Annotated in this window: 117 protein-coding genes, 2 tRNA genes, 1 other RNA gene and 1 pseudogene; 57 read left to right on the top strand and 64 right to left on the bottom strand. The window is 68.7% G+C overall.

Annotated elements, in window-relative coordinates; translation table 11 throughout:
* Window positions 1–32 precede the first annotated feature (32 nt).
* The 3 genes from AB0F17_RS51620 to AB0F17_RS51610 all read left to right on the top strand — a co-directional run bounded on the left by AB0F17_RS51620 (window position 33) and on the right by AB0F17_RS51610 (window position 3,344).
* A complete protein-coding gene (locus AB0F17_RS51620) occupies window positions 33–968 on the top strand; it encodes a ParA family protein (RefSeq protein WP_358039800.1) in 936 nt (311 codons plus the stop codon).
* Window positions 969–1,906: 938 nt separating this feature from the next.
* The gene (locus AB0F17_RS51615) at window positions 1,907–2,047 is read left to right on the top strand and encodes a hypothetical protein (protein ID WP_358039797.1); all 141 of its coding nucleotides are present in this window, start codon (window positions 1,907–1,909) and stop codon (window positions 2,045–2,047) included.
* Window positions 2,048–2,384: 337 nt separating this feature from the next.
* The gene (locus AB0F17_RS51610; RefSeq protein WP_358039794.1) at window positions 2,385–3,344 is read left to right on the top strand and encodes a ParB/RepB/Spo0J family partition protein; all 960 of its coding nucleotides are present in this window, start codon (window positions 2,385–2,387) and stop codon (window positions 3,342–3,344) included.
* Window positions 3,345–4,353: 1,009 nt separating this feature from the next.
* Here AB0F17_RS51610 and AB0F17_RS51605 read toward each other — a convergent pair.
* The 5 genes from AB0F17_RS51605 to AB0F17_RS51585 all read right to left on the bottom strand — a co-directional run bounded on the left by AB0F17_RS51605 (window position 4,354) and on the right by AB0F17_RS51585 (window position 10,240).
* Window positions 4,354–4,794: a pentapeptide repeat-containing protein gene (locus AB0F17_RS51605; protein WP_358039792.1), complete on the bottom strand. Its 441-nt coding sequence runs from the start codon at window positions 4,792–4,794 to the stop codon at window positions 4,354–4,356.
* Between the two features lie 39 nt (window positions 4,795–4,833).
* On the bottom strand, window positions 4,834–5,169 hold the full coding sequence (locus AB0F17_RS51600) for a hypothetical protein (protein WP_358039789.1): 336 nt from the start codon (window positions 5,167–5,169) through the stop codon (window positions 4,834–4,836).
* Between the two features lie 630 nt (window positions 5,170–5,799).
* On the bottom strand, window positions 5,800–6,849 hold the full coding sequence (locus tag AB0F17_RS51595) for a beta-eliminating lyase-related protein (protein ID WP_358039786.1): 1,050 nt from the start codon (window positions 6,847–6,849) through the stop codon (window positions 5,800–5,802).
* 1,034 nt (window positions 6,850–7,883) lie between these two features.
* On the bottom strand, window positions 7,884–8,840 hold the full coding sequence (locus tag AB0F17_RS51590; protein ID WP_358039783.1) for a D-alanine--D-alanine ligase: 957 nt from the start codon (window positions 8,838–8,840) through the stop codon (window positions 7,884–7,886).
* A gap of 167 nt (window positions 8,841–9,007) precedes the next feature.
* Complete coding sequence (locus AB0F17_RS51585; RefSeq protein WP_358039881.1) at window positions 9,008–10,240, bottom strand: PLP-dependent aminotransferase family protein; 1,233 nt, start codon at window positions 10,238–10,240, stop codon at window positions 9,008–9,010.
* A 269-nt stretch (window positions 10,241–10,509) separates the two neighbouring features.
* Between AB0F17_RS51585 and AB0F17_RS51580 the strand changes: the two genes are divergently transcribed.
* Window positions 10,510–11,127, top strand: coding sequence for a GNAT family N-acetyltransferase (locus tag AB0F17_RS51580; protein WP_219535088.1), 618 nt, complete (start codon window positions 10,510–10,512; stop codon window positions 11,125–11,127).
* 110 nt (window positions 11,128–11,237) lie between these two features.
* Here AB0F17_RS51580 and trxA read toward each other — a convergent pair whose 3' ends face one another.
* The 8 genes from trxA to AB0F17_RS51540 all read right to left on the bottom strand — a co-directional run bounded on the left by trxA (window position 11,238) and on the right by AB0F17_RS51540 (window position 20,179).
* A complete protein-coding gene (trxA, locus tag AB0F17_RS51575) occupies window positions 11,238–11,552 on the bottom strand; it encodes a thioredoxin (protein ID WP_214635245.1) in 315 nt (104 codons plus the stop codon).
* A gap of 37 nt (window positions 11,553–11,589) precedes the next feature.
* Window positions 11,590–12,522: a thioredoxin-disulfide reductase gene (trxB, locus tag AB0F17_RS51570; RefSeq protein ID WP_358039878.1), complete on the bottom strand. Its 933-nt coding sequence runs from the start codon at window positions 12,520–12,522 to the stop codon at window positions 11,590–11,592.
* A gap of 154 nt (window positions 12,523–12,676) precedes the next feature.
* Window positions 12,677–13,567, bottom strand: a complete 891-nt coding sequence (locus AB0F17_RS51565; protein WP_358039779.1) for a zf-HC2 domain-containing protein — start codon at window positions 13,565–13,567, stop codon at window positions 12,677–12,679.
* Window positions 13,557–14,192: an RNA polymerase sigma factor SigM gene (gene sigM / locus AB0F17_RS51560; RefSeq protein ID WP_358039776.1), complete on the bottom strand. Its 636-nt coding sequence runs from the start codon at window positions 14,190–14,192 to the stop codon at window positions 13,557–13,559. The genes AB0F17_RS51565 and sigM overlap by 11 nt, the downstream gene beginning before the upstream one ends.
* Window positions 14,193–14,208: 16 nt before the next feature.
* The gene (locus tag AB0F17_RS51555) at window positions 14,209–15,714 is read right to left on the bottom strand and encodes a protein kinase family protein (protein WP_358039773.1); all 1,506 of its coding nucleotides are present in this window, start codon (window positions 15,712–15,714) and stop codon (window positions 14,209–14,211) included.
* Between the two features lie 165 nt (window positions 15,715–15,879).
* A complete protein-coding gene (murJ, locus tag AB0F17_RS51550) occupies window positions 15,880–17,493 on the bottom strand; it encodes a murein biosynthesis integral membrane protein MurJ (RefSeq protein ID WP_358039770.1) in 1,614 nt (537 codons plus the stop codon).
* Window positions 17,490–19,607: a DUF6049 family protein gene (locus tag AB0F17_RS51545; protein ID WP_358039767.1), complete on the bottom strand. Its 2,118-nt coding sequence runs from the start codon at window positions 19,605–19,607 to the stop codon at window positions 17,490–17,492. Before AB0F17_RS51545 ends, murJ begins: the two co-directional genes overlap by 4 nt.
* A gap of 47 nt (window positions 19,608–19,654) precedes the next feature.
* On the bottom strand, window positions 19,655–20,179 hold the full coding sequence (locus AB0F17_RS51540; RefSeq protein ID WP_358039765.1) for a YbaK/EbsC family protein: 525 nt from the start codon (window positions 20,177–20,179) through the stop codon (window positions 19,655–19,657).
* Window positions 20,180–20,327: 148 nt separating this feature from the next.
* On the opposite strand from AB0F17_RS51540, the gene AB0F17_RS51535 reads away from it, so the two are divergent.
* Window positions 20,328–21,731: a CCA tRNA nucleotidyltransferase gene (locus AB0F17_RS51535; RefSeq protein WP_358039763.1), complete on the top strand. Its 1,404-nt coding sequence runs from the start codon at window positions 20,328–20,330 to the stop codon at window positions 21,729–21,731.
* Window positions 21,732–21,763: 32 nt separating this feature from the next.
* Here AB0F17_RS51535 and AB0F17_RS51530 read toward each other — a convergent pair whose 3' ends face one another.
* Window positions 21,764–23,053 carry an MFS transporter gene (locus AB0F17_RS51530; protein WP_358039760.1) on the bottom strand — a complete coding sequence of 430 codons (1,290 nt, stop codon included), beginning with the start codon at window positions 23,051–23,053 and terminating at the stop codon, window positions 21,764–21,766.
* 97 nt (window positions 23,054–23,150) lie between these two features.
* On the opposite strand from AB0F17_RS51530, the gene idi reads away from it, so the two are divergent.
* Window positions 23,151–23,765, top strand: coding sequence for an isopentenyl-diphosphate Delta-isomerase (idi, locus tag AB0F17_RS51525; RefSeq protein ID WP_358039875.1), 615 nt, complete (start codon window positions 23,151–23,153; stop codon window positions 23,763–23,765).
* A 27-nt stretch (window positions 23,766–23,792) separates the two neighbouring features.
* Here the strand turns inward: idi and AB0F17_RS51520 are convergent, their stop codons facing one another.
* Together AB0F17_RS51520 and AB0F17_RS51515 are read right to left on the bottom strand one after the other, a co-directional pair.
* Window positions 23,793–24,872 (bottom strand): inositol-3-phosphate synthase, encoded by a 1,080-nt coding sequence (locus AB0F17_RS51520; RefSeq protein ID WP_358039758.1) that lies wholly within the window; start codon window positions 24,870–24,872, stop codon window positions 23,793–23,795.
* 13 nt (window positions 24,873–24,885) lie between these two features.
* Window positions 24,886–25,467, bottom strand: a complete 582-nt coding sequence (locus AB0F17_RS51515) for a PadR family transcriptional regulator (RefSeq protein ID WP_358039755.1) — start codon at window positions 25,465–25,467, stop codon at window positions 24,886–24,888.
* 46 nt (window positions 25,468–25,513) lie between these two features.
* Here AB0F17_RS51515 and AB0F17_RS51510 point away from each other — a divergent pair, with 46 nt between their 5' ends.
* The 4 genes from AB0F17_RS51510 (at window position 25,514) to AB0F17_RS51495 (ending at window position 31,136) form a co-directional block, all read left to right on the top strand.
* Window positions 25,514–25,987 (top strand): DUF5318 family protein, encoded by a 474-nt coding sequence (locus AB0F17_RS51510; RefSeq protein ID WP_358039752.1) that lies wholly within the window; start codon window positions 25,514–25,516, stop codon window positions 25,985–25,987.
* A 135-nt stretch (window positions 25,988–26,122) separates the two neighbouring features.
* Window positions 26,123–28,753 carry a transglycosylase domain-containing protein gene (locus tag AB0F17_RS51505; RefSeq protein ID WP_358039749.1) on the top strand — a complete coding sequence of 877 codons (2,631 nt, stop codon included), beginning with the start codon at window positions 26,123–26,125 and terminating at the stop codon, window positions 28,751–28,753.
* A complete protein-coding gene (locus tag AB0F17_RS51500) occupies window positions 28,750–30,069 on the top strand; it encodes a glycosyltransferase 87 family protein (RefSeq protein WP_358039746.1) in 1,320 nt (439 codons plus the stop codon). The genes AB0F17_RS51505 and AB0F17_RS51500 overlap by 4 nt, the downstream gene beginning before the upstream one ends.
* A gap of 2 nt (window positions 30,070–30,071) precedes the next feature.
* A complete protein-coding gene (locus tag AB0F17_RS51495) occupies window positions 30,072–31,136 on the top strand; it encodes a mannosyltransferase family protein (protein WP_358039743.1) in 1,065 nt (354 codons plus the stop codon).
* 63 nt (window positions 31,137–31,199) lie between these two features.
* On the opposite strand, the gene AB0F17_RS51490 is transcribed toward AB0F17_RS51495, so the two are convergent.
* Window positions 31,200–31,943: a deoxyribonuclease IV gene (locus tag AB0F17_RS51490; protein ID WP_358039740.1), complete on the bottom strand. Its 744-nt coding sequence runs from the start codon at window positions 31,941–31,943 to the stop codon at window positions 31,200–31,202.
* Between the two features lie 72 nt (window positions 31,944–32,015).
* Between AB0F17_RS51490 and AB0F17_RS51485 the strand changes: the two genes are divergently transcribed.
* Complete coding sequence (locus AB0F17_RS51485; RefSeq protein ID WP_358039737.1) at window positions 32,016–32,195, top strand: hypothetical protein; 180 nt, start codon at window positions 32,016–32,018, stop codon at window positions 32,193–32,195.
* A gap of 55 nt (window positions 32,196–32,250) precedes the next feature.
* On the opposite strand, the gene AB0F17_RS51480 is transcribed toward AB0F17_RS51485, so the two are convergent.
* Window positions 32,251–32,577, bottom strand: a complete 327-nt coding sequence (locus AB0F17_RS51480) for a hypothetical protein (protein WP_358039735.1) — start codon at window positions 32,575–32,577, stop codon at window positions 32,251–32,253.
* A 176-nt stretch (window positions 32,578–32,753) separates the two neighbouring features.
* Between AB0F17_RS51480 and rpsF the strand changes: the two genes are divergently transcribed.
* The 7 genes from rpsF to AB0F17_RS51445 all read left to right on the top strand — a co-directional run bounded on the left by rpsF (window position 32,754) and on the right by AB0F17_RS51445 (window position 37,104).
* Window positions 32,754–33,044, top strand: a complete 291-nt coding sequence (rpsF, locus tag AB0F17_RS51475; protein ID WP_189122386.1) for a 30S ribosomal protein S6 — start codon at window positions 32,754–32,756, stop codon at window positions 33,042–33,044.
* 88 nt (window positions 33,045–33,132) lie between these two features.
* Entirely contained in the window at window positions 33,133–33,726 is a 594-nt protein-coding gene (locus AB0F17_RS51470) for a single-stranded DNA-binding protein (RefSeq protein WP_358039732.1), read from the top strand.
* An 84-nt stretch (window positions 33,727–33,810) separates the two neighbouring features.
* A complete protein-coding gene (gene rpsR, locus AB0F17_RS51465) occupies window positions 33,811–34,047 on the top strand; it encodes a 30S ribosomal protein S18 (RefSeq protein ID WP_020543048.1) in 237 nt (78 codons plus the stop codon).
* 14 nt (window positions 34,048–34,061) lie between these two features.
* Window positions 34,062–34,508 carry a 50S ribosomal protein L9 gene (gene rplI / locus AB0F17_RS51460; protein WP_358039729.1) on the top strand — a complete coding sequence of 149 codons (447 nt, stop codon included), beginning with the start codon at window positions 34,062–34,064 and terminating at the stop codon, window positions 34,506–34,508.
* A gap of 138 nt (window positions 34,509–34,646) precedes the next feature.
* On the top strand, window positions 34,647–35,519 hold the full coding sequence (locus AB0F17_RS51455; RefSeq protein WP_358039726.1) for an ABC transporter substrate-binding protein: 873 nt from the start codon (window positions 34,647–34,649) through the stop codon (window positions 35,517–35,519).
* A complete protein-coding gene (locus AB0F17_RS51450) occupies window positions 35,516–36,364 on the top strand; it encodes an amino acid ABC transporter permease (protein WP_358039723.1) in 849 nt (282 codons plus the stop codon). Before AB0F17_RS51455 ends, AB0F17_RS51450 begins: the two co-directional genes overlap by 4 nt.
* On the top strand, window positions 36,361–37,104 hold the full coding sequence (locus AB0F17_RS51445; RefSeq protein ID WP_358039720.1) for an amino acid ABC transporter ATP-binding protein: 744 nt from the start codon (window positions 36,361–36,363) through the stop codon (window positions 37,102–37,104). Before AB0F17_RS51450 ends, AB0F17_RS51445 begins: the two co-directional genes overlap by 4 nt.
* A 3-nt stretch (window positions 37,105–37,107) precedes the next feature.
* Here the strand turns inward: AB0F17_RS51445 and AB0F17_RS51440 are convergent, their stop codons facing one another.
* Together AB0F17_RS51440 and AB0F17_RS51435 are read right to left on the bottom strand one after the other, a co-directional pair.
* Window positions 37,108–38,580, bottom strand: a complete 1,473-nt coding sequence (locus AB0F17_RS51440; RefSeq protein ID WP_358039717.1) for an amino acid permease — start codon at window positions 38,578–38,580, stop codon at window positions 37,108–37,110.
* Window positions 38,581–38,647: 67 nt separating this feature from the next.
* On the bottom strand, window positions 38,648–39,949 hold the full coding sequence (locus AB0F17_RS51435) for an MATE family efflux transporter (protein ID WP_358039715.1): 1,302 nt from the start codon (window positions 39,947–39,949) through the stop codon (window positions 38,648–38,650).
* Window positions 39,950–40,236: 287 nt separating this feature from the next.
* Between AB0F17_RS51435 and AB0F17_RS51430 the strand changes: the two genes are divergently transcribed.
* Window positions 40,237–43,632: a replicative DNA helicase gene (locus tag AB0F17_RS51430; protein WP_358039872.1), complete on the top strand. Its 3,396-nt coding sequence runs from the start codon at window positions 40,237–40,239 to the stop codon at window positions 43,630–43,632.
* Here the strand turns inward: AB0F17_RS51430 and AB0F17_RS51425 are convergent.
* From AB0F17_RS51425 to AB0F17_RS51405, 5 genes and pseudogenes are all read right to left on the bottom strand, one after another.
* A complete protein-coding gene (locus AB0F17_RS51425) occupies window positions 43,577–44,134 on the bottom strand; it encodes an ATP-binding protein (RefSeq protein ID WP_358039712.1) in 558 nt (185 codons plus the stop codon). The genes AB0F17_RS51430 and AB0F17_RS51425 overlap by 56 nt on opposite strands.
* 115 nt (window positions 44,135–44,249) lie before the next feature.
* A pseudogene (locus AB0F17_RS51420) lies at window positions 44,250–44,315 on the bottom strand (hypothetical protein); the annotation flags it as partial.
* Between the two features lie 276 nt (window positions 44,316–44,591).
* Complete coding sequence (locus AB0F17_RS51415) at window positions 44,592–45,344, bottom strand: hypothetical protein (protein WP_358039709.1); 753 nt, start codon at window positions 45,342–45,344, stop codon at window positions 44,592–44,594.
* Window positions 45,341–45,886, bottom strand: a complete 546-nt coding sequence (locus AB0F17_RS51410; RefSeq protein WP_358039706.1) for an RNA polymerase sigma factor — start codon at window positions 45,884–45,886, stop codon at window positions 45,341–45,343. Before AB0F17_RS51410 ends, AB0F17_RS51415 begins: the two co-directional genes overlap by 4 nt.
* A gap of 68 nt (window positions 45,887–45,954) precedes the next feature.
* On the bottom strand, window positions 45,955–46,743 hold the full coding sequence (locus tag AB0F17_RS51405) for a phosphotransferase (protein ID WP_358039703.1): 789 nt from the start codon (window positions 46,741–46,743) through the stop codon (window positions 45,955–45,957).
* Between the two features lie 145 nt (window positions 46,744–46,888).
* Here AB0F17_RS51405 and AB0F17_RS51400 point away from each other — a divergent pair, with 145 nt between their 5' ends.
* The gene (locus AB0F17_RS51400) at window positions 46,889–47,335 is read left to right on the top strand and encodes a universal stress protein (RefSeq protein ID WP_358039700.1); all 447 of its coding nucleotides are present in this window, start codon (window positions 46,889–46,891) and stop codon (window positions 47,333–47,335) included.
* A 1-nt stretch (window position 47,336) separates the two neighbouring features.
* On the opposite strand, the gene soxR is transcribed toward AB0F17_RS51400, so the two are convergent.
* From soxR to AB0F17_RS51385, 3 genes are read right to left on the bottom strand one after another with little or no spacing between them, the layout of a single operon-like run.
* Window positions 47,337–47,852 (bottom strand): redox-sensitive transcriptional activator SoxR, encoded by a 516-nt coding sequence (soxR, locus tag AB0F17_RS51395; RefSeq protein ID WP_358039697.1) that lies wholly within the window; start codon window positions 47,850–47,852, stop codon window positions 47,337–47,339.
* A 4-nt stretch (window positions 47,853–47,856) separates the two neighbouring features.
* Window positions 47,857–48,582, bottom strand: a complete 726-nt coding sequence (locus tag AB0F17_RS51390; protein WP_358039694.1) for a metallophosphoesterase — start codon at window positions 48,580–48,582, stop codon at window positions 47,857–47,859.
* Between the two features lie 9 nt (window positions 48,583–48,591).
* Window positions 48,592–49,029, bottom strand: coding sequence for an Lrp/AsnC family transcriptional regulator (locus AB0F17_RS51385; protein WP_358039691.1), 438 nt, complete (start codon window positions 49,027–49,029; stop codon window positions 48,592–48,594).
* 70 nt (window positions 49,030–49,099) lie between these two features.
* Here AB0F17_RS51385 and AB0F17_RS51380 point away from each other — a divergent pair, with 70 nt between their 5' ends.
* Window positions 49,100–49,978 carry an SMP-30/gluconolactonase/LRE family protein gene (locus AB0F17_RS51380; protein WP_358039688.1) on the top strand — a complete coding sequence of 293 codons (879 nt, stop codon included), beginning with the start codon at window positions 49,100–49,102 and terminating at the stop codon, window positions 49,976–49,978.
* Between the two features lie 2 nt (window positions 49,979–49,980).
* Here the strand turns inward: AB0F17_RS51380 and AB0F17_RS51375 are convergent, their stop codons facing one another.
* Both AB0F17_RS51375 and AB0F17_RS51370 read right to left on the bottom strand, forming a co-directional pair.
* Window positions 49,981–50,715, bottom strand: a complete 735-nt coding sequence (locus AB0F17_RS51375) for an ABC transporter permease (protein WP_358039685.1) — start codon at window positions 50,713–50,715, stop codon at window positions 49,981–49,983.
* Window positions 50,712–51,617, bottom strand: a complete 906-nt coding sequence (locus AB0F17_RS51370) for an ABC transporter ATP-binding protein (protein WP_358039683.1) — start codon at window positions 51,615–51,617, stop codon at window positions 50,712–50,714. The genes AB0F17_RS51375 and AB0F17_RS51370 overlap by 4 nt, the downstream gene beginning before the upstream one ends.
* A 109-nt stretch (window positions 51,618–51,726) precedes the next feature.
* On the opposite strand from AB0F17_RS51370, the gene AB0F17_RS51365 reads away from it, so the two are divergent.
* The 3 genes from AB0F17_RS51365 to dnaN all read left to right on the top strand — a co-directional run bounded on the left by AB0F17_RS51365 (window position 51,727) and on the right by dnaN (window position 54,968).
* Window positions 51,727–53,160 (top strand): histidine kinase, encoded by a 1,434-nt coding sequence (locus AB0F17_RS51365; RefSeq protein ID WP_358039680.1) that lies wholly within the window; start codon window positions 51,727–51,729, stop codon window positions 53,158–53,160.
* The gene (locus AB0F17_RS51360; protein ID WP_358039677.1) at window positions 53,157–53,807 is read left to right on the top strand and encodes a response regulator transcription factor; all 651 of its coding nucleotides are present in this window, start codon (window positions 53,157–53,159) and stop codon (window positions 53,805–53,807) included. Before AB0F17_RS51365 ends, AB0F17_RS51360 begins: the two co-directional genes overlap by 4 nt.
* A 63-nt stretch (window positions 53,808–53,870) precedes the next feature.
* Window positions 53,871–54,968, top strand: a complete 1,098-nt coding sequence (dnaN, locus tag AB0F17_RS51355) for a DNA polymerase III subunit beta (RefSeq protein WP_358039673.1) — start codon at window positions 53,871–53,873, stop codon at window positions 54,966–54,968.
* A 9-nt stretch (window positions 54,969–54,977) separates the two neighbouring features.
* On the opposite strand, the gene AB0F17_RS51350 is transcribed toward dnaN, so the two are convergent.
* The 6 genes from AB0F17_RS51350 to upp all read right to left on the bottom strand — a co-directional run bounded on the left by AB0F17_RS51350 (window position 54,978) and on the right by upp (window position 58,967).
* A complete protein-coding gene (locus AB0F17_RS51350) occupies window positions 54,978–55,655 on the bottom strand; it encodes a FadR/GntR family transcriptional regulator (RefSeq protein WP_358039670.1) in 678 nt (225 codons plus the stop codon).
* Window positions 55,656–55,753: 98 nt separating this feature from the next.
* Complete coding sequence (locus AB0F17_RS51345) at window positions 55,754–57,097, bottom strand: helix-turn-helix transcriptional regulator (protein WP_358039666.1); 1,344 nt, start codon at window positions 57,095–57,097, stop codon at window positions 55,754–55,756.
* A 97-nt stretch (window positions 57,098–57,194) separates the two neighbouring features.
* On the bottom strand, window positions 57,195–57,725 hold the full coding sequence (locus AB0F17_RS51340; RefSeq protein ID WP_214635196.1) for a PH domain-containing protein: 531 nt from the start codon (window positions 57,723–57,725) through the stop codon (window positions 57,195–57,197).
* A complete protein-coding gene (locus AB0F17_RS51335; RefSeq protein ID WP_358039663.1) occupies window positions 57,722–57,880 on the bottom strand; it encodes a hypothetical protein in 159 nt (52 codons plus the stop codon). The genes AB0F17_RS51340 and AB0F17_RS51335 overlap by 4 nt, the downstream gene beginning before the upstream one ends.
* Window positions 57,881–57,976: 96 nt before the next feature.
* Window positions 57,977–58,201 (bottom strand): hypothetical protein, encoded by a 225-nt coding sequence (locus AB0F17_RS51330; protein ID WP_214635195.1) that lies wholly within the window; start codon window positions 58,199–58,201, stop codon window positions 57,977–57,979.
* Window positions 58,202–58,328: 127 nt separating this feature from the next.
* On the bottom strand, window positions 58,329–58,967 hold the full coding sequence (gene upp / locus AB0F17_RS51325) for a uracil phosphoribosyltransferase (RefSeq protein ID WP_358039660.1): 639 nt from the start codon (window positions 58,965–58,967) through the stop codon (window positions 58,329–58,331).
* 140 nt (window positions 58,968–59,107) lie between these two features.
* Between upp and AB0F17_RS51320 the strand changes: the two genes are divergently transcribed.
* The 4 genes from AB0F17_RS51320 to AB0F17_RS51305 all read left to right on the top strand — a co-directional run bounded on the left by AB0F17_RS51320 (window position 59,108) and on the right by AB0F17_RS51305 (window position 60,662).
* The gene (locus AB0F17_RS51320; RefSeq protein WP_214635193.1) at window positions 59,108–59,617 is read left to right on the top strand and encodes a tRNA adenosine deaminase-associated protein; all 510 of its coding nucleotides are present in this window, start codon (window positions 59,108–59,110) and stop codon (window positions 59,615–59,617) included.
* Window positions 59,618–59,633: 16 nt separating this feature from the next.
* Complete coding sequence (locus tag AB0F17_RS51315; protein WP_358039657.1) at window positions 59,634–60,110, top strand: tRNA adenosine deaminase-associated protein; 477 nt, start codon at window positions 59,634–59,636, stop codon at window positions 60,108–60,110.
* Complete coding sequence (gene tadA, locus AB0F17_RS51310) at window positions 60,107–60,562, top strand: tRNA adenosine(34) deaminase TadA (RefSeq protein ID WP_358039653.1); 456 nt, start codon at window positions 60,107–60,109, stop codon at window positions 60,560–60,562. Before AB0F17_RS51315 ends, tadA begins: the two co-directional genes overlap by 4 nt.
* A 10-nt stretch (window positions 60,563–60,572) precedes the next feature.
* Window positions 60,573–60,662, top strand: a tRNA-Ser gene (locus AB0F17_RS51305).
* Window positions 60,663–60,693: 31 nt separating this feature from the next.
* Here the strand turns inward: AB0F17_RS51305 and AB0F17_RS51300 are convergent.
* From AB0F17_RS51300 to AB0F17_RS51280, 5 genes are read right to left on the bottom strand one after another with little or no spacing between them, the layout of a single operon-like run.
* A complete protein-coding gene (locus AB0F17_RS51300) occupies window positions 60,694–61,695 on the bottom strand; it encodes an ABC transporter substrate-binding protein (protein ID WP_358039650.1) in 1,002 nt (333 codons plus the stop codon).
* 40 nt (window positions 61,696–61,735) lie between these two features.
* Entirely contained in the window at window positions 61,736–62,149 is a 414-nt protein-coding gene (locus tag AB0F17_RS51295) for a TIGR03668 family PPOX class F420-dependent oxidoreductase (RefSeq protein ID WP_358039647.1), read from the bottom strand.
* 11 nt (window positions 62,150–62,160) lie between these two features.
* The gene (locus AB0F17_RS51290; protein WP_358039644.1) at window positions 62,161–62,610 is read right to left on the bottom strand and encodes a VOC family protein; all 450 of its coding nucleotides are present in this window, start codon (window positions 62,608–62,610) and stop codon (window positions 62,161–62,163) included.
* A gap of 36 nt (window positions 62,611–62,646) precedes the next feature.
* On the bottom strand, window positions 62,647–62,943 hold the full coding sequence (locus AB0F17_RS51285) for a type II toxin-antitoxin system VapB family antitoxin (RefSeq protein ID WP_358039641.1): 297 nt from the start codon (window positions 62,941–62,943) through the stop codon (window positions 62,647–62,649).
* 48 nt (window positions 62,944–62,991) lie between these two features.
* Window positions 62,992–63,831 carry a neutral zinc metallopeptidase gene (locus tag AB0F17_RS51280; RefSeq protein WP_358039638.1) on the bottom strand — a complete coding sequence of 280 codons (840 nt, stop codon included), beginning with the start codon at window positions 63,829–63,831 and terminating at the stop codon, window positions 62,992–62,994.
* Between the two features lie 154 nt (window positions 63,832–63,985).
* Between AB0F17_RS51280 and AB0F17_RS51275 the strand changes: the two genes are divergently transcribed.
* Window positions 63,986–64,615 (top strand): LysE family translocator, encoded by a 630-nt coding sequence (locus tag AB0F17_RS51275; protein WP_358039635.1) that lies wholly within the window; start codon window positions 63,986–63,988, stop codon window positions 64,613–64,615.
* A 58-nt stretch (window positions 64,616–64,673) separates the two neighbouring features.
* Here the strand turns inward: AB0F17_RS51275 and AB0F17_RS51270 are convergent, their stop codons facing one another.
* Genes AB0F17_RS51270 through AB0F17_RS51260 form a run of 3 tightly spaced genes read right to left on the bottom strand, consistent with a single transcriptional unit; the run spans window position 64,674 to window position 66,504 of the window.
* Entirely contained in the window at window positions 64,674–65,432 is a 759-nt protein-coding gene (locus AB0F17_RS51270) for a MauE/DoxX family redox-associated membrane protein (protein ID WP_358039632.1), read from the bottom strand.
* A gap of 9 nt (window positions 65,433–65,441) precedes the next feature.
* Window positions 65,442–66,041 (bottom strand): cell wall protein, encoded by a 600-nt coding sequence (locus AB0F17_RS51265; RefSeq protein ID WP_358039629.1) that lies wholly within the window; start codon window positions 66,039–66,041, stop codon window positions 65,442–65,444.
* Between the two features lie 10 nt (window positions 66,042–66,051).
* Window positions 66,052–66,504, bottom strand: a complete 453-nt coding sequence (locus AB0F17_RS51260) for a hypothetical protein (RefSeq protein WP_358039627.1) — start codon at window positions 66,502–66,504, stop codon at window positions 66,052–66,054.
* A gap of 237 nt (window positions 66,505–66,741) precedes the next feature.
* Between AB0F17_RS51260 and AB0F17_RS51255 the strand changes: the two genes are divergently transcribed.
* Together AB0F17_RS51255 and AB0F17_RS51250 are read left to right on the top strand one after the other, a co-directional pair.
* Entirely contained in the window at window positions 66,742–67,014 is a 273-nt protein-coding gene (locus AB0F17_RS51255) for a hypothetical protein (RefSeq protein WP_358039624.1), read from the top strand.
* Between the two features lie 125 nt (window positions 67,015–67,139).
* Window positions 67,140–67,424 (top strand): DNA-binding protein, encoded by a 285-nt coding sequence (locus AB0F17_RS51250; protein ID WP_358039621.1) that lies wholly within the window; start codon window positions 67,140–67,142, stop codon window positions 67,422–67,424.
* Between the two features lie 195 nt (window positions 67,425–67,619).
* Here AB0F17_RS51250 and AB0F17_RS51245 read toward each other — a convergent pair whose 3' ends face one another.
* From AB0F17_RS51245 to AB0F17_RS51220, 6 genes are all read right to left on the bottom strand, one after another.
* A complete protein-coding gene (locus AB0F17_RS51245; protein ID WP_358039618.1) occupies window positions 67,620–67,862 on the bottom strand; it encodes a DUF6289 family protein in 243 nt (80 codons plus the stop codon).
* Between the two features lie 239 nt (window positions 67,863–68,101).
* Window positions 68,102–68,335, bottom strand: a complete 234-nt coding sequence (locus AB0F17_RS51240; protein ID WP_358039615.1) for a DUF6289 family protein — start codon at window positions 68,333–68,335, stop codon at window positions 68,102–68,104.
* 355 nt (window positions 68,336–68,690) lie between these two features.
* Window positions 68,691–68,876 carry a hypothetical protein gene (locus AB0F17_RS51235; protein WP_358039612.1) on the bottom strand — a complete coding sequence of 62 codons (186 nt, stop codon included), beginning with the start codon at window positions 68,874–68,876 and terminating at the stop codon, window positions 68,691–68,693.
* Window positions 68,877–68,909: 33 nt separating this feature from the next.
* The gene (locus AB0F17_RS51230) at window positions 68,910–69,572 is read right to left on the bottom strand and encodes a hypothetical protein (RefSeq protein WP_358039610.1); all 663 of its coding nucleotides are present in this window, start codon (window positions 69,570–69,572) and stop codon (window positions 68,910–68,912) included.
* A 7-nt stretch (window positions 69,573–69,579) separates the two neighbouring features.
* Complete coding sequence (locus AB0F17_RS51225; protein ID WP_358039607.1) at window positions 69,580–70,410, bottom strand: hypothetical protein; 831 nt, start codon at window positions 70,408–70,410, stop codon at window positions 69,580–69,582.
* A gap of 38 nt (window positions 70,411–70,448) precedes the next feature.
* Window positions 70,449–70,760 (bottom strand): hypothetical protein, encoded by a 312-nt coding sequence (locus AB0F17_RS51220; RefSeq protein ID WP_358039604.1) that lies wholly within the window; start codon window positions 70,758–70,760, stop codon window positions 70,449–70,451.
* A gap of 120 nt (window positions 70,761–70,880) precedes the next feature.
* Between AB0F17_RS51220 and AB0F17_RS51215 the strand changes: the two genes are divergently transcribed.
* Window positions 70,881–71,279 carry a YbaB/EbfC family nucleoid-associated protein gene (locus AB0F17_RS51215; protein ID WP_358039601.1) on the top strand — a complete coding sequence of 133 codons (399 nt, stop codon included), beginning with the start codon at window positions 70,881–70,883 and terminating at the stop codon, window positions 71,277–71,279.
* 45 nt (window positions 71,280–71,324) lie between these two features.
* Here AB0F17_RS51215 and AB0F17_RS51210 read toward each other — a convergent pair whose 3' ends face one another.
* The 3 genes from AB0F17_RS51210 to AB0F17_RS51200 all read right to left on the bottom strand — a co-directional run bounded on the left by AB0F17_RS51210 (window position 71,325) and on the right by AB0F17_RS51200 (window position 72,551).
* Window positions 71,325–71,570: a DUF6289 family protein gene (locus tag AB0F17_RS51210; RefSeq protein ID WP_358039598.1), complete on the bottom strand. Its 246-nt coding sequence runs from the start codon at window positions 71,568–71,570 to the stop codon at window positions 71,325–71,327.
* A gap of 50 nt (window positions 71,571–71,620) precedes the next feature.
* A complete protein-coding gene (locus AB0F17_RS51205) occupies window positions 71,621–71,854 on the bottom strand; it encodes a DUF6289 family protein (protein WP_358039595.1) in 234 nt (77 codons plus the stop codon).
* 609 nt (window positions 71,855–72,463) lie between these two features.
* Window positions 72,464–72,551: transfer RNA gene (locus AB0F17_RS51200), tRNA-Ser, on the bottom strand.
* Window positions 72,552–72,656: 105 nt separating this feature from the next.
* Here AB0F17_RS51200 and ffs point away from each other — a divergent pair.
* Together ffs and AB0F17_RS51190 are read left to right on the top strand one after the other, a co-directional pair.
* An RNA gene (ffs, locus tag AB0F17_RS51195) (signal recognition particle sRNA small type) lies at window positions 72,657–72,752 on the top strand.
* 31 nt (window positions 72,753–72,783) lie between these two features.
* Complete coding sequence (locus AB0F17_RS51190; protein ID WP_358039592.1) at window positions 72,784–75,540, top strand: DNA polymerase III subunit gamma and tau; 2,757 nt, start codon at window positions 72,784–72,786, stop codon at window positions 75,538–75,540.
* Window positions 75,541–75,681: 141 nt separating this feature from the next.
* On the opposite strand, the gene AB0F17_RS51185 is transcribed toward AB0F17_RS51190, so the two are convergent.
* A complete protein-coding gene (locus AB0F17_RS51185; protein ID WP_358039589.1) occupies window positions 75,682–76,980 on the bottom strand; it encodes a transcriptional regulator in 1,299 nt (432 codons plus the stop codon).
* A 399-nt stretch (window positions 76,981–77,379) separates the two neighbouring features.
* Between AB0F17_RS51185 and AB0F17_RS51180 the strand changes: the two genes are divergently transcribed.
* From AB0F17_RS51180 to AB0F17_RS51160, 5 genes are all read left to right on the top strand, one after another.
* Entirely contained in the window at window positions 77,380–77,730 is a 351-nt protein-coding gene (locus AB0F17_RS51180) for a YbaB/EbfC family nucleoid-associated protein (protein ID WP_214635096.1), read from the top strand.
* Window positions 77,731–77,733: 3 nt separating this feature from the next.
* Window positions 77,734–78,333: a recombination mediator RecR gene (gene recR / locus AB0F17_RS51175; protein ID WP_358039586.1), complete on the top strand. Its 600-nt coding sequence runs from the start codon at window positions 77,734–77,736 to the stop codon at window positions 78,331–78,333.
* On the top strand, window positions 78,326–78,856 hold the full coding sequence (locus AB0F17_RS51170; RefSeq protein WP_358039583.1) for a DUF5063 domain-containing protein: 531 nt from the start codon (window positions 78,326–78,328) through the stop codon (window positions 78,854–78,856). The genes recR and AB0F17_RS51170 overlap by 8 nt, the downstream gene beginning before the upstream one ends.
* Window positions 78,857–78,940: 84 nt before the next feature.
* Window positions 78,941–80,215 carry an aspartate kinase gene (locus tag AB0F17_RS51165; RefSeq protein WP_358039580.1) on the top strand — a complete coding sequence of 425 codons (1,275 nt, stop codon included), beginning with the start codon at window positions 78,941–78,943 and terminating at the stop codon, window positions 80,213–80,215.
* Complete coding sequence (locus AB0F17_RS51160) at window positions 80,212–81,270, top strand: aspartate-semialdehyde dehydrogenase (RefSeq protein ID WP_358039577.1); 1,059 nt, start codon at window positions 80,212–80,214, stop codon at window positions 81,268–81,270. Before AB0F17_RS51165 ends, AB0F17_RS51160 begins: the two co-directional genes overlap by 4 nt.
* Window positions 81,271–81,539: 269 nt before the next feature.
* Here the strand turns inward: AB0F17_RS51160 and AB0F17_RS51155 are convergent, their stop codons facing one another.
* Entirely contained in the window at window positions 81,540–82,619 is a 1,080-nt protein-coding gene (locus tag AB0F17_RS51155) for a hypothetical protein (protein ID WP_358039574.1), read from the bottom strand.
* 347 nt (window positions 82,620–82,966) lie between these two features.
* Between AB0F17_RS51155 and AB0F17_RS51150 the strand changes: the two genes are divergently transcribed.
* From AB0F17_RS51150 to AB0F17_RS51135, 4 genes are all read left to right on the top strand, one after another.
* The gene (locus AB0F17_RS51150) at window positions 82,967–83,635 is read left to right on the top strand and encodes a TetR family transcriptional regulator (RefSeq protein WP_358039571.1); all 669 of its coding nucleotides are present in this window, start codon (window positions 82,967–82,969) and stop codon (window positions 83,633–83,635) included.
* Window positions 83,636–83,754: 119 nt separating this feature from the next.
* Complete coding sequence (locus AB0F17_RS51145; protein ID WP_358039568.1) at window positions 83,755–84,711, top strand: LLM class F420-dependent oxidoreductase; 957 nt, start codon at window positions 83,755–83,757, stop codon at window positions 84,709–84,711.
* 14 nt (window positions 84,712–84,725) lie between these two features.
* Window positions 84,726–86,144: an amidase gene (locus AB0F17_RS51140; RefSeq protein WP_358039565.1), complete on the top strand. Its 1,419-nt coding sequence runs from the start codon at window positions 84,726–84,728 to the stop codon at window positions 86,142–86,144.
* A gap of 64 nt (window positions 86,145–86,208) precedes the next feature.
* Entirely contained in the window at window positions 86,209–86,565 is a 357-nt protein-coding gene (locus tag AB0F17_RS51135; protein ID WP_358039562.1) for a YkvA family protein, read from the top strand.
* Here the strand turns inward: AB0F17_RS51135 and AB0F17_RS51130 are convergent.
* The 3 genes from AB0F17_RS51130 to AB0F17_RS51120 all read right to left on the bottom strand — a co-directional run bounded on the left by AB0F17_RS51130 (window position 86,562) and on the right by AB0F17_RS51120 (window position 89,466).
* Window positions 86,562–87,758, bottom strand: a complete 1,197-nt coding sequence (locus AB0F17_RS51130; protein ID WP_358039559.1) for an amidohydrolase family protein — start codon at window positions 87,756–87,758, stop codon at window positions 86,562–86,564. The two genes, AB0F17_RS51135 and AB0F17_RS51130, sit on opposite strands and share 4 nt — an antisense overlap.
* Window positions 87,759–87,920: 162 nt before the next feature.
* Complete coding sequence (locus tag AB0F17_RS51125; RefSeq protein ID WP_358039556.1) at window positions 87,921–88,670, bottom strand: tyrosine-protein phosphatase; 750 nt, start codon at window positions 88,668–88,670, stop codon at window positions 87,921–87,923.
* 10 nt (window positions 88,671–88,680) lie between these two features.
* On the bottom strand, window positions 88,681–89,466 hold the full coding sequence (locus tag AB0F17_RS51120; RefSeq protein ID WP_358039554.1) for an SURF1 family protein: 786 nt from the start codon (window positions 89,464–89,466) through the stop codon (window positions 88,681–88,683).
* 165 nt (window positions 89,467–89,631) lie between these two features.
* Between AB0F17_RS51120 and AB0F17_RS51115 the strand changes: the two genes are divergently transcribed.
* Window positions 89,632–90,279 carry a VC0807 family protein gene (locus AB0F17_RS51115; RefSeq protein ID WP_358039551.1) on the top strand — a complete coding sequence of 216 codons (648 nt, stop codon included), beginning with the start codon at window positions 89,632–89,634 and terminating at the stop codon, window positions 90,277–90,279.
* Between the two features lie 19 nt (window positions 90,280–90,298).
* Here AB0F17_RS51115 and AB0F17_RS51110 read toward each other — a convergent pair whose 3' ends face one another.
* Entirely contained in the window at window positions 90,299–90,763 is a 465-nt protein-coding gene (locus tag AB0F17_RS51110) for a helix-turn-helix domain-containing protein (protein ID WP_358039548.1), read from the bottom strand.
* Window positions 90,764–90,823: 60 nt separating this feature from the next.
* Here AB0F17_RS51110 and AB0F17_RS51105 point away from each other — a divergent pair, with 60 nt between their 5' ends.
* Together AB0F17_RS51105 and AB0F17_RS51100 are read left to right on the top strand one after the other, a co-directional pair.
* A complete protein-coding gene (locus AB0F17_RS51105; RefSeq protein ID WP_358039545.1) occupies window positions 90,824–91,336 on the top strand; it encodes a GNAT family N-acetyltransferase in 513 nt (170 codons plus the stop codon).
* Window positions 91,333–91,923: a TetR/AcrR family transcriptional regulator gene (locus AB0F17_RS51100; protein ID WP_358039542.1), complete on the top strand. Its 591-nt coding sequence runs from the start codon at window positions 91,333–91,335 to the stop codon at window positions 91,921–91,923. Before AB0F17_RS51105 ends, AB0F17_RS51100 begins: the two co-directional genes overlap by 4 nt.
* On the opposite strand, the gene AB0F17_RS51095 is transcribed toward AB0F17_RS51100, so the two are convergent.
* Window positions 91,877–92,221: a hypothetical protein gene (locus tag AB0F17_RS51095; protein ID WP_358039539.1), complete on the bottom strand. Its 345-nt coding sequence runs from the start codon at window positions 92,219–92,221 to the stop codon at window positions 91,877–91,879. The two genes, AB0F17_RS51100 and AB0F17_RS51095, sit on opposite strands and share 47 nt — an antisense overlap.
* Window positions 92,222–92,358: 137 nt before the next feature.
* On the opposite strand from AB0F17_RS51095, the gene AB0F17_RS51090 reads away from it, so the two are divergent.
* Complete coding sequence (locus tag AB0F17_RS51090) at window positions 92,359–93,768, top strand: class I SAM-dependent methyltransferase (RefSeq protein WP_358039536.1); 1,410 nt, start codon at window positions 92,359–92,361, stop codon at window positions 93,766–93,768.
* 283 nt (window positions 93,769–94,051) lie between these two features.
* Here AB0F17_RS51090 and AB0F17_RS51085 read toward each other — a convergent pair whose 3' ends face one another.
* From AB0F17_RS51085 to AB0F17_RS51075, 3 genes are all read right to left on the bottom strand, one after another.
* Window positions 94,052–97,072, bottom strand: a complete 3,021-nt coding sequence (locus AB0F17_RS51085) for a BTAD domain-containing putative transcriptional regulator (RefSeq protein ID WP_358039533.1) — start codon at window positions 97,070–97,072, stop codon at window positions 94,052–94,054.
* A gap of 247 nt (window positions 97,073–97,319) precedes the next feature.
* The gene (locus AB0F17_RS51080) at window positions 97,320–97,964 is read right to left on the bottom strand and encodes a GNAT family protein (RefSeq protein ID WP_358039530.1); all 645 of its coding nucleotides are present in this window, start codon (window positions 97,962–97,964) and stop codon (window positions 97,320–97,322) included.
* Between the two features lie 141 nt (window positions 97,965–98,105).
* Window positions 98,106–99,392: a pyridoxal phosphate-dependent aminotransferase gene (locus AB0F17_RS51075; RefSeq protein ID WP_358039527.1), complete on the bottom strand. Its 1,287-nt coding sequence runs from the start codon at window positions 99,390–99,392 to the stop codon at window positions 98,106–98,108.
* A gap of 79 nt (window positions 99,393–99,471) precedes the next feature.
* Between AB0F17_RS51075 and AB0F17_RS51070 the strand changes: the two genes are divergently transcribed.
* On the top strand, window positions 99,472–100,407 hold the full coding sequence (locus AB0F17_RS51070; protein ID WP_358039524.1) for a LysR family transcriptional regulator: 936 nt from the start codon (window positions 99,472–99,474) through the stop codon (window positions 100,405–100,407).
* A gap of 12 nt (window positions 100,408–100,419) precedes the next feature.
* Complete coding sequence (locus AB0F17_RS51065; protein WP_358039522.1) at window positions 100,420–101,091, top strand: ribonuclease HII; 672 nt, start codon at window positions 100,420–100,422, stop codon at window positions 101,089–101,091.
* A 43-nt stretch (window positions 101,092–101,134) separates the two neighbouring features.
* Here the strand turns inward: AB0F17_RS51065 and AB0F17_RS51060 are convergent, their stop codons facing one another.
* Window positions 101,135–101,440: a hypothetical protein gene (locus AB0F17_RS51060; RefSeq protein ID WP_358039519.1), complete on the bottom strand. Its 306-nt coding sequence runs from the start codon at window positions 101,438–101,440 to the stop codon at window positions 101,135–101,137.
* A gap of 79 nt (window positions 101,441–101,519) precedes the next feature.
* Between AB0F17_RS51060 and AB0F17_RS51055 the strand changes: the two genes are divergently transcribed.
* From AB0F17_RS51055 to AB0F17_RS51020, 8 genes are all read left to right on the top strand, one after another.
* Complete coding sequence (locus AB0F17_RS51055; protein WP_358039516.1) at window positions 101,520–101,906, top strand: YbaB/EbfC family nucleoid-associated protein; 387 nt, start codon at window positions 101,520–101,522, stop codon at window positions 101,904–101,906.
* A gap of 19 nt (window positions 101,907–101,925) precedes the next feature.
* Window positions 101,926–107,199 carry a hypothetical protein gene (locus AB0F17_RS51050; RefSeq protein ID WP_358039513.1) on the top strand — a complete coding sequence of 1,758 codons (5,274 nt, stop codon included), beginning with the start codon at window positions 101,926–101,928 and terminating at the stop codon, window positions 107,197–107,199.
* The gene (locus AB0F17_RS51045; RefSeq protein WP_358039510.1) at window positions 107,196–107,732 is read left to right on the top strand and encodes a hypothetical protein; all 537 of its coding nucleotides are present in this window, start codon (window positions 107,196–107,198) and stop codon (window positions 107,730–107,732) included. Before AB0F17_RS51050 ends, AB0F17_RS51045 begins: the two co-directional genes overlap by 4 nt.
* A 166-nt stretch (window positions 107,733–107,898) precedes the next feature.
* Entirely contained in the window at window positions 107,899–108,879 is a 981-nt protein-coding gene (locus AB0F17_RS51040; RefSeq protein ID WP_358039507.1) for an LLM class flavin-dependent oxidoreductase, read from the top strand.
* Between the two features lie 212 nt (window positions 108,880–109,091).
* Window positions 109,092–109,478, top strand: a complete 387-nt coding sequence (locus AB0F17_RS51035) for a type II toxin-antitoxin system RelE/ParE family toxin (RefSeq protein ID WP_358039504.1) — start codon at window positions 109,092–109,094, stop codon at window positions 109,476–109,478.
* Window positions 109,478–109,792 carry a helix-turn-helix transcriptional regulator gene (locus tag AB0F17_RS51030; RefSeq protein WP_358039501.1) on the top strand — a complete coding sequence of 105 codons (315 nt, stop codon included), beginning with the start codon at window positions 109,478–109,480 and terminating at the stop codon, window positions 109,790–109,792. The genes AB0F17_RS51035 and AB0F17_RS51030 overlap by 1 nt, the downstream gene beginning before the upstream one ends.
* Before the next feature lie 47 nt (window positions 109,793–109,839).
* Window positions 109,840–110,034 (top strand): hypothetical protein, encoded by a 195-nt coding sequence (locus AB0F17_RS51025; protein WP_358039498.1) that lies wholly within the window; start codon window positions 109,840–109,842, stop codon window positions 110,032–110,034.
* 184 nt (window positions 110,035–110,218) lie between these two features.
* Complete coding sequence (locus AB0F17_RS51020) at window positions 110,219–110,572, top strand: hypothetical protein (RefSeq protein ID WP_358039495.1); 354 nt, start codon at window positions 110,219–110,221, stop codon at window positions 110,570–110,572.
* The last annotated feature ends 404 nt before the right edge of the window (window positions 110,573–110,976 follow it).

The raw sequence follows: 110,976 nt of genomic DNA, 5'->3' as shown, positions 1-110,976 counted from the left end.
TCCCTGGCATCGGCCTGCCACTGGTTGAAAGGATGGCCAACGTGACCCAGACCCCCCTAAACCCCGGTGATTCGCCGTTGGTACGAGAGGCGCTCAGCTCAGTGGTTTCACGTGAAACATCTGCCACCCAAACTGCCGCCGCCAAGTCAGGCGAAGCGCCCGGGGGAGGCGACGGCGCCTGGCCCAGGCCGCCCAAGTGCCGGGTGATCGCGGTGGCGAACCAGAAGGGCGGCGTCGGCAAGACCACAACCTCGGTCAACATTGCCGCCGCGCTCTCCATGCACGGTCAGCGCGTCCTCGTCGTCGACCTCGACCCCCAGGGCAACGCCTCCACGGCGCTGGCCACCGAGCACCGCGGCGATGTTCCGGACGTCTATCAGGTGCTCGTCGACGACCTGCCGATGGCCGACATCATCAAGGAAGTACCGGACATGCCGGGCCTCTATTGCGCGCCCGCCACCATCGACCTCGCCGGCGCCGAGATCGAGCTCGTCTCACTCGTCGCCCGTGAAGCCCGCCTCCGGCGCGCACTGGCGGCCTTCGAGGCGATCGAGCTCGACTACATCATCATCGACTGCCCGCCGTCGCTCGGCCTCCTGACCGTCAACGCCCTGGTCGCCGCCGAAGAGGTCATGATCCCCATCCAGTGCGAGTACTACGCGCTGGAGGGCCTGGGCCAGCTCCTCCGGAACGTCGACCTCATCAAGGTGCACCTGAACCCCACGCTCAGCCTCTCGACGATTGTCCTCACCATGTACGACGGCCGCACCCGGCTTGCGTCCCAGGTCGCCGACGAGGTCCGCTCCCACTTCGGAGAAACCGTCCTCAGCACGGTCATCCCACGCAGCGTCCGCCTCTCGGAGGCCCCCAGCTACGGTCAGTCGGTCATGACGTACGACCCCGGCTCCAGCGGCGCCATGGCCTACATGGACGCCGCCCGGGAAATAGCCCACCGCGCCATCGCCTGACCTTCCGCCGCCCTTGTGCGGCTGATCTTGTACGGCCGGCCGAACCTCGTACGGCAGGGTGCGGCAGTCGGCTCCACAGACCATGTCCACAGCTTGTTTCCGACTGGCGGGTCCCACGGACGGCTTCCGCGTGCGGACCGCTCACGGATGCCTCCTACCCCCGGGCGGCCCCTCACAGATCGTCCTGGGTCGTCTATCGCAGACAGCCCCCGGACCCGCCTGCACAGCTCGTACCAAAGACGCCCCACAGACTGACTGCTTCCCCTCCACGGACGCCGCCCTACGGACTGCCGCATGGACGACCCACGGCTCGTGTTCCATGGCCCGCCTCCCGCGGAACGGCTTCCGGGTCGCCTTCCACGGAACGACTTCCAGACCGCCTACCGCAGGACGGCGTACGGACCGTCGTCCACGGATGGACCACCACGGACCGCTTCTGCCGGCGGTCCGGCTGGCAGTCCTACTGGTGTGTTCGCCATTGGCGTGTCACCGCTGGTATGCCGTCATCGGCGGTGGCTCGACATCCTCGAACGCCCGCTCCGAGATCCCACCACCCCGCTGCCACAGAGGAAACGACCGCTTACGTTTCTGGAGCCGATCGAAAGCGACATCCACACCAGGAATATCACGGTCGCTCAACGCGTGATCCATAGGACTCCCACTCACGAATCGCCGGGCACCGGTAACGCAATCACGAATAACGAGTCCCAGTTGCGCCCAGACGGAGTCCCCGCTCCACCGGCCCACCAGCCCGCCGCTTCGCCAGCCCGCCAGCCCGCCAGCCCACCGGCCCGCCAGCCCGCGGGCCGCCGCTCCACCGGCCCACCGCTCCACCGGCCCACCGACCCACCGGCCCACCGACCCACCGGCCCACCGACCCACCAGCTCACCAGCCCGCCGGCCTCCCACCTCGGCCATCCCCCTCACCCGCCCCCAGGATGCTGCGGCGCGTTCGCGAACCGCACGCCATCGGCGTCGAGGTGCTCGCGACGCCCTGGGGCGTCCACTGCACGCGCGTCGAGCATGTGGCCCACAGCGGGGAGCGGCCCGGCACGCCCAGGGCGTACGCACACTCGTAGGCCGCCTCACCACGCTCGCGGCAAGGTGCCGACACGCCCAGGGAGCGCACGGCGGATTCATGGAGTACAGCACGCGCACACACGCTGATTCCCCGCCCCGACCGCACATCACTTCTAGGCCGGAATCATGCCGGGATCCTTTTGAACAGTCGTCTTCGCAGTCACACCCATTCATTGGGTAGGCCTGCGGAGGGCATGCCTGGTCGGATGTGTACGCGTGAGCGTGTGGCGGTGTAAATCCGGAGGAACCGCGCGTGGCGAGCGGGCACCCCGTTGCGTTGACGACGGTAACCTCTCCTGGAGTGACCGGAATCGGCCCGGTGGATGAGGAGACGCAGTGAGTCAGCAGCGGCGGGGATTGGGCAAGGGGCTCGGGGCACTCATCCCGACCGGTCCCATCGTTGACGGCACGGGGACAGTCGCCCCTGCGAATGGAGCAACGGGGGAGACCGGCCCGAGGCCAATTGCCGGAGCGTACTTCAGGGAGATCGCCCTCAGCGCGATCATTCCCAACCCGCGCCAGCCCCGCGACGTCTTCGACGACGACCGCCTCAAGGAATTGTCCGCGTCCATCCGCGAAGTCGGCCTGCTCCAACCAATCGTCGTACGCTCGGTGGGCGGAGGCCAGTACGAGCTGATCATGGGAGAGCGCCGCTGGCGCGCCTGCCAACTGGCCGAGCTGGACCCGATCCCCGCGATCGTCCGCAACACCCAGGACGACGAACTCCTCAGAGACGCCCTGATCGAAAACCTCCAGCGCGAGCAACTCAACGCCTTGGAAGAAGCCGCCGCATACCAGCAGCTTCTCGACGACTTCCGGGCGACACACGAACAGCTCGCCCAGAAGGTCGGCCGCTCCCGTTCCCACATCACCAACACCCTGCGCCTGCTCAACCTCCCGCCGGAGGTCCAGCGCCGCGTCGCCGCCGGCACCGTCAGCGCCGGCCATGCCCGTGCTCTCCTCAGCCTCGACAGCTCGGAAGAGCAGATCCAACTGGCCAAGCGAATCGTCGCCGAACTCCTCTCGGTCAGGGCCGTCGAAGAGATCGTCTCCCTCGGCAGCTCGAAGGCGGCTCCAAAGGCCACCCGTGAACGCCAGCCCAACAAGCCGTCGGCACCCGGCCTCGTCCACCTCGCAGACCGCCTCTCCGACCACTTCGAGACCAAGGTGAAGGTCGACCTCGGTCGCCGGAAGGGCCGCATCGTGGTGGAGTTCGCGACGATCGACGACCTTGAGCGCATCATCGGCACCATGGCTCCCGAGGCTGTCCGCGCCATGAAGGACACCGAAGACTGACCCCTGTTTCACGTGAAACCATCGGCCAGCAAGCTCCGTGCCGCCTAGGGCTGTTCGCCAAGCAGCCCGTGTTTCACGTGAAACACTCGCAGCCCCCTCTCCGTCCCGCTGGCACTACCGCGTCCCATGAGCGCCGCTACACCCCCGCCACGCTTCCCCTTTCTACCGCCGCCTTGTCTCTCCGCTCCGCACCGAACGCTCCGCGATTCGGAACCGCGCCGCATCTCTCGGTATCGAACCGAACTGTGCCCTCCGAACCGCGTCGGCCGCACGGCCTCCCCTATGTCCCTTCCCGCGTCGCGCTTCCCGCGTCGCGCTTCCCGCGTCGCGCTTCCCGCGTCGCGCTTCCCGCGTCGCGTGAGCCGGGCCGCGTGAGCCGGGCCGGGTTAGGCGGGGCTGGGGGAGTACCGCCCCCGCGCGGCCCACCTTGCCCGTGATTCGCCTCTTCCGTTGCCGCTGCATTCCGCACAAGACTCTGTGTTCTGCGCGGCGCTGAGATTCCGCCGCCGCGTCGCCTCGCACCGTAGGCCTCGCACCGTAGGCCTCGCACCGTCGGCATCGTGCGTCTGCACCGCACCGTCTGCACCGCGTCAAATGGGATCGCGTCAAATGGGATCGCACCATCGGCATGCGTCGCCCCAGCCGCGCCGCGCCCGTCCGCCACCCGGCCTTCGTTCTGCTTGCGCTGCCTGGCTCCCCATGCCGTGCCTTGCTCCCTCCTTCTCTTCTCGATGGGCCTCTCGTGTCAGGCGTCCGCTCCGCGTCTAAGTCACCGGCGTATAAGGCGTCTTCCAGTAGGCCTGGGCCGTGCCCAATTTCGTGCCAGACGCCAGTCGTGTAAGCGGACACCAGGAAATCCACATCAGTGGACATGATGATCCCGGTACGCGGTCAAACGACTCCAGGTGGGCAGCCGCGAAGAATCCTGGCGGACGGACTCGTGCTCGACGGTCATAGGGCCTGGTGTCGGTGTACAGATGTTTGTGAAGAGCCTGGCGCCGATTGGTGTTCACATCGATGGTGGAGGCTTCTGCTGCCCTCCTGCCGCGTCAGACAGGTCAAGCGCACCGTCCAGTTTCGCGCCGTCGAAGTTTGCCCCCGTTATCAGCGCATCAGTGAGCCTGGCCCCATCGAGGATCGCGCCTGCCAGATCCGCGGTCGTGAGAAGCGCGCGGGTGAGGTCGGCTCGCCAAAGGTTTGCGTGAGAGAGATCTGCTCCGGCCAGGTCAGCGTCGGTGAGGTTGGCTTGGGCAAGGTCAACCCCGCCGAGTCGTGCTCCTGCCAGATCCGCGCCTGCAAGATTCGCCTCAGCCAGATCAACTCGTCCGCGGTCGGGGTCATCATGGCTGACGTTTCGGCGGCCTATCACCGCCACGGCTGCCTGTACGTCCGCCCGCAGCCGTGGCCGCCCTTTCAACGATGCCGTCGCCTTCTCGTCCTGCCCGTGCACATCACGGTCGGGTGTGTTGGCGTGGGCAAGTCGGGAAGGCTAGCGCACGAACGCGGTAAGCACCTCTATCACGGTCGGATGATCGCGCGCCGAGTCACGAGCGATACGTTCCAGCGCGTAGATACCACCCAGCCGGACGGCCAGCTCTGTTGAGCCGAGTTGCTTGATCGCTTTGGTGTATCGATCTGTGACCAAGCCCTGCTCGCTGAGAGCGAGAGTCCGCTGGCCCACCTCGTGCGTACGCCGGGCGGTGTCGGCGTTGCGGGCGGCGTAGAACACCGCCACAAGCGCCACCACTCCCGTCGAAACTGCCAGCCCCCGGCCCCGGATCGCGTCCAGTGCTTCAGCACGCTCTTTGCCCGATAATCCCGTCACGCCGTCGACGTGCTCCAGGACCCAGCCTGCCCGGGGCCGAGCAACCACATCAAGCCCACCAGCAAAATCAAGCCTGCAGCCGCCAAGAACGTCGGATCCAGCCTCCGTGTACGGACGGCCATGCGCGAAACCGTCATCGCCCGAAACGTCTCAGCCAACCGCACCTTGCGCCTCCACTCGCCTGGCCTCCACCACACGAAGGCCAGGCCCGGATCGTACTTGGTGATCGAAGACGCAGACAGGGGAAACGATCATCTGCGGAACCCCGCGACACTTCTTTGAACGCCCTTCCCTCGCACGTTGGCGGGTACTTGTGTGGCCGCTCTCTGTGGCACGTAGTAGCGGGGTTCTAAGGCGTGTCGCCCGGTGCGTCCGCGCCATTGGGGTTTGGTTCGAGTGGTGTTAATCGGTGGTGCGTTGGCCATTACGTGGCTCAGTAAGACGGATTGGTGCTGTGGCTTGGTGGGCGCTCTGTCGGATGGTGCTGTGGTGGGCGGGATCTTGTTGGGATGGTGGGTGGTTGGTTTCACGTGAAACAGAGGCGTTGGCGGGCTCGTTGGCTGGGGTCTGCGGCGATGTTTCACGTGAAACCGGGAGTCGGGAGCTTGGAGAACAGCCAGGCCCGGGAGGTCAGGCGATGACGAGGGATTTGCGGATGTCGTCGAGGAAGTCGTCTACGTGGTCCGGGGTGGTGTCGAAGGCGGTCATCCAGCGGACGGTGCCTGCGGCCTCGTCCCAAGGGTGGAACAGGTAGCGGTTGAGGAGGGCGGCAGTGGCTGCCTTGGGGAGGGTGGCGAAGACGGCGTTCGATTGGACGGGGTAGGCGATGGTGATGCCGGGGAGGTCGGCGATGCCGTTGGCGAGGCGGGTGGCCATGTGGTTGGCGTGGGTTGCGTTGTGGCGCCAGAGGTCGTGGGTGAGGAGGGCGGAAAGTTGGGCGGAGATGAAGCGCATCTTGGAGGCCAGTTGGAGGGACTGGCGGCGGAGGAAGGGGATGGCGTGGGCGAGGGAAGGGGAGAGGACTATGACCGCTTCAGCCGCCAGGGCGCCGTTCTTTGTGCCGCCGAAGCTGAAGATGTCCACGCCGACTTCGGTGGTGATCGCGCCGAGGGTGGTGTTCAGGTGGGCGGCGGCGTTTGCCAGTCTGGCGCCGTCCATGTGAAGGAGTAGGCCGGCGGCGTGTGCTGTGTCGGCGAGGGCGGCGATTTCTTCGGGGGAGTAGCAGGTGCCGAGTTCGGTGACTTGGGAGATGGAGACGACACGGGGCTGGGATTCGTGGTGGCTGCCCAGGGTGTCGAGGCGTGCGGTGATGTCTCGAGGGCGTAGCTTGCCGTCAGCTGTGGGGGTTGTCAGGAGCTTCGTGCCCAGTAGCCGCTCTGTCGCGCCTGTTTCGTGGGTGGCGATGTGGGCGGTGTCGGCGCAGACGATGGCGTCGTAGCGGCCGAGCATGGGGGCGAGGCCGACCATGTTGGCGCCGGCGCCGTTCAGGACGGCGAAGCCTTCCGCCTTGGGGCCGAAGGTGTCTTTGATGAGGTGCTCGAAGGTGGATGTCCAGCGATCGCCGCCGTAGGCGGGTGCGTCTCCGTGGTTCGCCGCGGTCATGGCTTCGAGGATGGTGGGGTGGACGCCGGCGTGGTTGTCGCTGGCGAAGCTCTTGGGGTAGGTCGAATCGGTCAGCACATGGTCAGGCTACTTTCAGGCGTCAGAGGGGGAGGGGGAGGGCGGGCCGGATGCCAGCCATCGCTAGGGGGCGGCGTCTTCTGGCTCGGCTCGGCTCCTGCTGCGTCGCCAGGTTCGTGGTGATGCTCCCTGTTGTGGGGGACCGGTGGTGGGTCGAGGAGAGGTCGGCGGGGTGTGTCGAAAGTGCGGGGCCGCCCGGGAGTGGGCGGGGAGGGCGGGCCATATGGGGGTGTGTCGAAAGTGCGGGGCCGCGGGCGCTGGCTCGGGCGGCGAAAGCCCCGTACCGCAGTAGGCCGCTCGGGGGTGGACTGAGAGAGCGGGCCACGCGGGGGCGGGCGAAAGAGCGAGGCAGGCGGCTGGGCTGGTGGCGACGGAATGATCACGTCGGTCGATGGACGGGAGCCGGTGTGGTGAGCGGTCATGAGAGGCGAGGAAGAGGAAGAAGAGAAAAGCGTGGCCTGAGAAATTGGGCCAGGGGCGGCGATTGGGCTGGGGACGGAGATTGGCGGGGGAAGGGCAAGGCGAGGCCGGTGCTGGGCTTGTGAGGCGAAGCGGAGATCGTGCTGGGAATGCCGAGGAGAGGTAGGAGAGCGCCTGGCCGTAAGGCGAGGTAGGGGTCGGTGCGAAGGAAACGCCGAGCAGAAGCTCGACACTGGAGGGGGGAGGCAGAGGCGCGTCTGGGATTGAAGGCAAGGCAAGGTCTCCGCCCGGCGCGTGAAGGCGGGTGAGGTCGCGTCGGGATTGCCGAAGGGAGGTAGGAGAGCGCTTGGGCGTGTGAAGGAGAGTGGGGCCGGTAACGGGGTTGTCGAGGGGATCTAGGGGAGTGTCTGGCCGGGCCAGCGGCCGACCCAGTGCCGGCCGACCCAGTGCCGGCCGACGTGGCGAGGGCGTGTGAGGGCGGAACCGGGGTACGGCCGTTCCCGGGGGAGCGCCTGGGCGTGCGAAGGCGAGGTAAGGACGGCGCTGGACGTACGAAGCTGGACGTACGAAAAGACGTACGACGGGGAGCCGGGGTCGGAGCCCTGGGGATGTGGTTAAGCGTGGGAGCGGGAGGCCGCGTTCTGGAGGAGGATCCGGCAGAGGTCGCCAAGGTCCCGGCCCGCTGCCTCCGCCGCCATCGGCAGCAGGGACGTCTCCGTCATCCCGGGAGCCACGTTGACCTCCAGGAAGTGAGCCTCGTCTGAGGCGTCGACGATGAGGTCGGTGCGGGAGATGTCGCGGAGGCCTAGGGCGGTGTGAGCCGTCACGGCGGTTTCGGCGCAGGCGGCCGCCGCCTTGGCGGACAGGCGGGCGGGGGCGAAGAACTCGGTGTGGCCGGCGGTATAGCGGGCCGCGTAATCGTAGACGCCCTCATCCGGGACGATTTCGACGGCAGGCAGGGCGATCGGGCCATTGCCCAGGTCGACCACCGAGACCGCTACTTCGACGCCCTCCACGTAACGCTCGATCAGCGCCGTGTCGCCGTACGCGAAACAGCCGACCATCGCGGCGGGGAGTTCTTCGGCGGTGCGGACGATCGAGGCGCCCAGGGCGGAGCCGCCGCGGGCGGGCTTGACGAACAGGGGGAGGCGGAGATGCTCCACGATGCGGCCCAGGACGGCTGTGGCGCCGAGGTCGTGGAAGGTCTCCTTGGGCAGGGTGACCGACGCGGGGGTGCGCAGGCCGACCGAGCGTACGACCGCTTTGGCGGTGGGCTTGTCGAAGGCGACCCGGCACGCGTCGGGGTTGGCGCCGACGTAAGGGACGTTCAGGAGTTCGAGGATGGAACGGATGGCGCCGTCCTCGCCCGCGCCGCCGTGCAGCGTGACGAAGACCGCGTCCGGAGGATCGGCCAGGATGTACGGCACGAGTGACGCGTCAGTGTCGCGGGCCTCCACGTCGATGCCCACCGCCCGCAGCACCTCGCTCACCCGGCGACCCGAGCGCAGGGATACCTCCCGCTCGTAGGAGAGTCCCCCGGCCAGCACGAGTACGTGGCCCAGATCGCTCATTAGTTCTCCTCCGCTGATCGCACACGCGGTCCAACCGTACCGGCGCTTGGGTGGAATGGTGTACAGCAGGTGCTTTCTACCGTGCGGGTAACGGAGTTTCCGGGCGCATCGGTACACGCCACGGCGAATGTGGCCGGCGCCCGCTTGGGACGCCGGCCAAGAAAAGGTCAGGCCAAATCAGGCCCGGGCGTATCCACGCCCACGTGCCCCCGAGTCGACCCGGTCCCGAACGTGTCCCGCAGCTGGATCTCCTGCTCGATCACCCCGGCCAGCCGCCGAACCCCTTCCCGAATCCGATCGGGCTCGGGGAAGCAGTAAGACAGCCGCATCTGCCGAGCCCCACTCCCATCGGAGAAGAACCCGGTCCCGGGCACGAACGCCACTCGCTCCGCCACGGCCCGCGGCAGGATGGCCTTCGAGTCCAGGCCCTCCGGCAGCGTCGCCCACACGAAGAAGCCCCCGGCCGGTCGGGTCCAGCTGACCTCGGGGGGCATGAGCGCCGAGAGCGCGTCGAGCAGCGTGTCGCGTCGCTCGCGATAGAGCTCCTTGAACGTTTTGATCTGCTCCCGCCACGGCTGCGTGGCCAGGTACTGGCCCACGGCCAACTGGGTGAAGGACGAGTGCGAGAGCACGGCCGACTCCATGGCCAGCACGAGCTTGTCGCGGATGGCGTGCGGCGCCAGCGCCCAGCCCACCCGGAACCCGGGGGCGAGCGTCTTGGAGAACGACCCGAGATAGACCACGCCGTCGGGATTGTCGGCCCGCAGCGCACGCATCGGCTCGCCGTCGAAGCCGAGCAGCCCGTACGGGTTGTCCTCGATGATCAGCACCCCGGCCCGCTGGCAGATGTCGAGCACCTGCTGCCGCCGGGCCACGTTCAGGGTGACGCCGGCGGGGTTCTGGAAGGTGGGGATCGTGTAGAGGAACTTGATCGGGGCACCCGCGGTCTCAAGCGCGTAGATGGTCTGCGCGAGGGATTCGGGAATGATGCCCTGATCGTCCATAGCGATATGAACCACTTTGGCCTGGTATGCGGCGAAAGTGCCGAGGGCGCCAACGTACGTCGGACCTTCGGCCAGCACCACGTCACCCGGGTCGATGAAGATCCGGGTGATCAGATCAAGCGCTTGCTGCGAACCTACGGTGACGACCACGTCGTTCGCCCCGGCCTGGATCCCCTCCAGCCGCATCACGTCGCAGATCTGCTCACGCAGGTGCGGATCGCCCTGCCCGGAGCCGTACTGCAGCGCGACGGTACCGCGCCTGGTGACCAGATCGGACACCAGCTCGCCGACCATGTCGAGAGGGAGGGCCGTGACGTACGGCATGCCGCCCGCGAGCGAGACCACCTCGGGCCTCGACGCGACGGCGAAAAGAGCTCGGATCTCGGAGGCGACCATCCCGGTAGCTCGAGCTGCGTACCGATCGACGTAGGCGTCGATGCGCGACCCTTGGGTCGCGGGCGTCTGACCGTGATCAAGCTCTTCCGTCACGGTCCACCTCCTTGGTGTCATTTGTCGCTGAAGTACCAGATTACGCCAGCCGGACATGTCGGCTGTGACCGGGCCTGACCGTGGTGCTAGCCGATGGCGGGACCGTCACTGGGCTACGATGCCAGGTGGGGACGCGTTTTTCGCGCGCTTTTCCGGGTCAACGATTGGGGCCGTAGTTGTCGCGTCGGCTGGTCAACATAACCCTGGATAATCTGGACGATCTGCCGCGCCGCTGCCGACGGTGCGTCTTCTGGGAGCTCGACCCGGTCAGCGGGGAGCGCGCGATCGATTCTGGTGATCCAGCGCTGGAGAAAGAGGCATGGCTCTCCGGCACGCTGCTCGAATGGGGCAGCTGCGGCAAGATCGTGTACGTCGACGGGGTGCCCGCCGGATTCGTCGTCTACAGCCCGCCGCTCTACACCCCCCGTTCGGTGGCCTTCCCCACCTCGCCGGTCAGTGCGGACGCGGTTCTGTTGATGACCGCGCACATCATCCCGGAGTTCTCGGGTGGCGGCCTGGGCCGGATGCTGATCCAGGGTGTGGCCAAGGACCTGACGCGCCGCGGAGTGAAGGCCATCGAGGCCTTCGGCGACCTCAAGTGGGAGGAGCCGAGCTGCGTGGTCCCGGCCGACTACCTGCTTTCCGTAGGTTTCAAGACGGTACGCCCGCATCTGCGGTTCCCCCGGCTCCGGCTGGAGCTGAAGACCGCCGTCTCGTGGCGTGAGGACGTCGAGGTGGCCTTGGAGCGCCTGCTCGGCTCCATGAGCCCGGAACGAGCCCTTCGTCCCGTCTGACGCCTTCTCAGGGCACGACGGCAAGAAACAACGCCAAGACACGACGCCAAACGGAAGCCCCCTGAGCGAATCTCGCCAGGGGGCTTCCGGTTGAAACGGTACGGGCGTCGTCAGATGAGGCCCTCGAGCTCGCGCAGCAGCATGGCCTTCGGCTTGGCGCCGATGATCTGCTTCACGACCTCTCCACCCTTATAGACGTTCAGCGTGGGGATTTGGAGCACACCATAATTGCGCGGGACATCCGGGTTCTCGTCGATGTTGAGCTTGACGATCTCCAGCTTGTCGCCGTGCTCCTTGGCGATCTCCTCGAGGATGGGCGATACCTGACGGCATGGGCCGCACCACTCGGCCCAGAAGTCGACGAGCACGGGCTTGTCGCTCTTGAGGACCTCGGCCTCGAAGGTGGCGTCGGTTACTGCCTTCACGGTGCGCTCCTTAATTGTTGTTCGTGGCCTGCCAGCGTCAGTTGTCGTTCGTGGCCAGCCAGCGCTCGGAGTCGAGTGACGCCGAGCAGCCGGTGCCGGCCGCGGTGATGGCCTGCCGGTAGATGTGGTCGACCACGTCACCCGCGGCGAAGACGCCGTCGATGTTGGTCTCCGTGGTGGGCGCGGACACCTTGACGTAGCCGTCGTCGTCGAGGTCGATCTGCCCCTTGACCAGCTCGGTGCGCGGGTCGTGGCCGATCGCTATGAACAACCCGTCGGTGGCCAGCTCGGATTCCTCGCCGGTCTTGAGGTTGCGCAGCTTGACGGCCTCAACCCGATCGGCGCCGAGGACATCGACGACCTCGCTGTCCCAGACGAAGCGGATCTTGTCGTTCGCGAACGCCCGATCCTGCATGATCTTGCTGGCCCGCAGCTCGTCGCGGCGGTGCACGACGGTGACCATGCGGCCGAAGCGGGTCAGGAACGTGGCCTCTTCCATCGCCGTGTCGCCGCCACCGACGACCACGATGTCCTTGTTGCGGAAGAAGAAGCCATCACACGTGGCACACCAGGAGACACCGCGACCGGACAGCCGCTTCTCGCTGGGCACGCCGAGCTCGCGGTAGCCGGAGCCCATGGCCAGGATGACCGACTTGGCGTAGTAGGTCTCGCTGTGGGTCTTGATCACCTTGGGATTGGCCGCCAGGTCCACTTCGAGGACATCGTCCGCGACCAGCTCGGCGCCGAACCGCTCGGCCTGCTTGCGCAGGTTGTCCATCAGGTCGGGGCCCATGATGCCGTCGGGGAAACCGGGGAAGTTCTCGACGTCGGTGGTGTTCATCAGCGCACCGCCTGCCGTGACCGACCCCTCGAAGACCAGCGGCTTGAGCTCGGCACGCGCGGAGTAAACGGCCGCCGTGTATCCAGCGGGGCCGGATCCAATAATGATCACGTTACGCACGTCGCTCAACGCTCTCACGCCTTCCTCGTCTGCTCTTGCCTGTCGCCTCAACAGATCCTAGGCCGCCGTGATTCCCGGGCTCGTTCTCAACGTACGCCCATAACGAAAGAGCCCGCCGAAGCGGGCTCTGACGTGGGAATCAAGTTACCGGCGGCTCATCAAGCTACCAACTGCCCACCGTGGGCTTGCGCAGGTTCTTGCAGTTGAACGGGTCGACGATGTCGATGCGAAGGGTCTTGGCCGACTTGTTCTTCCAGGAGGTCATGATGACGGCCTCCTGCCCGTTGTACTGCCCCTGGTCGACCGCGAAGACCTTGAGCTTCGTACGGTTCGCCACCCGGTTGACGCACTTGTCGACCCCGTCGACGTCAGAGGAGCCGCCACCCACTATGGGCGCGGGCCCGAAGAAGCTTTCGAGTGGCTGCTTCAACTCCTGGTCGCTGTAGTTGTGCCCGCTGTCGGTAAGCGCGTACGCCTTGCCCCGCTCGGTCACCCTGGTCGGCGACGGCGCGTCAGCGGTCACTCCCTGCTGTCCGGCGACGATGGTGCCGCCACCCGAGAACAGGTTGGTCGAGAGCACCGCGGTGCCCACCACAGCCGCCGCGGCAGCAGCGGCGACCGCGGGCATCGCCCACCGGCGTCGTCGTGCGGCCTTGCGCCCGGCTGGGACGATGGTGCCGTCATCGGAGACCACCCCGAGGCGTACCGGCTCCTGCCGAGGGTCGTTTCCCGGCAGAGGGTCGTTTCCCGGTACCCAGGGAGAGTCCCGCATGAGCTCATCCCAGTTGGGTGGTTCCGCGAGGCCGACACCCCCGCGCCCGGATCCCGCTTCGGCGGCCAGAGCCTTGTCGATGCGCAGTGCGACCCCCATCGGCATAGCCGGAGTCGGAGTCGCCGCGAGCACCTCGCGAACCGCTGCCAGATCGGCCAGTAGCTCCCCACAGGGGTCGCATACCGCGAGATGCTCGCGGACCTGGCGGGCCGTGCCAGCGTCTAGGAGACCCTCGGCCAACTCGGCCAGGATTTCCAGATCGTAGTGCGTATCACCCGTCACGAAGTTCTGCTCCCTTCGCGGATGAGACGCGACTGAGGTCCGATCGGTTCCGCAGATGCGAAAGAATCGGGGCAAGTTTCGCGCGCCCCCGCGCGCACCGGCTCTTCACCGTCCCGCTGGGCACTTCGAGCACCTGAGCTGCGTCTTCGACCGAATAGCCCATCATGTCGACGAGCACAAGCGCGGCCCGCTGGTCTGTAGGAAGCATTTTCAGAGCGGCCGAAACCTCCATCGAAACCTCACGCTCACCCGTCTGATCGGGCATGGGCGTGTCACGCTCGGCGGCCTCGATGAGCTCGTCATCGGCGACCGGTCTGACAGATTTGCGGCGCATCCGGTCGAGGCAGGCATTGACCACGATTCGGTGCAGCCAAGTGGTGACCGCGGCCTCGCCGCGGAACGTGCCCGCCTTCCGGTAAGCGGATACGAAAGCGTCCTGCACGGCGTCGGCCGCCTCGTCGGGATCGCCCAGCGTGCGCAGGGCAACGGCCCACATGCGGTCACGGTGTCTTTTGACGATCTCGCTGAAGGCGTGAGGATCCCCATTGATGTGCGCGGTCAGCAGCTCGGCGTCGGTGACGGCGGGCCGGTCCGCGGATGAAGGTGTATCGGGTGGGGAGTTCACAAGAGGGATTCCTGGGTTATGCCGATCCGGGAGAATGCACCACTACTTCATAGATGGTGCCATGAAACTTGCCCGCATCTGCCGGAAGACGGGTAAACCAGATCAAAACGTACCGCCCACTTGCGGCTTGATCAGGCTTCAAGGTGATCTTCCCGGACCCGTTTTTCTCCTTGGCGACGGTCTTCAGCGAGCCCAGCTCGGGCGCGTCGCCGACCTTCAGCTCGACGCTCGCACCGGACGCTTCGGCCAGCGTAGCCACCACGTCGTCGATCTGCACGGACTTGCCCATGTCGAGCAGCAGACCCACGCCGTCCTTGAGATTGCCCAGGTCGGCGCTGTTGTAGTTCTCGGTCTTCCAGAACGTGCTGGGCTTGCCGTCGATGGCGAGCGGCGCCATCTCGCCCTTCTCCTCCCGGTCGGCGAGCGGGTCGAAGCCGCTCGCCTTCTCCGGCTTGACGACGACCATCGGCTGCGCGGACGCGGAGGCCGAGGCGGTCGGGGAGGTCTCCGCCTGCGGGGCGTTCGGACTGCCCAGGCTGCGGCCGATCGTCCAGGCGCCGACGCCGACCGCGGCGATGACGAGCAGCACCACGACGGTCATCAGCACCCGGTTGAGCATGCTGCCGCCGCTCGGCGCGCGGGGCGGCATGGGCCGGGGCTGCGGGGGCAGCGGCGGGCGCCGCTCGGTCTCGATGCCTTCGGAGTGCGAGGCCGACTGCACCGCCGGGGTCGGGGGATAGGCGATCGGGATGGGCATGGGCCGGGCCACGTTGGCGAGCGCGTCGGCGATCTCGGACGGGCTGGTCAGCGCGGCGTGGCCCTTGCGGGACTCGGGAAGGCAGGCCCTGATGGTGACCGCGTCGAGGTATCCGGGCACTCCGGCGGTGACCTGGCGGGGCGTACAGAAGTGCCCGTCGATCATCGGCGCCGTGGGCAGGCCGGTCTCCTCCTCGTCGCCCGGCCAGTGGCCGGCCAGCCCCGCGTAGAGCAGGCGGCCCAGCCCTTCGGCGTCGTCGAGGGCGGGCTGGTCGGTGGTGAGGCCGGACAGTGCCGCGTCGACCGCGACGCCGAGCACCTTGACCGTGTTACCGGTCGTCCACACCAGGTGCTCGGGGCGCAGGCACAGGTGGTAGAGGTCGGCCTCGTGGGCGTGGGTCAGCGCCTCGGCGGCCTCGGCGACCAGGCCGGCGGCTCGCTCCGGCTCCAGCGGGCCGGCCGCGAGCAGGTCTGACAGGGTGTCGCCGGTCACCCACTCGCTGACCACGTACGAGTGGTCGTCGTGCTCGGCCGCGTCGAACACCTGGGTCAGGCGCGGATCGGTTAGCCTGCTGGCCGCGCGGGCGGCCGTGACCACTTCATGGACGCGGGGAAAGTCAGGGGAGAAGGTGTGGACCGCGACGGGTCGCGCGAGAATCTCGTCGATCGCCTTCCACAGGGTGGCTCCATCGGACTCGCTCACCCTGTCCTCAAGCCGGAAGCGTTCGGCGAGACGGGTGCCGGGTTCGACCGACGACGTGCTCACTGACTGACTCCGCTCGGCCGCTCGGGGGTGCACATGACTCGACTCACCTGCGTGGGGGTGTACCACGTAGGCACGCTATGCCGGGTGGTTCCGCCCACGCCCCTCCTGCTTCCATTCGCGCGTGTCGGCACCATGCTAGTGCCGCGCCGGTTCCACCCGCGTTCTTTACCGGCCTACCCGCCCGGCAACCATCCCAACGATCGAGTTGACCTCCGGGATGCGCATGCGGTGGGCGACGCCCAGGTACAGCAGCATGCCCAGCCCGCCGCCAACGGCCAGCGCGATCAGCGAGTTGAGGAAGGTAAGACCGCCGAACACATTTTGAACCGCCCAGACGGAGACCAGCGCCAGCACCGCGGTGGGCAACGCCGACAGGTACATCCTGGTCAGAGCCATTCCGATCTTCCAGCCACCCAGCCCCCTGACGCGACGGGCGGCGAGAATCCAGGCCCCGCCCGCCCCGATCGTATAGGCGACGGCATAGGCGAAGGCCAATCCCATCACCGCGTAGCGAGCCGACAGCAGGACGTTGAACAGTACCATCAGCAGCGCGTTGACCGCGGTCGTCGCCGCGCCGACGTAAACGGGCGTCCGGGTGTCGCCGAAGCTGTAGAAGACCCGCAGCAGCAACTGGAAGATCGCGAACGGCACCAGCGCCAGGCCGTAGACCTGCAGCACGTTGCCGATGTAGACGGCCGCCTCCGCCGAGGTGGCGCCATGGCCGTACAACGGCACGGTGATCGCCGGGCCGAGCACCATCAGCAGCAGCGACACCGGGACCATCACCGAGCTGATGAGCCGCACGCTCGATCCGAACTCGGAGCGGACCTCGTCGAGCCGCCCGTCTTCCACCGCCCGGCTCATCTTGGGCAGCATCGCCGTGATCACCGAGACGCCGATGACGCCGTAGGGCAGCTGGAAGAGCTGGAAGGCCAGCGTGTACGGGCTGATGCCGTGACCTTGCACCGCGTCGCCCGCCGCGCTGGACAGGTTGGTGGTCAGCATGAAGCCGAGCTGAGTGACCACCACGTAGCCGATGGTCCAGATCCCCGCCCGGCCCATCTCGCCGAGCCGCGCGTTGCGCACGTCGAAGCGCGGCACGAAGGAGAACCCGATCCGCTTGAGCGCGACGATCAGCACGGCGGCCTGCGCCACGATGCCCGCCGTGGTGCCCAGGCCGAGCAGCGCGATCTGGCCGTTGGTGACCTGGGCGATGTCACCGCCGGACTTGCCGGCCACCACGAAGTAGAGCACCAGCACGCAGATGACCACGATGTTGTTGACCACCGGCGCCCACATGGGGGCCGCGTAACGGTCACGCGTGTTGAGAATGGCCCCGGCGACCGCGCCGACGCCGAAGAAGGCCAGCTGCGGCAGGATGAACCGGGCCAGCAGCACCGCGACCTCGAACTTGCGGCTGCCAGGCTCCCAGTCGGTGGTGTAGAGGTCGATGAGCAGCGGGGCCGCCAGCACGGCGAGCACGGCGACGACGAGCAGCGCGACCGTGGCCAGCGTCATGAGGCGCTGCTCGTACGCCCGGCCGCCGTCGTAGTCGCGCTGCTGCGCCTTGACGATCATCGGCACCACGACGCTGCTGAGCACGCCGAGCAGCAGCAGGTCGAGGATGCTGTACGGAATGGCGTACGCGGCGTTGTAGGCGTCGCCCATGGCGAAGGTACCGATCGCGGAGGCGAGCACCATCGTCCGCACGAATCCCGTGACCCTGGACACCATCGTGCCCGCCGCCATGATGGCGCTGGCCCGCAATATGCGGCTCATACGGTCTCACTTTCCCGGCTCTTGGCGGCCCGTGCCAGCCGTCGCTGCGATCTGCGTCGTAGCAACCGTGTCACGACCGCGGCGAGCATAACCGCCAGCGCCGCCCCGACGATCACCAGGGCGATGCCCGTGTAGCCGGTGGTGCGGACGGTCAGCTTGACGGGCTTGCCGTACGGCAGGCCGTTCCTGGTCATGAGCTGAACGCTCACCGTGGCGTCACCGCTGGTCGACGCGTTCATCCGCACCTGGACGCCGTCGTTGCTGCCATTCGGGATCGTCAGCAGCTTCCGCGACTGCGTGGCGTCGATCTGGAGGAGCTCGGGGTTGTTGCTCTTCACATCGATGTAGAGGGCGATCGTGTCACCGATCGCGTTCTTCACGCTGATGGGCACCTGGCCGTTGCTCCCGGCCAGCGTGCGCGGCCGATCGGGGTCGGCGCCGGTGATGGAGATCTTGTTCATCCGGGTCTGGACGGCCTCGTCGATCAGCTTGGTGGCCGCGCGGCCCGCGCGCGTGCTGTTGCGCCAGGACGCGGAGGTCAGCCTGAGCACCGCGGCGTCGAAGTCGGAGTGCTGCTTGGGTGTCTCGGCGATCAGGGCGGTGAGCTGCGCCTTCGCGGCGACGTCCTTGATCGGGCCGAGGTATTTGGCGCTGAGCTCGTCCTTGCGGTCCTGGTCGGTGTAGGTGAGCGCGGCCCTCGGCGTGGGCGTCTTGCTCGGCTTGATCGAGCTGAGCGGGGTCAGCGCCAGCCACGGCAGCCGGTTCGCGGTCTTGAGCAGGGTGTTGACCAGCGTCGGGTTCGGGTCCCAGCGCCGCGAGGGCGCGATGACCAGTGACCTGGGCTTCGTCTGGCCGGGCTCGGCGGCGATCATCGCGGTCTCGGCGATGAAGTGCTGCTTGTTCAGCAGGACCGAGTTCGGGGCGGTGGAATCGGGCTCGAACGTGCGGGTGAGCTCCGGGTCGGCGACCAGCGCGGTGACCGGCCCCTGGACGCTGTCGAGCGTGCTGGCGGCGTCGGGCGTGACCGTGACCGGCTGCTGCTGCGGCGGCAGGTTCGTGGAGTTGAGCAGAACCCGGTCGACCTTGGCGACGGAGAGCAGGTCGAGCGCGTCGGGATCGAGCACGCCCCCGGCCGGCCAGTTCGTGGTCAGCGGCACGTTGCGCTTGAGCAGTTCCGTGGCGACCTGGCCGCCCATCGCGATCGCCTTGCCGGTCTGGCCGTCCAGGCCCTGGTGGGCGAGCGCGGCGACGTCGGGATCGGCGTACGGCGTGGCCACGACCGGGGAGTCGGCCAGCGCGGTGCGCAGCGAGTCGAGCCACTTCGTGGCGTTGGGGTCGGCGGCCTGGTTCTTGCCCTTGAGCCGGTGCGGCTTGGACAGGGCCTGTACGTCGTCGAGGAGCGCGGGGTCGAAGAACCAGGTGACGCTCTTGGGCGCGGTCGAGGCGATGCCCGCCAGCTGGGCGAGCCGGCCCTTGCCGGTCAGTTGCGCGCCCAGCTTGTCGTCGACGAAGTTGTCGTTCTCGGCGCGATGCGCCTGGTCGATGATGGGCAGGGCGATGGCCAGCCGGTTGACCGGCAGTTTCTGGGGCGTCGGCGGCGCGTACGTCAGGTAGGTGCGCTGCGTGGAGATCGGCACGTTGAACCGGGCCACGTCGACGGCTATGGGATAGACGCCGAACGACGTAAGCCCGAGCTGCACGGGCGTCCGGATGATCTCGAAGGTCTTGGACGCGCCCGCCTCCAGGGCGGGGAGCAGCACGGCCGAGCTGACCGCGACGTTCCCTGGCAGAGTCGCCGGGTTCTGGTCGGACTGGTAGGCGGTCATGGTGGCGCGGTCGGTGAACTTCTGCCCTGTGTACAGCAGCCGGACGCTCAGCCCGGTCAGCGTCTCGCCCATGTCGTTACGGACTGTGCCAGTGATCTTGATCGGCGTGGTCGAGCTCGGCGGCGCGTCGGGCGTTATGGAGGTGATCGCGATGGCCATCGACTCCCTGCTGGCCGTCGCGGCGGTCGTGCCCGGCGTCTTCACGGCAGCCGTACTCGGCGTCGTCGCGACCGTAGGCGCGAGCAACGCGGCGGAGAGAACGGCGAGGAGCGTGGCCTTACGGATCACGCGTCCGCCCGAGCTGGAGTACGACGCACGCCCGCAATGGTACGGGTTCAGTGCCGCGTCGCGACCGCCTGACGACTTCCTCGAGGTCGTGGGACACGCAGGTTCACCGTCTTGCCACGCAGGAGTGTCAGCAGGTCAAGGGCGCGCATGGTGAGGGCCGTGTGGCGCTCGCCGGTGGCCGTGAAGATCGCATCGGCATCGGCGCGTAGCCGGTCGTCCACCACCATGGCCAGGCCGTCGGGCAGCAGCAACGGGCTGACGAGCCCGGCCGCGTAGTCGGTGGCGGAATTGACCAGGAAATCCGGGGCGAGCCGTACATTCCGCACGCCGAGCGCCCCGCCGACGGCCCCGGGCTGCGGCGGATCGGAGACGGCGGAGACGACGGCGACGACGACCTCGCGGCCGATTCTCGTGGCGACCTCGAACACCGTGACGGCCACGCACCGCTCGGGCGCGGCGGAGACCGCATCAGGTAGCTCGTCCACGCAAGTCATGGGGCGCGGAAGGCGTACGATCTCATGATGGACCTGGTGTGCGAGGAGCCAGCGGTGGATCGCGAGGGCGTCCTTCATAGAAGACCTCCTTGCCTGGTTCCATGGCCCCGACGGTCCCCTGACCGACGGTAACCCCGACTGGATGTGGCTCGGGGGATATGTTCCGGAATCAAAGGACCTACCCAGCTTGTCCGACTCAAATCTGACCGAAAGCCAGCAGCGGGCCATGAATGACCTGTTCCGCAAGATCGCTCCGGTGGCCGACGAGCTCGGCCGGTTGTTCGCCGCGAAGGGGCACGAGCTGGCCCTCGTCGGCGGCCCGGTGCGCGACCTCCTGCTCGGCCGCGTGGGCAACGATCTCGACCTGACCACCGACGCCCGGCCCGAACGGGTCCTCGAGCTGGTCAGGGACTGGGCCGACTCGGTCTGGACGATCGGCATCGACTTCGGCACGGTCGGCGTGCGCAAGGGCGGCTCGCTGCTGGAGATCACCACCTACCGCAGCGAGTCGTACGACCCCAAGTCCCGCAAGCCTGACGTCATGTACGGCGAGACGCTGGAGGCCGACCTGGAGCGGCGCGACTTCGCGGTCAACGCGATGGCAGTGCGGCTGCCGGCGCACGGGTTCGTCGACCCCTACGGCGGCTTGACCGACCTGGCGGCCAAGCTGCTGCGCACGCCGGGCACGCCGGAGCAGTCCTTCGACGACGACCCGCTGCGCATGCTGCGCGCCGCCAGGTTCGCCTCGCAGCTCGGCTTCACGGTCGACGCCAAGGCGATCCAGGCGATGACCGACATGGCGGAGCGCATCGAGATCGTCTCGGCCGAACGCATCCGCGACGAGCTCGACAAGCTGATCTGCGGCACCTACCCGCGCGAGGGCCTGCGGCTGCTGGTCGAGACCGGGCTGGCCGCGCACGTGCTGCCCGAGCTGCCCAAGCTGCGCCTGGAGATCGACGAGCACCACCGGCACAAGGACGTCTACGAGCACACGCTGACCGTCCTCGACCAGGCCATCGCCCAGGAGGACGACGGCAAGCCCGACCGGATCCTGCGCTGGGCCGCGCTCCTGCACGACATCGGCAAGCCCAAGACGCGGCGGCACGAGGTGGGCGGGCGGGTCTCCTTCCATCACCACGAGGTGGTGGGGGCGCAGATGACCAAGAAGCGCATGGCCGAGCTCAAGTTCCCCAAGGACGTGTCGGCCGACGTGTCGCAACTGGTAGAGCTGCACCTGCGCTTCCACGGCTACGGCACGGGCGAGTGGACCGACAGCGCGGTGCGCCGCTACGTGCGCGACGCCGGTCACCTGCTCGACCGGCTGCACAAGCTGACCAGGGCCGACTGCACGACCCGCAACAAGCGCAAGGCGACCGTCCTGTCGCGTACGTACGACCAGTTGGAGGAGCGCATCGCCCGGCTGGCCGACGAGGAGGAGCTGGCCAAGATCCGCCCGGAGCTCGACGGCAACGAGATCCAGCGGATCCTCGGCGTCGGTCCCGGGCCGGTGGTCGGGCAGGCGTACAAGTTCCTGCTGGAGCTCCGGCTGGACAAGGGCATGGTCGGCAAGGAGACCGCCGCCGAGGCGCTGCTGGAGTGGGCGCGGGAGACCGGCGCGGCGCCCGCTTGATCAGGCCGTGAGCCCGCGTGGCGGCCGCCTGATCAGTGGGAGGCCGCGGCGCGCGGCGTCGGGGTGATCATCCGGTAGATCAGGGCGCCCGCCAGGTAGCCGGCCGCGACGATCACCACGGCCGCGTACGACTTGCCGTTGCTGGGCAGGATCCCCGCCGACAGGGCCGCGGCCAGCACGTACATGCCGTTGAAGAGCATGTCGTAGATCGAGAAGGCGCGTCCCAGGTAGGCGTCCTCCACGTCGCGCTGGACCGTGACGTCGGCGCAGATCTTGACGCTCTGCCCGGCGATGCCGAGCACGAACCCGGCGACCGGCAGGCTCCACGCCTGGAACGGCGCGACCAGCACCGCCGTGAGCACGCCGGCCGCGGCCAGCGCGATCGACACCCACCGCTCGATGGTGAACCGCTCGGTGGCATACGGCGTGATGATCACCGCGAGGAAGTAGCCGACACCCGAGGTGGCCACGACCAGGCTGATCCCGCGCAGCGCCATCTCGGAGTCGCCGCCGGAGAAGTAGTAGCGGTAGAGGATGATGCCGAGCGCGGTCGCCATGCCGTACATGAACCGGTGCGTGGCCATCGCGCCCATCGTGGCGGCGGCTCTGCGATGGCTCACCAGGTGCTTGGCGCCGTCGACGAGGCCGACGAGCACGTTGCGCACGGCCTCGCGGGCCTGCGGGCGCCCGGGGTCGAAGGAGGGGCCGAGCAGCGAGCGTTCCATGGTGCGGGCGATCAGCGCGCTGAGCCCGAAGACCGTGCCCGAGACGACCAGGAGCAGCGCCACGCCCAGGTCGCCGCTGCCGAAGACCTCGCGCAGCAGGAAGCCCACCCCGGCGCCGACGAACGTCATGACCGTGCCCGAGGTGGGCACCACCGCGTTGGCGGCCATCAGCCGGTCCTCCGGCACCACGTGCGGCAGCGACGCGCCGAGCGCGGCCAGGAAGAACCGGTTGACCGCGAGCACGCCGAGCGCGGCCGCGTAGAAGACCGGGTCGGGCACGCCGACGGCGACCAGCGCAGCCGCCACGAGCAGCAGCGCGCCGCGCACGAGCGGCGCGACGACGAGGATCTGCCGCCGCGACCACCGGTCGATGAAGACGCCGACGAACGGCCCCAGGATGCTGTACGGCAGCAGCAGCACGGCCAGCCCGGCGGCGACCTGCAGAGCCGTGGTCTGCGACTCCGGGCTGAAGAAGGCGAATCCGGCCACGCCGAACTGGAAGATCCCGTCGGAGAACTGGGACACCAGCCGCGTACCGAACAGCCGTCGGAAGTCCCGGCCCTTCTGGACCACACGAAGATCGGCGACGAAAGACACGCAGTCAGCCTACTTCCGCCTGATTCACAGGTTGGTACAGCAGGTATTCATCGGTATCCAGTGGCCATCATGATCACGTACGCTTCGTAGCGTGACGATGGAAGAACAGGTGGTGTTGGTCGACAGCGAGGGCAACGCGATCGGCACCGCACCCAAGACCTCGGTGCACGGCCAGGAAACCCCGCTCCACCTGGCGTTCTCCAGCTACGTGTTCGACCAGGACAGTCGCGTGCTGCTCACCAGGCGCGCCACGCACAAGCTCACCTGGCCGGGCGTGTGGACCAACAGTTGCTGTGGCCACCCGCTACCCGGCGAGCCCCTGGACCACGCGGTCATCCGCAGGCTCTCCTATGAGCTCGGCCTGACCGTCGACCGGGCGGACCTCATGCTGCCGACGTTCACCTACCGCGCGGTCATGCCCAACGGCATCGTCGAACACGAACTCTGCCCCGTCTACCGCGTGATGGTGGACACCTCGGCCACCCCGAACCCGGAGGAGGTGGACGAAGTCCGATGGATGCCCTGGAAGGAGTTCGCGGACGGCGTCCTGAGCACCTTGCTGGCGATCAGCCCGTGGTGCCGCGAACAGGTCCCCATGCTGAACGAGCTGGGCACCAATCCTCTGGACTGGCGCCCGGCCCCACTGAAGGACCTGCCTCCGGCCGCCCGAAGCGCCGCCCGAAGCACCGCTCAACCGGCCAACGGACGATGAGGCGCCGCACGGCGCCTCATCACAGACCTATCTGTCCACCTCGCCGCGGATGAACTTCTCGACGTAGTCGCGTGCCTCGTCGTCCGAGTACTGGATCGGCGGTGACTTCATGAAGTACGAAGACGCGCTCAGGATCGGCCCCCCGATCCCGCGGTCGAGCGCGATCTTGGCAGCCCGCACCGCGTCGATGATGATGCCCGCCGAGTTGGGCGAGTCCCACACCTCAAGCTTGTACTCCAGGCTGAGCGGCGTGTCGCCGAACGACCGCCCTTCCAGCCGCACGTAGGCGAACTTCCGGTCGTCGAGCCACGGCACGTGGTCCGACGGGCCGATGTGCACGTCGGCTCTGGCCATCTCGTGCGGGATCTGCGACGTGACCGCCTGCGTCTTGGAGATCTTCTTCGACTGGAGGCGCTTGCGCTCCAGCATGTTCATGAAGTCCATGTTGCCGCCGAAGTTGAGCTGGTACGTGCGCAGCAGCTCGACCCCGCGGTCCTCGAACAGCTTGGCCAGCACGCGGTGCGTGATGGTGGCGCCGACCTGCGACTTGATGTCGTCGCCGATGATCGGCACACCGGCCTCGGTGAACTTCTCCGCCCATTCCGGGTCGGAGGCGATGAACACCGGCAGCGCGTTGACGAACGCCACCTTGGCGTCGAGCGCGCACTGGGCGTAGAACCGGTCGGCCGCCTCGGAGCCCACCGGCAGGTAGGACACCAGGACGTCCACCTGGTTCTCGCGGAGCACCTGTACGACGTCGACCGGCGACTCGTCGGACTCCTCGATGATCTCCCGGTAGTAGTCGCCAAGGCCGTCGAAGGTATGGCCGCGCTGGACGACGATCCCGGTCGGCGGCACGTCCATGATTTTGATCGTGTTGTTCTCGCTGGCACCGATCGCCTCGGACAGGTCGCGGCCGACCTTCTTGGCGTCGACGTCGAACGCGGCGACGAACTCGACGTCGCCCACGTGATAGTCGCCGAACTTCACGTGCATCAGGCCCGGCACCCGTATGTCCGGGTCAGCGTCCTTGTAATAGTGAACGCCCTGAACCAGCGAAGACGCGCAGTTGCCAACACCGACAATGGCTACGCGAACCGAACCCATCGCACTCGCTCCCTTACTCATCAGTTGATCTCTCAGGGTTCTCCTCAGAGGAGCCCCGTCTTTCCGTCGCGATCAGCTCGTTCAGCCAGCGCACCTCGCGTTCGACCGATTCGAGACCGTGACGTTGCAGTTCGAGCGTGTAGCTGTCGAGGCGCTCCCGGGTGCGGGCCAGGGCGGTCCGCACGCTGTCGAGCCGTTCCTCCAGGCGGCTGCGGCGGCCTTCGAGGATTCGCAGCCTCACCTCCGCCTCCGTGTGCCGGAAGAACGCGAAGTGGACGCCGAAGCTCTCGTCCTCCCACGCGGACGGCCCCGCCTGCGTCAGCAGGTCCTGGAGCCGTTCCTTGCCCTCCGCGGTCAGCTTGTAGACGATCTTCGAGCGGCCGCCGACGATCGTGGTGGGCGCCGGCTGCTCCTCCACGATGAAGCCTTGCTCCAACAGTGATCGCAGACAGGGGTAGAGCGACCCGTAGGAGAACGCGCGGAACATGCCCAGCAAGGCGTTGAGCCGTTTGCGCAGCTCATAGCCGTGGAGCGGCGTCTCGTGCAGCGACCCGAGCACGGCCAGCTCCAGCACTCTGCCCTGTCCGCTGGCCACTGGAACCGCCCCCTCTCGCGTCGATGTATCGAGCCGATACATCCCGATGATACGTCGAGCCGCTATATCGCCGCAATTAACGACTTTGCCAAGCCGTTGGGATGATTCAGCAAAACGCCGTAGTCTGGCGCTCATGTGGTCACAGCGAAGGGTGGTGGATTGCGGCCTTGTGAAGCGAGCCGTAGTCGAACCCCTGCGCTCCGGGCGTACTTCTCCCGGGGCGGTCTGTGACGCACGCCCATACCTCCTTCGCGCGGCACGCCACGTCGGCGTACCGACCGAACACCTCTGCCCGGGGTGCGAGAAGGGGAACGTCACCAACGAGACTTATGTCTACGGGGATTCGCTCAAGAGTCAGTCCGGTGCGGCAAAGATCGCGTCGCAACCCGTCGAGATGGCTCATGATTACGACGAGTTCCGGGTGTACGTCGTCGAGGTCTGCCAAGGTTGTTCCTGGAACCACCTGACAGCGTCGTTCGTCCTCGGCAACAGACCGCCGGATCTCGTCGGGCGACCGTAGAAGACCGAGGACGGCGAGGCGCCCCACGCCCATCCGCCGTGCTATCCGACGACGTTGTGAGGACGTGTGAGTAACAGCAGCAATGAGGGGACGGGCCGGCCGGGAAGGCGCCGTCGCTCCAACTCATCCCGTTCTATGCCCCAAGAGATCTCGCCGCAAACTGGCGAGGCGGGTTGGAGCGGACCGCCGCAGCGTCGTCCGGAAGCCGCCTACGAGCAGACCGGCGCGATGGCCGCCCAGCCATACCCCGGCCCACAGCAACCCGGCCCACAGCAGCCGGGTCCACAGCAACCGGCCCCGCGCGCCCCCGAGCCCCGCGAGCCGGGACGGCGCCAGGCGGTTCCCCGCGAGCCCGGGCGGCGTCAGAGCGGGCGTGAAGGCGCGCCCCGTACGGGCGGCGACAATGACACCCGCGCCCGCAGCAACCAGGAGACCATGGTCAGCGACGCGCCCAGGCGGGCGCGCGGGCGAGGTTCCGGCGGCCCTCAAGGACCTAGTGGCCCCGGCGGTCCCGAGGGCCCGGAGCGGCCCGAGAACGAGCGGCCGAAGTGGCGCCGCTTCATCCCCAGCTGGAAGATCGTCATGGCCTCGATGACGGTCCTCGCGGCCGGCATCTTCGGCATGATCGCGGTGGTCTACGTCAACACCACGGTGCCCGACGACAGCGACACGCAGGCTGGGGCGATCGCACAGGGCAGCACCGTCTACTACGCAGACGGCAAGCACATCATCGCCAAGCTCGGCACGCCCCGGAAGATCATCCGTTACGACCAGATGTCCCAGGAGCTCAAGGACGCCACGGTGGCCATCGAGAACGATACGTTCTACGAGGACTCCGGCATCTCCATCTCCGGCATGGCGCGCTCGCTGTACATGACCGCGACGGGCCAGCAGTTGCAGGGCGCCTCGACGATCACCCAGCAGATGGCCCGCGGCTACTACGGCGGCCTCAGCTCGGAAGTCTCGATCAAGCGCAAGGTCAGCGAGATCTTCATCGCGGTCAAGCTCAACCAGACGAAGTCCAAAGAAGATATCCTGAAGACCTACCTCAACACCGTCAACTTCGGCCGGGCCTACGGCGTCGAGGCGGCAGCCGAGGCGTACTTCGGCAAGGGCAAGAAGGCCTCGAACCTCACCCTGTCGCAGGCGGCCTACCTGGCCGCGCACATCCAGACGCCGAGCTGGGGCTCCGAGGATCCCGCGCTCAAATACCGCTGGCAGACCGTCCTGACCTACATGGGCAAGCAGTGGCCGGACAAGTACGGCGCGGCCGTGAAGACGGCGAAGTGGCCCAAGATCAGGAAGGCCAACACCGACGACGCCATGGCGGGCATCAACGGCTACATGGTCGAGGCGGTGAAGCGGGAGCTCCAGGCGCGCGGCATCACCGAGGACGTCATCGAGAGCAGTGGCTACAAGATCATCACCACCTTCGACATGAAGCTCATGCAGGCCGCCCAGACCGCGGTTCGCGGCGCGACAGGGAACATGTCGAAGGAGTTCCACACGAGTCTCGCCGCCGTGGACCCCAAGTACGGCCGCGTGGTGGCCTTCTATGGGGGCACCGACTATCTCAAGGACCCGTGGAACGAGCCCTTCGACTCCGCGAAGCAGGCCGCCTCCGCGTTCAAGCCCTACGTCCTGGCCGCCTGGTTGAAGGCCGGGAAATCGATCAACAGCTACGTGCCGGGCAACGTGACGGTGCCGAAGGAGCTGCCTGGGCAGCAGCCCGGCGGATTCAAGAACAGCCACAGCGTGGGCGCCTCGATCGACGTGGTCAAGGCGACCGCGCAGTCCGTCAACACCGCCTACGTGTCGATGGCGTTCGCGCTGCCCGACAAGATCGACGACGTCAAGAGCCTCGTCGAGGCGGCCGGGTTCAGCGAGAAGCGCATGGACGATGACGTCAAGGCTCACGGCTACGGGTTCGCCATCGGCAGCGCACCGGTGACCGCCGTGGAGCAGGCGGCCGGATACTCGATCTTCGCCAACGCCGGCAAGTACACCAAGTATCACGTGGTGAAGGAGATCAGGCTGAACGGGCAGGTTGCCTACCCGGAGCAGAAGGCCGTCAAGAACGTGATCAGCCCCGAGGCCGCCGCCGACGCGACGGTCGCCATGGAAGAGGTGCTGAAGAGCGGCACCGCGCGGGGCAAGGGCCTGGGCAACCGCCCGGCGGCGGGCAAGACCGGCACGAACAACGAGGAGAAGGAAGCCTGGTTCGTCGGTTACACCCCGCAGCTCTCTACGGCGGTGGGTATGTACCGCGAGGTGTGCAAGACGAAGAAGGGCAAGATCATCCAGCCCATCAACTCGAACTGCCCCAACACCCCGGGGGGCAAGCCCCACAAGAGATACAACATCAACAACCCCTACACCAGGGCGTATGAGACGACGCTGGGCTTCGAGGGTGCGGACACGCCCACGACGATCTGGCGCGCGTTCATGACCGCCGCGCTGGAGAACAAGCCGGTCGAGCAGTTCCCCGGCAGGTCTGACATCGGGCAGCCGGACAACATCGTGCCGAGTCCCACGCCCACACCCACGCCGACCGAAGACGACCCGTCCCTCGACAACCAGGACCCCAACGCCAACTGCGGCGTCGTCCCGCCGTGCACCGACGACGACCAGATCATCACGGTCGACCCCAACGAGAACGGCACGCAGCAGCAGGACGACGGCGGCGGTTTCGACGGGCGGGGCAGTCAGGGGGCGAACCCGGTCATGATTCCCCAGCCGACGACGACCAGACGCGAGGACTGGTGAAGTCGAGCACCGAGGTCCGCCCGCCGCTCGAGACGCGGGCCGTGCCGTACCTTCCCCTGGGGCTGTTCGCGGCCCTGGGGGCCACACTCGCCTACATCGTGCGGCTGCCGTGCCGCACGGGCGGGTGGAACGACCAGGTGTCCACGTACACCAACTTCTGTTACACCGATATCTACCCGCTCTACTTCGACCGGCAGCTGGCGACCCAGAACCCTTACTTCGCCGACGTGCCGTTCGACAAGCACGTCGAGTACCCGGTGGTCCTCGGCGAGGTCATGCAGGTGATCAGTTGGATCGCCCGCTGGCTGGAGCGCGACGTGGTCGCCCAGGCGGTCAAGTTCTACGACATCACCGTCGTCCTGCTCGGCGTCTGCCTGGTGGCCGGCGTGCTGCTGATGGCGGCGGTGGCCGGGCCGACGAGGCGGTGGGACGCGCTCTGGTACGCGCTCGCCCCTTCGGTCATCCTGGCCGCCTACATCAACTGGGACCTGGTCGCCGGCGCGCTGTCGATGGGCATGCTGCTGGCCTGGGCCCGGCGGCGGCAGGTGCTGGCGGGCGTGCTGCTCGGCCTGGCGATCGCGACGAAGTTCTACCCGCTCATGTTCGTCGGCGCGCTCCTGCTGCTCACCATGCGCACCGGGCGCTGGCGGCCGTTCCTCGTCACGATGGCCGCGACCGCCGGGGCGTGGCTGGCGGTCAATCTGCCGTTCATGGTGCTGGCCTGGGACGGCTGGCGCCGGTTCTACGTCTTCTCCGAGGAACGCGGCGTCGACTGGGGCTCGCCCTGGCTGTTCTTCCAGAACAAGGGCTGGCCCATCCTGGGCGACACCGATGTCAGCAAACTGGGCATGCTCTCGCTGGGCCTGCTGTGCCTGGGCATCGCGGTCCTCACGCTGGCCGCGCCGCACCGGCCGCGGCTGGCGCAGATCTGCTTCCTCGCGCTGGCCGCGTTCATGATGACGAACAAGGTCTGGTCGCCGCAGTTCGTCCTGTGGCTGGTGCCCTTCGCGGTGCTGGCCAGGCCCAACTGGAAGCCGATCGGGCTCTGGCAGATCGCCGAGATCTGGTATTTCTGCGCGATCTGGCTCTATTTGCTCTCCCAGTCTCCGGTCAGCCGTGCCGACCTGGGCATCGGGGACAACACCTACTTCACCGCCGTCTGGGGACGGATCATCGCCATCGCCATCATGATGGCGTTCGTGGTGCGTGACATCCTGCGTCCGGACAAGGACGTGGTACGGCAGGCAGGCATCGACGACCAGGCCGGCGGGGTCTTCAACGAGGCGCCGGACCGGTTCACTCTTCGCTCCGCCTAGCCATGATCACCCGCTCGGTCGATCGCGACGCGGCGTTGCTCTGGCTCGCCTCGCGGGCCGGGCTGCTGGTGGCGACGTTATTCGGCGTCACGCTGCACGACTACCTGGGTACGTGGAAGAAGTGGGACGCCGGGCTGTTCATCACGATCGCCGAGCACGGCTACGACGGCGATCCCGGTCAGCCGCCCGACGCCGGGCTGCCCGCCTTCTTCCCCGGCATGCCGCTGGCGATGCGGGTGGTCCACCTGGTGGTGCCGGACTGGACGGCCTGCGGGTTGATCGTCTCGCTGGCCGCCGGGTTGGTGGCCATGACGGCACTGGCCAGGCTGACCGAGCTGGAAGGCGGCTCGGGGTGGGCCGCCGTGGTCGGGCTGCTGCTGTTCCCGACGGCCGTCTTCCTTGCCGCGGGCTACAGCGAGGCGCTGTTCCTGGCGTTCGCGATCCCCGCCTGGCTGGCCGCCCGGCAGCGCCGCTGGCCGCCGGCCGTCGCCCTGGCCGCGGGCGCCTCCTGCGTACGCATCACCGGGCTGTTCCTGGCGGTCGCGTTGATCGTGGAGTTCGTCACCAGCAGGCAGCCCGTACGGCAGGCGCCGTGGCTGCTGGTCCCTTTTCTGCCCCTGGTGGCGTACTCGTTCTTCCACTACAGCCGCTCGGGCGACTGGCTCGCCTGGAAGCACGCCCAGGAGGCCGGCTGGGGACGGCAGATGGTGTGGCCGTGGCAGGCGTGGACCACCACGTGGCGCCAGGCCATGGGCACGGGCGACTTCGCCGTTGCCTTCCGCATGGAGCTGGCCGGCGCGGTGGTGGCCGTGGCCGCGCTGGTCTGGCTGCTGGTGATGCGCAGGTGGAGCGAGCTGGTCTACACGGGGTTACAGGCGGGCGCGCTCATGACCTCGGCCTATTACCTGTCGATCCCGCGCTCGCTGCTGCTGTGGTTTCCGCTGTGGGTGGCGTTCGGCCGGCTGGCGGCCAAGCACCAGTGGGTGATCGTGGTGTACGCCCTGGTGTCGGGGCCGCTCATGCTGCTCGACGCGGTCCGCTTCCTGAGCGGTGCCTGGGCAGGATGACCTCTATACCCACTCCCCAGACTTGGTAATCCAGGGAAGTTATCCACAGGCTGTGTGTATTCGCTAGAGATTCTTCCTCAGGAACGCGATGTCGTCGGCCTGGCCCTCGCCGGGCGTCTCCACGACGATGGGCGCCTCGGCCGCGCGGCAGACCGCCAGGATGAGCTCGGGGTCGATCTTCCCGTTGCCCAGGTTGGCGTGGCGGTCGGCGCCGGAGTCGAACTCGTCGCGCGAGTCGTTGCAGTGCACCAGGTCGATCCGGCCGGTGATCGCCTTGACCCGGTCGACCAGGTCGAGGAGCTCCTCGCCGCCCGCGTGCGCGTGGCAGGTGTCGAGGCAGAAGCCCACGTCGAAGCCGTCGAGCGCGTCCCAGAGCCGGGCGATGCGGTCGAGCTTGCGGGCCATCGCGTTGTCGCCGCCCGCGGTGTTCTCGATCAGCACCGGGATCGGGCACTCCATGCGCTCGAACACCTTGCGCCAGTTGTCGAACCCGATCTGCGGGTCGTCGTTCTTGTTCAGATGGCCGCCGTGCACGATCAGGCCCTTGGCGCCGAGCCCGGCGGCCGCCTCCAGATGCTGGGCGAGCAGCTTACGGCTCGGAATCCTGATGCGGTTGTTGGTGGTGGCCACATTGATCAGGTAGGGGGCGTGGATGTAGATGTCGACGCCCTCGACCGGCTCGGCGGGCAGCACGGGCTTCTTGTAGCCCTGTGGATCGCCCAGGAAGAACTGCACCACCTCGGCGCCGATCGCGGCGGCGTGGGCGGCGGGGTCGTCCTGACCTACGTGAGCTCCGATGCGCACCATGTCACGAGCTTATCCGTTTGGCGAAGGAGGCTCAGGGAAGTCGCCGGACGCTTCCTACGCGAGGAGAACGACATGACGCGCTGGAGTTGGCGCTCACTGATCTTCTTAATCTATGTGCTCGTAGGCATCTACGTGGCCTGGGTCTACCACTACATCACCCCGGGGATCCTCAGGGACATCGCCGAGGCGCTGCTCGCGGTCTTCCTCTGGTTCCTGGTGCTGCTGGGTGTGGATCTGCATATCGGCAAGTGATCCGAGGCGCACGGTCCCGGCCCGGCCGGGACCGTTTCTCACGGCAGGAGGCCGATTACGGCAGGAACCCGCCGTGGGCGATGCCGAGCGCGACCCCGACGAACGACGCCACCAGTCCCATGATGTTGAGCGAGCGCTGCGGCGTGGTCACGGAGACGTACTGGGAGTAGAGCCCCATTCCAAACCCGAGCGTGCCGAACCACGACGAGATCGGGTGGGCGGTGACGAAGAACGTCGAGACGAAGGCCACCAGACCGCAGAGGAAGGTGGCGATGGCCAGGATGTTCTCGATCGGGTGCGGCGTTCCGTCGGTGTTGAGTGTGAGTCTGAACCGCTGGCTCTCCGGAGGTTGAAGGATGTGCGGCACTGCTGTCACCCCCATGGTTTCCTACAGGTCCTTCCCATCCACGCGCGGCTGGTAACCTGGTCAAGCTGCGTTGTGATGGGTGATCCATCAGCCTGAGCCGCCGAAAGGGGCGTCCGGGTTCTGACGTCAGCGTCCTCCTGTCACGGCAGAGTGTCGTGACCGCAAAAGTCCAGAGGAGGTTGGAGTCCCGCATGCGTCGTTACGAAGTAATGGTCATCCTGGACCCTTCGCTCGATGAGCGCACTGTGGCGCCGTCCCTCGACCAGTTCCTCACCGTGGTCCGCAATGACGGCGGCACCGTGGAGAAGGTCGACGTCTGGGGCCGTCGTCGTCTCGCCTATGACATCGACAAGAAGTCTGAAGGCATCTACGCCGTCATCGACATGTCCGCGGAGCCCGCGACTGTCAAGGAGCTCGACCGGCAGATGAACCTCAACGAGGGCATCCTGCGCACCAAGGTTCTCCGCCCCGACGTGCACTAAGCAGCCGTTGCCCGGCTTTTTGTCGGGCGGCAGCCGTACTCTGAGCCGTAACCCAAAGCGAAGGCGTGCAGGAAGGCGAGCGCTAGCCATGGCAGCAGGCGACACCGTAATCACCATCGTCGGCAATCTTGTCGATGACCCGGAGCTGCGCTTCACCCCCACGGGTCAAGCCGTGGCTCGATTCCGCATCGCGTCCACTCCGCGGTTCATGGACCGCCAGACCAACGAGTGGAAGGACGGCGAAAGCCTCTTTCTGACCTGCAACGTGTGGCGGCAGGCGGCGGAGAACGCCGCCGAGAGCCTGCAGCGCGGCATGCGGGTCATCGTGCAGGGGCGGCTCAAGCAGCGGTCTTACGAGACCAAGGAAGGCGAGAAGCGCACGGTCTACGAGGTCGAGGTCGACGAGGTCGGCCCGTCTCTGCGCAACGCCACCGCCAAGGTCAACCGCACCACCCGTCAGGGTGGTGGCGGCGGCGGGGGTGGCGGCTTCGGCGGCGGCCCCGCTGACGACCCGTGGGCCTCCGCGTCGCCCGCTCCGCCCCAGGGCGGCGGCGGTTTCGGCGGCGGTGGCGGCGGTGGTGGCGGCGGCTACCAGGGCGGCGGCCAGCAAGGCGGCGGCTCCGGTGGCTTCGGCGGCGGCAGCGGCAACAGCAACGACTTCAGCGACGAACCGCCTTTCTAACGTCGAAGAAGACCGCAAGGTCCATAAGTTCACCAGCTCGAGTCCATTCCCGCTTGACGGCGGGGCTCTGAAAGGAGCACCACGATGGCAAAGCCGGCACTGCGCAAGCCCAAGAAGAAGGTTTGCCTGTTCTGCCACGACAAGATCTCCTACGTCGACTACAAGGACACGGCGCTGCTGCGGAAGTTCATCTCCGACCGCGGCAAGATCCGTGCCCGCCGGGTGACGGGCAACTGCACCCAGCATCAGCGTGACGTGGCGACCGCGATCAAGAACGCCCGTGAGGTGGCACTGCTGCCCTACACGAGCACCGCGCGCTAGGGAGGACTGTCGATATGAAGCTCATCCTCACCAACGAGGTCTCCGGCCTCGGCACCCCTGGCGACGTCGTCGAGGTGAAGGACGGCTACGGCCGTAACTTCCTCATCCCGCGCGGCTACGCGATGCGCTGGACGCGTGGCGCCGAGAAGCAGATCGAGTCCATCAAGAAGGCTCGTGACGCTCGCGAGATCCGCGACCAGGGCACGGCCAAGGAGGTCGCCGGCCAGCTCGGCGCCCTTCGCGTCCGCCTGGTCACCCGCGCGGGCGACACCGGTCGCCTGTTCGGGTCGATCACCACGGGTGACATCGCCGATGCCGTCAAGGCCGCCGGCGGTCCCATCCTCGACCGCCGCCGCATCGAGATCGTCAACCCGATCAAGAGCGTCGGCTCGCACAAGGTCAGCGTCAAGCTGCACCCCGAGGTCTCGGCGTCGGTCGACGTCGAGGTCGTCGCCGGCTGACGACTCTCAGCTCCGCCGCTGCCCCCTCTCGCTCGCGAGAGGGGGCAGCGCTGTTATGAGCGCAGGTGGGGGACATGGTTTCCGGCAGCGTAGGATTTGCTCGTTCTTCCCGCGCTCCTTACCCGGAGGCCCTCACCCATGGCCCGATCCTCGATGCTGCTGGCCCTCGGCGCGCTCGCGGCGGCCGTCGCCTGCGCCCCCGTCGACACCCCGTCGAGCACCGCCTCGCTCAGCCCCACGGCGTCCGCCGCGTCCACCGCGTGCACCAAGGACCAGCTCAAGCTCGTCAACGCCGGCAAGCTGACGATCGGCACCGACAAGCCCGCCTTCGAGCCGTGGTTCAAGGACGACGACCCGAGCAACGGCCAGGGCTTCGAGAGCGCGGTGGCGTTCGCCGTCGCGGGTGAGCTCGGGTTCGACCGCAGCGAGGTGCAGTGGAGCACGGTCAAGTTCGACTCGGCCTTCGCACCGGGCGCCAAGCAGTTCGACTTCGACGTCAACGAGGTCTCGATCACGCCCGACCGGGCCAAGGCGGTCGACTTCAGCCACGGCTACTACACGGTCAAGCAGGCCGTCGTGGCCATCGAGGGCGGCAAGTTCGCCGCGGCGAAGAGCCTGGCCGAGCTCAAGGATGCCAAGATCGGCGTGCAGGTCGGCACGACCTCTCTCAACGCGGTCAAAGAGGTCATCAAGCCGGCCAGCGACCCGAATGTCTACAACGATCAGATCGACGCCATCAACGCGCTGAAGAACAAGCAGGTCGACGCGATCGTCGTGGACCTGCCCACGGCCTTCTACGTGACGGCCGCCCAGGTCGAGAAGTCGAAGATCGTCGGCCAGTTCAGCTCGACCGGCGGCACGCCCGAGGAGTTCGGCCTGGTCATGGAGAAGGGCAGCGCGCTCAAGCCGTGCGTGGACAAGGCCGTCGACGCGCTGAAGTCGAAGGGTGAGCTGGCCAAGATCGAGCAGCAGTGGCTCAGCGCGGCCGCGGGCGCGCCCGAGCTGAAGTGAGCGAGACCTCCGCGGGCTGGGCCAAGAGCGAGCGGCAGCACGAACGGGAGCGGGTCCGCAGGTCGCGGGCCCGGCGCTCGGCCTCCATCGCCGGCGTCTCGACGGTCGTCTTCATCGTCCTGGTCGTGGCGCTGGTCACCAACTCGCCCGGCTGGCCGCAGGTGCGGGAGTCGTTCTTCGATCCGGAGTGGTTCGTCAAGGCGCTGCCGGAGGTCCTGTCCGGGTTCCTGCTCAACATCAAGATCTTCCTGATCGCCGAGCCGCTGATCCTCGTCGTCGGGGTGTTGGTGGCCCTGGCCAGGTCCGTCACGGCGCCCGCCTTCTTCCCGGTGCGGGCACTGGCCACGCTCTACACCGACATCTTCCGCGGCGTGCCGACGCTCCTGGTCATCTACATGGTCGGCTTCGGGCTGCCCGCGCTCAGGTTGCAGGGCGTGCCGACGGACCTGGCCACGCTCGGCATCATCGGCCTGACGCTCTCGTACGGCGCCTACGTGGCCGAGGTGTTCCGCGCGGGCATCGAGTCGGTCCATCCCAGCCAGGTGGCGGCGGCCCGCTCGCTCGGCCTGAGCCACGGCAGGACCATGCGGTTCGTCGTGCTCCCGCAGGCCACCCGCAGGGTCGTCCCGCCGCTGCTCAACGACTTCATCTCGCTGCAGAAGGACACGGCGCTGGTGGCCACCATCGGGCCGCTGGAGGCGCTCAGGCAGGCGCAGATCATCGCGGCCAGCAAGTTCAACTACACGCCTTACCTGGTGGCGTCGCTGCTGTTCATCCTGCTCACCATCCCGATGGCCAGGTTCACCGACCACCTGGCCGCGCGTACCCGAAGGAGGCGCGGATGAGCCTGCTGAGCATCGACGGGGTGTGGAAGGAGTTCCGCGGTCACAGCGTGCTGCGCGGCATCGACCTGGAGGTGCGCCCGCACGAGGTGGTCAGCCTGATCGGCGCGTCGGGGTCGGGCAAGTCCACGTTGCTGCGCTGCGTCAACCTGCTGGAGACCGTCGACGACGGCGCCATCTACCTCGACGGGGAGGAGATCACCGACCCGCGGGTGGACGTCGACGACGTACGCAGGCGGCTGGGCATCGTGTTCCAGGCGTTCAACCTGTTCCCGCACATGACGGTGCTCGACAACATCACGCTCGCGCCCCGGCGGGTGCACGGCGTGGCGAAGGCCGCGGCGGAGGAGCAGGCCGGCGACCTGCTGGCCAGGTTCGGGCTGGCGGACAAGGCCCGCTCCTACCCCGACCAGCTCTCCGGCGGGCAGCAGCAGCGGGTGGCCATCGTCCGCGCGCTGGCCACCAAGCCCCGGCTGATGCTGCTCGACGAGGTCACCTCGGCGCTCGACCCGGTGCTGGTCGTGGAGGTGCTCCAGGTCATCAGGGAGCTCAAGGAGTCGGGCATGACGATGATTCTGGCGACCCACGAAATGGGCTTCTGCCGTGATATTTCCGACACGGTGTGCTTCTTGGAGGGCGGGGTCATGCTGGAGAAGGGGCCGCCGGAGAAGATCTTCAGCGATCCCGACCATGCTCGCACGAGGGACTTCCTGCGTGCCGTCCTCGACTCGGGGCGGCTCTAGGCTCTACCGCCGGTGCCGCCCCCGGGCGTGGTTCGCCGGCGTCTCGGGCGCGGCCAGCAGGCTGTGGCGCCGGCCGTACAGGAGATAGACGAGCAGGCCGAAGGCCATCCACAGGGCGAACCACACCCAGGTGAGCACCTGTAGGTTCACCAGCAGCCAGAGTGTCGCGAGCAGGGAGAGCGCGGGCAGGAACGGCGAGAGCGGGACGCTGAAGCCGCGGTCGAGGTGCGGCATCCTGCGCCGCATCACGATCACCCCCGCCGCGACGAACATGAACGCGAACAGCGTCCCGATCACCACGAGCTGCTGCAGCGTGAGCACCGGCACGAACTCGGCCAGCAGGATCGCCACCACCCCGATGAGCAGTGTCACCCGTGTGGGGGTGTGGTACCTGCGGCTGATCGTGGCCAGGCGACGCGGGATCAGGCCGTCGCGGGCGATCGAGAACAGCACCCGCGTCTGCCCCACGATCAGCACCAGGATGACCGTCGTCAGCCCGAGCACCGCGCCGATGTCGATGACGTGCGCCATCCAGTCCACGCCCACCCCGCGGAACGCGCTGGACAGCGGTGCGTCGAGGGAGATGCCGGTGTAGGGGATCATGCCGACCATGACCACGGCCACCGCGAGGTAGATGATCGTGGCGATCACCAGACTGCGGATCATGCCCTTGGGTATGGCCCTGGACGCGTTCACGGTCTCCTCGGCGGCGGTGGCGACGACGTCGAAGCCGATGTAGGCGAACGCGATGGCCGACGCCGCCGCGAACACACCGAACCAGCCGAACGCGTGGCTCTGCCCCACGACCAGGTCGAGCACGGTCGCCGCCGGAGCCGTCAGCGGTTTCGGCTCGACGTAGAAGTCACCGAAGTTGGCCACTTTGACGTAGCGCACCCCGACGACGATGACCGCCCCGATGGCCAGCAGCTTGGCCGCCACCATCACCCACAGCGCCCGCAGCCCGACCCGCGCGTTGACCGCCACGATGCCCGTGAGCGCCACCAGGATGAGCAGCACGAACACGTCCTCGACCACGTTCTGGTACGGCAGGCGCACCCCGAACCCGGTGATCGCCCGGACCGTGATGATGGCCCAGGCCCTGGCCACCACGGCGGCGGCCAGCTCCAGCTCCAGGATCAGCGCCCAGCCGATGATCCACGCCCATACCTCGCCGAAGATGACGTAGGTGAAGGTGTAGGCGCTGCCCGAGGTCGGCATCGTGGACGACAGCTCGGCGTAGCACAGGCAGGCCAGCAGGCAGGCGATCCCGGCGATCATGAATGACAGGATCACGCCGGGGCCCGCCATGGTGGCGGCCTGCTGGCCGGCGATGCTGAAGATGCCCGCGCCGATCATCACGCCGAGCCCGAGCACGACCAGGTCGGCCGGCCGGTAGAGCTCGGCGAGGCTGTGGCGCGCGCCCGTGCGTAGCCCGGTTGCCGCGTCGGGCGGCAGGCGTCGGAGAATCGTGGACAAATCACACCCCGCTCGTGCGACTCGCCCACAGTGCCTCACCACACTCGCAACAGCAAGCACGGGACGATTACGCCCCGGTCACCAGCCATGCCGTGCCGACCGCCCGCCGTACCAGCGTGATCGAACGTGCGATCATCCACGCCCCGAGCGCGCACCAAAGTGCAACGATGCCGAATCCCGAGGCGAGGAAGGCGCAGGGCAGGTACGCCAGCGTCGTCCACACGCCCGCCCACGCGAGGTAGCGCTGGTCGCCCGCGCCGATCAGCACTCCGTCGAGCACGAACACCACGCCGCAGATCGGCTGGAACAGCGCCACCGGCCAGAGCACGGCCAGCAGTTGCTCCGTGACCTGTGGATCGGCGTCGAACAGGCCGGGCAGCAGCGGCCGGGCCGCGACGACGAGCACGCCGAGCGCCAGCCCTGACCAGAGGCCCCATTGCACCATGCGCCTGGTCGCGGCCCTGGTGGCGGCCACGTCGCCGGCACCGAGCGTACGGCCCGTGATGGCCTGGCCGGCGATGGCGATGGCGTCCAGGGCGAAGGCCAGCAGGGTCCAGACCTGGGCGGCGATGGCGTACGCGGCCAGCGGGGCCTGACCCAGCCTGGTGGCCGCCACGGTCGCCACGACCAGCACGACGCGCAGGCAGGCGGTCCTGATGAGCAGCGCGAAGCCGGCCGTACCCGCCTGCCTGACGCCCGCCAGGTCGGGGGTGAGTGGCGTGCCGAGCCGCAGCGCTCCCCTGGCCACCACGGCGAGGTAGACGGCGGCACCCAGCGTCTGGGCCAGCACGGTGCCCCAGGCCGAGCCCGCGATGCCCCAGTGCAGTCCGAGCACGAACCACGCGTTCAGCCCCGCGTTGAGCGCGAACGAGCCCACCGCGACGGTCAGCGGCGTGACGGTGTCCTGCAGGCCGCGCAGCACGCCCGTCCCGGCCAGTACGACGAGCATGCCGGGCGCGCCGAGCAGGGAGATGCGCAGGTACGTCACGGCCTGCTCGGCCTGCTCCGGGCCGGCCCCGAACAGGCCGACGATCCACGGGCTGAGCGGCCAGCAGAGCACGATGAGCGCGGCGCCGATGGCCAGCGCGAGCCAGATGCCGTCCACGCCGCTGCGCATCGCCCTGTCGTGGTTGCCCGCGCCGGTCTGGCGGGCCACGGAGGCCGTCGTGCCGTACGCGAGGAAGACACAGAGGTTCACCACCGTGGCCAGGACCGTGCCCGCGACGCCCAGGGCGCCCAGGGCGGTGGTGCCCAGCCCGTGGCCGACGATGGCATAGTCGGCGAGCAGGAAGAGCGGCTCGGCGACCAGCGCGCCGAACGCGGGCACCGCCAGGCGCAGGATCTCCCGGTCTCGAGACGTAATGGGCATTTACCCATTATGACCATTACACGGCGTGTCGAGCCAACTTTCTTTCCTCCACAGCCGGTGGACAATGTTTCACCAGGTCAGCGGGGGTGGTGTGGATTATGGACAGAGTTATCCACAGCTCTGTCCACAGTCCTTTCACACCCTGAGCGGGACTGTGCACAGCTTGACCACAGGGTTGTCCACAGGCCGCGTTGCCGTCTCACCGCGAACCCGCGAAACTGTCAGACCGGTCGACTACAAGTGGGGGTGGTGCGACCGCCTGCAAGTGTTGAGGGGGCGCGGTGAGCATGGATGAAGAAGGCGGCGGCGGAGGCCCGGGTTTCGAGCGCACGCCGCCGAGCAACATTGAGGCGGAGCAGTCGGTCCTGGGCGGCATGCTGCTGTCCAAGGACGCGATCGCCGACGTCGTGGAGCTCATCCGGTCCGATGACTTCTACCGCCCCGCCCATCAGATGATCTATGACGTCATCACCGACCTCTACGGTCGCGGTGAGCCGGCCGACGCGGTCACGGTCTTCGACGACCTGCAGAAGCGCGGCGAGATGGCCCGGGTGGGCGGTGCCGCCTACCTCCACACGCTGACGGCCGTCGTCCCCACCGCGGCCAACGCCGGCTACTACGCGAAGATCGTCCGTGAGCAGGCCATCCTCCGCCGCCTCATCGAGGCCGGCACGCGCATCGTCTCCTTCGGCTACGGCGGACAGAACGAAGAGGTCGACGACCTGGTCGACCGCGCGCAGGCGGAGATCTACAAGGTCACCGAGCGGCGCACGTCCGAGGACTACGCGCCGCTGGCCGACATCATGCCGGGCGCCCTCGACGAGCTGGAGGCCATCGGCAGCCGCGGCGGCCAGATGGTCGGCGTGCCCACCGGCTTCCAGGACCTCGACCAGCTCACCAACGGCCTGCACCCGGGCCAGATGATCGTCGTCGCGGCCCGCCCGGCCATCGGCAAGGCGCTGGCGCTCGACACGCCGCTGCCCACCCCGGCGGGCTGGACGACCATGGGCGAGATCGCGGTCGGCGAGCAGCTCATCGGGGCCGACGGCAGGCCGACCCGGGTGGTCGCGGCCACCGAGGTCATGCACGGCAGGCCGTGCTACGAGGTGGAGTTCAGCGACGGCACGGTGATCGTCGCGGACGCCGGCCACCAGTGGCGGACGACGCGCGGCGTGGCGACCACGGAGGAGATCTTCCGGGCCGGCAGAGAGGCGGACCACGCGGTCGCGGTGTCGGCGCCTTTCGCGCTCGATGAGCGGGACCTTCCGCTTCGGCCGTACGCGCTCGGTGTCCGGCTTGGCGACGGACACGGCCTGGGCGTCCTCGAAGAGAAGCACATTCCCGCTCCCTACCTGCGCGCGTCGGAGAGCCAGCGGCGTGACCTGCTGGCGGGCCTGCTCGACGCGGACGGGCTCGGCGCGGACGGGCTCGACGTGCACCGGCTCGCCGACGCGCACGGGCTCGCTGGCGGAGACGGGCAGATCCAGTTCGCCGTGGCGGATCAGCGGCTCGCCCATGACGTTCACGAGCTCATCCTGAGCCTGGGCTACAACGCCACCCTGCGCACCAAGCCGGATTCCTGCCATGTGATCGACTTCACCACGGGGGCTCGCTCCATCGTGGACGTGCGCCCGGTCCCCTCTCAGCCGGTCCGCTGTGTCGAGGTGGACAACGCGGATCACCTCTACCTTGCGGGCAGCACGTGCATCCCCACCCACAACAGCACGTTGGGGCTGGACTTCGCCCGTTCCGCGGCGATCAAGCATGGGATGACCACCGTCATCTTCTCCCTGGAAATGTCGCGCAACGAGATCACGATGCGACTGCTGTCGGCCGAGGCCCGGGTCGCCCTGCACGCGATGCGCTCCGGCATGATGGGCGACGACGACTGGACCCGGCTGGCCCGGCGGATGAGCGAGGTGGCCGAGGCGCCGCTGTTCATCGACGACTCGCCCAACATGTCGATGATGGAGATCCGGGCCAAGTGCCGGCGCCTGAAACAACGCAACGACCTGCGGTTCGTGGTCATCGACTATCTCCAGCTGATGAGCTCGCCGAAGAAGACCGAGAGCCGCCAGAACGAGGTCTCGGAGATCTCCCGTGCGATCAAGCTGCTGGCCAAGGAGCTGGAGGTGCCGGTCATCGCGATCTCCCAGCTCAACCGAGGCCCCGAGCAGCGTACGGACAAGCGGCCCGCGGTCAGCGACCTGCGCGAATCGGGATGCCTGACGGCTGACACCCGAGTCCTGCGAGCCGACACGGGGGCGGAGGCGCCATTGGGCGAGCTTCTGGAGTCCGGCGCACGCGACATCCCCGTGTGGTCCCTGGACGAGAACATGCGGCTCGTGCAGCGCACCATGACGCACGTCTTTCCCAGTGGCACGAAGGAGGTCTTCAAACTACGGCTGACGTCGGGTCGGGAGATCAAGGCGACGGCCAATCACCCCTTCATGACCTACGACGGCTGGCGCCCCCTGGGAGAGGTCGGCCCGGGTGCTCGCCTCGCCGTCCCGCGCCACGTCCCGGCCCCTCGGGACCTTCAGGAGTGGCCAGAAGATGAAGTCATCCTGCTGGGGCACATGATCGGAGACGGTTCGTTCGTCAGGAGGCAGCCGATCCGGTACGCGAGCAAGGACGAGGCGTGCCTGGAGGCGGTCACGAAAGCGGCCACGCATTTCGGAGTCAGTGCGGTCCGGGACGAATACCCCGCCGCGCGGGTCACCACGCTCCGGCTCCCCGCCCCCTACCGGCTCACACACGGCAAGCGCAACCCCATCGCCGCCTGGCTTGACGGTCTGGGGCTGTTCGGCCTCCGCAGCCACGAGAAGTTCATTCCGCAGGGGGTCTTCTCCCTGCCGAAGAAGCAGATCGCCCTGTTCCTTCGGCACCTGTGGGCGACCGACGGATGCGTCTGGTGGGACGAAAAGCGCGGCCAGTCGCGGGTCTACTACGCCTCGACGAGCCGCCGCCTGATCGATGACATTGCGCGGCTGCTCCTTCGGTTCAATGTGATGACTCGCATCAAGACGACACAGAAGGGCGACCATCGACCGGGGTTCCAGCTCCACGTCTACGGCTCGGAGAACCAGCTCCGCTTCCTGGACGAGGTGGGCGTGCATGGCGAACGGGCGAAACAAGCCGCTCGCTGCATACCGGAACTTCGGGCGGCCAAGGGCAACACGAACCTCGACACGGTTCCGCGCGAAGTCTGGGACCGTGTCCGTGGCGCGCTGACAGAGAAGGGCATGACCCATCGGGCGTTCTCTGCCGAACTGGGCACCCAATTCTGCGGCAGCACCCTGTGGAAGCACGCCCCCAGCCGGGAGCGCCTTGGCCGGGTGGCGGCGATTCTGGACGACGCTCAGATGGACATGCTGGCGACGAACGACGTCTTTTGGGACGAGGTCGCCTCGATCGAGAGCCTGGGCGAGCAGCCGGTCTATGACGCCACGGTGCTGGGCGCCCACAACTTCGTTGCCAACGGCATATCCGTTCACAACAGCATTGAGCAGGATGCGGACATGGTCATTTTGCTCCATCGCGAGGATGCGTACGAGCGTGAGTCGCCCAGGGCGGGTGAGGCGGACCTTATAGTTGCCAAGCATCGAAATGGTCCAACTGCCACCGTCACTGTCGCCTTCCAGGGACATTATTCGCGCTTTGTTGACATGGCTGCCCACTAGCGGGAAAGCGCAAGTGAGACTCGTCGGAAAGCGTCAGCCGTTGGAGGCTTTCAACGGGGAGGTCGACGGTGATGTCGAGGCCGCCGCCGGTGCGGGCGGTGACCGCGATCCGTCCCCGGTGGGCGAGTGTGACCGCGCGCACGATCGACAACCCCAGCCCCAGGCCGTCGGTGCGGACGCGGGTCCCCTGCCCGTGCACGAACGGTTCCAGCAACGTCTGCGCCTCCTCCGGCAGGATCTCCCGGCCGGTGTTGCAGATCTGCAGGATGGCACGCCCGCCTTCCGTACCCGTATCGACGACCAGGTGCCCACCCGCCCGGTTGTAGCGGACCGCGTTGTCGACCAGATTGCCGATCATCCGCTCCAGCAGGACGGGTTCGCCGGTGACCGGTGCCGGCCGGAGCTCCGACTGCACGGCGACGCCGGCGGCTGCCGCCCGCGCTCCGGCCGCCGCCCACGAGCTGCGTACGCCGCTGACCACCGCGCGTACGGCGATCGGCATTGGCGGTGAACAGCCGCTGACCGTCCAGGATCCTGTCCCGCTCGGCGACGTCGCGCTGGATGCGGTCCAGCATCCCGTTGACCGTGCCCGCCAACGCCGACAGCTCGTCAGCGGGGGTGGTGACCGGGACCCGTTCGGTGAGGTTCTCGGCTGACAGCCGCCGGGCAGTGGCGGAGATCACCCGGATCGGCCGCAGCACCCGACCGGCCACCAGCCAGCTCAGTACGGCGGCCAGGACGGTCACCACGATGAGCGCCAGAGCGGCCTGGGGCAGGAGCGCGGACAGGGTATCGGCCTGCACCCGGTTCGCGAGAGCGTGCAGCCCGTCCTGCTGCGGCGTGTCCAGGCGTCGAGCAGCATCCGGATCAGCAACAGCCCGACGATGAACGCGCTCAGGACCAGCACCTTCGTCAGCTGGTGCGACCCGAACCAGCCCAGCGCGGAAGTGGGCAGCCGGTCAGAGACCTGTATCAGCGCGGCCCCGATGATCAGCACCGCCGACAGGACGCTGCCGAGGAGCCGCGCCCGCCGCCGCACTGCCAGCCGCGCGGTCAGTAACGGCGTCGGTGGGCCGTCGGCCTCCGTTGGTGTTCAGGCTGGGCCCCTCGCCCGTCTTCTCGTCGGTGGACGGGCCGTTGCCGGTGGAGTCGGAGGCCGGGGGGAGGTTCAGCGCGGTCGCCTCGCAGGGCGTCACCGCCCCCTTGACCACCTCCAGCGAGGTCGCGATGGGCGGCTTGTCCGCCTGGGCGACGGAGACCGCCAGGACCAGCGTCTGACCGGCCGCCACCTGCCCCTTGTCGATCCGGAACGCGATCCCCGTGCCGTTCTTCCCGACGTCGATGCCGTTCTCGACCCGCCCGGAGCCGGCCCCGTGCTCGCCTCGGGGCTGTTTACAGGTCTGGTCCGCCGGCAGGTAGTCGACCACCGTCGCCACTCCCGCCGCGGCGAGCTTGGCCGCCAGCTCGTCCGGGTCGCGGAACTCGTTGATCCGCACCTCGACCGACCCGTCCGCGCTCTTGGTCACAGCGAAGGCTGGTGCTCCGCCGTACACGGTCATAGCCACCACCGTGGCCGCCGCGACCCCCGCGACCGCGGCGGCCAGTCCCACGACACGGCGGCGTCGTACCGGAGTCTCGACGACCAGGTCCGCCTTCCGGCTGGCGATGTCGTCCTTGAGCGCGTTGAGCAGGCGCTCCTCGAAGTTGCTCATGCCTGTCCCTCCACGTACACAGCCGATGGCGAAGCGACGTCTTCGAGGGCGCGTCTGGCCCGGTGCAACCGGACTCGTGCGGTCACCCCGTTGATGCCCAAGGCCGCGGCGGCCTCCTTGACGGTGAGCTGATCGATCGCCACGAGTTCGAGTACGGCCCGCTCGCCCTCGGGCAGCCTGCCCATGGCCTCCAGGGCGCGGCGCATCTGGCGCTCGGCGTCGATCCGTTCCTCCATCCGGTCGAGATCGTGGTCGTCCATCATTCGCCGGCCCGCGACGCGGCTGGTCGCCTTCGCTTCGCGGGCCGTGCGTCGATACTGGGCGGATACCACGTTGCGCGCCACGCCGTACAACCAAGCGGTCTCGCTGCCCCGGCCGGGGCGGTAGGTGTGCCCGGAGTCCAAGGCCGCCAGGAAGATGTCGGCGGTCAGATCGGCGGCCAGATGAGGATCGCTCACTCGGCGTACGACGAACCGCATGACGCCATCGACATGGCGGCGATAGAAGGCCTCAAAGGCCTCGGGGTCTTCGTTGAGGCGCACAGGCCTCGCTCCCTTCGTCGTTCGCCCTTACACCTCTACTTGGACCGAAGGCCGCGAAGCGTTTCCGATCAGGTCGGCCGGAGCCGTTCGGCGACGTCGAGCCAGATGGTGACCTCGGCGGCGGTGAAGTGCCGGATCGCCCAGTCGACCATCCGCAGGCTCATGTGGGCCCAGCAGGCCGGCGCCACCTTCTCGCTGACCAGCCCGTCGAGCAGGCGAGCCAGCTCCGGTGCCCGGTGCGTGAGGTCGAAGCGCAGCGTGACGAGGTCGAAGTCGGCGTCACCCCGCGTGGCGCCGTCCCAGTCGATCACCCCCGTGACCGTGCCCGATTCGTCGACCAGCACGTTCTCGGGGTGGAAGTCGGTGTGAACGAGGTCGTCGCCGTCCAACCGCTCGGGAAGGGCGGCACCGACCTCCTCCACCTGGTCGAGCAGCCGCCGCGTGCGGCTGTCGTACGTTCGCAGCGGCTCGTGCAGGCAGAAGCCCGGCCCGTCGGCGCGCAGGAAGAGCTCCAGCCCGGGCAGGTCCGTACGGCCGGCGAGCAGGCCGCGGCAGCGCCGGTTGACGTCGAGCATCGACTCGATGGTGCGCGGGGAGGGCTGGTGCGGGGGAGAGCCGGGTAGTAGCTCCTGCACCACGATCGGCGGGCGCACCAGCTCGTACCGCGGCGCCGGGATGCCCGCCGCGCGGGCCACCTCCAGCAGCGCGCCCACGTCGGGCCCGTGGGTGAGCACCGACCGGTGGCCGTCGGGCCAGCGCACGTACGCGGCACCGACCTGGCCGCCGGGGCATGGGCCTTCATAGGTGAGCGAGACGTCGAGCCGGCGCAGGACGCCGTCGATGTCGAGACGGGGCACGCGGGGAAATGTCACAAGAACCGATCCTCGCCTATGGCACAAAACAGGCGACGGTGTGACACAACAGACAACGGCTCGCGGAATCACGGCTGATCGTTCCGATGCTGCAACAAGGGAGTGAGCTTCAAGCGAAGGGAAGCACGCCATGACCATCCTCGTCGCCTACGACGGCTCGGCCGACTCGCGCGCCGCGATCGAGTTCGCGGCCAAGCACCTGGCCGCCGAGCCCACGCTCATCGTGACCGTGTGGGAGCCGCTGCTCGTGCAGATCAAGAGGTACCCGCTGGCCGGTGCCGGGGTCGTCTCCGACTCCGGTGAGGAGTGGCGGATCCAGGCCGAGCAGTACGCCAAGGAAGGGGCCGAGCTGGCGGCCGCCTCGGGGCTCGCGGACGTGACCTACCGGGCGGTGGCCGACAACGAGTCGATCTGGCGGACGATCGTGGACGTCGCGGACGAGGTCGACGCGTCGCTGGTCGTCACCGGGTCGCGAGGACTGGCCGGCGTGCGCTCCGTGCTGCTGGGCAGCGTCTCCAACCACGTGCTGCACCACGCCCACCGGCCGACCCTGATCGTCCCCCCGGCCAAGCGCTGACCTAGCAGGCCTGCGAGGAGTCCGTCTCGGCCGCGGGCGGGCAGCATTGCTGGGGCGGGGCGAGCCGCGTGTCGATGCGCCGGGCGCCCGGCCCCTCGCTGCCCAGCCGGTCGTGCGGGTTGGCCAGCGCACACCGGTCGAGCGAGAGGCACCCGCATCCGATGCAGTCCGTGAGGTCGTCGCGGAGCCGCTGGAGCTGCTCGATCCGGTCGTCGAGCTCGCCGCGCCAGGTCGCCGACAGCCGCGCCCAGTCGTCACGGGTGGGCGTACGCCCCTCCGGCAGCTCGGCCAGCGCGTCCTTGATGGTCCGCAGGGGGATGCCCAGCCGCTGCGACAGCCGGACGAACGCGACCCGGCGCAGCGTGTCACGCGTGTAGCGCCGCTGGTTGCCCGCGGTGCGGCGGCTCCCGATGAGCCCCTTGGCCTCATAGAAGTGCAGCGCCGACACGGCCACGCCGCTGCGCTCGGCGAGCTGGCCGACCGTCAGCTCCTTGGAGTTCCATGCCACCTTGGTCATAACCTCAAGAATAGTTGAGGATTATCGGGCGGAAGTGGGTGACCAGCCGTTCGCCGTCGAAGATGTGCAGCGCGTAGGCGGGCGGCAGGTCGTACGAGATGGGGAACTCCGCGTCGGTCTCCGCGCTGGTCAGGCCGGTCGAGATGACGCCGGGTGCGACGACGAGCGGCAGCCCGGCGAAGCGGGCCGACACGGCGGTGTGCGCGTGGCCGGTCAGCACCGCGGCGACGTGCGGATGCCGTGACAGCAGGTCCGCCAGCCGTTCCGGCTCGCGCAGCCGGATCTTGTCGACGTACGGGATGCCGAGCTCGATCGGCGGATGGTGCATCCCCACGAACGCCGGGACGCCGGGCCGCTCCGACAGCACCTCGTCGAGCCAGGCCAGCGTCTCGTCGGCCAGGTAGCCATGGTTGTGGCCGGGCACGCTCGAATCGGCCAGGGCGATCGTCACGTCGTCGAGCCTGAGCGCCTGGTTGGCGGGGCCGAGCAGCTTCTCGAACTCCGGCACCGAGTCATGGTTGCCCGGGCAGACGACCAGCGGCAGCTCGCCACGGAACAGCTCGTCCGCGATCGTGTACTCCTCCGGCAGCGCGTGGTCCGCGATGTCGCCCGTGACCAGGACGGCGTCGAGCCGCAGCGTACGCAGGTGCCGCATGACCTGCCGTGCGCGCTCGACGCTCTCATCGGAGCCCCCGATGTGCACGTCGCTGATCTGCGCAAAAATCGCCATCTGATCACCCTATTCCACGTGCATGGGCCGTTCGAAGAACGTCTCCAGCACGACGACCGTCTGGGTCCCGGTCACGCCGTCGACCTCGAACACCTGCCGCAGCACCTGCTGTAATTCCCGGGTGTCGGCCGTACGGACCTTGAGCAGGATCGAGGCGGGCCCGGCGATGACGTGCGCCTCCTCGACCGGCGCGATCGCCGCCAGCCGCGCGGCGGCGTCGCCCATCCAGGCGCCACCGTCGACCAGCACGTACGCCACCACGTCCCGGCCGAGCGCCACCGGATCCACCTCGATCGTGGTGCGCTTGATCACTCCACGCTCGCGCAGCTTGCGCACCCGCTCGTGTGCCGCCCCGCCCGACAGGCCCACGGCCTGGCCGAGAGCCGCGTACGACCGCGTCGCGTCCTCCTGAAGCAGGCCGATCAACATCTTGTCGATTTCGTCCATGACAGTATGCTATTCGACTATGGAGCCAATTTACCGAACCCCATCCAGTTGTATCCCCACGGAGTTCGAGGTGCTGGACGAGCGCTTCGCCACGGTCGGCGGCGACGACCTGGTCGAGCGGATCTACACCGGCACCCGCTGGGCCGAGGGGCCCGTCTACTTCCCGGCGGGCCGGTTCCTGGTGTGGAGCGACATCCCCAACGATCGGATGCTGCGCTGGGACGAGATGACCGGCACCGTGGGACCGTTCCGGCAGCCCGCCGGCTACGTCAACGGCAACACGCTCGACGGCCAGGGCCGCCTGATCTCGTGCGAGCACGGCGAGCGCCGGGTCACCCGCACCGAGGCCGACGGCTCGATCACCGTGATCGCCGATCGCTGGCAGGGCAAGCGGCTCAACAGCCCGAACGACGCGGTGGTCCGCTCCGACGGCTCCATCTGGTTCACCGACCCCGCCTACGGCATCGACAGCGACTACGAGGGCCACCGGGCCGATCCCGAGGTCGACGGCTGTCACGTCTACCGCGTCGATCCGGTGACGGGGGAGGTGGCCCGGGTGGCCGACGACTTCGACCGGCCCAACGGCCTGGCCTTCTCGCTGGACGAGTCCCGCCTCTACATCGCCGACACCCGCCGCCGGCACGTACGCCTGTTCGACGTGCACGACAACGGCACGCTCTCGGGCGGGAAGGTCTTCGCGCAGGGGACCGACGACGACACCTTCGACGGGATGCGGCTGGACGACAAGGGCCGCGTGTGGGCGGCGGCGGGCAAGGCGGTGCTCTGCTACGACCCCGACGGGACGTTGATCGGCCGGCTCGGCCTGCCCGAGTCCGTCGCCAACCTGGTGTTCGGCGGGCTCAAGCGCAACAGGCTGTTCATCGCGGCCTCGTCCTCGCTCTACTCGGTGATGCTGAACGTCACGGGCGCCCGCCCCGTCTGGGGCTAGCACTACTCCCAGCGGAACAACCGAATCGCGATCCCGCCGAAGACCAGCAGGCCGGTCACCATGACGATGAGGTGCAGCGGTTGCGGCGCGTGGCCCGCCCAGGTGTCGCGCAGCGCCTGGGCGAACGGCCCGGCCACCGAATAGTCGCTCACCACGCGCAGCGCGTCCGGCATGACCTCGCGCGGGATCCACATGCCCGCCATGAACATCAGCGGGAACATCACCACCGACCCGATCCCCGGCGCCGACTTGCCGGTCGGCGCGACCGAGGCGATCACCAGCCCCAGGGCCAGCAGCGCGGCCGAGCCGAGCAGGAAGACCAGCACGAAACCGGGGAGCTGCTTGGGCATCGCGGCGCCGAGCACCACGTACCCGAGCACCACCAGCAGGAAGACCGACACGGTGCCGATGGCCAGGTTGATGATGAGCTGGGCGGCCAGCAGCCGCCCCGGCGGCACCGGCGTCGTCGACATCCGCCTGAGCACCCCCTGCTCGCGATAGGTGACGAGGACGGCCGGCAGCACCGAACAGGCGAGCGTGAGCACCGCGAGCAAGGTCATCTGCGCCGGCAGCTGGGTGTCGATGTACCGTTGCCCGCCCATCACCGGATCGGGCTTGGCCAGGTCGGGGATGCTGCCGAGCCCCAGCAGCAGGGCGAGCGGCAGGCCGATGGTGAAGACCATCGTGGGCCACTGCCGCAGGTGCAGCTTGGTCTCGACGAAGAGGAGCTTCCTCATGACAGCTTCCTTCCGGTCAGTGCGAGGAACGCGTCGTCGAGCGTGGCCTGCTCGATGCGCAGGTCAGCGGGGACGATCTGGTGGTTGGCGAGCGTCAGCATGACGGCGGGCGCGAGGTCGCCGGTGCCCGTCACCACGACCTGCTGTCCGCTCCTGGCGACCTCGGTCACCTCGGGCAGAGCCAGCAGGAGGTCGTCGGAGAAGGGCCCGGTCGGCCGGAATCGCAGCCGCTGCGCCCCGCCGACCTGGGCGATCAGCCCCGCCGGCGTGTCGGTGGCGGCGACCCGGCCCGCGTCGATGAGCGCGACGCGGTCGCAGAGCCGCTCGGCCTCCTCCATGAAGTGCGTGACGAGCACGATCGTCACGCCGGAGTCGCGGATCTGCTCGACCAACTCCCAGGTGTCCCTGCGGGCCTGCGGGTCGAGCCCGGTGGTGAGCTCGTCGAGCACGGCGACGCGGGGCCGGCCCACCAGCGCCAGCGCGACGGACAGGCGCTGCCGCTGGCCGCCGGAGAGTTTGCCGAAGTGCGTGCTCCGCTTGTCGCCGAGCCCGACGCGGTCGAGCAGCTCGGACCAGTCGGCCGGGTCCGGGTAGAAGGAGGCGTAGAGGTCCATGGCCTCCCACACCTTGATCTTGTCGGGCAGCGCGGCGCTCTGCAGCTGCGCGCCCAGCACCCGGCGCAGCGCGTCCCTGTCCTGGTGGGGGTCGATCCCGGTCACGCGTACGGTGCCACGATCGGGAGTGCGCAACCCCGCGACGCACTCGACGGTCGTGGTCTTGCCGGCGCCGTTCGGGCCGAGGATGCCGAAGATCTCGCCATCCGACACCTCGAACGACACGTCGTCCACCGCCACATGGTCGGGATATCGCTTGTGGAGGTTCCTGACCTCGATGACTTTCATGCCTTCGACGCTAGGAATCCCGGCTCGCGCGGGGAATCGGGCTGGGTACCCGGCGAAGGTGTATCTAGGTGCAATATGCGGGAAGCTCTCGGTCGAGCACACTGGGAGCATGTTGAGAAGGTACGGCCAGGCCGCGGTGCTGCTGGCGCTGATCCTCGTCGAGGTGCCCGCCGTCGTCGCCTCCTTCATCATGCTCGTCCTGGCCTTCGGTCTCGGCGTGGTCCCTCTCCTCCCACTGCAGATCCGGCTGGTCAGGTGGCTGGCGGAGCACACGAGAGGGCTGGTCGGGGAGTGGACGGAGGTCCGGATCGACTCGCCGTACCTGCCCAAGCCGCCGCCTCCGCAGCGGCAGGCCGACGGGATGTACCGGTCGAACCGCACGCTGTACAAGTCGCCGCGGGTGCCGGCCTGGAACGACCGATGGAAGTGGCTGATCACCGACCCGGCGACCTGGCGCGACTGCGTCTGGCTGCTCCTGGACCCGGTGGTCAAGCTGGGCCTGCTGCCACTGTTCCTGCTGCTGCCCGACCGCGGGCTGCGCGTCTACGGCTCGTGGAGCGAGCTGGTGCTGGCCGCGACCGCCGCGAGCCGCCTGGCCGGGCAGGTCAACCACCTTCAGCGGGTACGCAACCTGGCGGCCGACACTCAGTCCGCGGAGATGCGCAGGATCGAACGTGACCTGCACGACGGCACGCAGGCGAGGCTCGTGGCGATAGGCATGACGCTCGGCGCCGTCGAGCAGCTCGTCGACACCGACCCGGCCGCGGCCAAGGCGCTGCTGTCCAAGGCCAAGGAGGCGTCCTCGGAGACGCTGACCGAGCTGCGCACGGTCATTCGCGGCATCCATCCTCCGGTGCTGGCCGAACGCGGGCTGGGCGACGCCGTGCGTGCCCTGGCCATCGACAGCCCGCTTCGGGCGAGCGTGGACGTCGACCTGGCACACCGCCCGGAGCCACCGGTGGAGGCCGCCACCTACTTCGCGGTCAGCGAGCTGCTGTCCAACGCCGCCAGGCACGGCGGGGCCACCACGGCCACGATCGACATCAGCAGTAACGGCCCCGACCTGCGGATCTCCGTGACCGACGACGGCATGGGCGGCGCCGACCCGAGCAAGGGCAGCGGCCTCATGGGCATAGAGCGGCGGCTGGCGGCCTTCGACGGGGTGCTCGCGGTGAACAGCCCGCCCGGCGGGCCCACCACGGTGACCATGAGCATGCCCAAGGTCCTGCCGCATCACTGGGCGGGCAGCCTGCCCAAGCTGCCGCGCTGGAAGGCCGTCGTGGTGATCACGCTCTGGCTGACGTCCTGGTGCCCGCTGTTCCCGCAGGGCATCGTGGCGGGCATCTTCAAGGTCTTCGGCGTCGAGGAGAAGGCCTGGTTCCTCGCGCTGTACCTGCCCGAGCCGTGGCAGTGGCCGGTCATCCTGTTCATGATCACGCTTGGCGCCGCCATGTACCTATCGGCCGCCCTGATCCCGGCCTGCCATGACAAGGAGCGCTGGATGGCCGAGGCAACCCCCCGCCGTCTATGGTTCAACCGATGAACCGCGTTCTCGTTGCCGAAGATCTCTACCTGCTCAGAGAAGGCTTGGTTCACCTGCTCCAGGCGCACGGCTTCACGGTCGTGGCCGCCGTGGAGAGCGGGCCCGAGCTGCTCAAGGGCCTGATCGAGCTGCGCCCCGACGTCTCGATCGTGGACGTACGGCTGCCGCCCACCTTCACCGACGAGGGCCTGCAGGCCGCGCTGGCAGCCCGCAAGCAGGTGCCCGGGCTGCCGATCCTGGTGCTGTCGCAGCACGTCGAGCAGCTGTACGCGCGCGAACTGCTGGCCGACGGGTCGGGTGCGATCGGTTACCTGCTCAAGGACCGGGTGTTCAACGCCGAGCAGTTCATCGACGCCGTTCGCCGGGTCGCCGAGGGCGGCACCGCGATGGACCCCGAGGTGATCGCCAAGCTGCTGGCCAGCAACGCCAGGAACGAACCGCTGGCCGCCCTCACGCCACGCGAACGGGAGGTGCTGGAGGCGATGGCCGAAGGGCGGTCCAATGCCGCCATCTCCCAGCGGCTCTACCTCAGTGAGAGCGCGGTGGCCAAGCACACGGCCGGCATCTTCGCCAAGCTGGGTCTGGGGCCTTCCGACGACGACAACCGCCGCGTCCTGGCGGTGCTCGCCTACCTCAACAGCAGATAGTCCGCATTGTCGGTGACACCGGCTACCTTTCATAGGAGGCAGCGACACGAAAGGTTGGGTCAGGTGAAGATCCGGGTAAACCGCGATGTTCTGGCGGACGCGGTGGCATGGGCCGCCAGGGTCCTGCCAAGTCGCCCTGTGGTGCCCGTCCTCTCCGGTTTGCTGCTGGGGGCCGACGAGCAATTGAGCCTGTCCGCGTTCGACTACGACGTCTCGGCGCAGGCCAGGATCGAGGCCGACGTGGCCGAGGCGGGCCAGGTGCTCATCCCCGGCCGCCTGCTGGCGGAGATCAGCCGCAGCCTGCCCGCCGAGGACGTCGAGATCGTCACCGAAGGGCAAGAGGCGGTCCTGACCTGTGGCAGCGCCGAGTTCGGCCTGATCACGATGCCCGTCGAAGACTTCCCGACCATGCCCACGATGCCGCCGAGCATCGGCGCCATCGGCGGTGGCATCTTCGCCTCGGCCGTGGGCCAGGTCGCGCCCGCGTCCAGCCGCGACGACACGCTGCCGATGCTCACCGGCATCAGGGTCGACATCGAGGGGGAGTCGGTGACGATGGCGGCCACCGACCGCTACCGCATCGCGGCTCGCGACCTCACCTGGCGCCCGGTGGCGCCCGACGTCGCCATGTCCGCCATGGTGCCCGCCCGCGTGCTGGTCGACGTGGCCAAGACGCTGCGCGGGGGCGAGGTGGCGATGGCGCTGGGCGACGGCGTCGCGGGCTTCGAGAGCGTCGGCCGCAGCACCACGGTCCGCCTGCTCGATGAGCAGTTCATCGACTACCGCACCAGGCTGACCGCCGACTGGTCGATCAGGGCCGACGTGCCGGTGACGGCGTTCGTCAGCGCCATCAAGCGGGTGGCGCTGGTGGCCGAGCACAACACCGCGATCCGGCTGTCGTTCAGCCAGGGCCACGTACGCATCCAGGCCGGCGGCGGCGACATCGGCCGCGGCTCGGAGATGGTCGAGTGCGAGCTGCGCGGCGACGACATCCAGATCGCCTTCCAGTCGCAGTTCCTCCTCGACGGCCTGACCGGCATCGACGCCGACCTGGCCCGCCTCAACATGGAGTCACCGACCAGGGCCGTGCTGATCCAGGACGTTCCGGGCGACGCGCAGCCCAGCTTCCGCTATTTGGTGATGTCGCTGCGCCTCGGCTGAGCCGCTGGATCAATCGCCTTCGGTGAGCGCGATGAGAATGTGCTCCATGCAGGCGTGGCCGGCGCGCTCGGCGGCGGTGGCGTCGCCCGAGGAGATGGCCCGCGCGATGGCGTCGTGGGGGATGTAGCTCTTGTTCAGCGAAGTGCCCGCAGCCGTGATGCTGGCCCGCAGCGCCGCCGAGAAGTCCTCATAGAGGTCGATCAGCACGAGGTTGTGCGTGGCGTGCGCCACCGACATGTGGAATGCCAGGTCGGCCTCCACGAAGGCGTCCGGGTCGTCCAGCTCCCAGGCGCGGTCGCGCTCGGCCAGTGCGGCCTCGATGCGCACGATGTCCTCGTCGGTGCGCCTGGTGGCGGCCAGACGGGCCGATTCGACCTCCAGCGCGCGCCGCACCTCGAGGATCTCCAGCTGCTCCGCCTGGCGCAGGCGCCTGAGCATCGCGCCGGAGAGCTCGCTCGTGGCGCGGACATAGGTCCCGTCCCCCTGACGGCACTCCAGCAGCCCGGCGTGAGTGAGCGCGCGTACGGCTTCGCGTACGGTGTTGCGCCCCACCCCGAGCTGCTCAGCGAGCACCGTCTCAGTAGGAATCTTGCCGTTCATCTGCCACAACCCTGAGGTGATCTGCTCCTTGAGTTGATCGATCACCTGGTCGACGAGCGAAGCTCGCTGAGCCGTACGCAGACTCACAGTCCGCCTCCTCTGGGGGTGCCAGTCATCCCATGAGTCAATGACTGGTAGACCCTAATTATTCCAGACTCAAAAACCAAATCTGGAGCTCCCGGAGGCTAGCGGGACACAGAAGCGTCGATCTTCACCCCTGCCAGTGCGGAATGGACTCCGGCTGCTTCCAGCGCCTTGCGATAGGCGCGGGTCTGCTGTGCCTTGTCTCCTGATCTGCCGTAAAGGTCGCCCAGCTCGCGCCAGCAGCGTGCGGCCTGCCTGTCGGAGCCGAACACCGGATGGTTGAGCGTGTCGAGCAGCTCCTGGGCCGCGCCCAGGTGCCTCGCCGTGTCGGCGTCGAGCGCGAGCGCGACGGTGGCGAGCACCAGGTGGGCTTCGGCGGGTGCCGTGCCCGGGGCGTCGTGCACCAGGTCGAGCGCCGACGTGGCCAGCTCACCTGCCCGCACGGCGTCCTGCGCCCGCAGCTTGACCCTGGCGTGCGCGATGAGGCTCTCGCCGTGCTCCTGCGTGCTGCCCGCGGTGCTCGCGAACGCGCGAGTCGCCGCCTCGGCCCACAGGTCGGCCTCGGCGATCGGCGACGAGTCGAGCCTGGCCCAGTGCATGGCCGCCCGGGCGAGCTGGAGCGCCAGCCTGGCGGGCCGACCTGCCATGATCGCGTCGTCGGCCAGTCGTACGGCCAGTGCGGAGTCCTCGCCACCGGCCGCGGCCACACTGGCCTGCCAGAGGGTGTGGATCTCAGCGGAACGGTCCACAATGTCAGGCACGCCACTGGCGTCGAGCACCCGCCGGACGTAGTCGAGCTCCGGGGAGTCGCCCTCGCGTCCGCTGCGCGCCTCAACCAGTGCGGCGGCCAGGTCGATGGCGATCTCGCCTTGCGTGATCGACAGCCGCTCCGCCTGCTCCAGCGCGTGCGAGGCCAGGTCTCGAGCCCGCAGGCGGTCGCCCGCCCGCTGGTAGCAGCGGCTCAGCGACACGGCGAGCGGCAGGTCGGCCAGGCGCTCGGGATGCGCCGCCGCCTCTCTGCGCAGCCGTTCGAACGCCTCGACCGCCTGGCCGAGCCGCCCCTGTGCTTCGAGGGCGCGCGCCCTGCCGAAGCGGGCGTGCGCGGTCAGCAGCGCGTTTTCCTCGTCGGACGCCTTGACGATCTCAGTGAAGCGGTCGGCCGCGACGATGGGGTCGCCGTGCTGTAGCTCCAGCTCCGCGTGGCGGAGGCCGAGCTCGGTATCGATGCGCTGCCGAGGCTCGATCCCATGCAGGAGGAACTCGGTGGTGCACCCCAGGCGCTCGGCCAGGAGTCTTGCTACAACCGGAGTCGGTGTCCGCTTTCCCGACTCGATGAGCGAGACATAACTGTCAGATAGGTCGGGTCCGGCCAGCTGGGCCTGAGACATCCGCCTGTTTAGCCGCAGTCCTCGGACGCGGTCACCGATGGTTCCCTGACTCGGCATCTCATCTCTCAAGGCGGGGAAGGGTCAACACTCCGCAATGATTGCATGAAGTGGCGCAATCGGGTATCCCCACGTGAAGAATTCCCCAGGCAAAGGATTAATCGTCGCTGTCGTCCTTGCTGGGGAAAAGCATCTGGCAGACCTCGAGGTACAAGGTCTCCGGATACGGAATGTACTCGACTGTTGACAGCGCCTGATCCTGACCAGCGGATTCGAGGATGAACTCACCGTAGCCGAGCATGCGCCCAAGCAGAGATCGCTGGAAGCTCATGTCGGTGACCTTGCCCAAAGGCATCATCGCGACTTTGCGGGTGATGAGGCCTGTGGTGAGCAACATCCGCTTTGAGGTAACCACAAAGTAGTCAACCGACCACTCCGCGACTTTCCATACAAAACGGATCAAGAGCAGCAGCCAGAGCCACCACACGACGACGAGGGCCGTGCTGCTCCCCTCGCCGCCGAAGATCTTGCTGAGCAGCCCGGCGACGATCAGGCCGCCGAAGACCTCGGCGACCGGGCGAAGCAGCACGGCTGGGTGACGCCGTACCATGATGACCTGTTGTTCGTGGGGGAGTAGGTAGCGGTTGACCGACGCCGGAGCAGAGTCCCCGTGGGTCACAAGTCTCATGCGAGAACGTTCACGAATTGGGCCAGTTGGTCGGCCGCGTTGATCATGGTGTCGAACGCCCCTCTGACCGCGTCAGCGGCATCGGTTGGTCGTGCGAACAGGTAGTACGCCACAAAAGCGATACCCCCGTATGTGAAGACCTTTTTGACCTGCACTGTCGCCTCCGTACCACTACCTTCTACACCCGCCGTATACTTTACCCACCGCAATGCCGGGGTAAAGGTAACTTTGCGGCTTAGTTTTGATCTTGCTTAGCCACGTTCGCTGGCCACGAGAGCCAGGACGTGAAGGTGCTTGCGCGCGATCCGCTCGACGAGACTCGGATGGGCATAGCCCGTGACCTCCAGCGCGCCGTAGTGCGCCGCTTCGACGCAGCGCGTTACGGTGACCGCGGAGTGGATGCCGGCGAACTCCTCGCGGAGCGCCGTCTCCACGTCCGCGTACGGACTTGACTCCGCCTCGGTGTGCTCACTCACGAGAACACCTCGGTAATCGGAAAATCGCTCATCGTGCTCCCCCCACGCGCGTGCGGAAGTTGCCTTCCCCTCACTTCATACCCCGGTGACAACAGTATGTAACGAAGCGAGTGCGCAACGTGGCTGGTCAGACAACTCCGTAGAGTCGATCTCCGGCGTCGCCCAGTCCTGGAACGATGTAACCGTTCTCGTTCAGCCGCTCGTCGAGGGCGGCGGTCACGACGCGGAGCGGCTTGCCGGAGTTGGCGAACACCTTGTCCATGTACGCCAGCCCCTCGGGCGCCGCGAGCAAGCAGATCGCCGTGACGTCGACCGCCCCGCGGTCGAACAGGAACCGCACGGCCGCGGCGAGCGTGCCGCCGGTGGCCAGCATGGGGTCGACCACGTAGCACTGGCGCCCGGACAGGTCGTCGGGCAGCCGGGTGGCGTAGGTCTCGGCCTGCAGCGTCGACTCGTTGCGGATCATGCCCAGGAAGCCGACCTCGGCCGTGGGCAGCAGCCTGGTCATGCCGTCGAGCATGCCGAGACCCGCCCGCAGGATCGGCACGACCAGCGGGGACGGCTTGGCCATGCGTACCCCATGAGCCTCGGCGACCGGGGTCTGCACGCTCACGTCGATGACCCGGACATCGCGGGTCGCCTCATACGCCAGCAGGGTCACCAGCTCGTCCGCCAGCCGGCGGAACGTCGGCGAGTCCGTCCGGACATCACGTAGCGTCGTGAGTTTGTGTGCTACGAGAGGATGGTCGACGACGAGGGTTTCCATAAGGGACAACGCTATCTTGTGTGCAACGAACCGGCACGTCGCGTCATCGGTTTTGATCACAATTTGGTCGGAGCAGCACACGGGGGGTGGTCGGGTCTGGAACGATTGGAGACCGGAGTGGCCACGTCGTGGGGTGGACGATGACAGAAGAAGATGCGCTCGACTTCGCCATCGTGGTCTATCGCGAGGATGAATGCTGGGACGCCGGGCTGCTGCCGGTCGCGCTGACGTCCGATCTGCACGGCCTGATCAAGGCTCTGCGCCAGCAGCCGAGCGAGAGTGGCACGATTGGCCTGGTCGCCGTGGGGGACGAGTTCTTCGTGGCGCTGCGGGTTCTCGGTGATCGCGTTGATGTCTTCCTGTCCGACATCGCCGCGTCCTGGGACTTCCCGCTGGCCGAGCAGGTTCTCGATTTCCTCGACGTGCCGATCCCCGACGAGGAGGAGCTCGACGAGATCCTCCAGGACGAGGAGACGGTGCTCCCCGCAGGCGATCTGTCGATCTTCGCGGACCTGGGACTCGACGAGATGGAGCTGGGCATTCTCTCCGGCGACATCGAACTCCTCCCGGAGGACGTGCTGTCCAGCATCGCCGCGCGGCTCGGTTTCTCCGAGCCGTTCGAGCGGGCCATCGAATCGGTCTTCGGCTGACCCCTGGAGCATGGACATGGCGTCCAACACCTTTTCCGCGGCCTTCGTCAAGATCCCCGGCGGCTGGAGTGGCGCCGAGGTCGATCTCGGCGCCGCCGAGATCGTCGACGACTTCGGTGACGCGGTGACCGAGGCCCTCGGCCTGTCCGGCGACGAGCTCGCCCTGCTGTGCGTCGAGGTGGAGGACGAGTGGTTCGCCATCGTCCGCTACCGCGGTGACGAGGAGCCGCGAGTCTTCCTCTCCGACGCGCACGCGATCCTGTCCGACACGATCGGCGAGCTGTTCGCGGAGTTCGCCGGGGTGGCTCCCGACAAGGAGGGCAACGGGCTGGGCGTCAAGCCGGCCGGCGACTTCGAACTCCTCAGCGACCTGGGCGTGAGCTCGGAGGAACTGCTGGAGCTGAGCATGGAAGAGGGCGTGCTGCCCGCCGACATCCTCTCCGTGATCGCCGAGCGGCTGTCCTTCGCCGACGAGCTCGACCGGTTGCGGTGAACCACGCCGACGCGATGCGCCTGGCCCTGTCCGAGGCCGCCGCGGCCGGCGCCCGCGGCGAGGTCCCCGTCGGGGCGGTCGTGCTCGGCCCCCTGGGCGAGGTGCTCGCGTCCGCCGGAAACTCCCGCGAGGCTTCCTTCGATCCGACCGCCCACGCGGAGGTCCTGGCCCTCCGGCAGGCCGCCCGGTCGCTCGGGCGATGGCGGCTGGACGGCTGCACGCTGGTGGTCACGCTGGAGCCGTGCACGATGTGCGCGGGCGCCGCGGTGCTGGCCCGGGTCGACCGCGTCGTGTACGGGGCCGTCGACGAGAAGGGCGGGGCCGTGGGGTCACTGTGGGACGTGGTCCGGGACCGCAGGCTCAACCACCGGCCCGAGGTCGTCATGGGGGTGCTGAGGGAGGAGTGCGCTGCCGTACTAAAGGAGTTCTTTGGCACTCGGCGGATCCGGTAAGCTCATCCACGGTGGTGTCGCCTAGTGGCCGAGGGCGCACGCCTCGAAAGCGTGTGATGGGGCAACTCATCCGTGGGTTCAAATCCCACCACCACCGCCACTCATCTGGGCCTCTGACCTGTTTGATCGGGTTAGGGGCCTTTTGTTATGGCTGGACCTTCGGCGTCCCACCTGATGAAGGCCATCTGGTGCCCGACTTGAGCACCAGTGCGGGGATCCACCTTGAAGGCCCCGAACAGGGTGGTGGTCTCCAACATCGTGGCGGCGGACCACAACGCCTCACGTGCCGTACTGCCGGCCTGCCGGGCGCAATGTGTCGCGATGGCCGCGGCGGCGACGGCTTGCACGGCCGGATAGTCCGGCAGCGAACCCGCGCGCTTCCGGTACGCGGTCAGGAAGTCGTCCTCGGCCATGGACAGCTCGACGCGGTCGCCTCCACCGGGAAACCACTGCCCGACGCCGTAGACGCCCACAGGATCGCCGACGGCCTCGCCGAACTCGCGGACGCCCGCCGCCACGGCGCACACGCTCCGCGGGGGCGTCGGCAGCGACCTGGCGTAGGTGACGGCCCGCACGTCGTCTTCGAAGGAGCCGGCGCAGAGGAGATCCCACGCCTCCGGCGGCGGTGAGCGGACGGTGCGCAGCCCGAGGGCGTGCGCCAGGCGCTCGGCGCCGCCGGCGACCTGACGGGCGAAGCCGCCCTTGCCCTGGGCGATCCAGAGCGGGCGGGGGTCCTGCTGGGCGGCGAGGTGCCGGACGAAGGGCTCCGCGTAGCGGCTCGCGGGCGCGAGCACGGAGACGACGTGACCGGGGTGAGCCGTCTCGACGTCGTCGCCTGATCCGCCGTGGTTCCAGATCAGGCGGTCCATGGCCGCGGCGATGGTGCCCGCTCTTCGCATGAGCAGCGTGGAGTAGGGGCCGAGCAAGAGGTCGCACTCCGCCGACAACCTGGGGAGGAGGGCTTCCACCCGCTCGGGGTCACTGCCGTCGTCTTCGATGACCAGGTCGACCGCGTCGGCCGTGGCTCGCCAGATGTCCAGGGCGAGCCGGGCTTGACCGCCGAAGCGCGCGTACTCGCCGGACAGCGACAGGCAGGCGCCGAGACGAAGCCGGCTGCTGTACGGCGCTGCCACGCTGTCCCCTCCGCTTACTCGCTTTCGCTTGCGGGCCCGGCTACTCGTTGTGGGCCCAGCCGCTCCACCGCTCGACGGTGATCACCACTACCGGGCCCTCAGGACGTCGCTCCGCGTACTGTTCGTAGCGTTCGGCCAGCCGATCGAGCCAGTGCCGGCGGGTGGTGTCGTCCTCGGCGAGCGCCGCGGTGCCATCGGCTCGTGCCCACCACAGGTGCCGCCAGTCGTCGGAGTAGTGGTCGGCCAGGACGCATACGCGGTCGTTGGTCGCGATGTTGCGAAGCCTGCGCAGGTCGGTGGCGCGCTTCGGTTTGTGATCCACGGCGAACGCGATCATGTCGTCCTCGACGGCGAAGACGATGGGCACCAGGTGCGGCACCCCGTGCCCGTCCACGGTGGCCAGCTCGGCGCTGCGTGCCGTCAGGAACTTCGATCGGGCCGTGGCCTCGTCCATCGAACCAACTCTCAGACGACGTCGAACTCGTTGCCCTCCGGATCCGCCATGGCCACCGCGTAATGGTCCATCCCGGGCTCCGCGAGCACGCGGACGACGGAGGCGCCCGCGTGGACCAGCCGCTCCACTTCGGCGTCGACCCGGGCTCTGCGGGTCGCCAGCGGAACCTCCTCCCGCTTGCCGCCCACCTTGATGTCGAGGTGAAAGCGGTTTTTCACCACCTTGCCCTCTGGGACCTGCTGGAACCAGATCCGCGGGCCCCCGCCCTCCGGGTCGACGATGCTGTCGGCACAGTCTCCGTCGCCGAGCTCGTCCTCCGGCACGCCGACGCTCTGCCAGTAGTCTCGCCAGGTGTCGAAGTGGCCCGGCGGCTCCTCCAGCTCGTAACCCAAGCCGTCGGCCCAGAAGCGCGCCAGCCGCTCAGGGTCGGCGCAGTCGATCACCAGCTGAAAAAAGACCATGGAGGCATCCTGCCCGAGAAGGCTGACATTTCTTTATCAGCTGGGCATCTCCAGGACCCTGGCGTGCAGGATCGATCGCTGGTGCAGGGCCGCCCGGAGAGCCCGGTGCAACCCGTCCTCCAGATAGAGCTCGCCCTGCCACTGCACCACGTGCGGGAAGAGGTCGCCGTAGAACGTGGAGTCGGCGGCGAGCAGGGAATGCAGGTCCAGCATGGCCTTCGTGGTGATCAACGAGTCGAGCCGGACCTGCCGTGGGGGGATCTGCGCCCATTCTCTGGGGGTCAGACCATGGTCGGGATAAGGGCGGCTGTCACCGACGAGCTTAAAGATCACCCCATCGATTTTAGGAGAGAATCCGATTACTCGGGGTCTTCGGGGCTGTTATAGAAGATCAGATTGCGCACATTGGGCTGGGTCGCCGCTCTCGTAACCGCGATTCAGCGCGTTGACGCGTTGCTCCGAGCTGCCGTGCGTGAACGACTCCGGGTCGATCCTGCCCTGTGTGCGTTGCTGGATCCGGTCGTCGCCGACCGCCGCCGCCGCGTCGAGCGCCTCGGCGAACTCCGAGGTGGTGAACGGCTTGTCGTAGAAGCCGGTGTCGACGGCGTGCTTGGCCCACACCCCCGCGTAGCAGTCGGCCTGCAGTTCCGTGGCCACCGAGTTGCCCGCGGAGAGCGCGCCCAGCAGGTCCTGGACGTGGTGGCCGTACTCGTGGGCGATCACATACGCCTGCGCGAACGGTCCGCCTTTGGCGCCGAACTGGTTCTGCAACTGGTTGAAGAAGCTCAGATCGAGGTAGACGCGCTGGTCGCCGGGACAATAGAAGGGACCGACCGCTGAGCTGGCCGCGCCGCAGGGGGTACGCAGGCTGCCGGAGTACAGGACCGTCTTCGCCGGGCGATAGTCGGAAACCTGCGTCTTCCAGTAGTCCTGGATGCTGTTGACCACACCTACGACCCGGCACTTCTCCGACTGGTCGGCGTCCTTGCCGGTCCGGCACTGTTGCGACAGATTCGAGGACGGCTGCCGCTGCGCGGGCTGGTTGTCGCCGCCGCTCAGGTTGTTCAGGACGAAGACCAGGACGAGCACGATCAGGCTGACGATCCCGCCGCCGCCGATGACCATGCCGCCCGGGAACCCGCCGCCGCCACCGCCGCCGCCACTGCCGCCAACGTCCTCCACCTGTGAGGCATCGAGGTTGGCGTCGTCCCTGAAGTCCATCGCTGAGGTCCCTTCTCGGGTGCTGCTCGGATGACAGCTTCCCGAAAGGGGCCCTTAGATGCCACCGGTGAACCTGGCGCGCCGCCTGTCGCACGAAGAGTAATCATGTATCTACGGAGAGATTGTCCGATAATGTGCCCATATGACGGGTGGAATGCTGGGAATCGCACTGGTGTCGCTGGGTATGGTCCTCACCCCGGGGCCGAACATGATCTATCTGGTGTCACGCTCCATCACCCAGGGCCGCCGGGCCGGCCTGATCTCCCTCATCGGGGTGGCGCTCGGCTTCACCGTCTATCTGACGGCCACCTGCCTGGGCCTGACGGCGATCTTCGCGTACGTCCCGGCCGCCTACACCGTGCTCAAGCTCGCCGGTGCCGCCTACCTGCTCTGGCTGGCCTGGAACGCCGTCAAGCCCGGCGGCACCTCCGCCTTCGAGCCGCGCGAGCTGGAGATCGAGCCGCCGCGCAAACTCTTCGCCATGGGCCTGCTCACCTGCCTGCTGAACCCGAAGATCGCGATCCTGTACCTCTCGCTGCTGCCGCAGTTCATCGACCCCGCCATGGGGCACGTGCTGCTGCAGAGCCTCGCGCTCGGCTCCGTCCAGATCTTCATCGGCACCCTGGTCAACGCCCTGATCGCCGTGTCGGCGGGCGCTCTGGCGGCCTTCCTGGCCCACCGCCCGCTCTGGCTGCGGATCCAGCGCTACTTCATGGGCACCGTGCTCGCCGGCATCGCCGTCCACCTGATCGCCGATCGCTCCAAGGCCCTGGCCCCGGCTTAGGCGCCTGCTCGCCTGCTTCCGCGGGCTGTGAGCGAGCCGGCCCGGCCAGACGCCCTGATCAGGTGAGTGCGACGCGGACGGCCGAAGGGTCGACTCCGGACAGGGGGATGGCGAAGACGGCCGTCCGCTCGCGCGCCCCGTACACCACGAACCGCAGGCCGTCCTCGTCCCACACGTCCTGGACGTCCGAGGTGAGCTGCGCGGACGCCGAGCAGTAGGCGGGGCTGAGGTAGAGCAGGTGCAGCGAGACCTCCAGCGGGATCTTCTCCGGCGAGCGTACGGCGAGCGGCCGGCGGATCTGGACGAGCAGTTGGCGCAGTGGGCGCAGCCAGTAGCGGTCCAGCTCCGCCGACAGGCCGAGCAGGGCGACGACCTCCACCAGGCCCAGGGCCACGAGCGGGGGTTCCAGCGGGTACGGCCCCGCCCAGATCGCCGCGACGCCCGCGGCGCACAGGAGCCCCGCGCGGGCGAAGGCGCGCCAGTTCACGGGATGGGAGTGCGCGCCCAGGCAGCCGCATGACGAGGCGGGCGCGGTCGCGTACGCATAGGTGAGATAGGCGAGGAATCCCGTGGAGAGTACGGCGGCGGCCGCGCCCTCCTCAGGGGAGACCGGAGGCACCAGCAGTGCGGCCGCCACCGCGAGCTCCATCACCCCGACGAGCCGGAGCGTGGGGATCGCGCGCGCCGAGCCGACCAGCCGGGCCAGTGCGGTCCGCCCGGCTTCCGCCCGCATCCGGCGACTGAACAGTTTCATCAGGGCCGCCCAGGCGAGGAAGAGGGCGATCACGTACGGCTGAAGCGCGGCGATCCCTTGCATCTGTCGCTCCTAGTGGGGGGAGAAGACGGTGGCGATGTCGACCTCGTTCGTGTCCGGTCGCCACGCGCCCAGGATCTGCACGTGCTGGCTCACCCGCAGCAGCGAGAGGTCCGAGGACGGCGGTGACTCGGAATGGACGGCGACCGACTTGCCGGGCACGACGTGGCAGAGGACCTCCTGACCGTTGTGGTCGAGGTGGAGCTTGTCGCTGGTGATGTTCTTGATGTGGCCTTTGATGTTGACGATGTTGAGCCATACCGCCTCGGCGGCGAGCACTCCGTCGGGCATCCGCACACCCCGGGCGTACAGGCCGTCACCCGGCTTGGCCTGGTCGAAGGGGATCGGCCCGAGCTTCCAGAGGCTGGTGCCGTCCACGACCCTGATGTTGTGGAAGACCATGTTCGAGCCCAGGACGAGGAGCGTGTTGTCCTTGATCGAGCGGATCCGGCCCTCGGCGAAGTTGGGGTCGGGAGCGCCGGGCTCGGCCCCCTGCGCCTTGGCCGAGGCGAACGCCGCCTCGGGGCCGAGCGAACCCAGCGCGGTCGCGGCGACCACGCCGGCGCCGCCACCGAGCAGGGCGGACTTGAGCATTTGCCGTCTGCTGGTCATCGTCAGCTCCCTAGGGCGTCGAGATCTCGCACGGTCGCAGGCCGGTGGAGAGGCTGGCGATCTTGCTGTAGGCGGCCGGGGTGAGGTCGATGATGCGGTCGCCGGCGCAGGTCGCGCCGCAACAGCTCTTCTCACCGCAGAACAGGTCCGTCTGCGGGCCGCAGTCGGCGATGGCGGTGACGACGCTGGAACCGCTGCACAGTGCCGTGATCTTGTGCTGGAACCCGCAGGTCCGCCGGGAGAGGTTGAAACCGCAGGTGTCGGGGTGGGTGATCGCCCAGCAGGCGTCGGAGGTGTTGGGCCAGGCGTGCTGGAGGCTTCCCGAGTTGCAGGTGCCACAGGCGCCCTTGCCGGTGGTGCTGCATGGTCCCCAGGCTGTGCCGCAGCAGAACCAGGAGACCTCTCCTTGGACGGCGGCGAGTAAGTCGATGGGTGTGGGGTCAGTGGGCTGGCTGCGCGCCATGCGCGTCCTCCTTGGGGTCGGCTCTGGACGGTCCCCCGATGAGGTGGTGAAACTTTCCGACTTGATCCATCAAAACATGTAAGAATTTTTCGTCAATGCCCAAAATGTGCCGGGAATCGAAGGAAGGGCGATGAGGCGGGGCTGCGGCTGGACGCGGCGCTCGGCGGGGAAGAGCCGGTAGATCGCCTCGCGTACGACTTCCTGGTTGAATTCCTACTTCTTTGATAATCTCAGGCCATGGCAGAGACCTCCTACAGCATCGGAGAGGGGCCCTCGACCCGAGTCAGCCTCTCCTTGCCTGAAGGTACGGCTGAGGCGATTCGTCGCCGCGTCGGTAAGCGAGAGTTCTCCTCGTTCATCGCCGCAGCGGTCGAACGCGAACTGCGTGGCCAGATTCTGGATGAGTATCTGGCCGACTACGAGCATCGCAACGGTCTTGTCCCGGCCCAGGATCAGGAGCGGGCACACCAGGTGTTCGCCGAGGTGTTCGCCGAGGAGGAGAGCGATTGACGCGCCCCAGGTTGACGCATGAGGGGACCCTGGTTCTCGACTGCGAAGGATTGTCGAGGTTCGTTGATGATCAGTCGGCCGTCGTCGCCTTGGTCGCGGAAGCGCGCAGTCGTGGAATGGAAGCGGTGATCAGCGCTCTCACCATCACCGAGACCGCGCACCGGCGTACGGACAAGGCCCGGCTCGCCTGGCTTCTGTCCGGTATGCGGATCGCCCCCGTCGGCGAAGAGGAGGCGAAAGCGGCCTCCGCGATGCTGATCGGAGCCGGGCTGCATGGTCACAAGTACGCGGTCGACGCCGTCGTGGCAGAGATGGCGGTACGCCAACAGAGGCCGGTCGTCATGCTCACCTCCGACATCGACGACATGACCAAGCTCTGTGGCGATCGAGTGCGTCTCGTAGCCGTGTAGACCCCGACATCATCCACGATCTGGCCCGCGGCGGTGGAACCCACGCCGCACAAGCCCTCCTGTCCGGACACGCACCTACGTGTTCTCGAACTGCGGCATCTGGGACGTCAAGAAGGCCGACGCGCACGTCCTGTCCAACGTGCACACGGAAATCCGGCCGGGCCGCCGGTGTGCGACCCCGCCGGATGCCTTCGCTCAGCAGGGGCTACTGGACCAGTTGAGGTAGCCGGTGATGGTGCCCCAGGTCGAGACTTCACCGCTGCAGAATTCTGTCTTGACTCCGACCAAGTTGGTGCGCGCGGAGTCGGAGTAGTACGTGGTGTTGCACATGTAGCCTGCCGGGCACCTGAAACCCTGCGTGCCGGCTTGCGCGGTGGTCGGTACGACAGCGAGGGCGACGGCGGCCAGGGCCGCGACGCCCAGTGCGCGACGGATCATGAGCTGTCCTTCCTGATCAGGGGAAACGGGTGGAACTCGGCAGGGGCACCGGGAAACGGTTCTGCCGCAGGTCTGCGATCAGTCACAGGGGATTTCAGACCGGTCTTTGTGTGCCAGGAGTACGAGAAGGCGTCGAGCGCGCAGCCTTGGCCTGCGCGGGGCCGGTCGGGCGGGCGACGAGAACGAAGACGGCGTGAAGGTTCAGCAGATCGCTGGAAACGAGCTGCCCGGCGTTCCGCTCAGCAGCGGCTTCGGTAGATATCCACATAGGCACTGCGAGTGCCCCAGACGTACAACGTGCCGTCGCAAGCCTCCTCTCTCGATCCGATCACGTCGGTGTGGGCGGCGTCGGAGAAGAACGTGGTGACGCAGAACCAGTCGATCTTGCAGGCTGCGGCCTGCGCTGGGGCGGTAGGTAGGGCGACGAGGGCAGCGGTGGCCAGGGTTGTGGCGACCAGTGCGCGACGGATCATGAACCGACCTTCCTGAGCACGAAACGGGGTGGGATTCACCTCCTGGCAGGCGTTGACCCCATGATCGAAATGATCTGTGCCGTCCGAAGGAAATGCAATACTTACAAAATTTCGTGACAATCTGGCAAGTGAATTCGCGTCTCGCGTCATGATGTGTTGTTATTTCCGGGCCATTGATGATGCGTATCCATGCGATTACCTGATGTCATGTCCGCTGTTCATATCGCCGCACCTGTACGGTCCCGATAATTCGGACGCACCCCAAGCCGGTTTTTTGATTTACGGCAGTGATGCAGGGGTTGGCCGCGATTCGCCAGGGACTTGTTGACGTTCATCGAGTTCGCGGTCTTGCCCGTTATGTCCCCTGGGCGGTTGGGGTGGGCCGGCGCATGTCGCTGCGGGGCAGCATGGCGATGGCCTGCTCGTCGAGTTCGGTGATCATCCAGCCGACCAGACAACGCACCGTGCGGTGGGTGGTGTTCAGCCCTTCCAGGTGGGCCGGCAGGTCGTGGGTGGCGGTCGTCGGGGGAACTAAGACCACCACGCTACGACGAGTGCGCCCCTGGTCACCGCCTCAGCGTGACGACCTCAGCCGCTCCAGGGCGAACGAGCGGATCTCCTCGGTCTCCGTGTCGGCGGCGCGCTCCAGGAGCCTCGGGTCCTTTCCGGACAGGCGAGCCGCCGCCGCGGCGGCGAACAGGCGCGTGGTCAGGTCGTCGGCTTCGAGTTGCTCGATGACTTCGCGGGGGTCCGCCTGCTCGGTTTCCTGGCGGATCAGCCACTCGGTCAGAGTTCTGATGTGGCCGGTCGGAAGGTGTGGCACTCCTGCGGCCAATTGATCGACCGTCGCGCCGGCCAGGAAACGGAGCACTTTCCAGCGTACGGCGGGTTCGGGGTCCTGACTCAGGTTGAGGGTTCGCGCGATCACCGCTCCGTCGTCGGCGTTCGTCAGCACGACTTCGACGGCGAAAAATCTTACGTACAGGAGTGGGTGGTCGAGGAGCGCCGGAATTTCCGTCATCAGGGGGGCGGCGCGGTCTCCCAGCTCCGAAAGCAGCCAGGCTCCCGTCTTCACGGACGCGGCGTGGTCGCTGTGGATGAGCCTGCCGAGGTTCTCGACGGGATAGCCCGCGTACAGCTCGTCCAGCAGGTCGTTTGCCGCGGGGCCGACGACGGCGTCGTCGTCGGGATGCATGCGAATGCGTTCTATCAGGTCGTCCCCTGGCTGCGTATCCATGGATCCCTTACCAATCATTCAGATCGTCTTTTAGCTTTTCGAGGGCTTCCCGTTCTCGGCGCATTCTTTCCTGGTGGCCGGCGTCAGAGAATCCGAGCCATGCTTCTTCTTCCTCTCTTGCCTTGACGCTGTCCTCCAGGTCTTTTTTCACCCTCCTCTTCTCTTGTTCCGTCATCCCGGCTGTGTTGTCGGGCACGTTGCCATGAAATTTGCCGGTGTTGTCCTTCTTACCCCAACTTATGTTCGTACGTAGGCCACGGTCCCCGCGCAAGGCGGTCCCGCCCTCGTACGGGCTCAACCGGCCGCCCGGCCCGGCCAGGGCGGGATTGCCGAGGCCGCCCCGCGGGCCGATCGCCTTTCCGCCGAGTTCCTCGAGTCGCCGGGTGATGCGTTCGACCGCGGGGGTGAGACGGGTGGCGACGCCGCGCTCGAAGGTGTGCTTGATCCGCTGGATGGCCGCGCGGGAGAAGGCCATCCGGCTCGCCGCCAGGCCCGCTCCCGCCGCTCCCGCTCCCAGGGTCAGTTTCAGGACGCTCGCGAGATCCACGAGCTGCGTGATCTCCGCGAGCCGGGCGGCCGAGGCCACTGAGGCGAATCCGTTCGCCACCGGTGGCAGGACGTTCATCGCGGCGGCGGTCTGGTGCAGGCCGCCGCCGTTGCGCTGCCAGTTCTCCGCCAGCGCCGTCGCGGATCGTCCTTGGTAGCCGTCGGTCGCCCGCTCCATGGTGGAGTCGGCGTTCTCGGCCAGTGTGGTCAGGTTCGGGACGATGTCGCTGACGACTCGCGCGTCCGTCACCACCTTGTCGGGATCGACGTCGAGGACGTTGACGCCGATCAACTGGGCCAGTTCCTCGATGAGGGGCGGCGTGTCCATACCTATGCCGTGGTCCCTGTCGCCGGGATGACGCTCGCGGCGTCGGCGTTTCTCATCGTGGCGGCCGTGTCCGCCAAGCCGCTCCCCGTGGTGTCGAGCACGGCGCCATGGGCGGACAGCGTGCGTACCCCGGTCTGGACGCATTCCGCGAACGCCATGACGAACGGCGCGATCAGCCCGTCACTGCCCCATGAGCCGCCGAGCCCCAGTTGTTCCAGATGCCGGGGCACCGACTGGTACTCCTCGGCATGCCGCCCCATCTGCCCGGATCCGGCGTCCAGTGACTCAGGGTCTGCCTCGAATCTCCCGTACATTCCCGGCACGCTAGGCAGTGACCGACAGCCTGGCGGACATTTCGAGGAACTTGTAAATGCTCGCTCTCGCCGAGTCACGGCTGGAAGACTTTCCGTACCAGACGTGATTGTGGGGGCCGCGTGCGACCGTCGTCCATGCAGGAAGACCGTGAATACCTGGACCACCTGCTGCCGCGGGCGGAGGACGCGATCCGCGGCCTGCGTGACGCTCATGCCCGGCTCGGGCGGATCACCGGTGCCGGCGAGGGGGCCGAAGGGCTGGTCCGTGCGGTGGCCGACGGGCGAGGAAGAGTACGGGAACTCGTTCTCGCGCCGCGTAGCAAGCGACTGGACGCCGCGGCTCTCGCCCGGGAAGTCGGCGAGGCGATCCTGACCGCTCAGCGGGACGCCGAACGCCAGGTCCAGGCGATCATGGACGAGGTCGACGCGAAGATCGCGGCACTGCCCAAGGCGCTCGACGCGGAGTTCGTGCAGGAACGGATCGAGCAGGTGTCCCGCGAGATCGGCCTCGCCATGTGAGATCCGGCGGGGGCGCCGGTGCGCCACCCCGCCGGATGCCTTCGCTCAGCCGCAGTAGCTCACGTCCAAGGTGGTGTAGCGGGTGACGTCGCCCCAGATCTCGGACGAACCGTCGCAGCCTTCGCCTTTTTCTCCGACCACGTCGGTGTGGGCGGCGTCGGAGTAGTACGTGGTGAGGCACCTGTAGTTTGGCCGGCAGTTGTAACCCTGCGTGCCGGCTTGCGCGGTGGTCGGTACGACAGCGAGCGCGGCGGCGGCCAGGGCTGTGGCGGCCAGTACGCGACGGATCATGAACGGTCCTTCCTGAGCACGAAGACGACGTGGAGCTGGCCGGTGTTCGCTCAGCAGGGGCTCCAGTAGAGGTCCACATAGATGCTGCGTGTGCCCCAGACGTACAACGTGCCGTCGCAGGCTTCGTCCCTCAAGCCGATCTCGGTGGTGTGGGCGGAGTCGGAGTAGTACGTGGTGATGCAGTGGTAGTTGATCGGGCAGGCTTGGGCCTGCGCGGGGGCGGTGGGGAGGGCGACGAGGGCAGCGGCGGCCACGGCTGCGGCGACCAGTGCGCGACGGATCATGAATCGTCCTTCCTGAGCACGAAACGGTGTGGGAATCCCTCCTGACAGGAGGCGACCCAACCCATGATCAAAATGATCTGTCCCGTCCGCATGAAACGCAATACTTACTAACATGTATGACGATCTGTAGAAAGACTGGTGCATTCGCGGAACGCGTTATGGCGTGTTGTTATTATCGGACCATTGATGATGCGTATCGGGGCGCTCGCCTGGTGTTATGTCCGCTGCTAGTGCCGTCGTACCTGCGCTGTCCCGATAATTCGGACGCACCTCAAGCCGGTTTTTGATCTACGGATCGGATAAGGTCGCCAGCCGGTCGTGGAGCTCAGAAGAATTTTCCAGAGATATGCGGCAGGGATACAGGGGTTGCATAGGTATTCATGCTGAAATTCGCGGCGGAATGCGGGGCGGAAATCTCGCTCATGGAGCTGTGCGCGGCCGGACCAAGGCTCGGCACCTGCGTCAGGTTCTGGCCTGCTGCCGGGTCGCGCGGATCAAGCGGGGAGGTCTGGCAGCCCTGTGCGAGGCTCGGCGTGCCCAGGCGGGCGTCAACTGCGGCCCGAACGCCAGGAAGGGGTGTGCCGTGATCACGGCACACCCCTTCTGGGCTGGCGGAGGATAGGAGATTTGAACTCCTGAAGGGTTGCCCCTTACACGCTTTCCAAGCGTGCGCCCTCGGCCACTAGGCGAATCCTCCGCCGAGTAGCTTACCGGACTCCGGTAGGTGCCGAGACCACGATTTACGTGTGGCGAGGCCTCGGTTCAGCTGCAGCGAGCACTGCCGGATGTGGCTAGACTGTCCAAGGACCCCTCGCGCGGCGTCATCCTGTGAACCTCCCCAGGGCCGGAAGGCAGCAAGGATAAGCGGGCTCTGGCGGGTGTGCGGGGGGTCTCTTCGTTGAGAACCCCCTCGCAGGCGGGATGGTCGCATGAGCCTTGCGCTTTATCGCAGGTACCGACCTGGGACCTTCGCTGAGGTCAAGGGTCAGGAGCACGTCACCGATCCGCTCCGACAGGCACTGCGTACGGGCCGTATCAACCACGCCTACCTGTTCAGCGGGCCCCGCGGCTGCGGCAAGACCTCCAGCGCCCGCATCCTGGCGCGTTCGCTCAACTGCGAGAAGGGCCCCACCCCGGATCCGTGCGGCGTCTGCGAGTCGTGTGTCGCGCTCGCCCCCACCGGTCCGGGCCACCTGGACGTCATCGAGATCGACGCCGCCTCTCACGGTGGTGTGGACGACGCGCGTGACCTGCGCGAACGCGCCTTCTTCGCGCCCGTCTCCGCGCGCTTCAAGATCTACATCATCGACGAGGCGCACATGGTGACCCGAGAGGGTTTCAACGCGCTGCTCAAGCTCGTCGAGGAGCCTCCGTCGCACCTGAAGTTCATTTTCGCGACTACCGAGCCGGAAAAGGTCATCGGCACCATCAAGTCGCGTACCCACCACTATCCATTCCGGCTGATGCCGCCCGCGACGCTGCGTGCGCTGCTCGAAGAGATTCTCCTCGCGGAGAACGCGCCGTTCGAGCCGACCGCCCTCCCGCTCGTCGTACGCGCCGGCGCCGGATCCGCGCGTGACTCGCTGTCCATCCTCGACCAGCTGCTCGCGGGGGCCGAGGAAGACGGCATCACCTACGCCAAGGCCGTCTCGCTGCTCGGCTACACCGACGGCGACCTGCTCGACGAGGTCGTCCACGCGTTCGCCACCCGTGACGGGGCGCAGATCTTCCACACCGTCAACCGGGTGATCGAGGGTGGCCACGATCCCCGGCGGTTCGCCGCCGACCTGCTCGAACGCTTCCGCGACCTGGTGATCCTGGCGAACGTCCCCGAGGCGGCCACCAGCGGCCTGCTCGACCGCCCGGCCGACGAGCTGGATCGCCTCGTCCAGCAGGCAGGCTCGATGGGGCCGGCCGAGCTCACGCGGGCCGCCGAGATCTTCAACAGCGGCCTCACCGAGATGCGCGGCGCGACCTCGCCGCGGCTCCTGCTCGAATTGATGTGCGCCCGCGTCCTGCTGCCCGGCGCCTCGCAGGGCGAGGACGCCCTGCTCGCCCGCCTCGAACGTCTCGAACGCGGCGGCGCCGTCGCCCAGATGGCCGCCCGAGCCGCGGGTACGGTCCGCACGGCGGCTGACTCCGGTTCGCCGGCGGCGTCCATGCCGCAACCGGGGGCGGCGGGTGGTGCTTCGCACGTGGCCGGGGGCTCCTACGCGGCAGGCGCCGCGCAGGCCGGTGGTGCCGGGCATCCCGGTAGTGCCGGATACGCGAGTGGCGCCCCGCAGGCGGGGAGTGCCGCGTACGCCGGCGGTGCCACGAATGTTGACGGTGCCGCGCCTGCCGGTGGCCCGCAGGTCGGGGCAGGCGCGCAGGCCGACGGTCCGGGGGCGGGTGGTGCTTCCACGAGCGCGGGTGCCCAGGCGGGCAGTGCCGACGACTGGCCGGAGCCGGCACGTCCCGGTCGGCCCGCGCAGTCAGCCGCCGGGTCTCAGGGCACGGCGTCGCATGGTGCCGGGTCCCAGGCGCCGTCGTCGCATGCCGCCGGGTCTCAGGGAGCGTCGTCCCCAGGCCAGTCGTCCCCAGGCCAGTCGTCCCCAGGCCAGTCGTCCCCAGGCCAGTCGTCCCCAGGCCAGTCGTCCCACGGTCAGGGGTCCTATGGGCAGGGGTCCCAGGCTCAAGAGGGCGCGGCTCATGGTGGCGGTGGGGCCGCAGCGGGTGGTGCCGGGGCGGTTCAGCAGCAGTGGCCCGCTGTGCTGGCCGCGCTCAAGCAGCGCAGCATCGTCGTCTGGGCCAACGTGAGCACCAACGCCCAGGTGGTCGGCATCGAGGGCAACCTGGTCACGCTCGGCTTCGGCCAGGTCGGCGCGATGAAGAACTTCACCGGTGGCGGCAAGGACGCCGTGGTGGCCAGCGCGCTGGGCGACGTGTTCGGCGGCACCTGGCGGGTCGAGGCGGTCGTAGGCGGTTCCCCGGTCCCTCAGGGCTCCGGCGGCCCGCGGCCGGGCTCTCACCCGGGTCCTCAGCCGGGCTCTCACTCAGGTCCTCAGCCCGGATCTCACTCGGGTCCTCAGCCGGGCTCGCACGCAGGTCAGCAGGATCCGTCGGGCGCTTCCCGGTACAACCAGCCAGGCTCCGGCGCGGCCCCACAGAGCGCCGCCCAGAGTGGGCAGCCCTCGTCGGGGCACGGCCGCACTCGTTCGCATGGCTCGTCGGACGACGATTCCGGCTCCCAGGAGGCGAGCCAACCCCCCGGACCCGCCGACCACGCGGCCCAGGGCGGTGGCCGTCCGACGACGGACGAGTCCTGGCCGGACGCCCCTGACGACCCGAGCCCGGGCTCTCCGCCCTCCCCGGACCCCACTCAATCGACTTCCGGGGTCCGGCCCCAGGGGCGCGCCGGCTCGGGCGCGCCCGGTGGAACTCCTCCGGTCGGGGGTGGCTCGGCCGGGACAGGTCTGGCCGCCGCGAGGTCGGCCGCGAAGGCAGCCGCCCAAGCGGGTCCCAGAGCCCCCGCGCCCCGTCAGGGAGGCTCCGCCGCCTGGCCGGACGCGGTCCCGGAACGCCGGAAGGGCCCGGAGGCCGACGAGGTCGACCCGCTGAACGACGCCGACGCGGACGTGAACGAGCTGTCCGGCATGGCACTCCTCCAGAGCCAGCTCGGCGCCCAGGTGATCGGCGAGATCTGACCACACCTGACCACACCGACCACGCCTGATAGGCGGCACCGATCACGGCCCCCTCCGCGCTGGGTCGTGCGAGGATCCGAGGGCAGGAGCGTCCCCGTGCTTGGCGTGTGAGGAGCCGTTGGGGAAGTCGGCTGGATGGCGTCAGGCGCGTAGGCGGGCGCGGGCGACGGCGGCGCGGTGGTCGGTGGCGGGGAGGTCGGTGGTGAGATGCTGCAGGATCTCGAAGTCCTCTCGTCCCCCGGAGGTCTGCGCGTACGCCCACAGATCGTCGGGTGAGCCGCGCAGCAGCAGGCATGTGCGTACCTGGACCTCAAGTTCGTCCCGTTCGCGGCGGATCTCGGGGGATTCCGAGCGGGGCAGCAGGGGGCCGGTGTAGGCGCGCGCCAGTGACGCGGGGTCCGAGCTCGACAGGAGGTGTCGGAGCTCCAGGAAGTCGGCCTCGATGGGTGCGGTCAGGCGGTACGGGCGGGCGCCGATCGTGTCGCCGAGCTCGGCGCGGAGGCGGTGGATCTCGACCCGGATCGTCCCTGGATTGCCGTCGTCGCCGTACAGGTGGAAAGAGAGTTGTTCGGCGGTGAGGCCGGTGGGGTGGAGTGCCAGGAGGGCGAGGATCTCCGTGTGCCGGAGGGAGAGGGGCAGGTGGCGCTCGCCCACCAGAGCCGTCGGCGATCCGTCGCCGAGGAAGCCGTGGAGACGGAGGCGGGCGGGGGCGGATGGCGGGGGCGCGGCGCGCAGGAGGTAGCCGTCGGAGAAGGGTTCGAGGAGGACGAACCGGCCGTCGCGTAGGATCATGCGCTCGCCGGGGGCGGGCAGCGGGACCCGTTCGCCGAGCGTGCCCAGCGGGTCTCCGGAGATGACGCGGCCCGTCGGCGAGAGCAGGATGCCGGGGCGGCCGCCCAGCGCCTCGTAGCGGCGGCGCAGGCGCTCGTCGCGTTCGTGCATGCGCAGGGCGAGCTGGGTCTCGGCGAGCTTGGCGGTGGCGCAGACCAGCGCGACCGCGGCTGGGTGGGGAGAGCGCGCCGGATCGGTGATGTCGACGCAGCCGAGCACCTGGTCGGTGTCGGGGTCGATGATCGGGGCGGCGCTGCGCGACTGGACGTGCAGCATGCGCATGAGCTGTTCTTCCGAGTAGACCCGCACCGGCGGGCGGGTCGCCGGTGCGGTGGTCAGGCTGCCGTTCGTGTCGGGGAGGCCGGTCCGGTCGGGGGCGCGGGTCGCGTCAGGGTTGCCGTCACGCCCCAGGACCCTGCCCTCGGCGTCCGTCACGACCACGACATGGGCGGATTCGTCGGCTATGTGGGCGAGTAAGGGGAGCAGCGGCTGCAACGGGTGTGGCTCGGGTGTGTCGGGGCTGTCCGGGACCTCACGAGGGAGGGCGGTCCCCGCGCCTGTGGACCCCTGCCAGGAGGCAGGGGGCAGTCCGCGTGCTTCCTCGGGCACGGCCTCCTCCGTAACCGCTGTTTCGTGCGCCCCGCGAGACCGGCGGGAGTACGCGGCTAGATGTGCGCGACGCATCGGACACTCCAAGTAGTCAATTACTTACGGTGAGCATCCGCTTCGAGGTTGGCGGGCGCAACCCGTTCGGTGGGATTGCAAAGGGGGATTGCAAAGGGTGATTGAATGATCGCAACGTGTGTGCAACGTTGCCGCGGCTAGCGTGCGGCAACGCGTCGGCGTGGTGCGGCCGCTCCGGTCGGCGTGTTGGCCGGGTCTCGGACACTGGAGGGGGGCCGGGATCCGGCCAAGGCGAAACACGGGCATCCCTCCAGTACATGACGAGGCCCAAACACCGTAGGCTCGTGGCAGTCAAGAACGCGGAGCCACGAGGAGCGCACGACGGTGAACCCAGGGGATGTCAACCTGCAGCAGCTGCTGGAGCAGGCACAGCTCATGCAGCAGCAGCTTGTGAGCGCCCAGCAGGAGCTCAACGACGCGCAGATCGAGGGCTCGGCCGGCGGCGGCATGGTCACGGCCGTTGTCAACGGCTCGGGAGAGCTGCTCGAACTGAAGATCGACCCAAGCGTGATCGACGCCGACGACCCGCAGGACACGGCCGACACGATCGCCGACCTGGTGATCGCCGCGGTACGCGACGCGGTGCGCGCGGCGGCCGACCTGCAGCAGGAGAAACTGGGCCCGCTGGCCCAGGGGCTCGGCGGCGGCGGCCTCGGACAGTTGCCAGGGTTCTAGGCCATGTACGAAGGGGTCGTCCAGAACCTGATCGATGAGCTCGGCATGCTGCCCGGCGTCGGTCCCAAGAGCGCGCAGCGGATCGCGTTCCACCTGCTGGCGGCCGACCCGGCCGATGTGAAGCGGCTGGCCCACGCGCTGCTGGAGGTCAAGGAGAAGGTCAGGTTCTGCCGGGTGTGCGGCAACGTGGCGGCCGAGGAGGAGTGCCGCATCTGCCGCGATCCGCGCCGGGACACTCATGTGATCTGCGTGGTCGAGGAGTCGAAGGACGTCGTCGCGATCGAGAAGACGCGCGAGTTCCGCGGGACCTATCACGTGCTCGGCGGCGCGATCAGCCCGATCGACGGCATCGGCCCCGACGATCTGCGCATCCGTGACCTCATGACGCGCCTGGCCGACGGCCGGATCACGGAGCTCATCCTCGCCACGGACCCCAATCTCGAGGGGGAGGCGACGGCTACCTACCTTGCCCGTCTGGTCAAGCCGATGGGTCTGAAAGTGACACGACTGGCCAGCGGTCTGCCTGTGGGCGGTGACCTCGAGTACGCCGACGAGGTGACCTTGGGCCGCGCATTCGAAGGACGGAGGCTGCTGGATGTCTGACCAGTGGAGCGCGCTGGCGGAGGAGATAGCCGGCCACGCGCAGAACTATTTGGACGGCCTGACCAGGGTCGCCGGCGGCGAGGGCGGTGACGCCATCTGGTCGCTGTTGCTGGTCGAGGTGGCGCAGGTGAGCCTGGCGGGCGCCAAGCTCGGCGCCAACGAGGATGTGATCCTCTCGGGCAACTACGAACCGCCGCTGAGCGCTGATCCCGACATCGACGGCGTGCGCACCGCGTTGTCGGAGTTGCTGGAGGCGGTCGACGACTACGCCGAGGTGTTCGACCCGTACAAGGACACGGGCGTCACGCCGTACCGGCTCTCCGACGACCTGACGGCGGTCGCGGCCGACATCATCCACGGTCTGCGCCATTTCCAGGCGGGGCGGCCGCACGAGGCGTTGTGGTGGTGGCAATACTCCTACTTCAACACTTGGGGCAACCACGCGGGCGCGGCCATGCGCGCACTTCAGGCGCTGGCGGCCCACTCGCGGCTCGACGTGGCGGAGGAAACCACGACGGTGTGATTGTCCACATAGTGGTATGAACCATTAGGCCCATGAGAGGCCCCCAGTAGACTGGCAGCTCACAGTCCGAACCGGGAGACTCTCGTGGCCCTCGTTGTGCAAAAGTACGGTGGTTCATCCGTCGCCGACGCGTCCTGCATCAAGCGGGTCGCGCAGCGGATCGTGGCGACGAAAAAAGCCGGCAACGACGTGGTCGTGATCGTTTCCGCGATGGGCGACACGACGGACGAGCTGCTCGATCTGGCGGAGCAGGTGTCGCCGCTGCCTCCGGGCCGCGAGCTCGACATGCTGCTGACCTCCGGCGAGCGCATCTCGATGGCCCTGCTGGCGATGGCGATCGCCAACCTGGGGCACGAGGCCCGCTCGTTCACCGGCTCGCAGGCGGGTGTGATCACCGACTCCACGCACGGCAAGGCGCGCATCATCGACGTGACGCCGAGCCGCATCCGTGAGGCGCTCGACCGGGGTCACATCGCGATCGTGGCCGGGTTCCAGGGCGTCTCGCAGGACACCAAGGACATCACCACGCTGGGCCGCGGCGGCTCCGACACGACCGCCGTGGCGCTGGCCGCCGCGCTGGACGCGGATGTCTGCGAGATCTACACCGATGTCGACGGCATCTTCACCGCCGACCCCCGCATCGTGCGCGCGGCGCAGCAGATCCCCAAGATCTCCTATGACGAGATGATGGAGATGGCCGCCTGCGGTGCGAAGATCCTGCACCTGCGCTGCGTCGAGTACGCTCGGCGCTTCAATGTGCCGATCCACGTACGCAGTTCGTTCAGCACCAAAGAAGGCACCTGGGTCGTTTTCGATCCTTACACCGAAGGAACCGAGATGGAGCAGCCGATCATCTCCGGCGTCGCGCACGACCGGAGCGAGGCCAAGATCACCGTTGTCGGGGTGCCCGACAAGGTCGGCGAGGCTGCCGCGATCTTCAAAACTCTGGCGGACGCCGGGATCAACATTGACATGATCGTGCAGAACGTCTCGGCCGCGGCCACGGGTCGCACCGACATCTCCTTCACGCTGCCCACGACCGACAGCTCGACGGCGCTGACGGCGTTGAAGAGGATCCAGGGCGACATCGCCTACGAGTCGCTGCTCTTCGACGACCAGATCGGGAAGGTGTCGCTGATCGGGGCGGGCATGCGCTCGCACCCGGGCGTCACGGCGACGTTCTTCGCGGCCCTCGCCGACGCGGGGGTCAACATCGAGATGATCTCCACCTCGGAGATCCGCATCTCGGTGATCGTCGAGCAGGACGGTGTCGACGCGGCCGTGGCGGCCGCCCACCGTGCCTTCGATCTCGACGCCGACCAGGTCTCAGCAGTGGTGTACGGAGGTTCAGGACGATGAGCAGGCCCAATCTGGCGTTGATCGGCGCGACCGGGGCCGTCGGCACCGTCATGCGCGACCTGGTCTCCACCCGCGCCGACATCTGGGGCGAAGTACGCCTCGTCGCCTCCCCGCGCTCGGCGGGCAAGCTGCTCAAGGTGCGCGGCGAGGACGTCGTGGTGCAGGCGCTGGCGCCCGAGGTGTTCGACGGCATCGACATCGCCATCTTCGACGTGCCCGACGAGGTGTCGGCCGTGTGGGTGCCGATCGCGGCCGAGCGTGGCGCCATCGCGATCGACAAGTCGGGCACGTTCCGCATGGAGCCCGACGTCCCGCTGGTCGTGCCGGAGGTCAACCCGCTCGACGCCCGCCGGCGGCCGCGCAACATCATCTCGACGCCCAACTGCACCACGCTGTCGATGATGGCGGCCATCGGCGCGCTGCACGCCGAATACACGCTCAAGGAGCTCGTCGTCGCCTCCTACCAGGCGGTTTCCGGCGCGGGCGTGGCGGGTTCCGCGCGGCTGTACGACGAGGTCGAGGCGCTGGCCGGTGACCGGTCGATCGGCCAGGTCGCGGGCGACGTGCGCAAGGTGCTGGCCAACAGGCTGCCCGAGGAGTCGCCGTTCCCGGCGCCGGTCGCGTTCAACGTGGTGCCGTGGGCGGGCTCGTACAAGGAGGGTGGCTGGGCGTCCGAGGAGCTCAAGCTGCGCAACGAGTCGCGCAAGATCCTCGGCATCCCCGACCTGAAGGTCTCCGCGACCTGCGTCCGGGTGCCGGTGATCACCACGCATTCGCTGGCGGTGCACGCGCGGTTCGAGCGTGAGATCACGGTGGCGGACGCGCACCGGGTGCTGGAGGCGGCGCCGACGGTGGTGCTGATGGACGACCCGGCCAACGGGGTGTACCCGATGCCGGTGGATGTCGTGGGCACCGACCCGACGTACGTCGGGCGGGTCCGGCAGGCGATGGACTTCCCGAACACGCTGGATCTGTTCGTGTGCGGCGACAACCTGCGCAAGGGGGCGGCGCTGAACGCCGCCGAGATCGCCGAGCTGGTGGCCACCGAGCTGTAGCCGTCCGGAGCTCTGTACGCGGCGCGTCGCACGTTCCCGTGCGGCGCGTCGCTGCTTTCTTCGCCACGGGCGGGTGCGTGGTTCCGTTCTTTGAGAACTCTTTTTTTACGGCACGGCATGGTGGGCCGCCATCCGCCGACATGGGCGGACGTCTGTCCAGGGGGACGCTTACCAGGTGGGCGGACGCGCCGCCGTTACGCCGCGGACGCCGGCCGGTGTCGTGGCCGGTTCGTTGGCCACCTGGTAAGCGGCTGAGGCCGTCGGCCCTGTTACCGGAACAGGATGTCCCAGTGGTCTATCTCGTCGGCGAAGACCGTGCCTGTGGGTGATCGGTAGAGGGCGGCGCCGTCGCCGCGCGTACCGGATTTTTCGTGCTTTTTGGTTATGTATCGGTCGATGCATGAGTTGTGAGTGATGTCGAGCTTGTAGCCCTTGCCGTGGCTGAAGCGGCCCGGGGCGTGGCCCGTTTCCGTGCCGCCGGTGACCATGATGGGGCAGCTGCTCTGGCGCTTGAGCTCGATGACCCGCGTGATGGTCGAGGTGCGGACGTCTTCCAGGGACGTGCAGTGGAACAAGTTCCGGTTCGTGCAGTGGCCTGAGGACTTCGTACGCAGGCCCTCGTCCCGGAGCCAGTCGGCGGCGAGTGCGTGGGACATGTGCACGGTCGCGGCCCTCGGCTTGACGCGGGTGAGGTCCACCCCGGCGGTTCTCTGGGTGCTCCGCTGGGGCTTGCCGACGGCGGTGGCGAGCTTCCGTGAGGTGGCCGTGCCCGGCTTCCGTGAGGTGGCCGTATCGGCCTTTCGCGGGGTAGCCGTATCGGCCTTGCGTGTGGTGGCCGTATCGGTCTTGCGTGTGGTGGTGTTTCCGGGTTTTCGCATGGTTTCGGGGTCGAGTTTTCGCCTGGCGGTGATGCCGGAGAACCGCACGGCGGTCCGGGGCTTCGCCGCGGCTGTGAGCGGCTCGGCCGGTGTGTCGGGTCGCTGAGCGGCGAGCGCGAGGCCCTGTGACTCCGTCGGCGGGTTCGTTGCGTCCCGGTCACGAAGGGCAGCCTCCGAGCCGCGTACGGGCGTCTCTGGCGCGTTCACAGTCGTCTCCGGCACGTTCACGGTCGTCTCAGGCGTGTTCGCAGCCGTCTCCGGTGCGTTCGCGGCCGTCGCCGGGCCGTCCTTGTGCGTGACGGGGCCGAACGCGATCGGTTCGGGGTCGCGTACGGTCGGCCGCGAGCCGCGGCCGGCCGTCGCCGGGCGGCGCGCGGTCGTGTCGGGGTCGCGTCCGACGGACTTCTGGCCGTGGGCGGAGGGGCCCCCGTCGTTCAGGGCGGATTTCGGGCCGAAATCGGCCGGATCCACCGAAGGGTGCCAGCGGCGCGCCTCGATCGTCCCCCCGATGTGGTAGGACCGAGTGATCGGTGATGGTGTCTGCCGCTGCCCCCTGTCGGGTGCTTGCGACGCGGCGGAAGCGGCCGACGCCAGCGCGATTATGGAGATCTCAATGTTGAGGAATACGACCGCTAGTAGCCGTACTGTTCCACGTATCCACATGTCGATGCCTTTTCGCGGAATAGCCCTTCCGCCAGAAACATCAATCCCATGGTTCGCACGAGCTAACCCCTGTCGCACCGGGATTTTTGCCGTGAGGTGGGGATCACCGTGATCCTTCCTGACCTAGCGCACTACTACCACGTAAAGTGACGAACGTGTCCGAAGCCCGAAACCGAGGACCGGAGAGCACCCGGGAAGTCATCGTCGAGACGGCTTTGCGGCTGTTCCGGGAGCGCGGCTTCGATGCGACGACGATGCGGGCCATCGCGGCCGAGGCCGGTGTATCCGTCGGTAACGCCTACTACTACTTCGAGGGCAAGGAGGCGTTGATACAGGCCTACTACGACCGTGCCCAGGCCGAGCACGAGACGGCCTGCCGCGACCTGCTGGCCACGGAGTCGTCGTTCGCCGCCAGGCTGAGTGGGGTGCTGCGGGAGTGGGTGCGGGTCTCGGAGCCGTATCACGAGTTCGCGGTGAAGTTCTTCAAGCATGCCGCCGAGCCCACCAACCCGCTGAGCCCGTTCAGCGCCCAGTCCTCGCCGGCCCGTGAGGCGTCGATCGCGATCTATCGGCAGGTGGTCGAGGGGGCGCGCGACCGCATGAACTCCGAGCTGCGCGAAGAGCTGCCGGAGCTGCTGTGGCTGCTGTCGATGGGCATGGTGCTGTTCTGGGTGCACGACACCTCTCCCGGCTGCGTCCGTACCCATCGCCTGATCGACGTGACGGTCCCGCTGGTGGACCGGCTCGTCGGCCTGTCGCACCTGCCGGGGCTGCGGGGGATCACGAAGGACTTCATCGCGGCGGTCCACGAGCTGCGCGCCTGACGCGCGCAGTCCGGAACAGCAGGGCGGCGATGACATACCGCCCGGTTGGTATGGTCGCCCTGTTGACGCCCGACCGACGCCCGACACCGACGCCCGCGAGGGGCATGCTGGAGGCCGCGATGACTCAGAACTGGGGCATGACGATCCCGTTCAACGACCGTTCACTGGCGGACTCGCAGGAGCTGATCGCGGAGTTGCCCGCTCTCGGCTACACCGACGCGTGGTCGGCCGAGGTCAACGGTGTCGACGGGTTCGTGCCGCTGGCCATGGCCGCGCAGTGGGCGCCGGGGGTCCGGCTCGGCAGCGCCATCGTGCCCGTGTTCACGCGTGGGCCGGCGCTGCTCGCGATGCAGGCCGCCACGCTGGCCGACCTGGCGCCCGGCCGGTTCGTGCTCGGCATCGGCTCCTCCTCCCCGGCGATCGTGGAGCGCTGGAACGCCGTCGAGTTCGCCAAGCCGTACGCGCGTACCCGTGACACCCTGCGTTTCCTCAAGGCGGCGCTGACGGGCGAGAAGGTGTCGGAGCGGTACGAGACGTTCGAGATCAAGGGGTTCAAGCTGGAGCGGGCGCCGAAGATCGCGCCGAAGGTCGTGCTGGCGGCGCTGCGGCCCCGGATGCTGCACCTGGCCGCCGAGGAGGCGGACGGCGCGATCACCAACTGGCTCTCGCCCGACGACGTGCGGAAGGTGCGGGCCGAGATCGGCGACACCGAGCTGATCGCCCGGCTGTTCGTCTGCGTGAGCGAGGACACCGACAAGGTACGCGCGCTGGCCCGCTGGATGCTCGCCGCCTATCTCACCGTGCCCGCCTACGCCGCCTTCCACGACTGGCTCGGCCGGGGCGAGGTGCTGCGGCCGATGCACGAGGCGTGGGCGGCCGGCGACCGGCAGGCCGCGCTCAAGTCGATCCCGGACGAGGTGGTCGACGCGCTGGTCATCCACGGCGACGCGGCGACCTGCCGGGCCAGGATCCAGGAGTACGTGGACAACGGCCTCGACACACCCGTGCTAGCGCCCATCCCGGGCGGCGAGGTGACCATCACGCAGGCAGTCCGCGATCTGGCCCCCACGGCCTGACTCAGGAGGATGCGGTGGACGACGTACTGAAATGGGACGCGACCGAGCAGGCCGGCGCCGTCCGCGACGGGCGGGTGTCCCCGCGCGAGCTGGTCGAGGCGGCGATCGCCAAGATCGAGGCGCACGACGGCGAGCTGAACGCGGTGATCCGCCCGAGGTTCGAGCGGGCGCTGGCCGAGCTCGACGCCATCCCGGCCGACGCGCCCTTCCGCGGCGTGCCGATCCTGCTGAAGGACCTGGGCTGGCCCCAGGCGGGCGAGCCGTACAGCGCGGGTTCGCGGACGCTCGACGGCGTCGTGGTCAATGAGGACGGGAACGGCACGGCCAGGCTGCGGGCCGCGGGGTTCGTGGTGCTGGGGCGTACCAACACCCCTGAGTTCGGCAGCACGATCACCACCGAGCCCGTCGCGTTCGGCCCCACGCGGAACCCCTACGACTCGGCCTACTCCGCGGGCGGGTCGAGCGGCGGGTCGGCGGCGGCGGTCGCGGCCGGGATGGTCGCGCTCGCCACGGCCAGTGACGGCGGCGGCTCGATCCGCATCCCGGCGTCCCTGTGCGGGCTGGTGGGGCTCAAACCGACGCGCGGGCGCTCCAGTGTGGGACCGGCGGCCGGAGAGGGGTGGAGCGGCTTCTCGTGCCAGGGATTCGTCAGCAGGAGCGTGCGCGACACCGCGGCGGCGCTCGACCTCGTGTCCGGCTACGTGCAGGGTGACCCCTACGACGCCCCAGGCCTGCCGAGGCCGCTCGCCGAGGAGGTCGGCGCGGACCCGGGACGGCTGCGCGTCGGCTTCGTCTCCACGCACCCCAGAGGCGACGTGCCGGTGGCACCTGAGCTGACCGAGGCGGTCGACATGGCCGCCGCCCTCCTGGAGGCGCTCGGCCACGATGTGGCCCCCGGCTGTCCCGATGCGCTCGGCGACCCCGGCTTCCCCGCCCGCTTCGGCGCGATCGTGTCGGACAACCTGGCCGCGGAGATCGAGAACGTCGGCGTCTGGCGTGGCAAACCGGTCGAGCTGGACGAGCTGGAGCCGCGCAACGCCGCCATGGTCGGCGCCGGGCGCGGGCACAGCGCCGCCGACCACATCCTGGCCACCCAGTGGATCGACGGCTTCCGCAGGCGGATGGCCGCGTGGTGGAGATCCGGGTACGACCTGCTGCTGATGCCGTCTCTCGGCGTCGAGCCGTTCCCGCTCGGGTGGATCCCGCCGGACGACCTGAGCACCGCGTTCGGCAGGACCGCGCACGCCGTGGCCTACACCGCGCCGGTCAACGCGACGGGTCAGCCCTCGATCTCGCTGCCGCTGCACAGGACCGCGGCGGGTCTGCCGGTGGGCGTCCAGCTGGTGGCCGCGGCCGGGCGGGAGGACCTGTTGGTCAGGATCGCGTCGCAGATCGAGGCCGCCCGGCCGTTCGAGCACGCCGCCGTACGCTGATCGCCGGGAACTCGGCCCCCACGATGACGCGTTATGTCGTGAGAGGCCAGGGTAGGAGAGCGACATGATGGCTAAGGCAGGACGGGCGGCAGCGGCCTGGCGCACGTATCGCGAAGTGAGCAAGCCCGGCACGCCGGGCTTGACGGCCAGGTTACGAGCGATCCCGCGGATGATCGGCGCCGTGATGCGCGGCCAGTACGCGGGCATGGGCAAGAGCAAGCTGGCGCTGATGGGGTTCGGCGTGGTCTACATGATCTCGCCGATCGACCTGGTGCCGGACTTCCTCGTGCTCATCGGAGTCGTGGACGACTTCGGGGTCTTCCTCTGGCTGCTCTCCTCGCTGCTCGGCGAGAGCGGGCGCTACGTGGACTGGGAGCGCGAGGTCGTCCAGGGAAGGGTCCAGGGCAAGCTCGACGGCTAGATCTCCTCCATCCGGAGCCAGGCACGTGACGGCAGCGGGTGGCCGAACAACCGGGCCGCGTTGCCGTAGGCGACTCTGGCGATGTCGGCGGGCGGGAGCGTGCCGAGGTTCTGGGCCACCGCCTGCTGGGTGTCGGGCCAGGTCGAGTCGGAGTGCGGGTAGCCGCTCTCCTGCAGCACGTGGTCGAGGCCGACCGCCAGGCGTACTCCCGACAGGGCCTGGTCGTCGAGGGTGCCGAAGAAGAAGTTGCGGCGCAGCACCTCGCTGGGCTTGAGGCCGCCGTCCCACTGCGCCTCGCCCGCCACGGGGTGGTCGAGCGCGTAGTCGGCCCGCGCGGCCAGCATCGGCAGCCAGGCAACGCCCCCCTCGACGATGAGGATGCGCAGGTTGGGGAAGCGCAGCGGGAGTCCCGACCAGAGCCAGTCGGCGCAGGCGAACATCGCGCTGGTCGGCATCAGCGTGGTGATCGCCTCGATGGGCGTGTCGGGTGAGGGCACCGGCGACCAGCTGGAGCCCCCGGTGTGCAGGCAGACGACGGTGCCGGTCTCCTCGCACGCGGCGAAGAACGGGTCCCAGTGTCCGCTGTGGATCGACGGCAGCCGCAGCCGGGTCGGGAACTCGGGGAAGATCACGGCCTTGAAGCCACGGGCCGCGTTGGCCCTGATCTCCTTGGCGGCGAGGTCGGGGTCGGGCAGCCAGGGCAGTTGCAGGCCGATCATGCGCTCGGGGTAGGTGCCCGCCCAGACGTCGATGTGCCAGTCGTTCCAGGCCTTGACCAGGGCCAGGCCGAGCTCCTGGTCGCGGGTCCTGGCGAACGGCATGCCCGCCTGGCCGGCCAGCATGCCGGGGAAGCAGAGCGCCGCCCAGATGCCGGCCAGGTCCATGTCGTCGATGCGGGCCTCGATGTCGTGGCAGCCGGGACGCATGTGCTCGAACCTGATCGGGTCGAGCGTCCACTGCTCGCGTGGCAGGCCGGCGCCCACGTCGAGTCCGGCACACGGATATGTGGCGCCGCCGTAGCGCCAGACTTGGTGACCGCCCTCCGTCTCCACGACCTTGGGCGCGACTTCGGCGTATTTCTCCGCGAGCCGGCCCTCGAAGAGGTCTGGCGGCTCGATCAGGTGATCGTCGGCGGAGATGATCACATAGTCGCGCCGCCTCGGATCCGGATCGGGAAGCAGCGGCGTAGTCACGCAGGTAACCGTACGACGGTCGCATAACGTCGAACAAGCTGCGACGTCTCCGTTGGGTATCCACTCGGCCCGAGGACCCGGGATCGCCGGGAGGGGGATGTGGCGACCCCGGGCCATGAGGTCCGCTTCACGAGGTTGCTGCCCCGCGAACCCCGATGCCGTCTACCCTGCGGAGATCGGATCAGTCGCGGAGAGAAGACTATTCTGGAGTTCCTCAATGATCCCCACTTCGACCTGCAGGACGTCGGTGCAGTAGTTTCCGACCGAGCCGTGCCGGGCGGTCAGATCGGCGAGGAACAACCGCATCGCCTCGGCCGGTGCCGCCCCGAAACCGGGCCATCGGGCGACGTTCGGATTCCGGCGCTGCCAGCTCGTGATGAAGCGCTCGGTAGCCAGGCCCGTCAGCGCGTAATCGTGGATGATGTCCTCGTCGGCCACGCCCACGAGGCTCAGGATGATCGCGGTGAGCAGGCCGGTGCGGTCCTTGCCCGCCGCGCAGTGCACGACGACGGGCGCGCTGCCGGACCGGGAGATCGTCTCGACGGCCGTGCGGAGGTTGTCCACGCCGTCCTCGGTCACTTCGAGGTAGCGGTCGGCGAGGTATCTCGCGACGTCCAGCCGGTCGTCGAAGGCGACGAGGTCCCAGCGGCGGCCCTCGATGGGCAGGTTGCGGTAGTCGAGCCCGTCGGACTCGGGCACCCGGCCGTTCTTCTCCACCTCGAAGGGATGGCGCAGGTCGATGACCGTCCGCACGTTGAGGGCCTGGAACGTGACGAGATCGTCTCCCGCCAGCCAGCCGAGGGAGTCGGCCCGATAGAGCCGCTGCCACCGGACGGTCCGCCCGTCCCTCGTGGGATATCCACCAACGTCGCGGAAATTGTGGATATTGGCGAACTCTATGTGGCGGATCACCCGATCTACCTTAAGTGCTGGGCGCGCCGACTTCCTGGACCGGCGCGTCCTCCTCGGCCTTCCTGTCGGCCACTTCGCGCCGGATGAGCAGGAACCAGCCGCCGACGGCCACGCCGATGAACAGCCACCACTGCACGCCGTACGCGAGGTTGAGGCCGCCTCCGGCGCCCACGTCGGGCGCGGGCACCGGCACGGGCGCGGCCGCCGCCTCCGGCTGCTGCTTCGTCAGGTCCACATAACCGCTCACGAGCTGGTACGGGAGCGCCTTGCCTATTTTTCCGGTGTCGATGAGCAGCACCTGACCGGCCGGCAGACCGGCGCGGTCCCTGATCCCGGCCGACTCCTCGGTCTCGCTGAGACGTAGCCTTCCGGTGACAGTTACCTGACCCGTCGGCGGCGGAGGCACCTCGGGGGGCGCGTCGGCGGTGGCCCCGGCCTTCACCCATCCCCGGTTGACGAGCACGGCCTTACCCGGACCGGTGACCAGCGGGGTCAGCACGTAGAAGCCGAGCTGCCCCTCCTGGGGCCGCCTGCGCACCACCAGCGCGTGAGCCGCGTCGTAGCTCCCCGACGCCGTGACCGCCCTGAACCGGTCCGGCTCCTTCGCCCCCTGGCTCGCCAGGCTCCCGAGGGGCACGGGATCGGCCGCCAGGTTCGCGGTGACCAGCGAGCTGTTGGCCGACCGCTCCTCGAACCGTCCGAACTGCCACCGGCCCAGGAACACGAAGGCCGGGATCACCAGCAGCACCACGATGTGGAGCGCGACCCAGCGGGGCGTGAGCAGGAACCGGTACACCCCTCAAGCCTAGGCACCCGGGCCGATGCTCCTTCACCTGGCTCGGTCTGCCGGAAAGTGACCTAATCGCAATCTGGTCGAAACTCTTACCGAAAGCCACTTCATCGCGTACGGTCGGGATTCGTCCCCTGAGCTCCCCCCTCCAGAGAGCGCCCCTAAAGCCATATGACCGTGCTTGCCGCGCCGTCCGATGCGCCCGCGTTCGAGCTGCCCCGGTTCGGCCGTCTGGTGCGCCATGCCGTGCCCCGCGTGCTCGAGGGCATGATCCTGCCCGTCGCCGTCTTCTACATCGGGATGATCCTTTCCGGGATCACCGGCGGGATCGTGGTGGCCGTGGCCTGGGTGTACGCGGGGGTGGTCTGGCGGCTGGCCAGGCGCAGGGCCGTGCCGGGGGCGGTGCTGCTGGCCGCGGGCACGGTCACCGTCAGGGCGGTGCTGGCCCTGCTGTCCGGGAGCGCGGTGATCTTCTTCCTGCAGCCGACTCTGGGCGTCTTCTGCGCCAGTGCCGGATTCCTGGCGACGGCGCGGGTACGCAGGCCGCTGGCGCAGCGGGTGGCGGAGGACCTGGTGCCGCTGCCGGGGCACGTGGTCGAGCGGCCGGTGATGCGGCGCTTCTTCGCCAGGCAGTCGCTCGTGTGGGGATTCGCGCAGTTCGGCAACGCCTCGCTCAGCCTCTGGCTGCTGCTCAGCCAGACGATCCAGACGTACCTGATCGTGCGCACCACGGCCGTCGCGGTGCTGCTGTCGGGGGCGGCGCTCCTGACACTGATCGACTTCAGGTGCTGCCTGCGCGCCCTCCAGCGCGACGCCTGAGCTGGACTGACCCCGGGGGCTACGCGGTCTTCAGTTCGGCGCCTGAGCCCGGCAGGGCCGTCACCTCGCGGGGCCCAGCGACCTCGTGTCCCTCGGCGCAGCGGAAGTGCTGCTCGATGAGCCCGCCGCAGTCGCGGTGGGTCAGCACCACGGGCGGGCCGTCGTCGGCCAGGTACTTGTCGCCCCAGTGCATGAGCGCCACGAGCAGGGGATAGAGGTCAAGCCCCTTCTCGGTGAGCCGGTATTCGTCGCGCTGGCGCTGGCCGGGCTCGCGATAGGGCTCCTTGCGCAGCAGGCCCTCGTCGACCAGTCGCGTCAGCCGCGCGCTGAGCACCTGTCGCGGCGCGCCGGTGGTCGCCTGCATGTCGGCGAATCTGCGTACCCCGCGGAACGCCTCACGCAGCACGAGGAAGGTCCACTTCTCCCCAACGATGTCCAGGGTGCGCTCGATGGAGCAGTTGTTCACCTGGAAAGCCAACTTCATGCGTCACATCATACCTGAGTTCAATTGACAGACCCAGAGGAAGGAGAGGAAGCTGAGTTCATGCTCGGAACTCAGATCCGGCCCGCCCGCCCCGACGACGACGAGCGGATCCGGCGCTTCCTCATCCGGTTGTCGCTGCACACCCAGAGCCTGCGGTTCTTCACCGGGCTCAGCACCCCGGCCACCAGCCTGGTGCGTGTGCTCCTCGCCGTGGACGAGCGCAGGGACGCCCTGGTCATGACCCTGGAGGGTGAGATCATCGGCCACGCCATGAGCTACCGGGGCGGTGTGGCCGACGTCGAGATCGCCGTCGTGGTCGCCGACGAGTGGCAGGGCAAGGGGCTCGGGCCGCACCTGATCGACACGCTGTTGTTCAGGGCCGCGGTGCGGGGTGCGAAGACGGTCGGCATGGACGTGCTGGGCGAGAACAGGCGGGTGCTCCGGATGATCCGCAGGCTCTGGCCCGACGCTCAGATGAAGGTGACTTCCGGGTCGGTCGCGGTGACCGCTATGATCCAACAGGCGGCGGTATTTGCGGAACAACGTTCTGGTGCTACACCATTGACAGTGTGAAGAGTGCCAAGAACGGACGCGACGGGCGCACCCGCATCATCGAAGGTGCCCTGCGCCGATTCAGCCAGGACGGGGTGTCGGCCACCACGCTGGCCAGCCTCCGCGAGGAGAGCGGTGTAAGCGTCGGCAGCTTCTACCACCACTTCGCCAGCAAGGAACACGTCTTCGGCGTCCTGTACGCCGAGATCCAGGCCGCCTACCAGGCGGCCTTCCTCGCCGAACTGGTCGACCGCCAGGAGGCCCGCGACGGCATCGAGGCCGTCGTCGCGCTCCACATGAGCTGGGCCGGCGAGCACCCGGAGCGGGCGAGGCTGCTGGTCAGCGAGCGCCCGCCGCGTAAGACCGAGCCGGGCGGCGCCGAGGTGGCGGAGGCCAGGCGGACCTTCTTCCGTCAGGTGTCCGACTGGTGGCGGCCGCACATGAAGAACGGCCAGCTCCAGGCCGTGCACCCCACCATGTGCTACGTGCTGTGGCTCGGACCGGCGCAGGAGATGTGCCGCCTGTGGTTCGCCGGCGCTCACACGCCGACGGACGAGGAGATCAAAGGCCTCGGTGAGGCCGCCTGGCAGAGCCTGCGCCAGCGATAGAGACCGCCCTGATCCGGGACGGCACCCGCCAGCAGGCAGCGTCGAGCGAGATGTCCAGCCGCAGGTCGCCACGCTGCCTGCGCAGCCCCGGCACCCGCACCCGGGCGTGCACGTCGAACCGGCCCCGGAAGGGGTAGCCGAATCCCAGCTCTCCCGGCAGCACACGCAGGTCGTCGCGGTTGCCGCAGTTGGGGCAGGTCCATGAGACGAGGTCGAGCCCGCGGTTGTAGTCGGAGCAGGCGCGGAAGTAGTCGTCGGGCCAGAAACGGGACTCGCAGGCCAGGCAAGGGATCTGCATGGATCCGCTCCTCTTCGAACGTGGGTCTCCTTAGAGATATCGTTCGCCGCTTGCAAACGGCTTGGATGTTTCGGTAACAGTATGATTACTGTAGGTATCGGATCATGCGCGGGATTCTGCGATGAAAGGATGGTCTCGTGGAACGACTGCGCGATCACCTCCTCGAGACCGGCTACACGATTGACGGCGTCCGCGACCGGCTGGGCGCCATGGCGGCGTCGGCCCTGTCCCGTGAGGAGCTGGTCCCGGCTCTGCGCGCCACGACCGGTGACGACCCGCTGGCCGCCCTGATCCGGCTCTGGTGGCTCGGCGTCGCCGTCCCGGCCGCGCGGTTCCCGGCCGCGGTTCTCGAAGAGGCCCGCGAATCGGGCCTGGTCGCCGCCGACGGTGACCGCGTACGGGCCACCGTGCACCTCCAGCCCTGGGAGACCGGCGGCTACGTCGTCTCCGATCGCAAGGTGCGGCCCGGAGACCCGGCCCTGCGCCCCGACCACGTGGTGGGGGCGGGCGGCGCCTCGGCCAACTTGGCCCAGCTCGTCACCCGCCGCCCGGTCCATCGGGCCCTCGACCTCGGTACGGGCTGCGGCGTGCAGGTGCTGCACCTGGCGGACCGCGTCGACGAGATCGTGGCCACCGACCTCAACCCGCGCGCGTTGGAGCTGGCCCGGCTGAGCTGGCGGCTGTCCGGGATCGAGGGCGTGGACGCCCGTGCCGGCTCCCTGTTCGAGCCGGTCGAGGGGGAGCTGTTCGACCTCGTCGTCTCCAACCCGCCGTTCGTCATCTCGCCCGGCGGCGAGCTGACCTATCGCGAAACGGGCGCCGACGGCGACGCGTTCTGCCGCGACCTCGTACGGCAGACGCCCCGCTTCCTCAATCCCGGCGGCCAGGCCCACTTCCTGGCCAACTGGCTGCACATCGAGCACGAGGACTGGCGCGACCGCGTCGGCGGCTGGCTCGGCGAGACCGGCTGCGACGCCTGGGTGGTCCAGCGGGACGTGCAGGACCCGGCCGAATACGTCGAGCTGTGGCTGCGGGACGCCGCCGTGCAGGGCACCCCCGGCTACACCGCGCACTACGACCGCTGGCTGAGCTGGTTCGAGGAGCACAAGGTGCGGGGCATCGGCTTCGGCTGGATCACCATGCGCAACGCGGGCACGCTCGACCCGGTGGTCCGCGTGGAGCAGCTCACCCACCAGGTCACGCTGCCCGTCGGCGACTACGTCGACGGCGTGCTCGACTCCATCGCGACCGCCCACCGGGTGCGCTTCCTCGACACCGCGCACCTGCGGACCGTGGCGGGCCTGCTGGACGAGCGCATCGGCCTGCCCGGCGCGGAAGACCCCATGCGCATCGTGCTGCGCCAGACGGACGGCCTGCGCCGCAGCAGGGAGGTCGGCACCGTCGAGGCGGCCCTGGCGGGCGTCTGCGACGGCGACCTCGCGCTCGGTCCGCTGCTCAACGTCATCGCCGAGCTGGTCGGCGACGGCGAGATCCTGCACCCCGACGCGATCCGGCCGCTCATCGCCGAGGGTTATTTCCTGCTTTGATCGGCCGTTGATCGGATGTTGACCGCGCTGGTGGAGGCTTCTCACCAAGACACGGGCCCGGGGGGTTCGAGGCTCGTGTCGGGTCCGGCCGGTCGTCGATGTGAGGCGGCTAGCCGTTACGCGGAGCATCCGGAAAACCGGGCCCCCTAGCGACGCGTGACGGTCAGATGGCCGGCCGGGCTAGCAATCGCGGCACAGTATGGATCACGGGGGCTCCGTGACTCCCAAAGGGACAGCCTTGATCAACCATGTGTGGATGACACGTCTGGACGACGAGCTGTACTCAGAGCTCGACGACGGGCTCGACAGCGGGACCGACAACGGGAGCGATGACCGGCTCGACGGCCGGGGCGTTGCCGAGGCGGGCCCTGAGGTCCTCCGCCTCGGGGGCGCCGAGCATCGAGAAGATCTCGAAGGCCTGCCGTAGGCAGTCGAGGCTCCTCGTGGCGCTGCCCATGCCCTTGAGCGCCTCTCCGAGCACCATCAGCGAGAGCGCCTCGCCATAGGGATGGCCGATCTCCCTCGACACCACCAGGGCCTGCTCCGCGTGCCGTACGGCATCGGGATAGCGCTCCGCGGCGATGAACGTCTCGGCGAGCCGGGAGCAGACCCGCTGCTCCCACACGCGCTGCTTGCTGGCGCGGAAGAAGGCCAGGCACTCGGCGTGGTGGTGGACGGCCTCGGTGATGCGGCCCACCCGCGACAGGACGATGCCCAGGTGGTAGCGGGCGCGGGCGGTGCCGGCGCCGCTGCCGATCTCGGTGAAGATGGCCAGGCCCTTCTCCGCCGCGGCGATCGCGTCCTCGGGGCGGCCGAGGCCGAGGTGGTCGCGGGCCGAGTAGCTGAGCACGAGCGCCTCACCTGCCGGTACGCCGTTCTCGCGGTACCAGCCCATGGCCGAGTCGAACCAGGTCAGCGCCTCGGCGTGGCGGCGCTGCCGGCCCACTACGACGGCCAGCGCGTTCATCACCTCACCGGTGACGACCTTCTCCCCGCGCTCGACCGACAGCTCGTGCACGCTCCTGAACTGCTCCTCGGCCTGCCTGAGCCGGTTGCTGGCGAACAGCACCCGGCCGAGCACGTAGCGGGCGCGCAGCTCGCTGCCGGTGTCGCCGATGCGCTTGGCGGTGGCCAGCACGGCCCGCGTGCCCTGGTCGAACTCGCGGGTGTGGGTGCCGGACTCCAGCAGCGGCTCCATGGCCACCAGCAGGTCACCGGCGGGCAGCAGCGGCTCCGGGGCACGGGCGGTGGCGGCGGCCTGGTTGATCGCGGCGAACAGCGAGTCACCCTCGGCGACCAGCCAGGCGACGGCCTCGCCGACGGAGTTGAACGAGAGCCCGCTGCCGTCCACCTGGAGGTTGTCGGCGATCATGCTGCCCTCATAGGCCAGCCGGTGCGCCGACTGGGCGGAGGCCAGGTAGAACCCGAGCAGCCGGCGCAGCGCCATCGTGCGGGCCTGCGGCCGTTCGGTCTTCTCCAGCGTCCGGCGGGCGAACAGCTTGAGCAGGTCGTGGAAGCGGTAGCGGCCCGGCGCGGGCGCCTCCAGCAGGCTGGCGTCCACCAGCGACTCCAGCAGGTCCTCGGTGTCGAACACGCTCGCCGACAGCACGGCCGCCGCCGCCCCGACCGAGATGTCGGGCCCGTTGGGCAGCGACAGCAGCCGGAACGCGCGGGACTGGGCGGTGTCCAGATGTCCGTAGCCGAGCGCGAACGTGGCCTCGACCGCGAGGTTGCCCACCCGCATCTCGTCGAGGCGGCGCTGCTCGTCGGCCAGCCGGGGCACCAGCGAGGCGACCGTCCACGAGAGCCGCGCGGCCAGCCTGGCCGCCACGATCCGTACGGCCAGCGGCAGGAACCCGCAGGCGGCGACCACGTCCATGGCGGCGTCGTGCTCGGCCGCCACCCGCTCGGGCCCGGCCACCGAGGCGAACAGCGTCAGCGCCTCGTCCGGCTCCATCACGTCCAGGTCGAACAGCCGGGCAGAGGGCAGATCGGCCAGCTTGTGGCGGCTGGTGACGATGGCCGCGCAGCCCGGCGAGCCCGGCAGCAGCGGGCTGACCTGCTCGGCGTCGTGGGCGTTGTCGAGCAGCACGAGGATGCGCCGCTCGGCGAGCAGCGACCGGAAGAGCGCCGACCGCTCGGCCAGGCGCTCGGGGATGACGTCGGACGGGACGCCCAGCGCGCGCAGGAACGCGCCCAGCGCCGATTCGGGGCCGGTCGCCTCGTCGGTGTAGCCGCGCAGGTCGGCGTAGAGCTGGCCGTCGGGGAACAGGTCGCCGGCCGCGTGCGCCACGTGCACGGCCAGGGTGGTCTTGCCGACCCCGCCGATCCCGCAGATCGCGGCCACCGGCACGCCCTCGGCGGCCGACTGCGACGCCAGCAGCGTGCGCAGCCGCCCGGCGATGTCCATGCGCCCGGTGAAGTCGTTCACGGCGGCGGGCAACTGCGCGGGACGCGGCAGGTGGAGCGTCGGCTCCTCCTCTTCCCTCGGCCCTTCCTCCTCCGCCACCTCGGCGACGGTCAGCGTGGGGTCGGCGGCCAGGATGCGCTGGTGCAGCGCGGTCAGCTCGTGGCCGGGCTCGATGCCCAGCTCCTCGATCAGCGCCTCGCGCGTCTCGGTGAAGACGGCCAGCGCGTCGCCCTGCCGGCCGCACCGGTAGTAAGCCAGCATCAGTTGGGCGCGCAGACGCTCACGCAGCGGGTGCTCGGCGGTCAGCGCGATCAGCTCGGAGACGACCGCGGCGTGCTCGCCCAGCTCCAGGTCCACGTCCATGAGCGTCTCGACCACGCTGATCCGGCGCTCGACCAGCCGGTCGCGCTGGTGCTCGGCGTACGGCCCGACGGCTCCGGCCAGCGGTTCGCCCTCGAACAGCGACAGCGCGGCCCGCAGAGCCTGGGCGGCCTCACGTGGCTTGCCGGCCCGGCGCGCGGCTTCGGCCTCGTGGGTGCCGCGCTCGAACCGGGTCAGGTCGAGCGATCCTTCGGGCAGCCGCAGCGCGTAACCACGGCCGACGGAGGTCAGCAGCTCGGGTCGCGAGCGGGCGGCCCTGCCGGGCTCCAGGACGGTGCGCAGCCGGGAGACGTACGTACGCAGGGCGCCGAGGGCTCGCGGCGGCGCTTCCTCGCCCCAGACCGCGTCGATCATCTCGGTCGGAGTCACCGCACGGCCCTCCCGCAGGAGCAGCATGGCGAGAATGGAGCGCTGCAGCGGAGTACCCAGGTCGACTTCCTTGCCATCGCGCCACGCGCGGACGGGACCGAGCACGGCGAACCTCAGCTCGCCTTCGAAGCTCTGACCAGCCATGTCGCCTGTCTCCAACGCAATGGAAAGATTTGTTACCAAATGATAGGTCCATCCTTGCCCAACACATAGGCATCCGCCCATTCGTTAACCGAAGCGTTGATCGGTCGTTAATCGAGTGTTGAGTCGGGCGATGGATCCTGAGAGTCAGCAGTGACATGGCCCCAATTACACGGGGGCGGCCATGACACGGGCATATATGACGCAAGACACAGGCCCCGCCGTACGGCGGGGCCTTGGCGGACGGTGCTTATGCTGCTTCGGCGAGGCCGAGCCTCTGGGCCAGGCGTTCTCGAATCCCGGGCCATTCGGAGTTCAGGATCGAGTAGAACGCCGTATCTCGGACGGTGTCATCGGCGCCCCTGCATTCCGCCCGGCGTATCCCGTCGAAATGCGCGCCCAAGGCGGCTATGGCGGCCAGCGACCTGTTGTTGCGGACGTCTGACTTGAGCGTGATGCGGTGGACGTTCCACGTCTCGAAGGCGTGCGAGAGCATCAGGAACTTGCTCTCCCGGTTCGCACCCGTGCCCTGGGCGGACGCGCCCAGCCAGGTGTATCCGATGTCGGCCACGGACGGGACCTCGCCCACCACGCCCCGCGTACCCGGCGGCCAGGGCATGGGGCCCTGCCAGTACTCCAGGTGCATAAGACGGGTGGCACCGACTACTCGGTCGGTGTTCAGCCACCGGACGGCGAAGGGCAGTGTGCGGCCCTCCGCCTGCTCAGCCAGCGCGGCCTCCACATAGGAGACCATCTCGTCCCGGCTGGCCGGGACACGGGTGAAGGCGTACGTGGAGCGGTCTTCACTCGCCGCGGCGACGAGGTCGTCGATCACCGCGAGGCTGAGAGGTTCCAGGCGCACGAGGCGCCCGGACAGGGTGACAAGAGCGGGCATGAGCACATGATGGAGGCTGCTTGGTATGCCGGAGAACAGTACTTGTCCAGCATTCTTTGCAGCTTGTTGCAACCCGGGTGTTTATGCAGCTCAGCGGGCCGATTGCGGGGTCGCCGCACCGGCCCGCGGACAAAGTTTCGCCTAACTGTGACATGGCGTCGGCACGAGCGCCGGGTGCCGTTCACGCACCGGGCTCCGCCGTTGTGCGGACAGCTCCGTCAAGCCCATCGACAGCAGGTCCAGATTGGCCGCGATCCAGGGTAGCTGGAGCGGATCTTGGCTGTTCAGCGCGGCCAGGCGCTCCGCCGAGGTGTCCCCGTAGAGCAGGCTCACCGCCACCCGCACCCGCGCGGCGCTGGGATCGTCGCCGAACGCGTGGCCGGGCAGCACACCGATGCCGTGGTCGTCGAGCAGGACGCGGGTGATCTCCGCCGAGCCGCCGAGCCGTAGGTGGCTCAGGTCCGGGTAGAGGTAGAACCCGCCCTGAGGGGTGGGCACCGAGGCGCCGATCTCCACGAACCTGTCCCGCACCTCGTGGGCGAGCATCCCGTGCAGCCTCCGGCTCCGCACGATGCGCTCGACCAGCTCGGGCGGGTCGGTGAAGGCGTAGGCGGCGGCTTCCTGCACGGGAGCGGCCGGGGCGGACCAGATCTCGCTCGCCACCGCGAGCATTCTGGCGCGCAGGTCGTACGCCTCGTCGGGCAGCCTGGCCACGCCGATCCGCCAGCCACCCAGCGCCAGGCTCTTGCTGAGCCCGGTGGTGACGACCGTGCGCTCGGGCGCCAGGTCGGCGGGCGAGGTGAACGGGAGCAGCGGGTCGTGCAGCAGGTCCCGGTAGATCTCGTCGGAGATGATGTACAGGTCGAGCTCGCGGGCGACCTCCACCAGCCGCTGGATGGTCTGCGGCGGCGCCAGGCGCCCGGTCGGGTTGTCGGGCAGCGTCACGAGCACCGAGCTGACGGTCCTGCCCTGGGCGCGAGCGTGCAGCACGGCCGAGGCCACCCGATCCGGATCAGGTACGCCGCCCTGTCCCGCCGGGGGCGGAACCAGGATCGGGCGGGCGCCGACCAGATCGGCCTGCGCCGCGTAGCTGACCCAGCTGGGCATGGGCAGGACGATGTCGCCGCCAATAGCCAGCAGCACGCCGTACAGGAGGGACTTGCTGCCGGGCCCGCAGACGACCAGCTCGGGGTCGGTGGAGAGTCCCCGTCGTGTCCAGTAGCCCGCCGCCGCGCTCCGCAGGTCGGCCGCTCCCGCGACCGGCCCGTAGCCGTTGCGTTCGGATGCGGCGACCAGCTTGTCGCGCAGCGCCGGGTGGACGGGCAGCCCGGCCTCACCGAAGGCGAGGTGCAGCACCCGTTGCCCGGCGCGTCGTCTTCGTTCGATCTCTTCGTTGGCCGCCAGGGTGGCGGAGAGGGTAACCGTCATGGTTGTCACGTTCCCAGCGTGGTTTGATGAAGGCATCAGCACAAGCGAGGCTTTTTGTGGGTAGGCGTAAGGAAGTCCGATGCTCGAATTACGGCGTTTGGTGTTGATCTGCGAGTTTGCCCGTCGTGGCAGCATCGCGGCGACCGCTGAGTCACTCGGATACAGTCCTTCGGCCGTGTCCCAGCAGCTGGTCGCCCTCGAACGCGAGACCGGAACCGCGCTGATCGACCGGACCGCGCGCAGCGCCGAACTGACCGACGCGGGCCGCCGCCTGGTAGCCCATGCCGAACGCATTCTGTCCATGGTCGAGGAAGCCGAATCCGACCTTTCGGCCCACGCGGCCACGCCGTCCGGCCGGGTGGTGGTGACCGCCTTCCCCACGGCGGCGGTCGCGTTCGCGCCCGCGCTCGCCCGCTCGCTGCGCCGTTACACCGAGCTGACGCTCAGGCTGGGGCAGAGCCGGTCGGGGCGGGGCATGCGGGAGGTGCAGTCGGGCGAGGTGGACATCGCGCTCGTGGACGACTGGTACGGGCGGGTCGGCGACAGCGAGAGCCTGCGGGCCTACCCGCTGCTGTACGACCCGCTGGTGCTGGTGGTGCCGCGCAAGCACCGGCTGGCCGACCCGCAGGTGCCCCTGGACCTGCGCGAGCTGCGTGACGAGCCGTGGATGGCCACCCCGGACGGGGAGCCGTCACGCCTCGCGGTCGACCGGCTCTTCGTGGACGTGGGCGGCACCAGGCCGACGCCGTGGGAGTTCGAGGGGCTGGGCACGATCCTGTCGCTGGTCGCCAAGGGCATCGGGATCGCCGCCGTGCCCGCGCTCGCGCTGGCCGCCGGCGTCCGCGGCATCGCCGTACGCCAGTTCCCCGGCAACCCGGTGGGCCGGGAGGTGCGGGCCGTCGCGCGCGGCTCCAGCGTTCACCGCCCATCGGTCTCGGTGACGCTGCGGGCCATCCACGTCGCGGCGCGCCTGCTCGCCGCCGATCTGGATCCGGTACGCCTCGCGGAGCGATAACGTCTGGTGCCCATGGCGCCCTCCTACGACATCGAGCACCTGCTGCTCGCGCAGCGCAGCACGACCACGGTCGCGGGCCTCGACGAAGTGGGCCGGGGCGCCTGGGCCGGTCCCGTGACGGTGTGCGCCGTCATCACCGACCTGTCGGATCCGCCCGCCGGGCTGACGGACTCCAAGCAGCTGTCGGCCGCCAAGCGCGGGACGGTGGCCGCCGAGCTGGAGTCATGGGCGGTCGGCATCGGCTTCGGCGACGCCACCCACACCGAGGTCGACGAACTCGGCATGACGGAGGCCCTGCGCCGCGCCGCCCGCCGCGCCCTGGCCGCCCTCCCGCTGCGGCCCGACGCGCTGATCCTCGACGGCTCGCATGACTACATCGGCGCTCCGTGGCCGGTACGCCTCGAGGTCAAGGGCGACTCGGCCAGCATCTCGGTGGCGGCCGCCTCGGTCCTGGCCAAGGTACGGCGCGACGCCTACATGGGGACGATCGGCTGTGCGGAGTACGGCTTCGCGGACAACGCCGGCTATCCGTCACCGGTCCACCAGGAGACGCTCGCCCGCCTGGGGCCCACGGAGCACCATCGGCTGTCGTGGTCCTACCTGGACGACCTGCCGCGCTGGCGGCACCTCAAACGGCACCGGGATCCTTCGGTGGGCGAGGGCCAGGCGACCCTCTTCGGGTAGCCGTTCAGTTGGGGCAGACCAGCTCGCTCGGATCTGGGGACGCTCAGCCGTTGGCTTCGTTGGCTTCGTTGGTGGCGCGGTAGGTGGCGGAGGCACTGCCGAGGCGCTCCTCCTCACGCTGGGCGGCCTGGGTGAGGAGCTTGAGGGCGGTGCTGATCGCTTCCAGCCGCTGCCCGTTCGCCTGCAAGTACGCGCGCGCGTAGTCGTCGTCGCCGAGCGCCTTGCGGGCCGCCTCCTTGTGCGTCTCGTACCGGTCTTCCACGCCCCGCAGTCTGTCCGCGAGATCGCCCATCGCCCCCGCCAGCCCTTTGATCCGGCTTGCGCTGTAGCTGGCGCCGTCGAGTTCCATCCGGTCGCACCCTCCCTGACTCACCGACTTGATCGATAGTATGCGAGCGTCCTGATGGCTTCGTGGGGTTGATGCGACGATGAGTGATTCATGGGATTTGCTCCGACAACTCGTCCAGGAAGTCGATCAGCAGACCGAACAGGTCAAGGAGATGCACCGTAAGGTGCGCGACCTGACGGGCTCCGCGCAGTCCGACGACGGGATGGTCACCGTCACCGTCGGACCCCAGGGTGAGCTGCGGGCCGTCGACTTCGATCCCCGCGTGTACCGCGAGCTGACGCCCACCGAGCTGGCAGTGTGCGTCGTCGAGCAGGCCGCCATCGCCACTCAAAGGGTCTCCGCGGAGCTCAGGACCCTGGCCGGGCCGATGGTCGCCGAGGACGTCCCGTTCGAGGATCTGTTCGGCGAGGGCACGAGCTTCGAGTCGTTCCTACCAGGCGCCGACCGGCGCGGGCCGGGCGCGTGACGGTCCGGGAAGCCGGCTGATGGGGCTGGATCTGGGGTTGGTCCCCGAGCTGGTCAGGCATCTGGCGTTGCCGCTGACGGCCGGCGCGTTCCCGGAGGCCGTTCCGGACGCGCTGGTGCGGGAGGCCGAGGCGCTGGAGGCGCTGGCCGACGAGCTGGCCGCCATCCGCGTCGACGACGCCGAGCCGGTACTGCGCTACCTGAAGGGCTCGGAGTGGGACGGCGCCGCCAAGGACGCGTTCCAGGGGGTCCTGAACCTGCTCGCCGGTGACGGGCGGACGGCGCCTCAGCTGGCGAACCTGGAGGGTGACGCGCTGCTGAAGCGGGTGGAGAAGGCCATCCGCCAGGAGGCCCGGCGGCTGCGCGACCACGCGGAGGACATGGAGCACACCCAGTGGATGCAGTACGCGGCGCTGGCGCTGCTCGCGCTGGCCATCGCCCGGCTGCTGGTGTGGGTGTACCTGTACGGGCCGTCGGTGCTGAAGCTGATCCAGGTGCGCACGCTGATGACCCGGATGTCGATCCAGGCGCTCAAATGGCGGGTGCTGATGAACATGCTGGGCTTCGCCGCGGTGATGGGCGGCCTGGACCTGGCCGTGCAGTCGGCGCAGCTCCTCTTCGGCAACCGGGACAAGCTCGACCTCGACTCGTTGCTGCTGTCCCTGGGCAACGGGGCGCTGACCGGCCTGGTGTTCAGCGGGGTCGACTTCGGGCTGTCGCGCCTGGCCACCCGGGAGCTGGTGTTCGTCGTGTCGCGGGCCGAGCTGGGGGTGCGCGACCAGATCGCGGCTATGGGGCAGAGCGTCTACGGGCGGGCGCTGGTCGGCGGCGTGTCGGGCACCGTGGGATCGATACCCGGGCTGGCCCTCAGCGACCAGCTCGACCCGGCGCACCTGTTCTACTCCTTCGTGGCGGGCACGGCCGGAGGCATCGGCATCCCGCAGAGCGCCCGGACCCACTACATGCCCATGCCGGCCGGCGAGCTCACGGCCGGGCCGGTCCCGTCGGGCCATTCCCCGTCTGCTCCTTCCCTGTCCGGTCCTCGCCCGCCCGCCCCTCCTCCGTCGGGCCACATCGCGTTACTGGGGGCCGGCGACACGCCGGACCTGGTGCACGGCGCCGAGCCGGTCGCGGGCGGGCGGTCCACCGGCACGGACCTGTCCTCCGCCCGGCACCCCGCCGGTCCGGACCCGCTCTCCGGCGGGCACCTCGTCCGTCCGGAGCACGATCTGACGCACGGTCAGGGGCGCGGCCCGGGCGGAGAGGCCGCAGGGGCCAGAACCGCGGACGGCTCCGAGCTGCGGCGGGTCGTCGAGCCGACCCAGGTGGTGCTGAGCGGTGAGAGGCCCCAGGCTCCGGGCGGGCCGGAGCAGCGGATCGGCCCGAGGGACGTGCGTCCGGCCGGGGACGACGCCTTCGTGCGGGCTCGTCCGCACGAGGCGCGGGTGATCACGGGCGAGGCCGTCCGCGCGCCTGACGCGCCCCTGGAGGGCAGGGGGAATCCGTCCACGGGCACGCGGGCCTTGCCCGGCGCCGCCCACGAACCCGCCGCCGTCGCCCCGCGGGCGGGCGACGGCACACCCGGCCAGGCCGGGAACGCCCAGCCGACCGGCCAGGTCGCTCGCCCGGCGCTTGGTCCAGCAGACGGACAGGCGGTCCACCAGGTGTCCGGTCCGGCAACAGGCCAGACGGTCCACCAGGTGTCCGGTGCGGCAACGGGCCAGACGGCACACCCGGCGCCTGGCCAGGCGGTTCACCAGGTGCCCGGTGTGGCAGACGGGGCGGGTCACCTGCTCTCCGGTCCGGTGAGCGGCCACATGGTCCATGCGGGGGACGGCTCGGCCGGGGGCGCGGTCGTGAACGGCGGCCGTGTGGCGCCCGCGGCGGTGGTGCACGGCCAGGCGGGCGTGCTGGGCCACGTATCCGGCGCGTCGAACGCCACGCCAGGGCACCCGCAGCCCCTCTACGACCTCCCGCTCCGCACGCCGTACGTGCCGCCCACCCCGCCACCGCCTGGCCCGGACGCGCAGGACGGCCTCCCCGACCAGGCTCGGGATCCGGTGAACACGGCTCCGGAGCTGGCGACGCACGCTCAGGACGTCGCCTCCGGGCGGACCGCGGACGGGCACGGCGGCGTCCCCGCGCACGAGACCGGCTTCGCCGCCGGACGCGTGGGCGACGGGCAGGAGGGCGTCCCCGGACGCACCGGTGACAGGCACGGCGCGGGCGGCCCCCGGACCGGCCAGGCCCAGGACGGGCCTGTCGTCCCCATCGGCACGGCACACGAACCGCCCGCTCCTCGCCCCGGTGCCCGCGGGGAGACCGCTCCCGGAGGCGGCACCCGCGACACCCCGCCCGGAGGCGTCCGCGAGACCCCACCCGCCCGCACCGGCGACCAGCGCACCACGCCGCCGGCCGGTGACCGGCACACCGAGCCCCACTCCGCTGCGGGCGGCCAGCGCACCACGCCCCCGGCCCGCGCCTCTGACGCCCATGACGGGGCCCCCGCACCGCGCGAGGGCGCGCCCGCCGGAGCTCACCACGCAGACGGCGACGGCACGGGCAGGAGCCGCATCGACCAGCTCATCAACCGGGACGGCACTCCCACGCCGCCCCTGGATCCCGACGTGACCTCCTTGGGTCGCCGCATCGCGGGCAGGCTGCGGATCGAGGTGCCGGACGAGGCGTTCGCGCATACCTTGGGGACGATGGCCCGCACCCTGACCTCCACCATGCAAGACCCCACCATGCGAGACATGATCAACAACGTCCACAAGCTGTCGCGTAGTGTGGGCATGCCTGCCGCCTTCGACGGGCTGGTGCGCGTCTTCGACGAGGCGCAGCGGCAAGGATTCGATCCCGCCGGGGCGACGGACAGGTTGGACCTGGTCGATCGGCTGGAGCTGTACCGGCAGACGGACCCACTGGTTTTTCCCGGCCTGTGGCTCGCCAACGGGGAGCCCATGCGCCCCTCCCTCCGGCTCGCGCGGGCGTTCGGCCGGATGGACATGGCGATCGGCACCACCAACGGCACCACGCGCGAGATCAGGGTCAACCAGCTTCGCAGCCTCACGTTCGACCTGGACCTCGGGCTCTACTCGCTTGATCACGTAGGGCGCCTGTTCCTGGACGCCGAGGCGAGGGGCGTGGACGTCCAGGGCGTGGCAGGGCGGCACGACCTGGTGCGCGAGCTGGAGCGGACCCGGGAGATCGACTCCGAGCTGTGGGACGGGCTGCGGATCGCGGACGAGTACGCCATCGCCGGGCTCGGCGACCCGGCCGCGCGGGCGATGAGCCGTACCGACCAGGCGCTCCGCTCGGTCGCGCCCGATGGTCGGCTGCGTAACCTGGCGGCCGAGGCGGGATTCTCGCACGCGCTCCGGACGTTCACCGAGATGCTCGTGGAGGTGGACACGCACGGTGCCCTCCCGGAACGGCCGGCGACCCACGCGGCGCTCGTGGAGAGCCTCACGCGGTACCGCGAACGCGACATGGACGGCTGGGACGTGCGTGTCATGGACGAGCGATTCCCCGCCGCGCGCCTGGACCCGGCGAAGGCCGCGCTCCTGGGCCGGATGGACCGCGTCATCGTCGGCGACGGCGCGCCGCGTCCCCCGCTGGACCCGCTGCTCGGACTGTCGCGCGAACTGGGCCTCGGTGACCGGATCGGCCGCCTCGTCCACGTGGCCGAGCGCGCGCAGCGGCTCGGCTTCGACCCGGTAGGCGCTCCTGACCGGGCGGCGCTGGTGGAGGCGCTGCGGGGATACATGGACACCACCCCGGACACCTGGGCAAGGCTGCGGGTGTCCGACCGGTACGCGACCAGGCTCGGCGAGCCCGCAACGAGTGCACTGGCGCGCATGGACCGGATCGTGGGCTCGCAGGGCGACGCCCCGGCGTGGGTCCTCGATCCCCTGCGGAAGCTGGCGGGCGACCTCGGCCTGGAGCACTCGGTCGAGCGGCTGGCCCACGTGTTCAGGGGGGCTGAGGAGCGCGGGCTGGACCCGGCCGGCGCCGCCGACCGGGCCGACCTCGTCCACCGGCTGAACTCCTATTACCGGGCGCCGGCGGCGGAGCCGTACCGCTTCACGCCGACCTTGATGCGCCTGGCCGAGGAGGCGCTCACAGACCAGCTCCGCCAGGCGGCCGCCCGTGACGCTGCCGCATCCGGCGCGTCGACGGGGAGGGCCCGCGACCTCGTCTCCGACCTGGAGGCGGAGCACGCTCGTGCGCTGGAGGCCCGCGCCCGCGCCTGGGACAGCCGGCCCAGCGAGCCGGAGGTCTCCTATCGGTGGAACCCAGAGGCGTTCGAACACGACCTCGCGGAGGCGTTCGCGCGGGCGGAGCGCGGCGAGCCGGTCGTGCCCTACCTGACCGAGGACGCCACCGGCGGACTGGCCGCGCCCGGGACCGGGTTCAAGTTCGGCCGGGAGATAGAGTACGACCTGCCCGAGTCGCTCAAGCCGCACCAGGACGCGATCAACCAGGCCATCGCCCGCGACCTGTACGACGCGGGGCTGACTCGGGATCCGTGGACACACCCGTACCACACCGGCCACGACGGCGGCTACTACGAGGGTGACAACGGCTGGCGGCTGGAACAGGACGTATCGGTCGCCGGAGAGCTCGTCTCACCACCGCTGTACGACACGCCGCGCACGTGGGAAAGCATCCGGCTCGTGTGCGAGATCATCAAGTCGCACGGCGGCGTGGCGACGGGGAGCACGGGGGGCCACATCCACGTGGACACTTCCGCGTTCGACCATATCCCCGCCTTCTACCAGCGGCTGCTGAGCCTGGTGAACAGAAACTACTTCGACACGTTCCTGCGGCTGATGACGAACCCGGAGCAGGGCCGACACCGGGGGCTCGAGTACTGTGCGCCCAACATGTTGGACTCCGCCGGGTACGTCTCACTTGATGAGCTGGTGAGCTCGCAATTCGAGCGCAGCTCCGCGGTCAACGTGCAATCGGTCGAGGGCGGCCGGACGGACCACACGGAGGTCCGCCTCCCCGACGGCTCGTTGGACCCCGGCGTCATCCAGACGCAGATCAAACTGGCGCTGGGAACGGTGGGGCTGGCGCTGCGGCTCGGCGACGACCAGTTCCCGCTCAACCACGACGGCAAGGACGTCGCCGGCAACCATACTGAGCACCGCAGGCGCCTGGACTACTCGTCCTATCTGGAGCTGGCCGACCACCTCTACCACCGGGCGGCCGACAAGGCGCAGCTCACGGCCATGTTCGCGATCACCCGATGGAACGAGAAGACGGAAGAGCCCTGGTGGCGATGAGTGAAGCGAACCGCGCGGCGGTCGTCATCCGCAACACCTCGGCGGCGGACCGGCCGCCCGCCATGCCTGTCAAGGTCGACGGCTCGTTGTACCGGTACGAGATGATCTTCTCTGGCGGCGGCTCGCGGGCGTACGCGGACGAGCCGGACGAGCTCGTCGGCGCGCTCAGGCCCGGCTACGACGCGCTCGGCACTCCGGAGGAGCGACGCGAGGCGCGCGCGCGGATCGCGCTGGACGCCCAGGTCAGGGCGCAGGCGGAGCTGGCCGCAGCCGGGCCGCTGGAGGAGTGCACGCCCGAGGAGCGGGCCGTGCTGCTCGGCGGCAGGCACGTGCCGCCGGCTCCGGAAGAGTGGGCCGCGCCCGTGCCGCTGGTGCTGGTCACGTCGTTCTACGAGCCGGCCGGGTCACTGCCCCGGCCGCTCGGCCCCGAGGAGCTTCAGGTATGGCTGGACCCGGCGGACGACTGGACGCTCCTGACCAGCCTGCACGCCGCCGGGACGATCCAGGTCGCGATGCTCCAGGACTCCCCCTAGAGCGCCTGTACGGAGTTGAGATCAGAGGGATTCGCCTGCGCTCTGGGCTGCGATCCTGGTAGGCCATCGCCATGGTGTGGAGACCTCACCGACGAGGAATGGTCGTTGGGTAGTCCCGTTTGGTGAGCGGTGTTCCGAGCTCCGGGAATCGGTCACTATCGGTGGGGTGCGCATCGGGATCTTTCTGATCGTGGCCCGATTTCCGGACCAGAGATCAGAGCACGTGCTGGCGAATGCCCTTGAGCTCATCGTGGCCGCCGAAGAGGCCGGATTTGCCGACGCCTGGATCGCCGAGCACCATTTCATGTCCTATGGCGTCTGCCCTTCGGCCACCACGTTGGCGGCTGTGGCGATCGGCCGGACCAGCCGCATAGGTCTCGGCACCGCCGTGAGCGTCCTGTCCACCCAGCACCCGGTCGCGCTGGCCGAGCAGGCGGCCATGCTGCACCACCTGTCGGGCGGCCGCTTCACGCTAGGTGTCGGCAGGGGCGGCCCGTGGGTGGACCTTGAGGTGTTCGGCACCGGGCTGGAGCGCTTCGAGCGCGGCTTCGAGGAGTCGCTGGACGTGCTGCTGGGCGCGCTCTCGGGGGAGCGGGTGTCGGCGGCGGGGGAGTTCTTCAGCTTCCGCGAAGTGCCGCTGGTCCCGCCGGCCCGGCTGCGGCCGGTCCTGGCGTGCACCTCACCGCCGACCGTGGCACTGGCCGCGGAGCGCGACCTGCCGATGCTGCTCGGGATGCACATCGACGACGAGCAGAAGAAGTCGATGATCACCACGTACGAATCTCACGGGGGTACAACTCAGGCCCACCTGGCCGCAGCTGTCGGATACGTGGCGAACTCCACCGCCCAAGCCAGGAACGAGTTGAAGGAATCCCTGCCCCGCTGGCTGAAGCCCGGCCTCGCCGGCTACATCCCGATGGACAACAGCGAACCACCATCCCGGGATATTTCGGCATATGTAGACTTCCTGACCCACGTCCACCCGGTCGGCTCGCCGGACCGATGCGTGGAGTCCATCATGCGCACGTCGGAAGCGACGGGGATCCAGCACCTCATCCTCATGGTCGAGGGGATGGGCGACCACCAGCGCACCTTGGAGAACATCCATCGCCTGGGGGTAGAGGTGTTGCCGCAGGTCGCCGACTGAGCGGAAGATGAGAGTCGCGCTGCCGGGGGCAGTCAGCCCAGCTGGTCGAATTCGCCGTCCTTGACGCCCAACCTGCTTCGTTCGCCCGGTCGGCTTACGGCACCCGAGGGCGCGATCGGCCCCCACGCCAGGCGGGACGCCAACCCGGGTCACCCAATCCCCGCCTGGGCGCCCACTGGCCTATAACACCCATGCCATATATCATCGAGATTATGGGTGGTGAGCGGTACACGATCGAGATCGAGCCCGAGGTGCGCCTCTGGCTGGGGAACCTCCCCGCCCACCACTACGTCATCGCCGAGCAGAAGGCCGACCGGCTCGCCGAGAACGCCACCACGCTCGGCGAGCCCTACACCCGCCATCTCGGCGGCAAGCTCCGCGAGCTGCGCTTCGACCTCGACGGCAACGCCCAGCGCATCACCTACTGGATCGCGCCCGGCCGCCGCATCGTGCTCCTGACGGTGTTCCGCAAGACCAGGATGCGCGAGACGGCGGAGGTCGAACGCGCACATGCCGCTCAGACCGCCTGCGAGGCCCGCCACGAACCGGCCGCCGAACACACCGTCTACAGCCGCGACATCAAGAAGGAGGAACTGTAATGAATCACGCCGAGTGGAAGACTCGCCGCCACGGCAAGCTTCTGGGCGAAGAGGCCGAGGACAACCTCGAGTACGACCGCCTCTACGAAGAGGCCGAACTGGCCCACGACCTCGGCCAGCTGGTCTACGACCGGCGCACCGCTCTCGGTCTGTCCCAGACCGAACTCGCCGAACGCTGCGGCATGAAGCAACCCCAGATCTCCCGCATCGAAGGCGGCGGCACCGTCCCGACCATCCCCCTTCTGCGACGCCTGGCCCGTGCCCTCGACGCCGACCTGACCATCAACCTCACCCCTCACGGCAACGCCGCCTGAACGAACACCCGGAAATCCCGGAATGGGGATTCGCCCACAACCGGCGCGTGGACGGCAAAATCAAGCCGGATGCGCTGATGAACCTGGGCCGGGTCGACCGTCTGGACGTCAACGGCCTGCTGGGGCTGGCGGCCTCTATCCGCAAGCACTTCGGCGGGGACCCGGACCGTCCCGGCGAGGCCGATGCCGCCATCGAGGGCCTGGGCGCCAGCGTGCAGGCGCTCGGCCCCGTCAGTAAGTGACTGCGAGCATGATCAGCGCGACCTTGATGATCTCCCGGCCGTAGATGCCTTGATGGTCGGCACCCAGGACGCGGGGTGGTGGCGCTACTGATGGGGAACGCGAGATGACATGGAGATCACCGGGGGGCCAGCGTGAGGGCGCTCCACCGGTCGGCCGCCGTGGATCTGATGGGATGATGCCGAAGTGGCGCGCTTTGAGCCGTTCGTGGAGGAACTGCTTGATTTTCTGCTGAAGCGGCTGGATGAGGCGGGGTTTGAGCGACTCGTCGTCCACGAGCCCCGGCGAATGTGCGCCCCATATATCTTCTCGGGCGGCGGCCGTGTGGAGCAGCGAGGACTGTGGTTCACGGGGTGCTGCGCCTGCTCGCAGATCCCCCAAGGCGGGTTCGGCGGCGACATCACCGTCGAAGCATGGCCGTGCCTGCACGTTCGGTCCCTGACGCTGCAGTTCGTCGACGACCCGAACTACTGCCAGGGATGGAGGCCAGAAAATGCGCTGTTCGCTTCGGGGAGGCTCATCCACCCGGACGACGTCTAGCCGGCGGGTGTTCCTCCTCCCCTCCACAACGCGAAGGTTGTCCTGGTCAGTCTGATGCCGGCTCGGCGAGCCAGGCTTCCAGGCCTGAGATCATCTGGGTGAGCAGGCTGGTGTGTCGATGCCGACGTAGGCCTGTAAGGCTCCCGGGGCGGGGCCCGACCGTGGGGCTCGCCCGGCCGGCCGTAGCAGCTGGGGATGGCTGGCCACCGAGTGGCGGGACGGAGCGTATGGGGAACTCACCCGTGCCTCCCGGACAGTACGGCGTGTGGATGTGACAATGCGTGCCCGCATACGGGACGGCGATCAACGGTAAGCATTCAGAAGGATCTGTGACGCTGGGTGATTCGCGCTGATCAGGCGTCGAGTGCGACGGGTGGCATCCACAGGTTGCCGGTGAAGGCACG

It is taken from the genome of Nonomuraea sp. NPDC026600, from assembly GCF_040638335.1.
Lineage (GTDB): Bacteria > Actinomycetota > Actinomycetes > Streptosporangiales > Streptosporangiaceae > Nonomuraea.
The sequence above is the reverse complement of the archived record's forward strand: the minus strand, read 5'-3'. Positions and strand labels throughout refer to the sequence as shown.

Coding starts and splice junctions, on each gene's coding strand:
- AB0F17_RS51620 (WP_358039800.1), top strand. CDS start 33: ATGGCCAACGTGACCCAGACCCCCCTAAACCCCGGTGATTCGCCGTTG.
- AB0F17_RS51615 (WP_358039797.1), top strand. CDS start 1,907: ATGCTGCGGCGCGTTCGCGAACCGCACGCCATCGGCGTCGAGGTGCTC.
- AB0F17_RS51590 (WP_358039783.1), bottom strand. CDS start 8,840: ATGAGCGATCTGGGCCACGTACTCGTGCTGGCCGGGGGACTCTCCTAC.
- AB0F17_RS51585 (WP_358039881.1), bottom strand. CDS start 10,240: ATGGTCGCCTCCGAGATCCGAGCTCTTTTCGCCGTCGCGTCGAGGCCC.
- murJ (WP_358039770.1), bottom strand. CDS start 17,493: ATGAGCCGCATATTGCGGGCCAGCGCCATCATGGCGGCGGGCACGATG.
- AB0F17_RS51540 (WP_358039765.1), bottom strand. CDS start 20,179: ATGAAGGACGCCCTCGCGATCCACCGCTGGCTCCTCGCACACCAGGTC.
- AB0F17_RS51535 (WP_358039763.1), top strand. CDS start 20,328: ATGAATGACCTGTTCCGCAAGATCGCTCCGGTGGCCGACGAGCTCGGC.
- idi (WP_358039875.1), top strand. CDS start 23,151: ATGGAAGAACAGGTGGTGTTGGTCGACAGCGAGGGCAACGCGATCGGC.
- AB0F17_RS51520 (WP_358039758.1), bottom strand. CDS start 24,872: ATGGGTTCGGTTCGCGTAGCCATTGTCGGTGTTGGCAACTGCGCGTCT.
- AB0F17_RS51510 (WP_358039752.1), top strand. CDS start 25,514: ATGATACGTCGAGCCGCTATATCGCCGCAATTAACGACTTTGCCAAGC.
- AB0F17_RS51505 (WP_358039749.1), top strand. CDS start 26,123: ATGCCCCAAGAGATCTCGCCGCAAACTGGCGAGGCGGGTTGGAGCGGA.
- AB0F17_RS51495 (WP_358039743.1), top strand. CDS start 30,072: ATGATCACCCGCTCGGTCGATCGCGACGCGGCGTTGCTCTGGCTCGCC.
- AB0F17_RS51490 (WP_358039740.1), bottom strand. CDS start 31,943: ATGGTGCGCATCGGAGCTCACGTAGGTCAGGACGACCCCGCCGCCCAC.
- AB0F17_RS51485 (WP_358039737.1), top strand. CDS start 32,016: ATGACGCGCTGGAGTTGGCGCTCACTGATCTTCTTAATCTATGTGCTC.
- AB0F17_RS51480 (WP_358039735.1), bottom strand. CDS start 32,577: ATGGGGGTGACAGCAGTGCCGCACATCCTTCAACCTCCGGAGAGCCAG.
- rpsF (WP_189122386.1), top strand. CDS start 32,754: ATGCGTCGTTACGAAGTAATGGTCATCCTGGACCCTTCGCTCGATGAG.
- AB0F17_RS51470 (WP_358039732.1), top strand. CDS start 33,133: ATGGCAGCAGGCGACACCGTAATCACCATCGTCGGCAATCTTGTCGAT.
- rpsR (WP_020543048.1), top strand. CDS start 33,811: ATGGCAAAGCCGGCACTGCGCAAGCCCAAGAAGAAGGTTTGCCTGTTC.
- rplI (WP_358039729.1), top strand. CDS start 34,062: ATGAAGCTCATCCTCACCAACGAGGTCTCCGGCCTCGGCACCCCTGGC.
- AB0F17_RS51455 (WP_358039726.1), top strand. CDS start 34,647: ATGGCCCGATCCTCGATGCTGCTGGCCCTCGGCGCGCTCGCGGCGGCC.
- AB0F17_RS51445 (WP_358039720.1), top strand. CDS start 36,361: ATGAGCCTGCTGAGCATCGACGGGGTGTGGAAGGAGTTCCGCGGTCAC.
- AB0F17_RS51435 (WP_358039715.1), bottom strand. CDS start 39,949: ATGCCCATTACGTCTCGAGACCGGGAGATCCTGCGCCTGGCGGTGCCC.
- AB0F17_RS51430 (WP_358039872.1), top strand. CDS start 40,237: ATGGATGAAGAAGGCGGCGGCGGAGGCCCGGGTTTCGAGCGCACGCCG.
- AB0F17_RS51425 (WP_358039712.1), bottom strand. CDS start 44,134: ATGCCGATCGCCGTACGCGCGGTGGTCAGCGGCGTACGCAGCTCGTGG.
- AB0F17_RS51415 (WP_358039709.1), bottom strand. CDS start 45,344: ATGAGCAACTTCGAGGAGCGCCTGCTCAACGCGCTCAAGGACGACATC.
- AB0F17_RS51400 (WP_358039700.1), top strand. CDS start 46,889: ATGACCATCCTCGTCGCCTACGACGGCTCGGCCGACTCGCGCGCCGCG.
- soxR (WP_358039697.1), bottom strand. CDS start 47,852: ATGACCAAGGTGGCATGGAACTCCAAGGAGCTGACGGTCGGCCAGCTC.
- AB0F17_RS51390 (WP_358039694.1), bottom strand. CDS start 48,582: ATGGCGATTTTTGCGCAGATCAGCGACGTGCACATCGGGGGCTCCGAT.
- AB0F17_RS51385 (WP_358039691.1), bottom strand. CDS start 49,029: ATGGACGAAATCGACAAGATGTTGATCGGCCTGCTTCAGGAGGACGCG.
- AB0F17_RS51375 (WP_358039685.1), bottom strand. CDS start 50,715: ATGAGGAAGCTCCTCTTCGTCGAGACCAAGCTGCACCTGCGGCAGTGG.
- AB0F17_RS51370 (WP_358039683.1), bottom strand. CDS start 51,617: ATGAAAGTCATCGAGGTCAGGAACCTCCACAAGCGATATCCCGACCAT.
- AB0F17_RS51365 (WP_358039680.1), top strand. CDS start 51,727: ATGTTGAGAAGGTACGGCCAGGCCGCGGTGCTGCTGGCGCTGATCCTC.
- AB0F17_RS51360 (WP_358039677.1), top strand. CDS start 53,157: ATGAACCGCGTTCTCGTTGCCGAAGATCTCTACCTGCTCAGAGAAGGC.
- AB0F17_RS51345 (WP_358039666.1), bottom strand. CDS start 57,097: ATGCCGAGTCAGGGAACCATCGGTGACCGCGTCCGAGGACTGCGGCTA.
- AB0F17_RS51340 (WP_214635196.1), bottom strand. CDS start 57,725: ATGAGACTTGTGACCCACGGGGACTCTGCTCCGGCGTCGGTCAACCGC.
- upp (WP_358039660.1), bottom strand. CDS start 58,967: ATGGAAACCCTCGTCGTCGACCATCCTCTCGTAGCACACAAACTCACG.
- AB0F17_RS51320 (WP_214635193.1), top strand. CDS start 59,108: ATGACAGAAGAAGATGCGCTCGACTTCGCCATCGTGGTCTATCGCGAG.
- AB0F17_RS51315 (WP_358039657.1), top strand. CDS start 59,634: ATGGCGTCCAACACCTTTTCCGCGGCCTTCGTCAAGATCCCCGGCGGC.
- AB0F17_RS51295 (WP_358039647.1), bottom strand. CDS start 62,149: ATGGACGAGGCCACGGCCCGATCGAAGTTCCTGACGGCACGCAGCGCC.
- AB0F17_RS51290 (WP_358039644.1), bottom strand. CDS start 62,610: ATGGTCTTTTTTCAGCTGGTGATCGACTGCGCCGACCCTGAGCGGCTG.
- AB0F17_RS51280 (WP_358039638.1), bottom strand. CDS start 63,831: ATGGACTTCAGGGACGACGCCAACCTCGATGCCTCACAGGTGGAGGAC.
- AB0F17_RS51275 (WP_358039635.1), top strand. CDS start 63,986: ATGCTGGGAATCGCACTGGTGTCGCTGGGTATGGTCCTCACCCCGGGG.
- AB0F17_RS51270 (WP_358039632.1), bottom strand. CDS start 65,432: ATGCAAGGGATCGCCGCGCTTCAGCCGTACGTGATCGCCCTCTTCCTC.
- AB0F17_RS51265 (WP_358039629.1), bottom strand. CDS start 66,041: ATGACCAGCAGACGGCAAATGCTCAAGTCCGCCCTGCTCGGTGGCGGC.
- AB0F17_RS51260 (WP_358039627.1), bottom strand. CDS start 66,504: ATGGCGCGCAGCCAGCCCACTGACCCCACACCCATCGACTTACTCGCC.
- AB0F17_RS51255 (WP_358039624.1), top strand. CDS start 66,742: ATGGCAGAGACCTCCTACAGCATCGGAGAGGGGCCCTCGACCCGAGTC.
- AB0F17_RS51245 (WP_358039618.1), bottom strand. CDS start 67,862: ATGATCCGTCGCGCACTGGGCGTCGCGGCCCTGGCCGCCGTCGCCCTC.
- AB0F17_RS51240 (WP_358039615.1), bottom strand. CDS start 68,335: ATGATCCGTCGCGCACTGGTCGCCACAACCCTGGCCACCGCTGCCCTC.
- AB0F17_RS51230 (WP_358039610.1), bottom strand. CDS start 69,572: ATGGATACGCAGCCAGGGGACGACCTGATAGAACGCATTCGCATGCAT.
- AB0F17_RS51220 (WP_358039604.1), bottom strand. CDS start 70,760: ATGTACGGGAGATTCGAGGCAGACCCTGAGTCACTGGACGCCGGATCC.
- AB0F17_RS51210 (WP_358039598.1), bottom strand. CDS start 71,570: ATGATCCGTCGCGTACTGGCCGCCACAGCCCTGGCCGCCGCCGCGCTC.
- AB0F17_RS51205 (WP_358039595.1), bottom strand. CDS start 71,854: ATGATCCGTCGCGCACTGGTCGCCGCAGCCGTGGCCGCCGCTGCCCTC.
- AB0F17_RS51190 (WP_358039592.1), top strand. CDS start 72,784: ATGAGCCTTGCGCTTTATCGCAGGTACCGACCTGGGACCTTCGCTGAG.
- recR (WP_358039586.1), top strand. CDS start 77,734: ATGTACGAAGGGGTCGTCCAGAACCTGATCGATGAGCTCGGCATGCTG.
- AB0F17_RS51170 (WP_358039583.1), top strand. CDS start 78,326: ATGTCTGACCAGTGGAGCGCGCTGGCGGAGGAGATAGCCGGCCACGCG.
- AB0F17_RS51160 (WP_358039577.1), top strand. CDS start 80,212: ATGAGCAGGCCCAATCTGGCGTTGATCGGCGCGACCGGGGCCGTCGGC.
- AB0F17_RS51145 (WP_358039568.1), top strand. CDS start 83,755: ATGACTCAGAACTGGGGCATGACGATCCCGTTCAACGACCGTTCACTG.
- AB0F17_RS51135 (WP_358039562.1), top strand. CDS start 86,209: ATGATGGCTAAGGCAGGACGGGCGGCAGCGGCCTGGCGCACGTATCGC.
- AB0F17_RS51115 (WP_358039551.1), top strand. CDS start 89,632: ATGACCGTGCTTGCCGCGCCGTCCGATGCGCCCGCGTTCGAGCTGCCC.
- AB0F17_RS51110 (WP_358039548.1), bottom strand. CDS start 90,763: ATGAAGTTGGCTTTCCAGGTGAACAACTGCTCCATCGAGCGCACCCTG.
- AB0F17_RS51105 (WP_358039545.1), top strand. CDS start 90,824: ATGCTCGGAACTCAGATCCGGCCCGCCCGCCCCGACGACGACGAGCGG.
- AB0F17_RS51095 (WP_358039539.1), bottom strand. CDS start 92,221: ATGCAGATCCCTTGCCTGGCCTGCGAGTCCCGTTTCTGGCCCGACGAC.
- AB0F17_RS51085 (WP_358039533.1), bottom strand. CDS start 97,072: ATGGCTGGTCAGAGCTTCGAAGGCGAGCTGAGGTTCGCCGTGCTCGGT.
- AB0F17_RS51080 (WP_358039530.1), bottom strand. CDS start 97,964: ATGCCCGCTCTTGTCACCCTGTCCGGGCGCCTCGTGCGCCTGGAACCT.
- AB0F17_RS51075 (WP_358039527.1), bottom strand. CDS start 99,392: ATGACGGTTACCCTCTCCGCCACCCTGGCGGCCAACGAAGAGATCGAA.
- AB0F17_RS51070 (WP_358039524.1), top strand. CDS start 99,472: ATGCTCGAATTACGGCGTTTGGTGTTGATCTGCGAGTTTGCCCGTCGT.
- AB0F17_RS51065 (WP_358039522.1), top strand. CDS start 100,420: ATGGCGCCCTCCTACGACATCGAGCACCTGCTGCTCGCGCAGCGCAGC.
- AB0F17_RS51060 (WP_358039519.1), bottom strand. CDS start 101,440: ATGGAACTCGACGGCGCCAGCTACAGCGCAAGCCGGATCAAAGGGCTG.
- AB0F17_RS51055 (WP_358039516.1), top strand. CDS start 101,520: ATGAGTGATTCATGGGATTTGCTCCGACAACTCGTCCAGGAAGTCGAT.
- AB0F17_RS51050 (WP_358039513.1), top strand. CDS start 101,926: ATGGGGCTGGATCTGGGGTTGGTCCCCGAGCTGGTCAGGCATCTGGCG.
- AB0F17_RS51045 (WP_358039510.1), top strand. CDS start 107,196: ATGAGTGAAGCGAACCGCGCGGCGGTCGTCATCCGCAACACCTCGGCG.
- AB0F17_RS51035 (WP_358039504.1), top strand. CDS start 109,092: ATGGGTGGTGAGCGGTACACGATCGAGATCGAGCCCGAGGTGCGCCTC.
- AB0F17_RS51030 (WP_358039501.1), top strand. CDS start 109,478: ATGAATCACGCCGAGTGGAAGACTCGCCGCCACGGCAAGCTTCTGGGC.